Source organism: Pseudonocardia sp. T1-2H (assembly GCF_038039215.1).
GTDB lineage: Bacteria > Actinomycetota > Actinomycetes > Mycobacteriales > Pseudonocardiaceae > Pseudonocardia.
In genome coordinates, this window is the sequence record NZ_JBBPCL010000001.1 from 2843000 (window position 1) to 2957226 (window position 114227).

Below are 114227 nucleotides of genomic sequence, written 5' to 3' on the forward strand. Positions count from 1 at the left end.
ACGGGCAAGCGTCGCAAGACCCGCTAGATCGAGCAGCTCCCGTCGGCGCAGGCCTCCCCGTCGGCCCCGCCGGCCGGGGTGAGCACCTGCAACGGGTGGGACTCGGCCCACGCCTTGTCCAGCACCTCGCGCAGGGCCTGCGCGGGCTGGGCGCCCGAGACGCCGTACTTCTCGTCGATGACGAAGAACGGGACGCCGGAGATGCCGTAGCGGCGGGCCTGCGCCTGGTCCTCCCGGACGTCGGCCGCGAAGCGGTCCCCGGCGAGCACCGCGCGGGCCTCGTCGGCGTCCACCCCGGCCTCGGCGACCAGCCGGACCAGCGTCTCGGGGTCCCCGATCCGCTCGCCCTCGGTGAACGTGGCGCGGAACAGCCGCTCCTTGACCGTGTCCTGCAGCGCCGGGCCGCCCGACTCGAAGGCCAGGTGCAGCAGCCGGTGGGCGTCGAAGGTGTTGCCGTCGCGGACGGTGTCGAAGTGGAAGTCCAGCCCGTCGGCGGCGGCCGTCTCGGTCATCCGGGCATGCATCTCCCGGGCGCGCTCGACGCCGAAGCCGTACTTGTCCGCGAGCCGCTGGTTGCGGTCGCCGGCCGGCTGCTCGCGCGGCGCCGTCGGGTCCAGCTCGAAGCTGCGCCAGCGCACCTCGACGTCCTCACGGTGGGGGAACCCGGCCAGCGCCGCACGGAACCGTTGCCGTCCGATCGCGCACCAGGGGCAGACGACGTCGGACCAGATCTCGACCTTCACGAACCGGGCAACGCCCGGGAGGCCCGGGGGATTCCGCACAACGGACCCGGACGTTCCGGATGATCGGCGCGCGGCCGGTCGCCGCCCGACCGACGGACGTGCGCGGAATCTCCGGGCGGCGCCCGGTCCCTTACCTCCCGGCAACACGCCGGATCCTGACCGGACACATGGCCCTTCCACTGTAGCTTCATGCAGGACGGCGTCGGGAGTGCGGCAGGGAGTGTCGACGACGGGGAGCTCCCGGCCCGCGGTCCGTCGCCGACCGCGGGGGTCGGCGTCATCGTCCCCTTCGACTTCGCGCTGGACCGTGAGCTGTGGCGCTGGGTCCCCGAGTCCGCGGCGCTGCACGTCACCCGCACGCCGTTCGTCCCGTCGCCGGTGACCGCGGAGATGGCGCGTGCGATCAGCGACCCGGAGCCCGTCCGCCGGGCGACCCGCGACGTGCTGGAGCCGGAGCCGCAGGTCGTCGCCTACGCGTGCACGTCCGGCAGCTTCGTCGACGGCGCGGCGGGCGAGATCGCGCTGACCGGAGTCATGATCGACGCCGGGGCGCCGGTCGCGCTCACCACCGCCGGGGCGCTGGTCACGGCGCTGGACGAGCTCGGCGCGCGGCGCATCTCGGTCGTCACCCCGTATGTGGACGACCTGACCGAACGCCTCGAGTCCTTTCTCGCCTCGCACGGGGTGAGCACCGCGGCCAGCGTCGGGCTGGGCCTGCTCGGACAGATCTGGCGGGTCAGCTACGACGAGGTCGTCCGGGCCGTGCGGGCCGCGGACCGGCCGGACGCCGAGGCCGTCTTCATCAGCTGCACCAACCTCGCGACCTACGACGTGATCGCGCCGCTCGAGCGGCTGCTCGGCAAGCCGGTGCTCACCGCCAACCAGGTCACCGTCTGGGCGGCGCTGCGGGAAGCTCGGTCAGCCCGCCGTCGGTCCCGGCCAGTCGCTGATCACCGGCAGCCGGGCGTTCGCGCACGTCGGCCCGCGGGGGCCGCACCTGCGGATCGTCCCCGAGCAGGCGGCGATCCCCGCGGACGTCGCGGAGCTCGGGGGTGGCCCGGGCGGGCCGGGGGAGCAGACGCTGCACAAGGTCCGCGTCCGGCTACCGGACGAGGCCGGCGCGCTGGCCCGGCTCACCGGCGCGGTCGCCGAGGCGGACGGCAACATCCTCGGGCTCGCCGTGCACGGGCAGGACTCCCGCTCGGTCGTCGACGAGATGTTCGTCGGGTCGCCGGCGACGGCCGGTGAGCTCGCGGCGACGATCCGGGAGGGCCTCGGCACCTCGGACCCCGGTGCGGTGCTGGTCACGCCCGCGGACCCGCACGACCTCGTGGATGCCCCGACCCGGGCGCTGGACCTCGCCATCCAGGCCATCGCGGGCGAGACCGCCGGTGACGACACCGCGATCACCCGGGGGCTCGGCGCCCTCGTCCACGCGGACGACGTCCGGCTGCAGCCGGAGGAACCCGCCGCGGACCCGCACGTGCTCGCCGTGCCGGCCCCGCGCGGCGGCTGGCTCGTCGCGGTGCGGGACTGGGCGCCGTTCACGGTCACGGAGGAGGCGCGCGCCCAGTCGTTCCTGCGGGCCGTGACCACCGAGCCGCACCGCCCGCGCTGGGACATCCTGCTGCCGTCCGGGGACGAGCTCACCGCCACGCCGGCCCTGGGGGACGAGATCGACGACGTCGAGGGGCTGCTCTGCGCCTGCCTCGACGCCGCCGCGCGCTCGGAGGGCGCCGAGAGCTACACCGCGAGCTGGACGGACGCCGAGCTGCAGGCCCTGCTGGTGACGCCCCGCGGGCCGAGCATCCTGGTGCGCGACGAGCACGGTGGGCTCGTCGCGCTCGGTGCCGTACTGGAGGGGTCGGCACCGGGTGATCTCGAGCCGGGTGATCCCGAGCTGGTCCTGCTCGTCCACCCGTACCACCGCGGCATGCGGCTCGGCACGTGGTTGCGCAAGCGCCTGCTCGGGGCGGCCGCGCGCGCGTGAGACCGTGGGCGCATGCCCACCGATCTCCCGTCCGACTGGTCCCGCTGGCGCGGGGAGGTCGACCTCGACAGCTACGACGAGCGCTGGCGCCGCATGGCCGAGGCGGGCCAGGACCCGCACGGCGAGGCCGCACTCGTCATGGCCTACGCGCCGGCGTCCGTGCTGGACGGCGGCTGCGGTACCGGCCGGGTCGGCATCGAGCTGGCCCGGCGCGGGGTGCACGTCGTCGGGGTGGACCCGGACCCGGACATGATCGCCGCCGCGCGCGCCAAGGCGCCCGGCCTGCGATGGGAGCAGACCGGGCTCGAGTCCCTGGCGCTCGACGAGCGGTTCGACGTCGTCGTCCTCGCCGGGAACGTCGTCCCGTACGCGGCCCCCTCCGTGAGGGCCGAGCTGGTCGCCGCCTGCGCCCGCCACCTGACGCCCGGCGGCCGGCTGGTCGCCGGCTTCCAGCTCCAGGACGGGTGGCCGACCCTCGACGAGTACGACGCCTGGTGCGCCGCCGCCGGCCTCGCGCTCGAGGACCGGTGGTCGACCTGGTCCCGCGAGCCCTACGCCGGTGGGCCCTACGCGGTCTCGGTCGCGAGCGTGAAGCCCGCGTAGTCCTCCGCGGCGACCTTGTCACAGATCTCCCGGTACGGCCCGACCCCGCCGACGTAGGGCATCACCACCCGCGGCTTCCCCGGCACGTTCGCGCCCAGGTACCAGGAGTTCGCGTGCTTCATCAGCGTCATGTCCGCGGCCTCGGCGACGTGGGCGACCCACCGCTCCTGCGCCTCGGCGGTCGGCTCGATCGTCACGACCCCGTCGGCCTCGAGCCGCGCGAGGCAATCGGTGATCCAGTCGACGTGCTGCTCGATCGAGACGATCATGTTGCTCAGCACGGAGGGGCTGCCGGGGCCGGTGATCGTGAAGAGGTTCGGGAACCCCGCGACACCGAGCCCGAGGTAGGTGCGCGGGCCGTCCGCCCAGACGTCGCCCAGGCCGAGGCCTTCCCGGCCGCGGATGTCGATCGCCAGCAGCGCGCCCGTCATCGCGTCGAAGCCCGTGGCGAGCACGATGTCGTCGACCTCGACCAGCTCGTCCGTCGTCCGGACGCCCTGCGCGGTCACGTCGGTGATCGGGGTCTTCCGCAGGTCCACGAGCCGGACGTGGTCGGCGTTGTAGGTCTCGAAGTAGCCGGTGTCGAGGCAGGGCCGCTTGGTCCCGAACGGGTGGTCGCCCGGGGCCAGGGCCTCGGCGGTCTCCGGGTCCCGCACCAGCGTCCGGATCTTGCCCCGGATGAACACGGCGGCGAGGCCGTTCGCTGGAACACGGTGAGCTCGGCGGCCTGCGCGGCGATCACCGGGATCGACTGGACGCCGGACGACCCGGTGCCGATCACGGCGACGCGGCGGCCGGTGAAGTCCACACCCTCGTGCGGCCAGCGGGCGGTCGAGTGGACCGAGCCCTCGAAGGAGTCCAGTCCGGCGATCTCGAGGTCCTTGGGCCGCGACAGGCACCCGGTCGCGAAGATGCAGAACCGCGCCGAGACCGTCTCCCCGTGGTCGGTGATCACCTGCCAGCGCTCGCCGTCCCAGACGGCGCTGGTCACCCGGGTGTCCAGCTCGACGTCCCGGCGCAGGTCGAAGCGGTCCGCGACGTGCTCGATGTAGCGCAGGATCTCCGGCTGCGCGGGGTAGCGCTCCGTCCACTCCCACTCCTGCTCGAGTTCCTCGGAGAACGAGTACGAGTACTCCAGGCTCTCGACGTCGCAGCGGGCGCCGGGGTACCGGTTCCAGTACCAGGTACCGCCGATCCCGCTGCCCGCCTCGAAGACCCGGTGGCTCAGGCCGAGGCCGCGGAGGCGTTCAGTGGTGCGCTGATCGTCCCGGTCCGGCAGAGTGCGGCGCATGGATCAGTTGCGCCTCGCCGACGACGCGGTCGGGGGCTGGCTCCAGCTCCCCGGCCCGGCCACCGCGGAGCTCATGGGCTCCGTCGGCTACGACTTCGTGTGCGTCGACACCCAGCACGGCCTGATCGGCGACGACGCGCTGTTCCCGATGCTGCAGGCGCTCGCGGCGACCGGCACGCCGTCGCTGGTCCGGGTCTCCCACAACGCGCTCGACGTGATCGGCCGGGCCCTGGACCGGGGCGCCGCCGGGGTGGTCGTGCCGCTCGTCGAGTCCGTCGAGGAGGCGGCCGCCGCGGTGGTGGCCTGCCACTACCCGCCGCGGGGCACCCGCAGCTACGGCCCGACCCGGGTGGCCTGGGGTGACGCGGACGTCCTGGCGCCCGGGCTGTGCGCGGTGATGATCGAGACGGCCGCCGGGCTCGCCGCGCTGCCCGGGATCCTGCAGGTCGACGGCGTGGACGCCGTGTTCGTCGGCCCGTCCGACCTCGCCCTGGGAACGGGCCGGGCGCTCGCCGGGCAGGACGAGGACCCGAGCTACGACGAGCTGCTCGCCTCGATCACCGCGCAGTGCGCGGCCGCCGGGATCCCCGTCGGGATCTACTGTGCCTCGCCCGCGCACGTGCATCGCTTCCGGCGCCTGGGCTTCACCTGGTTCGCGGGCCCGGCCGAGGGCGCCCTCCTCCGCGCCGCCGCCGGCGCGGCCCTGCGCGAAAGCCGCTGATCAGGCCGTCCTGTGCGTGCGCAGCCTCGTTCTGGCGAGGCTGCGCACGCACGACCCCCTCAGGCCTGCGCGAGGAGCTCGCCGTGCGGGACGGTGAACCAGCCGTCCGGGCTCGCCGCCCACCGCCGCCACGCCGCGGACATCGCCTCCAGGTCGTCGCGGGTCGCGAGGCCGCGGTCCAGCGCCTGGTCCGCGATCGACGAGGATCCGATCCGCTCCGCCCAGGAGCCGCCCCACCAGGCGCGTGTCTCCGGCGTCGCGTAGCACCAGATCGACGCCGACGGCGTGACCTCGGTGAATCCGGCATCGTGCGCCCAGCCGAGCAGCCGTCGTCCGGCATCCGGTTCTGCGTTGTTGCCGCGGGCAACGGCGCGGTAGAGCGCGAGCCAGGCGTCGAGCCGCTCGTCGTGCGGGTACCAGGTGAAGCCGGCGTAGTCCGCGTCCCGCACCGCGACGACCCCGCCGGGCCTGGTCACGCGCCGCATCTCCCGCAGCGCCGCCACCGGGTCGGACAGGTGCTGCAGGACCTGGTGGGCGTGCACGACGTCGTAGGTGTCGTCCGGGTCGTCGAGGGCGTAGACGTCGCCGATCGCGAACTCCGGTCCGGTTCCGGCCGCGCGGGCCTCGGCGAGCGGCGCCTCGACCACGTCGATCCCGCGGACCCGGCCGGGAGCGACGCGTGCCGCGAGATCGTGGGTGATCGTGCCCGGCCCACAGCCGACGTCGAGGAGGTCGAGGCCGGGCCGCAGCAGCGGGAGCAGGTACGCCGCGGAGTTCTCGGCGGTCCGGTTCCGGTGCGAGCGCAGGACGCTGTCGTGATGGCCGTGGGTGTAGACGTCGTTCACGGACCCGATTCTGGATCAGGAGAGGATGGGCGGGTGCTCCTGCTGCTTTCCAACTCGACGAACCACGGCTCCGCGATGTTCGCGCACGCCCGTGAGGCGCTCGCCCGGTCCTTCGACGGCCGCGAGGTCCTGTTCGTGCCCTACGCCGCGGCGGACCACGACGCCTACTCCGCCAAGGCCGTCGACGCGTTCGCCGGGATCGGTGTCCGCGCACGGCAGGTGCCGGCGCGCGACCCCGCGGCGGCGATCCGCGGGGCGGACGCGGTGTTCGTCGGCGGCGGGAACTCCTTCCGGCTCCTCCGGGACCTGCAGCGGACCGGGCTGATCGCCGCGATCCGGGAGGCCGTCGCGCACGGCGCCCGCTACGGCGGCGCCAGCGCGGGCACCAACATGGCCTGCCCGACGCTGTGCACCACGAACGACATGCCGATCGTCGAGCCGGCCGGGTTCGGGGCGCTCGGCCTGCTGCCCTTCCAGATCAACCCGCACTATCTGGAACGGTTAAGCGATGGGACTAGCACTCTCACCTGCGGCGATACATACACGCGGAGGCTGTAGTACACGCACACCGCTACGCGATCCAGATAGACGACCCGGTTTAGGATCCACCGGTGAACACCGATCAGCTCCGCAGGTTGTCCGAGTCGTGGACCACGTACCTGCGGAGTCAGAACAAGTCAAAGTCAACCGTGAAGAGCTACCTCACGGGGGTCACGCAGTTCCTGAGCTGGTGTGATGCCGGTTCGCGAGAGCCGACGTTGACGAAGGCGACCGTCAACGCGTGGGTGGCTGACATGCTCGGTCAGGGTGCACAAGCGAAGACGGCTGCCGCGCGACAGTTCGGGGTTAGACGCTTCTCGATGTGGCTCGCTGAGGAGGAGGAGATCCCGCGTGACGAGCTGGTGGGGGTCAAGCCGGTCAAGTTTGACCAGAAGATCACCCCGACGCTCAGCCACGAGGAGACCCGCGCGCTGCTGGACGCGTGCAAGGGGAAGCTCTTCCACGACTTCCGTGACCGCGCGGTGGTGTCCGTGCTTCTGGACACGGGGATCCGTGCGGGGGAGTGCGTGAACCTCGCGACGAGCGACGTGAACCTCAAGACGGGGGAGGTCGTGGTTCGTCGGGGGAAGGGTGGGAAGGGGCGCATGGTGCTCCTGACCCCGGACCCGCTGTACCAGCTTGACCGGTATCTCCGGAAGCGGAGGGACCACCGTCTCAGCTCCTCACCTGCGCTGTGGTTGGGCGGCAACGGTCAGGGGTTCTCATATGCCGCGCTGCACAAAGCGCTCAAACGTCGCGCGGATGCTGCGGGGTTGAAGGACTTCCATCCGCACGTGCTCCGTCACACCTTCGCAACCCGGTGGCTGGATGACGGTGGGGATGTGGAGAACCTTCGCGCGCTTGCCGGTTGGGAGGATCTTGAGATGGTCGCTCGGTACACCCGCACCAACGCGAACATGCGCGCTCTAGACGCCGCTCGTGAGATGGGGGAGCGGAGGTCGAGTCGCCGGTAGCGGTGGCGTCACAGCGCTTCGCGAGCGCATACCGTTCGTTCCCCTCCATCGAAGACTTCCGGAGTGAGAGATCACGCCGACGATGGAGGTAAGAGATCATGGATTCGCTCGCTGCTCGCGCTGCCGCTCACCGGTCGTGGGCATTCACTCGCGACCGCACTGCTCGTACCGCGCCGGCTCGTCGTGCGGCTGCTGCACGGTTCGAGCGTCAAGCACGGGAGATCCTGGGTCCCGACGCCACGCAGCGGGAGGTTGACCAGTCCGCGGACTCGCTGCGGTCCGCCTACTATGTGGATCTCGCGAGGAAGTCCGCGGAATCGCGCAAGAGAAATGCTGCGTGACCGGAAGCGGAGAACCCGCAGCTCCCCGGGGAACCGCTGCTTGAGTACCTGGAACGGGTACCTCAATGAGTACCGTTCTGTACGCTCTATCAGAGACTTCAAGTACGTGAGTGGTTGAACTCTGTCCGAAACACGAGACAAAAAACTTTCAAGATTCTTGCGGAATCGGGAACATTCAGCATCACTCAAGCGTTGAATATAGTAGCGGGGTAAGTTATGTCTGAAAGTAACACAGAATGTTACTCGGAACCCCCGTTAACATCCGCGACCCGAATACGGCGCTCCGGGAGCGAGAATCGAGAAAGAGAGCGCCGCGAGGTAATTATGTCCAACTTTCGAAGCAGCATCTACTTTCCAACCCTTGCATACCTGGATGCGGTGGACGCACACTGCGCGAAGCAACGTGTGAGCCGGTCGGATTACATTCGTTCACTGATTGAGCGGGACCTAGGGATTGCACCTGAGTATGTCCCGTTCCGGCGGAACGACTGACTGAATCTCCGCGAGAACCCTCGTGGTGAAGCTTCAAGTGGCGGACGACTCCTCCCCGCCACCCATAACTTCCCGCTGCCTAACTCCTTCCGGGCGGCGGGTGGAAAGCGGCGCTCCTGTAGCTTGACAGTTGAGCGCCGAACCCCGCACGAGTGGCGGGTATCTGGGTTGTCATCGTGACCAGATACCCGCCATTCGTGTATCCATTTAAGGAATGCCACCAGTGAAAATCGACCCGCGTCAACCGATCACCTTCGACGGTGACTGCCCCGTGCTGCCCGCGTACCGCTCTGGGCACCAACTTCACGTGTGGTGTGTAGCGGAGCGCCGGTGGCACGTACACGCGCGGTCTGCGGGTCACGTGATCGCGCACTGTCCGCGTCAGATCCGTGAGTACCCGAGTTACGTGCTGCGGGTGGTTGGTGACCTCACGGACGACGTGCGCAAAGTCGCGCGGAGTCGCGCGTAACTAAAACTTCTGCTCGGGTTGCTCCGTGCAGTTATGCCGGTTGTACCACTCGTCATCTACCGCGGGTGGTCAGAATCCGGTGACGGCTTAAGCCACCGTCACCGGATTCCCGGTTGTATTGGTTAGGTAGATACTGCAATTATAACTGAATAGAGTTAGGTAGATAATTGGATACTGCGATTGAAGCTCCCCGAACTACGTACTCTCAAGTCGTGGACATGTACGTGTCCGCGGGGTGGAAGGTGTTCCCCACCAACTCGCGCCGCTACAGCGGAGGGGGTCTCCCATCAGGTCATCAGGAGGCATCCAACTACGCGCCCGCAGCTCCGCAGAGCTGGTCGATCGACCCTGCGGGAAACCCACGCAACGATTGCGCGGTGTGGGCGGCTCCCGGGCTGATCGGGATTGACGTTGACCATTACGGGGACAAGCGCGGTCAGGACACGATTGACGAACTGGAACGCAAGTACGGTCAACTTCCAGCAACCGTCTCGTCAACCTCGCGCGGTGCAAGACAGCCGGCGCGGATCTATTGGTTCCGGGTTCCTGAAGGTGACTCGCACGAGCGCAACCAGTTCGTCACGAAGCTGCGCGACGTGGAGATCATTCAATCACACCACCGTTTCGGAGCGGTCTACCCCTCTGTGTCGCACAAGACCGGAGAGACGTACCGGTGGTTCTCGAAGACTGACGAGATGCTTCCTGAGACGGTGATTCCGTCGGTGGAGGATTGCGCGGAACTCACTGCTGCATGGGTTGAGTTCCTGCGAGAAGGAAGTAACTCGGTAGCGAAGCGGCAATCTGATCTGACGTGGCAACAAAAGATTGACGTCACGCTTGACTATGCGACCGGTGGGGATCCCTGCAACGTCGTGCTGGATGCACTTGAGAGGTACAGCAAGGAAGACGGCAGCCACTATGACCGGATGGTCAAGACGACCCTGGATCTCCTCCGTCGGGGAGAGCAGGGGCACGCTGGTGTCCGTACCGCGCTGAGCAAGCTCCAAGAGATGTACGTGCCGTACGCGGATGAGCAGGGGCGTGAAGGTCTCGGGGAGTTCGAGCGGCAGCTAGCCGGCGCCGGGGATGTCATTTTCAACGGTGAACCGTCCGCTGACCGGAACGGGTGTCGCGGGATGCTCGGATGCGGCGTGTCAGATGCGCTCGTTATCACGGGTTCTGACTTCTCCGTGGAGGAGGAGCGTCGGTGCTGGAACCGGGATAAGCTTCTCCCCTCAACGGCTGCCGCTGTCATCACTGACCGGCTGCCGGTGCGGGTTTCACCGAGTGGTGAACTCACCGCGTGGGTTAATGGATATTGGAACGAGGAGCGTTCCAAGAACACAATTCACCGTCACGTGGTTGCGCTTCTCGGGGACCGGTACACGCAGACTGCGGATGGGAACATTTGCGCTGTGCTGCAAGCATCCGATGACAGCCCGGAGGAACGTGACACCGAGTGGCTGAACGTCGCTAACGGACTCTTGAATTGGAAGACAGGAGTGCTGTGGGAGCACACCCCCGACCACGATAGCGACTACCAGTTTCCTGTTGAGTTTGACCCCGCAGCTACAGCACCCCGATTCGAACGGTTCCTAGCGGAGGTGCTGCACAAGGACGACGTTGAAACCGTACTCCGGATGTTTGGGTACTGCTTGTTCCGCGGGTACCCGATCCACAAGGCATTTATGCTGACCGGCTCCGGGTCGAACGGTAAGAGTCTCCTGCTCAAGACCCTCGTTCAGATGCTCGGTAAAAGGAACACTTCCGGTAACTCGCCGCAGTCTTTCGGTGCTGAGCGCTTCTCTGTTGGTGACCTTCACGGGAAGTTCGCGAACATTGCGTTCGATGTATCGTCGGAGCGGTTCGTTGACACCGCAGCGTGGAAGCAACTGACGTCAGGTGACGAAGTCCGCTTTGAGTAGAAGTTCCGGGATTCGTTCTACGGGGTGAGCTACGCGACGCAGATTGCTTCGTTCAACGAGATCCCTGCTACGAACGACCTGTCACGCGGGTTCCTGCGACGATGGGTCATCGTGGAGTTCCCGAACAACTTTGAAGGTCGCGAGGATCCTGAGCTTGAGGAAGTCCTCCGGGGGGAGCTTCCGGGAATTTTCAATCTCGCGGTTGCAGCACTCCGCCGCCTGATGGATGACGGCAACTTTAAGGAGTCGAGCCGGACGAAGGATCTTCTCAAGCAGTACCGCGAGGATTCTGACCCGGTGGAGCAGTTCCTTAACGAGCGGACCCGTGTCGAACAAGGGTCCGAGACCCCTGCGAAGGATCTTTATACCGCGTACAAGTTTTGGTCTGAGAAAAACGGTCACGCGGTCATGTCGAACACGAGGTTTGGCAGCCGCGTCAAGCTCGCACTTGGTACGAAGGTCGATTACAAGCACACGAATTCCGGGAAGGTGTACGTGGGTGTGAAGCTACTTCCTGCTGGGTGACGGGTTGACCACTTTGGTGACGGGTTGGTGACGGGTTAAGAGGCAACCCGTCACCACCCTTTTACCACCTCTGACCTGCACTTATACCTTCTTTCTAGATCAAAAGTGACGGGGTGACGCGTTAAAAGCTAAAACCGGTTCTACTGGCTTCCTCAGAGGAGAGGCTTCTAGAGAGCGGTTGAAACAACCCGTCACCCCGTCACCAACCGCCCCGTCACGCTATTTCCGCAGGTCAACGCGGTGTAGCCGGTGACGGGTTCGTTGTCGGGCGACTCAACCCGTCACCGACCCGACAACTGAATAGATGGCTCCTAGCTTCTCCCCGTCGCAGCGGCGGGTTCACCCTGCGCGCGGTGGTGCGGGGGGCAAGGCAGTAGTTCCGCCTTGACCCCCGTGCCGCCGGGTGCTGCCGTTAGGCGTCGCTGTGGCGGGGAGAGCGACCCGCTCCCCGGAGCTGAGGTCGCACGCCGCGCAGGCGCCCCCGGAGGGAGTCAGTCGGAGTCGGTGAGCTGCGCGACTTGCTCCCGGAGAGCATCCAGGTCCCACCGCATGTGTCCCCCGATGGTCTTCTGAGCGGGTTTCACATAGCCGGCTTTGACCCACCTGCTAAGCGTCGTTTGATGCACACCGATGGCGCGGGCTGCCTGGCTCGTGCTTAGCAGGTTCCCGCCGTCCGCTGTCTCGGGTGGCACTGCGTCATGTTCGCACAGGTCGCAGCGGTTGCAGGTATGACCCGCGCTCGCATGGCTTGCATAGATTGCAGTCCTCCCGTACCGTCTGCCTCGTCCGCATAGATTGCATGGATCGGGAGTCGCGATGGACCAGCTTTCGCTCTTCGTCGTCGCCCTGGTGGTCGACGTGGTTCGTCCGGGTCTCGGGTTGGTGACCTGCGGGGAGGCTGACTTCTCCGGGTCGATCGTCCGGCAGGACGGCAGATACCTGGTGGAGTCGGAAGCCGGCGACGTCATCGCTCGCGTCGGTTCCTACCGCGAAGGTGCGGTGAAGCTCGCGCGGCACCACGGCGTGGATAGCACGGTGCTCGACGTGACTGTCGAGTTTGAGCGGATCGAGCTGTGACCGCGACGCGGGTGACGGTCGCTGAGGTTGCTCAAGGCGACGCGGTGCGGGGTGCCGTGGTTGCTGTGCTCCGGGCGGAACTGCGCAACGTGGAGCGGGAGCGCGACGGGTTCTCTCTGGATCTTCCGGAGAGCGGGTCCTGTCGGGTGGTCCTGAACCGGGTGGCGCACCGCATCCAGTCTGAAATTGAATTGATTGAGGAATACGGGTTTCACCCTAATCTGTATTAGCGGATAGACCGCGCTGCGAATCAAACAACGATGACACACCTGGGAGAAAACTGTGCGCACGATTCCTGTCGACATGTCACGAGTGAGTTTCATCGGTACCGGGAAGGCGGTGGAGCGTGCGGAGTACGTGGAGCTTTCGGACGGTTCCCGGAAGCGTTCCGGCAATCAGGCGAAGGATGAGTCCGGTGTCCCGCTGTGGACGGTGGACGTGATTGTTGACGACGACGACGCGATGCGCGCGGAGGCGGTCGGGGTGACCATCGCATCTCACGACGAGCCGCGTTGCGAGAAGTGGAAGCCGGTGAAGTTCCGCGATCTCGTCGCGACCATCTACGTGGAGCAGGGTACGAACCGCGCGAAGGTTTCGCTCAAGGCGTCGGGGATCGACGGTGCACACCCGAACCCGAAGCCGCAGGCAGCGTGACGTTAGCGCGCTGACCCTCTGACCCGTCCGCTCCCTTCAATGCGACCCCTGCTCCCACTTCCCCGGAGCAGGGGTCGCCTCATTCCGGAGGCTTTCGTGTTCGAGTTCATCGCATGGTGCTTTGTCGCTCTGTGGGCGGTTTACGTGTGGTGCTGGAATCTCGCACCGGTTCCTGTCTCGCTGCTGACCGCGTCTGTAGTGATGGAGATCCTCGCGATGTTCATGTATCCGCGTGACCGTGGCGGAATGGTGATGGTTCGGGTTCTGGTACCTCGTCACCGCCCACCGGATCGCCGACCCGCTTATGACATTTCGGTGGAGGGGACGGAAGCGCGCTCTGCGGCTCTCCTGCGTGAGAAGCCTGTTGCTCCGGTCGCTCCGGTCATCCAGTTCCGGCGGGCGGCATGAGCTGGTTGAACCGGTCACGCGAGCAGGACGACCGGCTTGAAGCAGAACGGCTCTCGTGGGCGTGGCGTGAGGCGTGTGTGGGAGCCGGTGTCGGACGTCAGGTGTCCACCCCGTCCGGTCCGACGGACACCGCTCCGCACGTGGTGTCGGTGTCGCTGGATCCGACGGTGCTGGTGGTGCGTCTGCTGCCCGGTCAGGTCGTCGGTGACCTGCGTGCGGTCTCACACCTTCTCGCTCCGCACATGGGAGCGGTGGCACTGCGCATCGAGTCCCGCGGGGTTGGTGAGTACGCGGTGGTGACGCTGCTGGACTCGGACCCGCTGGACGTCGGGTTCCCGCTTCCGGTGGGTCCGGTCACCGGCGTCGTGGTGCTCGCTCGTGACGAGCAGGGCAGCGAGGTGTGCATTGACCCGGAGCACCTGGGTCATGTCGCGGTACAGGGCGCTACCCGGTCCGGGAAATCCGCGTGGTTGTACTCGGTGCTCGCGCAGCTCAGCGAACGTCAGCGCGCCGGCTACCCCCTCACCATCGGTGGGATTGACCCGTCAGGGATCCTGCTGCGTCCGTTCTCCGCTGGGAACGTTGTGCTGGGTCTCAGCTCTCCCGCAGCAGTTGAGTCGCACCTTGTCGCCCTGGTCGCGGACATGGACGCGCGTATCGGGAGAATCCCCGTCACCAGCGACGTCCTGCCGATCAACGACGACGACCCGCTGCGGTTCGTAGTGCTCGAAGAATATCCGGGGCTGCTGCGGTGGCTGGATGCTCTGGACCCGAAGACGGGGAAGCGGGTCCGCGCTCTGGTCGCCCGTCTCATGGCGGAGGGTCACAAAGCTGGGATCCGCGTGGTCATGGTCGCCCAGCGGGCAGAGGCGAACGTCATCGGCTCCACGGAGCGCGGGCAGGCGAGCATCCGGGTCTCGTTCCGGGTCGACTCTCATGACGCGGTCAAGCTTCTCCACCCGGACGCGGATCCAGGAACCGCGGGCATCCACGCGGGGGCGCTCCCGGGTGTCGCTCTGCTGTCGGCTCCGGGTGTCCCGCTGGCACGCGTTCGAGCACCCTGGATCGGCTCCTATGCGGAGTACGTCCGTCGAGTGACCGGCAGCCACCGGTGATCGGCTCGCATGGCGCCACGCGCCCCGCGACGCCGGAGGCGGGAGCGGGTGCGCGGGAGCGAGCGCAGCGAGCGACCTCCTCGGTAACAACTGCGGGTAAGTCTTCCGAGGACCGTGAACGGCGTCAGGGACGACGGAGAGAGACGTTCGAGTGGCGTCGTCGGTTGTGGGCGTTCACATCGCTGCCGAGACTGCGGAACTGCGGTCGCGTGTCGCACACGTCGGTGGGTGGCGCAGTGCTTCGGGTGTCGGAGTCTGACGGGGTCCGGCGTGCAGGTGTGGCGGGGTTGCAGTCGTGCGGCTCCCCGTGGGCGTGTCCCGTGTGTGCCCGGAAGATCGGTGCTCAGCGGTCGGAGGACGTCGCAACGGTGCTGAGGGCTGTCGCTGCCGCACGCGGGTCCGCCGCGTTGGTGACCCTGACGATGCGGCATAACCGGGGTCACCGGCTGGATGCGCTGTGGGACGCGTTGACGGCTGCTTGGGCGGCTGTGACGTCGGGTCGCGGCTGGACTGCTGATCAACGCGCGTTTGGGGTGCTCGGGTGGGTCCGCACGGTGGAGGTGACGCACGGGGAAGCCGGCTGGCACGTACACGTTCACGCCGTGGTGGCGTTGGACGGACCGACGTCTCCGGATCTCATGGACGAGCTGGGCGGTCGCATGTTCGTCCGATGGGAACGGAAGCTCAGCAAGCTCGGCTTCTCCGCAGTCGCCGACAAAGGTGGGTTAGACGTGCGTCCAGTACGAATGACCGGCGAGTCAATCGAGTCCATCGCGGACTACATCTCCAAGATCACGAGTGAGATCACCTCCCCGACGACGAAAGAAGCACGTTCGGGGAACCGGTCGCCTTTCGCGATCCTGCGGGACGCGCTCTCCACGGGGTTGGAATCTGACGTCCTGCTGTGGCTCGTTTGGGAGAAGGTCTCCCACAACCGCAGGCAGCTCACCTGGTCACGCGCTCTTCGTGACTGGGCTGGACTGCACCGAGAGAAGTCGGACGACGAGATCGTCTCAGAGGACCGCCACGGGGACGACGTGTTGGTGATCCCGCGGGAGTCTTGGGACCGAGTTCGTGACGAGCTTCCTGACCTCTTGGACGCGGTGGAGATCGGCGGGCTAGACGCAGCTATCTCTTGGATGAGAAGTCGAAGTTTGGAATTCATACTACCATCACAGAAAAGGGGCGAACCCTAAACATTGTCTACTACTAACAACCGCTTTAAGATCCGTTTTGAGGGAACTGAGTGGGAGGACCTTTCCCGGGTTTCCACTGAGCTGCAGGTTCCTAAGCATCTCTTCGCACGAGCCGCTATCGCTGCCGCGGTAAAAGCGGTAGAAGACGAGTTTGAGTTTAATGCCACGCCGCAACCGTGATCCCCGGCGACACAAGTTGTCCCGGGAATTCAACTTGAAGCAAATTAGCGCGCAGGTCGCACGGCAGAATGCATCTATGCGGCAGGCAAATGAGCGCCGGATGGACGAGCATCTTGAGATCATCGAACGCTCACAACAACTAAATAGTGGAACCGAGGAAACGACTAATGAGTGACATTCTTGCTCGTGCTAAGCGGGCTATCCCTGGCATCACCGAAATTGACGAAGCGATTGCACGAGCGGAGAAGCTCAAGCGAGCAGTCGCGGATGCCGCAATTCCGGTGATCGACCTGACCGCTGAGATTTGTGACGGTGACGTTGAGCCGGCTGACCTTCTGCGCCGTGTTGCAGAGATCGAAGCTGCAAAGTCCAACGCTGTGCGAGCTGCGTGGATGTCAAATGAGGCGATTAAGGCGCTGACGAACCAGCGTGAAAACGTGGTGCGCGAAGGAACCAACGACGCGCTCGCGGTGGTGCGGGACGAAGTGGAGCGGATCCACCGCGAAGCGGGTGACGTGTTCGCGACACTGGGACTGGTGGATTCCCCGGCGGCAGCGATCAATCGTGGTGTGGTGGAGGAATGGAAGCGCGCGGGGGAACTGGTCAGCGAACTGCGGGCGGCTCGAACCGCGCAGATGAAGCTGACGGCGGGACCCGCACAGGCTGCAAACGTAGAAATGTACGGATGGGTTCGGGGCTTGGATGTCCTGGACGCGGTTCACCGTCAGGTTAATACGTCTCCCGATGGGCGACCGATTCCACCACTGTTCCCCCTGCGTGACTTTCGTCCAGAGGTCAATCTGGATTATCTGCGGTGGTTCGCGAGTCTTCCGCTTGCGGGTGAGTTCGGGGTGTGGGTCCCGACGGTTGAAGAGTTCGCTCAGGAGCAAGAGGATCGTGCGACTCGGGTAAATGTTCGCAATGACCTCCGCTACAGTCCCCCAATTAACGCTGACGCGCTTGAGGCTCTTAAGCGTCGCGCGGGTGGTGAGTGGGTGTTTGACGGTATCCGCTCGGACGGTACGCAGACGATGAAGTTCGTCGTCAACGAAGAGACTGTGTCGCATGTACTGAGCGGAATGAACAAGTGATTATCGGAGCAGATCCCTACGCGAGCACAGACCCGTCCAGCGTGGAAGCCGGCCACGTCCGCTATCTCGCGCGGAAGCCGGGGGCAGACCCGCATCTCCGCGCGCTCGTGCGGCAGTGGGATATTGAGGCAGCGGACCGGCGAACGCGGGTTGCGGATAATCGGTCGCCACTCCCGCAGGTGGACCGGCTCCCTGGTGAGGGTTTCCGGGTTGACGGTGCAACACCAATGAACCCGTCCGCTGACGGAGACGCGCTCAGGGACGCGATCGCAAAAGAGTACGAAATTCCTGACGAGCAACGTGGACTTCTGAACGGTGCAACGGAGGAAGTTCTCCGCGAGCAAGCGGGGAAGCTGCGTGCGCTCGCAGCTCCCGCACCTGCGGTTCCTGTTTTCGCGGTGAACCCGGGTCAGGGGACTCCGGTCGGTGAACCGCAGCGGACGGACACACTGCAAGCCGGTCGGGACCTTTACCACCAGAATCACCCGCGACGGTGACGCCGCTGGTCACTGCTGAGGATGTCGCTAAGCGGCTCGCAACCGAGTATGTGGGTGTGCAGCTCATGCAGGTTGATTCGCTCTGTGAGGACGTGTCAGCGCTGATCCGCTCCCGTCTCCCGAAGGTGGACGAGTGGATTGCTGACGGGTCACTCGCGGTTGACGCGGTGGTTGCGGTTGCGGTTCAGGTGGTTGCTCGTGCGCTCACGTCGGTCACTACTGGTGGTGTCGGCATTCGGAGCGAGCAGCATCCTGAATATTCGTACGAACTCACCGCTTCCACGGCAGCCGGCTTGAACCTCTCGAACCGAGAGCTTGTGACGCTGACACCAACTGACGCGGTCAAGCGTCCGTTTTCTATTCAACCTGGTGGGGTGGCAGCATGATTCTCAGTGTCATCCTCGCGTATCTATGCGCTCCACTTCTCGGTGTTCTTACCGGTCACGCAGCAGCGGGGTATAGATATCGGGAGCTTATTGAGACCGGGGGATACCTCGAACCGGGTGACGATCACCCGGCATCGGGCTAACCCGCTCACGCGTGACGGTGGAGCGGGTTACGCAGCGTACGTGTCACCCTCTCCACCATTCGCGCAGGTCAGCGACTCATGTTCCAACCGTATCGGTTCATAATCTTGCTGAGCTGCGTTATCCCGAATCCCGCGTAACATAGTTGCACCTGCGACAGGAATGCAGCTCGCACGCGGGGGACATTAAAGCGGGTAACACGCGCACGGTTAACGGGTATCCGGGGTACCGGTGACCGGTGCGATGGATGTACCCACGCACGGTGTCGCGGTGAGTGAGGCAACGGGCGACCCGTTAACTGACTCACGTCACACCCTGTCGTTAGTGTCAAACAACCTGAGTCTGATTGGATAGCAGCATGGCTACCGCGTGGCTGCGCTGCTATTCCACTCGTTACACCCATACGTATCATCACTCGTCCGCGCGAAGCGAACACACGATGCGAGCGTGAGTCGAGTCAGGTTGCTCTCTCATTCTAGTTAGACAATGACAATGGAACAATGAACAGTGAACAGTGAACCAAACATGATGCAATCATTGGCTCTCTTGTGTCATTGATCCATTGTCGTTGTGTGATTCAGAAATTGAAATGACTTTGTCTCTCGTCGCACATGATCGACACCCACCCCCGGGGGACCCCTTCCGGCACCCTTTTTTGCCCCACGCCGCGCGCAAGGTCGTCTCGATGTCTGACGCTATAAACCTCGCGCCGCTCTCAACCTCTGAAAGGTAGGTGTTCCCCACGATGGGACGCACAATCAATCCACCTGCGGTATTCCCCGGCAACGGGAAGTCGCTCCGCATCCTGACTGCGGACCCCAACCGCGAGCCTCCGTGTGACTTCCCGTTACCGAACCCTCGTCCCGAAGAGGTCGAAATGTGGGTGTCGCTATGGAAGTCCGCTCCCGCTGAGTTGTGGCTTGAGCGGGACATTGTGCGTGAGGTAGCGGATTACTGCCGCGCGTGCGTCCTGGTCGCGGAGAAGCCCGCTGCCGCGATGTACACGGTGGTCCGTCAGCAACGCGCGGATCTCGCACTCTCGATCCCGGGTGCGCAGGCGAACGGTGTCACGTATGCCGGTGCTGCGGACAAGGGTGACGACTGGAACGCGTATTTGGACTCGCTGTGAGCTACGTGCAGCCTCCCAGGCGCCGTCCGTGCGTGGAGTTCCCCGCACACCGGTACTGCGACTTCCCGAGTCCACGGGAGGCGTGTACGGGGATCCCGGATGACTGGGTGTCGCGAGCGCGAGCGTGGGAGGATCCGTCTCCGGAGGATCGTCAGATGCTCGTGGAGAACATCCAACACCAGCGTGCCGCTCAGACCTGATCCATGCGGCGGGTAACGTGATCACGTGCTCCCCGCCACTTCACAAGTCCTGTCGCTGGGTCCGATCGATTGGGGAACGTTTCCCGACTGGGTCGCCGGCTTCTCCGGATTCGGTGCGCTCATTGCTGCCGGTGTTGCGGTATTTTTCTCAAGTAGGACTTTCTCCTTACAAGCGAAGCAGATTGCGGAGCTTGAGCAGGAGAAGCGAGCGGAGCAAGCGTCCCAAGTTGGCGCGTGGTTTGAACCCGCGCAACTTGAGGGACCGAGACTTTTTCACATCGTAAATGCCTCACGTCTGCCGCTGGCGTTTCTAGTTATTTGGGTAATCAACGGTGAAACGCGCGCGGGTGGACTGAGGAAGTTGGTTAACGTGCCGCCCGGAGACGTTACGATTGCGATCCCTGATGGCATTGAGTCGAATGGTTATTCTGCTGTTGGTCTCGCGTTTGCTGATAACTACGGGCATGCGTGGTTTCACTGGGGTGCAGGAGTAGCCCGGATTCAGATCAAAATGGAGGGAATGGCGCATCTTGAGCGGACAATCCCGGTCAAAGATTCGACTACATATGATCTTCGTTCATTTGTAAATCAGTTTAGTTTGGAATAGCGACCGCTGATGTCCGCTCGCGGATCGTGCGACGCGGGGTACTGACTCGCACGTACGTTCGAACCGCTGTATCCTCACACCTGGTCGCAGTGGTCAGGGTTGGGGAAGACTCGGGACCGCTGCGACCCCCTAGCCTGAACGACGAAGAGCCCCATCCGCCTGGTGGTCGCTGGCGGGTGGGGCTCTTTTGCTGCGTGCTGGGTGCTGCTACGCGCTCACGAGATGCGACTCCGTGCCTGTTGAGAAGGACGACCGTTCCAGGATAAACGGGGCACAGACGCTCATCTCGGGATCATGTCTGACGTGTGTTTCCGCAGGTCATGCACTGCGTTCGAGCCTGTATAGACCCGCACTACCTCGACCCGGATCCCGGCTCGCGACACATGGGGGAGACCCGGGAGGCCCGCATCGCGGAGTTCCACGAGGAGAACGACGTCCCGGTGCTCGGCCTACGCGAGGGCGCCTGGCTGCTGCGGGACGCGTCCCTGAGCCTGCACGGGCAGACCGCGCGGCTGTTCCGGCGCGGGGAGGAGCCGGTCGAGCTGGCCCCGGGCGCCGACCTCGGCGATCTCCTGACCAGCACGTCCGGCGGATCCTGATCGGTCCCCGCGCCGTCGACGGGTCCACGGCCGATCGCCCGCTCCAGGTCACGATCGACCGCGCTCACGGCGCGCCGAATCTCCTCCTCCATCGTCGCCCCGGGCCGGGTTCACCGCCTGGCGAGGACCGCCGAGTCCAGTGCGGCCCGCATCGCCTCGACCGGTCCCGGCCGCCCGGTCATCAGCTCCACCTGCGCGACCGCCTGGTGCAGCAGCATGTCCAGCCCGCTGACGATCCGGCACCCGGCCGTCGCGGCGCCCGCGGCGAACGCGGTGGGCCAGGGCGCGTAGACGACGTCCAGCACGGTGGTCCGGGAGCGCCAGCGCGCGCCGCCGAGCTCGTCCGCCGCGCTCCCCGGCAGCGTGGAGATGACGACGTCCGCGCCGGTCAGGAAGCCCGCCGCACGGGCGGGGTCGGTCAGCACGGCCTCGACGACGGGGGAGACGTCGAGCCGCTCGGCCGCGTCCCGCAGCTCCCCGGCACGCGACGCGCTGCGCACCAGCACCGTCGGCGCGGTCGCCCCCAGGTCACGGAGGGCGGCGAGCGCGGCCTGCGCGGTCCCGCCCGCGCCCAGCACCACGGCGTTCTCGACCCTGTCCACACCGGCTGCGCGCAGCGACTCGACGATGCCGATGACGTCGGTGTTCTCCACGAGTCGGCCCTGCGGCGTGAAGATCATCGTGTTGGCGGCTCCCGTCGCCCCGGCCAGCGGGGAGACCCGGTCCGCGATCTCGATCGCCACCCGCTTGAGCGGCATCGTCAGTGACAGTCCCGCCCACTCGGTGCCCAGCGCGTCGACGAACCCGGGCAGGCCCGCCTCGTCCACCTCGTGCGCGTCGTAGGACCAGTCGCCGAGGCCGAGCGCGGCGTACGCGGCACCGTGCAGGACGGGGGAGAGCGAGTGCGTGATGGGGGAGCCGAGGACCGCGGCCCGGCGGGAGGTGCCGTTCACCCCCGCAGTATGGCCGGGCGTACCCAATTCGGGGTAAAGCCGGTCGGTGGCGCTAATGGCGCAGCAGGACCTGCGACATACGGGTGTACGTCATCGGCATCGTCCAGGGAGAGCGTCATGAACCGGCCCGCCAGCAGCACCGCCCCCACCGAGACCGGCGCTCCGTTGATCCCGGCGCCGCGCGGCCCGGTCGACCTCACCGTCGACGAGATGCTGGGCCTGCGCCCGGCGCCCGGCTCCTCGCGCGTGGACGTCCCCGCGGACGGCTTCCTGTTCGCCCCGCGGCTGCGCGTCCCCGCCGCCACGGGCGGCGTGGTGTTCCGCATCGGCTCCTGATCAGCGGCGGAACGCCGCCAGGGTGACGCTGTCGCCGGTCGCCAACCGGGCTGCGGCGCGTTCGATCCCCGCCATCGTCATGACGGACTGGGCGCAGCCGACGCCGTACTTCGCGCGCACCCGCTGGTCCGCGATCCGCATGCACTCACGGCTGCGCTCCACGAAGTCCTCGAGCGGGTACGCCGAGCCCGCGTCGAAGTACTCCTCGACGATCAGCGACGGCGAGTAGAACGACTGGGTGGACCCGTCCGGCCAGCGGACGTCGAAGAGCACCTCGGGCACCGCCCGACCGTAGATCGGCCCTGTTTCCGGGGCATTGCCTCCGAACCTCCGTCGCATGTCCACAGCTTGAAGGGCTCCCGCCATGACCACGCACGACGCGACCATGCCGGTCCCGGACGTCGCCGCACCGCCACCGTCGTTCCCGGGCGAGGTGTTCCGCGGGCCCGCGTTCCAGGGGCCGCCCGCCGCTCCGTTCCAGGGGCCGCCCACCTCGTTCCCGTCCGACCCCTATGCCCCGCCCGCCGGACTGGGTGCGCCGTTCGGGCCGCCCCCGCGGTGGACTCCGGCTCCGCGCTCGCGGCTCGTGACCTTCCTCGCGGGGACGGCCGTCGGCGCCGCGGTGCTCGGCCTGGTGTGGGGCGGGACCGCCGCGCTCTCCGCCGCGTCGACGTTCGACGTCGGCGGCACCTTCCAGCTGACCCAGACCAGCTCCTACCTCAACTCCAGCTACGGCTCGTTCACCACCGGCTCGTCCTGCTCGGGCAGCGGCGGCTACTCGGACATCGACACGGGCAGTTCGGTGACGGTCTACGACGGCTCAGGCGCGGTCGTCGCCACCGGGATGCTCGGCTCCGGCCGGGCCACCAGCTCGTCGACCTGCGAGTTCGTCGTCACCGTGCCGGACGTCCCGGCCGGGTCGGACTTCTACCAGGTCGAGGTGTCGCACCGCGGGAAGGTGACCTTCGAGGGCCGGCGGCTGCAGACCGACGGGGTCTCGCTCACCCTGGGCAGCTGATCGCCCCACCGCCTTGCCAGACTCGCCCCATGGGCGGAACGGTGCTGGTACTCGGCGGGCGCAGCGAGATCGGGATCGCGGTGGCGGAGCGGCTCGCGGGCCGGGAGGCGGAGACCGTGGTGCTCGCCGCGCGGCGCAGCGCGGACCTGGACGCGGAGGAGAAGCTCGTCCGCGAGGCGGGTGCCCGCGTCGTCGAGCGGGTGGAGTTCGACGCCGACGATCTCGCCTCGCACCGCCCCCTGATCGACGACGTCGTCGCGCGGCACGGGCGGCTCGACGTCGTCGTGGTCGCGTTCGGCCTGCTCGGTGAGCAGGCCCGGGCCGAGGCGGACGCGGGGCACGCGGTGCGGATCGTGCACACGGACTACGTCGCGCACGTCCAGGTCCTGACCGAGCTCGCGCAGGTCCTGCGAGCGCAGGGGAGCGGCACGCTCGTCGTGTTCTCCTCCGTCGCCGGCGTCCGCGTGCGCCGGGCCAACTACGTCTACGGCAGCGCGAAGGCCGGTCTCGACGGTTTCGCCTCCGGCCTCGCGGACGCCCTGCACGGCTCCGGCGTCCGGTTGCTGCTGGTCAGGCCGGGGTTCGTGATCGGACGGATGACCGAGGGCATGTCCCCGGCCCCGTTCTCGAGCACCCCGGACCAGGTCGCGGACGCCACCGTGAAGGCGCTGCGCACCGGCCGCGGCGAGGTCTGGGTCCCGGGCCTGCTCCGCCCCGTCTTCGCCGTCATGCGCCACCTCCCGCGCGCGATCTGGCGCCGCCTCCCCCGCTGAGGCCACGGCCGGTCCCGCCCGGGCGCTCACGCCCCGTCGTCGGCCGCCGTGTCGAAGCGTTTCCGCAGGTCCGGCGGCAGCAGCTCGCGGAGCTGCTCCGGGAGCAGCGGCAGGTCCAGTAGGCTGAGCTTCACCCGGCTCCGCTGGTGGTGCACGGCCGGGTTCAGCCGGATGACCTGGCCCGCGTCCGGCTGCACGGTCAGGTCCAGCACGGTCCCGGGCCCGACGTCACCGCTCCCGACGCCGTCCGCCTCCAGGGCGAGCGTCCCGCACCGCGGGTTCAGCTCCAGGCGCAGCACGTCGGACTCGCCGAGGACGAGCGCCCGGGAGATCCCGGACATCGGCGCGGACGGCGTCACCACGACCCCGCCCACGGACGGCGAGACGAGCGGGCCGCCCGCCGCGTAGCTGTAGGCCGACGAGCCCGCCGCCGTCGCGACGACCAGCGCGTCGCACCGGTAGTAGCCGTGGCGCAGGCCGTTGACCGCGAGCGTGGCGTCCACGCTCCCGTGGCCCGGGTGGCGCACCAGCGCGAGGTCGTTGAACGCGACGAGGTGCTGCGTGCCGGTCTCGATCCGCAACGCACTGTGCGGTTCGACGACGAAGTCCCCGGCGAGGACCCGGTCGAGCGCGGTGTCCAGCTCGTTCGGCTGCACCTCCGCGAGGAAACCCAGGTGCCCGAGCTGCACGCCGAGCACCGGGACGGGTGTGTCCGCGACGAGCCGCAGCGCGCCCAGCAGGGTGCCGTCGCCCCCGAGGCTCACGACCGCGGTGGCGCCGTCGGCGAGCTCGTCCGCCGGGACCGGGAGCACCCCGCCGTCGACGCGCAGGGCGTCCTGCGCCCCGACGACCAGCTCGACGCCGTGCGCCTCCGCCCAGCGCACGAGGTGGGCGACGACCTCCCGGAGGTCGCGGTGCGGATGCAGGACCAGGGCCAGGCGGGGGCCGGCGGGATCGTCCATGATCCCGAGTCTGCCCGACGCGCCCCGCGGCGTGGGGGCGATACTCGAACGGTGACGATCACCGGCTCCGAACTCCTCCGCGCCACCCCGCTCGTCGACGGGCACAACGACCTTCCGTGGGCCCTGCGCGAGCTCGACGGTCCGGCGCCGGACCTGGCCGCGGGGGACCCGCGGCTGCACACCGACCTGCCCCGGCTGCGGGCCGGCGGGGTCGGCGCGCAGTTCTGGTCGGTGTACGTGCCGCCGTCGTTCGCCGGGGACCGCGCGGTGACGGCCGTGGTCGAGCAGGTGGAGCGGGTCTACGAGCTGGCCGAGCGCTACCCCGCGGACCTGCGGGTCGTCACCACCGCGACCGAGGCCGAGGCCGCGTTCACCGACGGCTGGATCGGCTCGCTGCTCGGCGCCGAGGGCGGGCACAGCATCAACGGGTCGCTCGGGGTCCTCCGGGCGCTGCGCCGGCTCGGGGTCCGGTACATGACGCTGACGCACAACCTCAACACCGAGTGGGCGGACTCCGCGACGGACGAGCCCGTCCACGGCGGGCTGAGCGACTTCGGCCGCGAGGTCGTCGCCGAGATGAACCGGATCGGCATGATCGTCGACCTCTCGCACGTCGCCGACACGACCATGCGGGACGCGCTCGAGACGACGTCCGCGCCGGTGCTCTTCACGCACTCCTCGGCCCGCGCGGTCACGGACAACCCGCGCAACGTGCCGGACGACGTCCTCGCCGCCCTGCCCGGCAACGGCGGGGTCTGCATGGTGACGTTCGTGCCGCGCTTCGTCTCCCGTCGTGTCGCGGAGTGGGACGACCGGCTGGCCGAGGCGATGGCCGCGGCCGGGGAGGACCACCGCAACCTGCGGGCCCGGGACGCCTTCGCCGCGCGCTGGACCGGGCCGGTGATGCCGGGAGCGACGATCGACGACGTCGTCGCGCACCTCGAGCACGTCCGCGAGGTCGCGGGGATCGACCACGTCGGGATCGGCGGGGACTACGACGGCGTGCCCGAGCTGCCCGCCGGGCTCGAGGACGTCAGCGGCTACCCGCGGCTGTTCGACGCGCTGCTGGACAGGGGCTGGAGCGCCGAGGACTGCGGGAAGCTCGCGGGCCGCAACGCCCTGCGGGTCCTGCACGCGGCTGACGCCGCCCGTGCGTGAACAACGTTGTTCCGGCGACGACTACCGCGCACGAGCGCGGAGCGCGGGTGCCAGGTCCGCGGCCGTGAGAGACCCGGTGCCGGAACGCTCGATCCGCTCGGCCAGCGCGAAGCCGTGCCGCTGGAGGCCGGGGAGGTCGAGGCCCGCAGGGGCGTCACCGACCCAGCGGGCGATGCCGTCCGCACCCCGTTCCAGCAGGGACACCGCGCCCCTGCTGTTGCCGCGCTGGGCGTGCGTGAGGCCGACGGCGAGCTGCGCGAGAGCGCGCCACAGCTGCCGGGTGGCCGGGTCGGACGCCTTCCACGCGGCCTCCAGGACCTCGTGGGCCTGGAACGGGAGGCCCTCGTCGAGCAGCCGCTGGGCCTCGGTGACCGCGTCGCCCGGGCTGAGCACCAGGTCCTCGGGGACACGTTCGACACCGGACTCGCCGTAGGGCAGCGGCCGCCCGCTGGCGTCCCGCGGTCGGGCGTTGCGGGCGCGACCCTCGGGGTCCCGATCGCGCCTTTGGTCGCGTACGGGATCGGCGGACATGACGTCGACCTTAGCGTCCGGCGACGCCACAGTTCCGCCCCTCGTGGCCCGCGGGGCTGGAGCGGGCCACCGGGGACGACGGCGGCGGGTGCAGGCCTGAGCGCTCAGTTCTCGAGGACCTGAAGCTCCTCGACGAACTGGTCCAGGAACCCGCGCCAGGACGCGACCGGCGTCGCCGGGCGGACCACGAACTTCGACAACCCCGCGTCGACGTACTGCCCGATCCGTTTCCGCGCCTGCTCCCAGCCGCGGACGACGAGCTGCTCCGGGTCCATGTCCGGCCGCCGGTCCAGCGACCCGGCGAGCGCCGCGGCGACCTGCTCCTCCGTCGCCTCCGGCGGGACGACGGCCAGGTTGGTGCCGTAGTGGTCCTCCTCGATCTCCCGGCCCGCCGTCGCGGCGGCCCGCTCGATCCGGCTGCGGCAGTCCGCCGCCTCGTCGGGTGTCACGAAGCTGCCGAGCCAGCCGTCGGCGAGCCGGCCGATGCGGTCCAGGCCGACCGGGGCGCGTCCGCCGAGCCAGAGGTCGAGCCGGCCGGGGGGACGCGGGCCGACCGAGGCGTCGTCGAGGTGGAAGAAGGTGCCGTGGTGGGTGACCCGCGGCTCGTCGAGCAGCCGCCGGACGACGACCAGGGCCTCCTCGAACACCGCGGCGCGCTGCCCGTCCGGCACGGGGTAGAGCTGCCGCTCCCGGCCGCGGGCCGGCCGGACGCCGAACGCCGGGAGGATCCGCTTCGGGGCGAGCGCGGCGAGCGAGGCGAGCTGGGACGCGACGAGCACCGGGTTGCGGCCCGGCAGCACCAGGACGCCGGTACCGATCTTGAGCGTGCGCGTACGGCCGGCGGCGTAGGCCAGCCCGACCAGGGCGTCGACCGCGTCGGTGGAGACGAGGTCGGGGAGCCAGAGCGAGTCGACGTCCCGTTCCTCGAGGGCGTCGACGAGCTCGTCGAACCCCGGGCCGACGGCCGCCCGGCCGGATTCCGTGGGGAGCGACCCGATACCGATCCGGACCTTCACGGCCTCGACGCTAGCCGCGCGTGTCCGCGGACGCCACCACCACCCGGCGATGCTCCTCGATCACTCCGGGTGAGGAGTCACCGTCCTGGTCTCCTGCTGACCAGGGGCGGGCCGGTGCTCGGGATGGTCGCCGGCCCCGGCCTGCTCCCGGTCGGCGGGAGCGGAGGCGGGCGGGGTCACCGGTGCGGGTTCCGGCGCATCCGCGCGCAGCTCCGCCTTCAGAATGCGGGTGGAGCGGCCGAGGCTGCGCGCGGCGTCGGGCAGTCGTTTCGCCCCGAACAGCAGCACGAACACCCCGATCACGATCAGCCAGTGCCACGCGCTCAGCTCACCCATCGTCCTCGTCCTTCCGGGTCGTGTCGGGTCGAGTGTGCCCCTCGACACCGCGGGTGGAAATTCCGGGGCGCAATTCCCGGAAATGTGTGAATGAGAGGGTCTGTCGCATTGCTGGTCATCCGTACGACTCGTCCCGCCTCGGGTGCGACGTGCCCCACCCGCGCCTGCGGACCGTGGCGCTCGTCGCGCGGATCTCACGTCCGCGCTGGTAGAGATAGGCGCGTGGGTGTGATGCGTGGGGCGCGGCAGCTCGTCGTGTTCGGACTGGTCGCGGGTGTGCTCGTGGCCGGGGCACTGTTCCCGGTCGTCGGGGGAATCGGGTTGCTCGCCGGTGCGGTGAGTGATTCCGCGACCGGCTCGAATGCGGATCTTAAGACCGGGAACCTGCCGGCGGCGTCGACCGTGACCGATTCGTCCGGCGCCCCGATCGCCTACCTGTTCAACCAGTACCGGGTCCCCGTGACCAGCGACAGGATCTCGACCGCGATGAAGGCGTCGATCGTCTCGATCGAGGACCGCCGCTTCTACGAACACGGCGGCTTCGACCCGATCGGTGCCGCCCGCGCCCTGGTCAACAACAGCAACGGCGGCGCCCGGCAGGGCGGCTCGACGCTCACCGAGCAGTACGTGAAGAACTACGACCTGTACGTGGCGGCGCAGACGGACGCCCAACGGCGGGCCGCCGTCGCCCCGAGCTACGCCCGCAAGCTCAAGGAGGCCGAGCTCGCCGTCAGCCTGGACCACGAGCTGACCAAGGACCAGATCCTCACCGGCTACCTCGACCTCGTGTACTTCGGGCACGGCGCGTACGGGGTGCAGGCCGCGGCGCAGACCTACTTCGGCGTGGACGCGTCGCAGCTCGACGTCCCGCAGTCCGCGCTGCTCGCGGGAATGGTGCAGAGCCCGAGCCAGTACGACCCGACCGCGCACCCGGACGCCGCGCTCTCCCGACGCAACGTCGTGATCGACCAGCTGAAGCAGCAGGGCTCGATCTCCGCGCAGCAGGCGGCCGACGCGACCGCGGCACCCCTGGGCGTCAAGGGGACTCCCGGCGTCCCGGCCGAGGGGTGCATCGGCGCCGGCGATGCCGGCTACTTCTGCGACTACGTGCTGTCCTACCTGCGCCGGGCCGGGTTCCCGACGGACCGGCTCGCCGGTGGCGGCTACACGATCCGCACCACGCTGGACCGGAACGCGCTCGCGTCGGTGAAGAAGGCGGTCGACGGGCAGGTGCCGCCCACACAGCCCCACGTCGCGGACGTCATGGCGACGATCGTGCCGGGCGCGGACTCGCACAAGGTGACCGCGATGGCCGCCAACCGGACCTTCGGCAACGGACCGGGGCAGTCCAGCTACGGGCTGCCCTACCAGCCGGAGAACATGGGCGCCGGCTCCATCTACAAGATCTTCACCGCGGCGTCGGCGATGGAGCAGGGCCTGATCGGGATCGACACGGTGCTGGACGTCCCGGCCGGTGGGTACACCTCGCCGATCTACCGCAACGTCGACGGGCGGCCGATCCCCGTCGGCAACGCCGGGACCTACCCCGCCCAGCTCTCGCTGACCGACGCCCTCGCCCAGTCGCCGAACACGGCGTTCATCAAGCTGGAGGAGAGCACCGGCATCCCCCCGGTCGTCGACATGGCGGTGCGGCTCGGCCTCACCTCGCTCGCGGACACGCCTTTCAGCGGCAAGCCCGGCACGCCCTCGATCGCGGACGTGGTCAAGCAGCAGAAGCTGGCGTCGTTCACCCTGGGCGTCGCCCCGACCAGCGCCCTGGAACTGGCGAACGTCCAGGCCACCCTGGCCAGTCACGGCACCTGGTGCCCCCCCACGCCGATCGAGTCGATCACGGACCGGGCCGGCAAGCCGGTCGCCATCACCCAGCCGCCCTGCCGCCAGGCGCTGGACCCGGCGATCGCGGACAGTTTGATGAACGGGCTGAGCAAGGACGATCAGGCGGGGGCACGTCGGCCGCCGCCGCGGCCGCGGCGGGCTGGAACCGGCCCATCGCGGCGAAGACGGGGACGACGAACGAGTACAAGTCCGCCGCGTTCGTCGGCGCGACGCCGCAGGTGGCCGGGGCGGCGATCGTCTTCGACGACTCGAACTCGCCGCGGCCGATCTGCGACGGCACCCCGCCCTACACCTGCGGCGACGGCAACATCTACGGCGGCAAGGCGCCTGCGCGCACGGCCTACCAGGCCTTCGGCGAGATCCTGGCGAGCCAGCCGCCCGCGCCGCTGCCGGCGCCTGATCCGCGCTACCTCAAGGGGAGCCTGCGGGACGTGGTGCGCGTCGCCCCGCCGCCCCCGGCGCCCGGCGGGCCGCCGCCGGACAACCAGAACCAGGGCAACCAGAACCAGGGCAACCAGAACCAGGGCAACCAGAACCAGGGCAGCCAGAACCAGGGCAGCCAGAACCAGGGCAGCCAGAACCAGGGCAACCAGAACCAGGGCAACCAGAACCAGGGCAACCAGAACCGGGGCAACCAGCCGGGTGGCGGCGGGAACGGTTGACCTCGCCCGCGGATCACCCCACCTGGTCGAGCGCCTGGCGCAGGTCCGCGACGAGATCGCGCGGGTCCTCGAGCCCGGCGGAGAACCGCAAGTGCCCCCACTTGCGGAACTCCTCGGGGTAGAAGCGGTCCCGCTCGCCGCCCGGGGCGACGTGCACGACGAGGGACTCGTCGTGCCCGAGCGACACGGCGGACGTGACGATCCGCAGCGCCGCGACGAACCTGTTCTGCATGGCAGCGTCGCCCCGCACGGCGAAGGCGAGCATCCCGCCGAACCCGCCGTCCAGGGTGCGGGCGGCCAGCGCGTGCTGCGGGTGCGACGGCAGCCCCGGGTAGGCGACGTAGGCGACGCGCGGGTCGCCGGCCAGGAACTCCGCGACGGCCATCGCGTTCGCGCAGTGCTGCCGCATCCGCAGAGGCAGGGTGACCGAGCCCCGCATGATCAACCAGGCGTTGAACGGGCTGATCGCGCCGCCGACGTTGACCATCGCCTCCGCGCGGATCCGCTCCACCAGCTCGCCGCGGGCGATCACCGCGCCGCCCATCGCGTCCCCGTGGCCGTTGATGTACTTGGTCAGCGAGTGCACGACGAGGTCCGCCCCCTCGGCCAGCGGGCGCTGCAGGACCGGGGTGGCGAACGTGGCATCGACGGACAGCAGCGCGCCGGCGGCGTGCGCGATCTCGGCGACGGCGGCGACGTCGGTGACCCTCGTCGTCGGGTTGGCGGGCGTCTCGACGTGGACCAGCCGGGTCTCCGGTCGGATCGCGGCGCGCACGGCGTCGAGGTCGCTCGAGTCGACGAGCGTCGCGGTGATCCCGTACTTCTCCGGCAGGAGCTCGGTGAGCAGCCGGAACACCGCGACGTAGGTGACGTCGGAGGACACGACGTGGTCCCCGGCGCCCAGGAACGTGAAGAACACCGCGTGCAGCGCCGCGACGCCCGTGGCCAACGCGACGGCCTCGACGTCACCGGGGTCCCCGCCCGTCTCGAGCGCGGCGAGCTTCTGCTCCAGCCAACCCTGGTTCGCCCCGCCGTTGCGGGTGTAGAGCGGGGTCCCGGTGCCGGACCAGCTCAGTTCGGACGGGTCGTCCGGCAGGGCGTAGGAGTTCGCCATGACGAGCGGGCGGCGGATGGCACCCGTGCCGGGGTCGACGTCGTTCCCGGCGTGGACGGAGAGAGTCTCGAGGTGAAGGGGTTCATCGGGCACCTGCTCATTCTTCAGTCCGGGCCGCCCACGCCGGGTCCCGGCCCGCGAGACCGAGCAACCGGTGGAACGGCGGCGCGTCGTCCGACACCGCGACGGGCGGGCCGAACAGCCCGTCCCGCCCCTGCCCGGGCTGGGCCATTGCCTCGACGAACCGCAGGCACGCGGCGATGCTGACCGCGTCGACCGCGTAGGGCCGGCGGGTGGCGCGGGCGAGGTCCCAGCCGTGCAGCACCAGCTCGTCGAGGGCGACGACCCCCATCATCTCCGCCGGCATCCTCACCCCGCCCGCGTCGGCCAGGCCCTGCCAGGCCGCCGGGTCCCGCCAGGCCTCGGCCAGCTCGGCGAGCCGGGCGGGCAGGATCGTGCGCCAGCCCGGGTCGAGGTTCGCGCCGGACGCCTGCGGCGCCGCGTTCTCGGTGACGGTCTTGTGCGCGGTCTCGACGAAGGCCCGGGTGAGACCCATGAGGTGGTCCAGCACCGTGGCGACGTCGCAGTCCGACGGCGTCGGGTCATCGAGCTGCTCGTCGGTGATGTGCCTCACCACCGCCGTCACGCGGCGCGCAGCCGGGGTGAGGTCCAGCATCGAACTCCGTGTGGTGGTCATGGCCGGTAGGACCGCGGCGGGCCCGGGAACTCATCGGTGCGTGGCCTTCGACACCCGGTAGAAGTTGAGACCCCCGCGTGCGGCACAGTGGAAGCATGACCTCCACCCCTGCGCTCTCCGGTCCGGGGAAGCTGTTCCGGATCGTCGCGATCGCCGAGGCCTGCTCGTGGACGGGGCTGCTCATCGGGATGTTCTTCAAGTACGTCGTGGTGCGGAACGAGATCGGCGTGCAGGTCTTCGGACCGATCCACGGCGCGCTGTTCGTGCTCTACGTGATCGCGGCGATCGTGCTCGCCCGGCTGCACCGCTGGGACGCGAAGACGCTCGTGGTCGCGCTGATCGCGAGCATCCCGCCGCTGGCCACGATCTGGTTCGAGCGGAAGGCGGCGCGCGAGGGCAAGCTCTCCACGCCGGTCGCCGCGGCCTGAAGCGCCGCGCGTCCGGGGATCAGTCCTCCGGGTAGCCGTGCAGCTCGTGGTAGGCGACCCGCAGCAGGTCCGTCACCCGGTGCCCCCGCACCTCGATCGGCAGCTCCGGGACCTGGTCCAGCAGCGCGCCGGGTGAGGTGAGCGCGGGGGCCAGGCGCCCGGCGTCCGCGAGGGCTGGACCTGCGGCGAAGAACCGGTCCAGGGTTTGCGCCAGCGGGGGAGTGCCCTCGCCGGGGGCGGCGAGCTCCGCGGCGGCCGAGGGGACCCCGCGCCGGGTGCGCAGGTTCGCGAGCAGGGCCTCGCGGTCCCGGCCGCGCAGGGCCAGGACCTCGAACGGGTCTGCGTCGAACCGCTCCGCGAGCACGTAGAACACCGCGGCGAGGTGCTTGCAGGGGACCGCGAAGTCCGGGCAGGTGCAGTCCATGGACAGGTCCCGCGGCTCGGCCGGGAACAGGGCCAGCCCGAGCCCGGCGAACAGCTCCTCGATCTCCGGCGGCATCCCGCCGGCGAGCAGCGTGGCCGCGTACCAGGCGTCGTCTGCGAGGGCCTGTTCCGCGCGCCCCCACTCCTCCTTGCCCCAGGTGGGCACGCCGATCCGGACCTTGTACGGGGTGGGGCGCGAACCCTGGACCAGGGCGACGACGGCGCCGGCGTCGAGGGAGAGGGACACGATCTGCCCGGCGCGGGCGTAGCTCTTCCCCGCGCGAGGCGCCCGCCGACCCCGAGGCCCTCCAGCACCGCGATGAACCGGGCCGACCACCAGGTGCGCGCGACGGACCCGCGGGTGCTGTTGATCTGGATGCCTCCGGTGACCCGGAGGGGCCTGCCGGAGAACCCCTCGTCGGCCCAGAACGGCTGGTCGCTCATCGGCTGCCCTCACTCGTCATTGTCGACCGCCTCCGCACCCAGGGCGAACACCTCGCGGAGCTCGCCGGTGCTCAGGTCCCCGAGCCAGCCCTCGCCGTCGCTGATCACCATCTCGGACAGCGCCTTCTTGGACTCGATCAACGTGTCGATCCGCTCCTCGACCGTGCCGGGACAGCAGAACTTCCGCACCTGGACGTTGCGGTGCTGGCCGATCCGGAACGCCCGGTCCGTCGCCTGGTTCTCCACCGCGGGGTTCCACCAGCGGTCCAGGTGGACGACGTGGTTCGCGGCGGTGAGCGTGAGCCCGGTGCCGCCGGCCTTGAGCGAGAGCAGGAAGATCGACGGCCCGTCCGCCGACTGGAAGCGCTCGACCATCTCGTCCCGCTTCTTCTTCGGCGTCCCGCCGTGCAGGTAGAGGACGTCCTGGTCGAACCGGGCGGACAGGTGCGGGACGAGCATCGCCGCGAACTCGGTGAACTGGGTGAAGCAGAGGACCTTGTCCCCCTCGGCGAGGATCTCGGCCAGGATCTCCTCGAGCCGCGCGACCTTCCCGGAGCGCCTGCCGATGGGCGAACCGTCGTGCAGGAGCTGGGCCGGGTGGTTGCAGACCTGCTTGAGCTTCGCCATCGCGGCGAGGACATTGCCGCGGCGCTGGATGCCCTGGCTGTCCTCGATCTTCTCCATCATGTCGTCCACGACGGTCCGGTACAGCGACGCCTGCTCCCGGGTGAGCCGGTACTCCTGCCGGATCTCGATCTTCTCCGGGAGGTCGTCGATCACCGTCGGGTCCGTCTTGACCCGGCGCAGCAGGTAGGGGCGGGTGATCCGGCGGAGCTCCTCGGCGGCGTCGTCGCTGCGGTGGCGCTCGATCGGGACGGCGAAGCGCTGCCGGAACCGTTCCGGCCGGCCGAGCATGCCGGGGTTGAGGAAGTCCATCACGGACCAGAGCTCGGCGAGCCGGTTCTCCATCGGCGTGCCGGTGAGCGCGACGCGGTGCCCGGCGTTGATCCGGCGCGCGGCCTTGGAAGGCGCCGCGTGGGCGTTCTTGATCGCCTGGGCCTCGTCGAGGACGAGCCGGTGCCAGGCGAGGCCCTCGAGCTCCTCGATGTCCCGCGCCGCGGTGCCGTAGGTGGTGACGACGACGTCCGTCCCGGTCAGGAGCTCGCGCAGGGCCTCGCCGTGCGGACGGGCGACGCCGTGGTGGGCGTGCACCCGCAGGCTCGGGGCGAACTTCGCGGCCTCCCGCTGCCAGGTGCCGACGAGGGACATCGGGCAGAGGATCAGCGTGGGTCCCGGCCCTGGTCGACCCAGCTGGCCGGCCGCCCGCTCGTGGGCCTCCAGGGCCAGCATCTGGACCGTCTTGCCGAGGCCCATGTCGTCCGCCAGGCAGGCGCCGAGGCCGAGCGAGGAGAGGAAGGCGAGCCAGGACAGGCCGCGCTGCTGGTAGGGCCGCAGCGTCGCGAGGAACCCGGGCGGCGCGTCGAGCGGGGTGAGCGTACGGTCCGCCGTGCCCTCGAGGAGGTCGCCGACCCAGCCGTCGGCGACGACGGACGTGATCGGCAGCGGGGTCGCCGGACCGGCGCCCTGGGCGAACGCGAGCAGGTCCGCGGCGGTGGGCGGGACCTTCCGTCTCCGCTCGCGCTTGAGGAACTCCAGACCCTTGGCCAGCGCCTCGGCGTCGACGCTGACCCACTGCCCGCGCACCCGGACGAGCGGTGCCTTCGCCGCGACCAGCTCGGCGATCTCCTCCTCGCCCAGCTCCTCGTCCCCGACGGCGATCGACCAGCGGAACTGCGACAGCTCCTCGCGGCCGAGCCCGCCGCGCAGGATGACGCCCGGGGCAGGGGTGGAGCTGGTGGACAGCCGCAGCCCGATCGGCCGCGTGCCGTTCCAGCCGGCCGGGAGCTGCACCCCGAAACCGGCCGCGACCAGTGCGGCGGCGTCCTCGGTGAGGAACGAGTGCGCGGAGGCGACGTCCAGGTCGACGTGGGCGGGCCGGGCCTGCCGCAGCGCCGGGCCGATCATCGGGTAGACCAGCGCCGCCCGGCCGAGCTCGGCGAGCAGCAGCTCCTGCGCGGACACGATCAGCCGGTCCGCCCGGCCCGCCCAGACGGCGTCCGCCGAGACGATCAGGCTGGGGTCCTCCGTGGACTGGAGCTGGAACTCCAGCACCCAGCGGGAGCCCTCCCCGGTCTGGTCGTCCTCGTCGTCCCCGGGGTCTGCCGGGTCGTGCAGCGTGCGGATCTCGGCGAGGCGGAAGGTGGCCCGCCCCGGGCCGGTCTCCTCGGTGCCGACCTCGTCCCAGGCCTGCAGGGCCGCGGACAGCTCCGCGACCTCCCGCTCCGGCGCCTCGAACCGCGCGTCCGCACCGGTCAGGGCGGTGAGCCAGGCCTCGGTGGCGGGCAGCGTCCGCGGCGCCCGGCCTCGGCGGCGGGGGACGAGCGCGAGCGGGACGTCCGCCCGGCCCAGCTGCTCGCGGACCGCCGCGTCCGTGAGGGCGGCCAGCGCGTCGTCGACGAGGGTGGCGGGATCCCGGCCCGCGACGTCCCCTCCCCGGCGCTGCTCGGCCCGCGCGACCGGGGGCAGCCCCTCGATCAGGGCGCGCCGGGTGACGGCGTCCAGGCCCTGGACGACCGGCCGCCAGCGGGCCTCCGGCCGCCCGCCCTCCTGCACGACGGTCGGCAGGATGCGGCCGCGGGAGGCGAGCTCCGCGGCGAAGCGCGCGACGGCCCGGAGATGGGTGACCGAGGCCCCGTAGCGGACGTCCTCGGCCGGGTCCTCGAGCTCGGCGGGATCGACGACGACGCCCGGCACGCTCCACGGGCTCAGCGACGTCTCGCTCGTCCGGCGCGCCGGCGGCGCGGCCCGGACGAGCTCCCGGGGAGTCCACCGGGCCGCTGCTGCGCGAGGGCAAGAGCATCGTGAGCATCGTCTGCTTGCCCGGGTGGATCCCGGCGAGCGTGGACGCGGGCAGCGCGAACGGATGCGGCCGGGCGCTGCGCAGCGACCGCCGCGACGTCGTCGCAGGCCGTTGCCCGTCCTCGGCCCACAGCACGGCACCACGACCGGGGGACCAGAGCGCGTGGACGACCAACACGACGTCAGGCTACGGGCGCCCCCCGACAGTTCCGGAACCCCCGCGAGTCCGGGTCAGGCGAGCTGGTAGCGGTCCCGGGCGGCCTCGGGGACGAGGTCGAGGTAGTCCGGGTGCTTGCCGATCCAGGAGCGGATGAAGGGGCAGTCCGGGTAGACGTCCAGGCCGCGCCTGCGGGCGGCGTCCAGGGCGGCCCGGGCGAGCGTCCCGCCCAGGCCCTGGCCGCCGAACTCGTCGTGGATCACGGTGTGGGTGAAGGTGATCCGGCCGGGCTCCAGGGCGTAGTTCGCGTAGCCGGCGAGCTTCCCGCCGACGTGGATCTCGAAGCGGGACCACTCGGCGACGTCGAGTACCTGGGGTTCGGTCGCTGCGTCGGTCATGAGGAGGATCCTCCCAGCTGCCCGTGCGGGACGTAGGTCGCGGGGACCACGCCGAGCTTGCCCTTCTGGTAGTCCTCGAACGCCTGCAGCACCTCGGCCCTGGTGTTCATCACGAACGGGCCGCCCCACGCGACGGGCTCGCGGATCGGCTGCCCGCCGAGCACCACGACGTCGAGCGCGGGGGTCCGGGACTCCTGCGCCACGTTGCCCGCCACCGTGATTACGTCGCCCGGGCCGAACAGCGCGAGCTGTCCGCCGCGGATCGGCCGGTCGTCCTTGCCGACGGTCCCGGCGCCGGAGAGCACGTAGACCAGCGCGTTGAAGTCCCGGCGCCACGGCAGCCGCATCCGCGCCCCGGGGAGATCGTCGCGTGCATCATCGCCATCGGCGTGTAGGTCGACCCGGGACCGCGCAATCCGGCGAGGTCACCGGCGATGACGCGGATCAGTGCGCCGCCGTCGGGCGTCGTGAGCAGCGCGGACTCGCCCGCGCGCAGGTCCTGGTACTTCGGCTCGAGCCACTTGTCCGCCTTGGGCAGGTTCACCCACAGTTGCAGGCCGTGGAACAGCCCGCCGCTGGCGACCAGCGCCTCCGGTGGCCGCTCGATGTGCAGGAGCCCGCCACCCGCGGTCATCCACTGGGTGTCGCCGTTGGTGATGCTGCCGCCGCCGCCGTGGCTGTCCTGGTGCTCGAACTCGCCGTCCATGATGTAGGTGACGGTCTCGAAGCCGCGGTGCGGGTGCCAGGACGTGCCCTTGGGCTCGCCGGGCGCGTACTCCACCTCGCCCATCTGGTCCATGTGCAGGAACGGGTCGAGGTCGCGGAGGTCGACGCCCTGGAACGCGCGGCGGACCGGGAAGCCCTCGCCCTCGAAGCCGCGGGGCGCGGTGGTGATCGAGCGGACGCCGCGGTCGAGCTCGGTGGGACCGGGCTCGGGCACGCGCGGCAGGGTGGTCACGTCGGAGACGGTCACGGCTGGCATCGGAACCCCCGTAGATGGTTGAGCATGCAACTGCTCGGGCTCAACCGTACCGCTCCTCAGGTTGTTCCGGAGGCTCAGTCCGGCGTCGCCCGGCCGACCGTCTTCCGCAGGTAGCCGCGCAGGGCCTCGCGCGGGTTCTCGGTGATCTCCGGGCCGTGGGTGAACGCGGCGACGGCGTACTCCAGCTCGCCGAGGCGCTGCGCCGTCCGCTGCGTCATCCGGAAGTCCGAGCACAGCGGTTTCGGGGAGAGCCGCACGCCCAGCACGTTGAAGATCGCGTCCCCGGTGACCAGTACCCGGCCCGGCTCGTGCAGCAGCGAGATGTGGCCGGGGGAGTGCCCGGGCGTCGCGACGACCCGCAGGCCGCCGCCGACCGGGAGGACCTGCCCGTCCGTCAGATGGTCGGTGACGGTGAACGGCGTCCAGGAACCGCCGGGGGCGAACCGCTCGAACAGGCGTCCGGCCGGCGAGGACCGGTCCGGGGACGGGGAGGTGCCGGACTCGGCGTACCGCACGTCGTCGGTGTGCACGGCGATCGGGGCTCCGGTCCGCCGCTCCATCTCGGCCGCACCGCCCGCATGGTCCGGGTGCGCGTGGGTCAGCACGATCCGGGTGACGTCCGCCGGCCGCTTCCCCATCGCGGCGAGGCCGGCCACGAGTTTCGGCGGGGCGGACCTCAGTCCGGTGTCGACGAGGGTGACCGAGCCGTCGTCGTCGACGAACGCGTAGGAGTTGACCTGCCAGGACCCCACGGTCGGGATGCGGAAGACCCCGGGGACGAGCTCGATCGCGGGAGGATTCGCCACCGGCGGAACCCTAGCCCGGTCGGCCGATCTCCTCGCCCAGCTGTGGTCATCGGCGGTTCGCCGGGGCCACACTCCACACCGTGTCCCGCCGCCGTGGCCGGGACCGGAGGAGGTGCTCGTGAGCGAGCTGTCCGTCGTGCTGGAGAAGCAGTCGTTCCTGGAGGGGCCGCGGTGGTTCGGCGGCCGCGTCTTCGTCAGCGACTTCTACACCCATCGCGTGCTCAGCCTCCTTCCCGACGGCTCGGACGTGCGGGTCGAGGCCTCGGTCCCGGCCCAGCCGTCCGGCACCGGGCTGCTGCCCGACGGGCGGCTGCTCATCGCATCGATGCGGGACCAGCGGATCCTGCGCCGCGAGGAGGACGGGACGCTGGCCGTGCACGCCGAGCTCGCCGGGCTGACCACGAGCGTCCTCAACGACATGGCCGTCGACCCGCAGGGCCGGGCCTGGGTCGGGTGCTTCGGCTTCGACCTCATGGGCGGTGCCTCGATGCAGCCGGCGGTGCTGATGCGGGTGGACCCGGACGGCACGGCGGAGGTCGTCGCCGAGGACGTGCTCTTCCCGAACGGGACGGTCGCGGACGGCGAGACCGTGATCGTGGCGGAGAGCTTCGGCAACCGCATGACCGCGTTCGACGTCGCCGCCGACGGCAGCCTGACGAACCGCCGGGAGTGGGCGACGTTCGGTCCCGCGCCGCAGACCACGGACGTCGGCGAGGCGCTCGGCTCCCTGGCCGTGGTGCCCGACGGGATCGCCGAGCCGGACCGGGACGGCGCGATCTGGGTGGCGGACGCCGGCAACAAGCGGGCGGTGCGGGTCCTGGAGGGCGGCGAGATCACCGACGAGATCTCCACCGGGGACGACGAGTGCTTCGCCGTCGCGCTCGGCGGGGAGGACGGCCGGACCCTCTTCCTGGCCTGTGCACCGAGCTTCCTCGAGCACGAGCGGCGGCACACCCGCGACGCGCGCCTGCTGTCCACGCGGGTGGGCGTCCCCCTGGCGCTGTAGCCGTGCCGGCCCTCGACGACGGCGCGTGCCGCAGCCTCGTCGCTGCCGCACCCGTCGGTCGGCTCGCGACCCTGCGCCCGGACGGCACCCCGCGGCTCGTCCCGATCACGTACGCGCTGGTGGGCGGCCTGGTGTGCTCGGTCGTGGACGAGGTCAAGCCGAAGGCGAGCACCAGGCTGGCCCGCCTCGCCGACGTCGCGCGGGACCCGCGGGCGGCGCTGCTCGTCGACCACTACGCCGACGACTGGTCGCAGCTGTGGTGGGTCCGGATCGACGCCACCGCGGCCGTCCACGAGTCCGGCGGCGTCAGGGACCGCGCCCTGGACGCGCTGTGCGCGAAGTACCCGCAGTACGCGGCGGCCCGCCCGTCCGGCGTCGTCCTGGTGCTCACGCCCACCGCGTGGAAGGGCTGGTCCGCCGACGGCGGTCGTGCGCGGTAGTCGTCGCCCTGGCAACGAGATCCGCGCACGGGCGCGTCAGCGCAGGCCGGAGACGAACGCCGCGGTGGTCGCGTCGACGATCGCCGGGCGTTCGAGGTGGGGGGAGTGGCCGGACCTCAGCATGAGCAGGTCCACAGGCCCGGTGGCGGCGTCCCGGACGGCCTCGACGTGCACCGCGCTGCCGTAGGGGTCCCGGTCGCCCTGGATGCCGAGCACCGGGCAGGAGATCGCGGTGAGCTCCGGGCGCAGGTCCCAGTCCGTGAAGGCCGGGTCCAGCCAGACGTCGGTCCAGTTCCGGAAGGTCACCTCGGCGTCGCGATGGTGCCGGGCCATCCGGGCGGCGAGGTCGCCGTCGTCGTAGGCCTTCTTGGCGGCGGCGATCCCCTGGAGCCCGAGGTCCTCCACCAGTACGTGCGGTGCGAGCACGACCAGCCCGCGGACCGGCAGTGCCGCCGCCGCGAGCAGGGCGATCGAGGCGCCGTCGCTGTGCCCGACGAGCACCGGCTCACCCAGGTCGAGCGCGTCGATCAGGGCGGGGACGACGGTTGCGGCCTCGTCGTGCATGAACGACGTGCTGCGCTTGTGGGCGGGCAGGTCCGAGAAGCCGTGGCCCAGCCGGGAGTAGGCGACGGCGCGGCGGCCGGTGGCGGCGGCGAGCCGCTGGTGGAAGCCGCGCCACAGCCCGACCGACCCGAGGCCCTCGTGCAGGAACAGCAGCGGCGCCGCCCCGGGGTCCCCCGGGACGTCCTCGTACTCGTAGCCCGCACCGGCGAGCATCACGTGCGGTAGTGCGGTCACTCCGCGATGCTAACCATCGAGCTCGGCGACGAGTTTGCGCGGCGCGACCTCCCGGTACGCGTCGGTGACGATCTCCCCGACCTCCGCCCAGTCCACGTCGACGTCGAGGTAGACGCCCAGCCAGCCGCGCCCGCCCACGTACGGCGGCCGGAAGAACCGCTGCGGATCGGCCGCCACCAGCTCCTCCTGGGCCCCGGCCGGGGCGGCGCACCAGAACGCGAGCCGGTCGTCGTGGTGGTGGTCCGCGAACATCACGAACGTCCTGCGGACGAACCAGGTGGGCTCGCCGTGGCTGACCTTCTCGGTGACCCCGGGGAGGGCGAGGCAGAGCTCCCGGAGCCGTTCCAGCGGGCTCACACCGGCACCGCCCGCGGCTCCCGGTTCCCGGTCGGCGTGCTCCTCGGCGTCGTCCGCATCCCGTCGAACCCCTTCCCGTCCGGCCCGCGCCGCGGCCCCGGTCCGTACCCACGATAATCTTGCAGCGCCAGATCGACGTCGGACCGTGATCAGGATGGCCCGGACGGGTGGTGGCGCGCCAGCGCCGGTGCTGTTCAGGGGTTCCGGCGCGCCCCTACGATGTCGCCGACGGGCCGGGGGACTCCGTCGAACGGGAGGCTGTCGTGGGATCGGACGACGGGCTGTCCGCGCGCGTCGTCGACGACGCCCCGGTGGGTCTGTTCGCGCTGGACGCCGACGGCGCCGTCCTCCTGTGGAACGCCGAGGCCGAGCGGCTCTCCGGCTGGTCGGCCGCGGACGTGCTGGGCCGCAACGGTTTCGCCGACGATCGGTGGCCCGTGGACACCGTCGGCGCCCGCCGCATGCTCGACGAGCTGGAGGCCGGCCGCCGGTTCAGCGCACCCCTGCCGGCGGCGGTGCCGAGCGGACGCACGCTCTACGTGCACGCGGCCCCCGGTGGTCCGGGCGGGGCGCCCGTCGTCGGGGTCCTGCAGGACGTCGGGGACGCCCTCGTCGGGCCGGACGCGTTCTCCCTGCTCGACGCGCTGTGGCAGAACGCCCCGGTCGGGCTCGCCTACTTCGACTCCGAGCTGCGCTACCGCCGGGTCAACGGCGCCGTGCTGACGATCGACGGCGGCACGTCGGACCAGCGCATCGGCCGCACCCTCGAGGAGCTGCACGGGGAGACCGGCCGGCGCATCGCGGACCTGCTCCGCGAGGTGATGCGGAGCGGCCGGCCGCAGCTGGACGTCGCGCTGTCCGGCCGGCTGTGGGGCGGCTCCGGACCGCTGCAGTCCTGGCTGTTCAACGTCTATCCGGTGCACGGCCGCAACGGTTCGGTGACCGGGGCCGGGCTCGTGGTCTCCGACGTCACCGAGTCCGAGCGCACCCGCGCCGAGCTCGCCGAGCTCGCCCTGGGCCGGGAACGGGCGCTGCGCCGCTACCAGAGCCTGGTGGACGCGACCACGGCCGCGGTCTGGATCCGGCTCGCCGACGGGAGCGCCGGCGAGGACGCCCCGGAGCTGCGGGCGATCACCGGTCAGCGCCCCGAGGAGTACCTCGGCTGGGGTTTCCTCGACGCGATGCACCCGGAGGACCGCGCGGCCGTCCGGCAGGCGTGGCTGCACGCCGTCGAACACGCCCTGGCCGAGCCCGGGAGCCACGCGGTCTTCGAGCACGTGTACCGGCTGCGGACCGTGTCCGGGACCTACCGCTGGTTCCGCAAGCGCGCGGTGCCCGTCCTGCTCGACGGTGGCCTCTCCGAGTGGGTCGGCACGGAGAACGACATCGACGACGAGGTACGGGCCCGGCGCCGGATGGAGATCCTCGCCGGGGCGACCCTGGCGGTGAACCAGGCCCTGGACCCGGAGACCGAGCTGGAGGCCCTGGCCGAGGCGGTCGTCCCCGAGTTCGCGGACATGTGCCGGGTCTACCTGCTCGACGACGACCACCTGCACGCCAACCGGGTCACCGGGCGCCGTTCGGTGACCCGGGTCGCGGTCGGCCTGCCGCACGTGCCGGGCGACGAGCCGCGCTTCGTGTTCGGGCCGGGGCACCCCGTCGCGCGTTCGGTGGTGACGACGGAACCGGTGCTCGACCCCGGGCCACCGAGCGCGGACTCCTGGCCGGGCACCGACGCGATGCTGGAGTGGTGCGTCGCCGTGCGGATGAACTCGCGGCTGGTGGCGCCGGTGTTCTCCGGCGGGCACGTCGTCGCCGCGCTGGTGTTCGTCAGCTGCGGGGACCGGGCCGCCTACACCGCGGACGACCTGGCGCTGGTCAAGGAACTGGCCGCCCGGGTGTCGGCGGCCGTGGAGCAGGGCCGCCGCTTCCAGCAGACCCGCGAGGTGTCCGTCGCACTGCAGGACTCGATGCTGACCGCGCCGCCGACCGCCGCGGAGATCGGGATCGGCGGCATCGAGCTGGACGCCCGGTACCTGCCGGCCGCGGCCGAGCTCGAGGTCGGCGGGGACTGGTACGACGCGTTCCGGCTCCCGTTCGGGGACCTCGCGCTCGCCGTCGGGGACGTCGCCGGGCACGACCTGGCCGCCGCCGCGACCATGGGCCAGCTCCGCAGCATGCTGCGCGCGCTGGCCTACGACAGCGACGGCGACCCGTCGGACGTGCTGCGCCGGCTGGACCGGGTCTCGACCCGGCTCGCCGTGACCCGCTTCACGACCCTCGTCCACGGCCGGGTGCTCGCCCGGCCCGGGCCCGGCGGGCTGACCAGGGTGTTCCGCTGGTCCAACGCCGGACACCCGCGGCCCGTGCTCGTCACCCCGGACGGGACGGCACGGTTCGTCGAGGGCGTCGTCGACGTCGTGCTCGGCGTCGAGCCGGACCGGCTGCGGCACGACCAGGAGGTCGAGCTGCCGCCCGGGTCCACGCTGCTGCTCTACACCGACGGCCTGCTCGAACGGCGCGACGACCCGGACGACCGGGCCGGCCAGGACCTGCTGGACCTGGCCGGTCAGGCCGCCGGGATGGCCGTCGCGGAGCTGTGTGACCACGTGGTGCAGGGCAGCAAGGCGGACACCGGCGACGACGTCGTGGTGCTCGCGCTGCGGGCCCTGTGACCGGGCCTCAGCGCAGGGACGTCTCCGCGTACACGGCCATCGCGTCGCGCAGGTACGCGGCGAGGCCGGGCTCGTGCGCGTCGATCGTCGCGGTGAACCGCTCGTCGTCGACGTACATCCGCCCCAGGGCGGCGTAGGCCTCGCCGTCCGGCGTCCAGAACCGGCTGACCCACGCGTGGTGGGCCGCGACCGCCTCCTGGACCTCGGCCCCGTCGACGGGCGCGCCGGCCCGCTTCGCCGTGGCCAGACGGGCGTGGACCGCGTCGCTCTCCTGCTTGATCGCCGACTGCTCCTGCGGGCTCCGGCCCGCCGCCCGCCGCTGCGCCTCGACCGCCGTGTCCCCCCAGCGCTCCCGCGCCTCCTCGGCGTACGGGTCGTGGGCGAATCCGTCGAACATGTCCTCGGTCGCCATGATCGTTCCCCCTTCCTTCTCCTCGATGGTCTTGGCGACGGTGTCCGCCAGCCGGCGGAGCCGGTCGGCGTCGGAGAGCAGGCGCTCGCGGTGCCGGCGCAGCGCCTCGACCTCGTCGGTGGTCCCGTCGAGGACGCCGGCGATGTCCGGCAGGCCGAGCCCGAGCTCGCGCAGCAGCAGGATGTGCTGCAGCCGCAGCAGGCGCGGGCGGTCGTAGAACCGCAGGCCCCCGGGCCCGTGCCCGGCCGGCGTCAGCAGCCCGACGTGGTCGTAGTGCCGCAACGTCCGCGAGCTGACGCCCGCGAGCCGGGCCAGCTCGGCCGTCGACCAGCGCATCCGCCCCGCCTCCCTTCCGTCGAGGGGAACGGTAGGAGTTGACGCTAGGTCAACCGCAACCCTGCAGGCCCGTAGGGTCGAGACCGTGCTCTCGTTCGACGGACTGGTGGCCCGGGTGCGGGAGCGTGCCGGGGACGGGACGACCCGCGTGATCCTCGGCATCGCCGGCCCGCCGGGCGCGGGGAAGTCCACCCTCGCCGAGGAGCTCGCCGCCGCGCTGCGGCCGGTCCCGCCCGCCGGGCACCCGCCGGGCGAGTGGGTCGCGCACGTGCCGATGGACGGCTTCCACCTGGCCGATGCCGAGCTGGTCCGGCTGGGCCGCCGGGACCGGAAGGGCGCTCCGGACACCTTCGACGGCGCGGGCTACCTCGCGCTGCTGCGCCGGCTCCGCGCGGACGACGAGCCGATGATCTACGCGCCGGCGTTCGAGCGGGAGCTGGAGCAGCCGCTGGCCGGCGCGATCGGGGTCCCCGCTGCGGCCCGGGTGATCCTGACCGAGGGCAACTACCTGCTGCTCGACGAGCCCCCGTGGCCGGACGTGGCCGGCGCGCTGGACGAGGTCTGGTTCTGCGGGCTGGCCGAGGACGTCCGCGAGGAACGCCTGGTGGCGCGGCACGTCCGGTTCGGCAAGGAGCCGGGGTTCGCGCGGCGGTGGGTGCACGACGTGGACGGGCCGAACGCGGAGCGGGTCGTGGCCACGCGCGGGAGGGCGGACCTCGTCGTGCCGTCGGAGGTGCTCGAGGGCCTCGGCACCCCGCCTCGGGACACCGTGCCCTAAGGCACCGGCCGCCCCGGCCGGCCGAGCTGGATGTCGCACTCGATCACGGTGGCGTCGATGCCGGTGAGCTCGGCGATGAGCTCGCGGGCGGCGTCGTCGGCGTCGCGGAGGTCCAACACGCTCGTCGCGGCCTCGATCGCGGGGACGTACAGCACGAGCCTGCGTTCCGAGGCCCAGGCGACGACCTCGAAGCGCCGTGGTCCGGTCACGCGGCAACGGTAACCCGCGCGCCGGAGCAGGGCGACAACTCAGCCGCAGGGGGTGGTGGAGCAGTCCTGCGGCCCCGGCCCGGCGTCGGGGGCGGGCGGCGTCGTGGTCGTCGGCTCGGGGTCCCCGCCGAACAGCGTGCGCCCCTCGGCCGGGTCGCCCTGCTGGTCGGGTGCCGGTGCCGTCGACTCGTCCGCGGGCGGGGCGGCGGGATCCGACGGCGGAGGCGGCGGGACCTCACTGCCCGACGGAGGTACCGAGGGTTGCGCGGAGGGGATCGGCGTCGGGGTGGCCGAGGGCGTCGGCGCGTTCGGCGGCAGGTCCGAGGGGGCCTCACCGATGGGCGTGAACGTCCCGAAGCCCTCCGTCGGTTCGTCCTCCACGGCGTCGGACATGAACCGCTGCCACACCTTGCCCGGCACCGTCGCGCCCTCGATGGGCCGGCCGGACGCCGTGCGGATCGGGGAGTTCATGTCCGTGCCGATCCAGACCGTCGTGGACAGGGTCGGGGTGAAACCGCTCATCCACGCGTCGTTGTTCTCGCCGTCGAAGCGGGACTGGACGGTGCCGGTCTTGGCTGCGACGGGCTGGTCCCCCGGCAGCTCGAGGCCGTCGTTCGGGGCGACGCCGAGCATCGCCTCGGTGACGTTGCGGGCCACCTGCTCGGAGAAGCGACGCTCGCCCGAGGACTCCGGCGCCTGGTAGAGCACCCGGTTGTCCGAGGTGACGATGCTGGAGATGACGTGCGGGGAGTGCCAGACCCCGCCGTCGGCGATCGTGGCGTAGGCCGAGGCCAGCTCGAGCGGGGTGATCTCCTTGTTGCCGAGCGCGAGGCGGGCGTCCGGGTCGTCGAGCGGGGACGTGATGCCCGCGGCCTTGGCGGCCGCCGCCACGCTGCCCGGACCGACCTTCGCGGCCAGCGTCGTGAACACGACGTTGTTGGAGATCGTCATGGCCTGCTTGACGTCGCAGCGGGCGCAGTCCGCGCCGTCGGCGTTGCGCAGGCCCTTCTGCTCCTTGCCGTTGAAGGTCGTGCCGAGCCCGATCGGCGGATCGTGCATCAGGGCGGCCAGGGCGACGAACGGCTTGAACGTCGAGCCCGGCTGCTTGCGGACCTTCGCGTAGTCCAGCCCGACGCCGTTGTCCCCGCCGTAGTAGGCCTTGATCCCGCCGGTCCGCGGGTCGACCGCGACGACGGCGGACCGCAGGTTCCCGGGCTGCCCGGCGAGGGTCTGGTGCGCGGCATCCACGGCCTTCTGCTGCTGGTCCGGGTCGATCGTCGTGGTGATCCGCAGGCCGTCCTGGGAGAACTCCTGGTCGGAGATGCCGAGCGAGTCCAGCTCGGCCTTCACCGCGTTGACGAGGTGGCCGCGGCTGTCCGAGTACGAGCCGGAGGACCCGATGCGGCGCTGGGCGGTGGCGGGGAAGGTCGCGGCGGCGCGCTCGGCCGGGGAGAGCCAGCCCTGCGACACCATCCCGTCCATCACGAAGTCCCAGCGCTGCACGGCCTTGTCCGGGTCCAGCGCCGGGTCCCAGCGCGACGGGGACTGGATGACGCCGGCGAGCAGGGCGCCCTCGGCCGCGGTGAGCTGGGAGACGTTCTTGCCGAAGTAGGCCTGGCTCGCGGACTGGATGCCGTAGGCACCGCGACCGAAGTAGATCGTGTTCAGGTAGTCGGTGAGGATCTCGTCCTTGGACTTCTCCTGGGAGACCTTCAGCGAGATGATCAGTTCCTTGTACTTGCGCCAGATCGACACCTGGTCCCCGACCAGGGCGTTCTTCACGTACTGCTGGGTGATCGTCGACCCGCCGCCGACGCCGCCGCGCAGCTGGTTCCACGCGGCCCGGGCGATACCCGAGAAGTCGAAGCCGGGGTTGGAGTAGAAGCTGCGGTCCTCGGCGGACAGCACGGCGTTGCGCACCGGGACGGGGATCTGCTCGGTGGCGACCTTGGTCCGGTTGCCCTGCTCCGGAACGAGGCGGGTGAGCTGGCTGCCGTCGGCGTAGGAGATCAGGGCGACCTGGTTGTTGACGGCCTCGTCCGGGGTCGGGACGGCGAAGAAGAGCCAGCCGAACCCGAGCATCGCCAGCGGCAGCAGGACGACCGACGCGATCCCGCCGAGGACACCGAACCTGATCCGCCTGCGCCGGCGCGCGGTGCGCTGCTCGGGCGTGAGCGGGCGGCGGTGCTGCGAGGTCGCGCGGTCCCCGAGGGCCCGGCGCAGCAGGTCGAGCGGGCCCCGAAGACCGCGCCGGGACGTGGCCGGTGCCGGGGTGACCGCCGCGGTGGCGACCGTCGGCTCCTCGCCGGTGTGGGTCTGCCCGCCGCTCGTCGACGGTGGGCGGAGCGCCGGGATGGTGGACGCAGAGTGACGCTTCGCAGCGGCCGGCTTCGGGGTCTGCCACCAGCCGACTCCGGTGGGACGGGTCGCGCCGCGGCGCCCGGAGTGCGACGACGGGGCCTGGCGCGGAGCCCGGGGAGGCACGGGACCGCGGTTCTGTGGCACCGAGTCGCCCCCTTTCACGTTCCGGTGTCGACCGTACGGCGGACGTCGTCACGCCGTTCGGCCCTTCTCACCGCCTGACACGAGGTCAACGGCCCGGCGAGGCAGTGCGGTGCGGGGGTGCCGCTCAGATCACCCGAACGTCGGTATCGAGCCCGGGCGGACCGCCCCGGCGTGCGGGAGCATGATCACATCGGGTGACGACGGGCGGGGCCGGGTCCGGGCCCTCCGGAGGTGATCGGCTCCGCGTAGGGTCGGCCCGGTTTCGCGCGGCCGGGAGCGCGGACGACAGGAGGGTGCGCACGTGGGTCGGATCGCAGGAGTGCTGGGCGGGGCCGCCGCGGCGGTGGGCGCGCTCGGGGTCGCGGCGGCGGTCGGCGCGCGCAGGCCGGTGATCACCCGCTGGCCCCTCTCGATCGGCCAGGTCGCCCCGTGCCTGCCGGCGTCGGAGGCGCCCGGTCCCACCGGCGCGATGTTCGGGACCGTGGGCCTCGCGGCGCTCGCCACCCGGACGCCGCTCGGCTGTGCGGCGGCGGCCCTGAACGCGGTGGCCGCGGCCGGCATCGCCGGGATGCGCGGTGACGCGGAACGGTCGGCCGCCGTCCTCGACGACGCCCTGCTGCAGCTCGGTGGAGACCCGGACGAGCTTCCGCCCGCCGAGCCCGTGCCCCCGCTCGCGCGCCGGCTGCGGGAGTGGCGCACCGCACCGGGGCGCTATCGCGTCGCCGTCGACGTGCCGTACGGCGACCTCCCCGTCCAGCTGCTCGACATCTGGGCCGACCCGTCGATCCGGCGGTCCGGCGGCCGCGGGGCGCCGGTGCTGCTGCAGGTGCACGGCGGCGGCTGGACCTTCGGGGACAAGGCCGGCGACGCGCGCCCGCTGATGGCGTACCTCGCGGAGCGCGGCTGGGTGTGCGTCTCGATCGACTACCGGCTCGGGCCGGGTGAGCGATGGCCGTCGATGATCGTCGACGTGAAGCGGGCGATCGCCTGGGTCCACGACCACATCGCCGAGTACGGCGGGGACCCGGAGTTCGTGGCGATCAGCGGGGGCTCGGCCGGCGGGCACCTCTGCGCTCTGGCGGCGACGACCCCGAACGACCCGGAGTTCCAGCCCGGCTTCACCGACGCGGACACCACGCTCGCGGCCGCGGTCCCGTTCTACGGCGTGCACGACTTCACGGCGGACGAGAACGGGCTGTTCGCGCTGCTGGAGGGCAAGGTCTTCACGACCACCCCGATGGACGACGAGCACGGCTACCGGCAGGCCTCCCCGGTGCACCGGGTCACCCCGGACGCGCCGCCCTTCCTCGTGATCCACGGGGACACGGACACGGTGGCGTCGGTCGGGCAGTCCCGGCGGTTCGTCGCCGCGCTGCGCCGGATCAGCCGGTCGCCGGTCTGCTACGCCGAACTGCCGAACGCCCAGCACGCCTTCGACGCGTGGCCGACCCGGCGGACGTCGCACACGGCGACGGCGGTCCACCGGTTCCTGACCGTGGTCCACCGCCGCCACCTGGCGTCGGCCGGGGCGCGGGCACGTGCCTGACCGTCCTTGCCCGGCCGTTCCGCTCGCGTCAGGGAGCCACGCGAGCGGAACGGCCGGAAATCTCTGCCGCGAGCTGCGGAGCCGGGCCTCAGCCCGACAGGAGCGCCGCCATCCGCTCCCGGAGCAGGGTGGCGGCCGAGTACGGACGGACCATGACGGTCAGCTCGGTCGGCGTGCCCTCGTCGTCGGTGCGCAGGATGTCCACGCCCTCGAGCTCGCGGTCCCCGATCCGGGCCCGGAAGACCAGGACGTGCCCGAGCGTGCCCGGGACGCCGTCGAACTCGTCGGTGTAGCGGAAGTCCTCGAACACCTGCACCACCGCCCGCAGGATCGCGCGCAGCGCCTCCCGGCCCTCGTACGGCTTGTGCACGATCGGGGAGTGGAAGACGGCGTCGGGCGCGAAGAGGTCCGCCGCGGCGTCCGGCTGCCCGGCCTCGACGGCCAGCCGGAAGCGGGCAACAGCGTTGTCGGTGCTCACGCGAGCATCACAGCACAGCTTGCTCACCGGGACGGCGGCGCAACTCCCATCGCGTCCGCGACCAGTTCGTAGGAACGGATCCGGTCGTCCGGCGAGTGCGTCTGGGTGGTGATCATCAGCTCGTCCACCCCGGTGCGGTCCACCAGCTCCTCGATGCCCTTCCGGGTGGTCTCCGGCGAGCCGATGATCTGCTGGGACAGGCGGTCGTCGACGAAGGCCCGCTCGGCCTCGGTCCACTGGTGCGCCTCGGTCTCGGCGAGGCTGGGCATGAGGCCCGGACGGCCGAGCCGCAGGTTGAGGAAGGACAGCGCGCCCGGCATGGAAAGCCGCATCGCCTCCTCGTCGGTCTCCGCGCACAGGACGTTCGCGGCGATCATGGAGTAGGGCTCGTCGAGCGTGGGCGACGGGCGGAACGTGCGCCGGTAGAGGTCCAGCGCGGGCAGCGTGTTCTCGGAGCTGAAGTGGTGCGCGAAGGCGAACGGGATGCCGAGCGTGCCGGCGACCTGCGCGCTGTAGCCGCTCGAGCCGAGCAGCCACATCGCGGGCGCGTTCCCCGTGGCGGGGACGGCGAGGACCGGCGCGTCGCCGCGGAAGTAGGCCGAGAGCTCCGTGAGCTGCTCGGGGAAGTCGTCGACGCCCTGGTCGGGAGCCTGACCACGGCGCAGGGCGCGCGCGGTGCGCTGGTCCGTTCCGGGGGCGCGACCGATGCCGAGGTCGATCCGGCCGGGGTGCAGCGCCTCCAGCGTGCCGAACTGCTCGGCGATCACCAGCGGCTGGTGGTTGGGCAGCATGACGCCGCCGGATCCGAGCCGGATGCTGGAGCTGTGGGCCGCGAGGTGCGCGATCAGCACCGCGGGGAGGAGCTGGCGATGCCGGGCATCGCGTGGTGCTCGGCCACCCAGTAGCGGTGGAAGCCGAGTTCCTCGGCGCGGCGGACGAGCCGCGTGCTGCCGGCGAGTGCGTCGGTCGCCGACGAGCCGGAGCCGACGGGCACGAGGTCGAGGACGGAGAGAGGTACCACGCGTTGCACAACGGTCCGTACCGATCGTTTCTTCCCGGAACGGTCAGCGGTCCTCGGCGGAGCGCTCGGGCTCCAGGGCCGGGGTGTCGATCCGCGGCCCGGCGACCGGGTGCCCGGCGATCCGGACGGCGTTGCGGCCCGCCTCCTTGGCCGCGTAGAGCGCGCGGTCCGCCAGGCTCAGGACCTGCTCGATCGTCGTCGACGCCTCGGGCGTCACGATCGCCCCGCCGGCGCTGATGCTGAGGTCGGCGATGGAGAGCGGGCCGTCGGGCGTCTCGATCGGGACATCGAGGTGCTCGACCCGGATCCGGATCCGCTCCGCGACCATCCGCAGGCCGCCGACGGGGTGGTCCTCGGGCAGGCCGGGCAGCAGGACGACGAACTCCTCGCCGCCGAACCGGCCGACCAGGTCGTTCCCGCGCACCTCGTCCCGCACGGCGTCCGCGACGGCGGCCAGGACGCGGTCCCCGGCGAGGTGGCCGTGGGTGTCGTTGACGTTCTTGAAGTGGTCCAGGTCCAGGACGAGCAGCGCGAACGGGGTGCTGCCGCGGCGCGCCCGGCGCAGCTCCTGGCCGGCGCGGACGTTCCAGGCCGCCGCGGTGAGCAGCCCGGTCTTGCCGTCCGTCGAGGCGGCCGCGGCCAGCTCGCGGACCAGGACGGCCCGCTGCAGCACGAGGATCGGCGGGAACGCGAGGAGGACGAACCACCACGAGAAGGTCAGCGTCAGGGCGAGCATCGCGCCCAGGCAGAGCGTCGCGACCTCGACCATGATGTCGTCGAGGTGGCCGAACAGGTCCGTCGGCCGGGCCTGCGGGTCGTTCGCGGCCACCGCGGCGGCGATCAGGGCGCTGTTGACCGTGGCGTAGGCCGCCGCGGCGAGCAGCAGCACGGCGAGCCCGGCCAGCCCGTGCAGCGACAGCCCGGGGGCCGCGGCGCGCAGCACGATCTCGTGCGCGGCCTGGACGGCGAGCAGGACCGTCGAGGTGGTGAAGACGTGCCGGTAGAGGGGGAAGCGCGCCGGCTTCCACACCCGGAACCAGAGATGCGTGTAGATGACGACCACGGCGGCCGTCGCCATGGCCGGGGGAAGCAGGACGGCGGCGGCGAAGGTCCAGATGGTGCTGAGGTCGGTGTAGGACTTCTCGCCCACCCGGCGGCGGGCGCGCTCCACACCCGTCGCGATCTCGGTGTGGGCGATGCCGGTGACCGCGAGCAGCAGACCCAGGAGGACAGCGGACACCGAGGGGTCGGAGGCGATCGCCGTGGCGACCACCAGACCCGCGGCGCACGACTCGACAACCGCGAGGGCCGCGATCACTCGGGTGGACTGAGTCCATACCGCCCACCGGGTGATGCCACACCTCCGTCGAGGTGACTGTCTCAAGGGAGCGACTCCTGTCCAGCACACTGACGTAGCAGGGACCCGAGAGTAGTCACATGATCACCGAAACCTGATACCCCGAAGAGGTAGAGGATCGGCGACCGCTGACTACGCAGGGTCACGATCCTGGGGAGTGATTCGTCGTGTCATGGGCGGCCTGAAGCTCGCCGGCCACCGCGGCACGACTGCGTTCGGAGGTCATCGTGCCGTCTCGCGACCGCCTCGTCGAGCCGGGAAGGGGGATTCGTTGTGCCCGACCGTGCCTGGTGGTGGCCGTCCGTCGATACACGGAACGTTTTCGGGTCGAAGGAGGCCGTCATGCGCAACCGCGCCTGGTGAGTGTGAGGGCGAGGGCCGTGTCGCAATCACCACCCGGAAGGAGTAGGCCGTGCAGAACAGAGCCTGGTGACCCGAGTCACCTCGCGCCTGGTTGATCGTTGAAACACATGGAGTCGTCCGGAGGGAGGGCAGGACATGCGCAATCGCGCCTGGTGAGAGGACCGAGAACGCCATGACCAAGGGGAGGTGAGCGACGTGCGCAATCGTGCCTGGTGACGCAGATCAGAAGATCGAGGTTCCGCAGGGGGCCGTTTCCGCCGGAGGAGGAGAGCAGATGCGCAACCGCGCCTGGTGAGAACCGCAGTGAACCGCCGTCGATCCGTACCACCGACGAGGAGCCCGTCGTGCGCAATCGCGCCTGGTGACACCGCAGAACCCGGCTTCGACCGGGAAAGGTCCGTCGACCGAGAAAGGAAGGCCTTCGTGCGAAACCGTGCCTGGTGAGCCCCGAACCGCCGACCGTACCCGTCCCTCCCGTTCCCCTGGTGCCCGTACCGTCGCCGTGCACCGCGTTCCCCGACCGCTCTCCCGATCTCCCGGAACTCGGGACGCACCGAGTTCGAATGATTACGCTGGGGCGCGGGCCGTGAGGCCCCGGATCGAGCGTGCCCGGGCGGGGGGATCGTGCGACACGGACGTGGCCACACGGCGAGCGTCTTCCGCAACCCCGAGTTCCGCGCCCTCTGGGCCGCCGAGCTCGTGTCGGTGGCCGGGGACCAGCTCGCCCGGGTCGCCTTCTCCGTGCTGGTCTACGGACGGACCGGCTCCGCGGCGTGGGTCGCGGCCGTCTATGCGCTGACCTTCCTGCCCGCCCTGCTCGGCGGCGTGCTCCTCGGCTGGGTCGCGGACCGCCTCCCGCGCCGGCGGGTCATGGTCGTCGCCGACGCGGCGCGCGCGCTGCTCGTCCTCCCCCTGGCCTGGCCCGGGCTCCCGTTCGCCCTGCTCTGCCCGCTGCTGGTGCTCGTCGTGGTGCTGGCCTCCCCGCACAGCGCGGCCCAGGGCGCCCTCCTCCCGGACGTGCTGTCCCACGGCGACGAGCTCGAACGGGGCTTCGCAGTCCGGCAGATCACCAACCAGACCGCGCAGATCGCCGGGTTCGCGGTCGGCGGCGTCCTCGTCACCCTGATCGGCCCCGAGATCGCGATCCTGATCAACGCCGGCACGTTCCTGCTCTCGGCCCTGGTCGTGCGGCTGGGTGTACGCCGCCGCCCCGCCCCGCCCCGCGGCCCCGGCCTCGACGCCGCCTCCGGGTTCCGGATTTTCACCACGGACATCCGCGAGGGCGCCGCAGCCGTGTTCACCCATCCCGGCCTGCGGACGCTGGCGGCCGCCGTGTGGCTCGTCGGCTGTTACGTCGCGCCGGAGGCGCTGGCCGTGCCCTTCGTCGACGACCTCGGCGCCGACCCCGCCGCCGTGGGGCTCCTGATGGCGGCGGACCCGGCCGGCAGCGTGATCGGCGCCGTGATCGTGAGCCGCTGGGTGCCCGACGCCTGGCGGGAGCGGGTGATCATCCCCGCGGCCGCGCTCGCGGGGCTGCCGCTCGTGGCCTCGCTGTTCGCGCCGAACGTCGCGGTCGTCGTCGTCCTGTGGGGCCTTACCGGGGCGCTGTGCACGATCAGCCTCGTCCCGGCGCAGGCAGTCTTCGTCCGGACGACGCCCGGTGCGGTGCGCGGGCGCGCGACGGGGCTGGCCGCGTCCGGCCTGATCGCCGCGCAGGGCCTCGCCATGCTGGTCTGCGGGGGAGTGGCCCAGATCTGGTCCGCGGGTGTCGCGGTCGCGGTGTGCGGCGCGGGCGGGCTCGCCGCGGCGCTGGCCCTGGGGGCGACGCGCGGCGGGCGTGAGGTCTCCGCGGCGCACCGGGTCGACGGCGACGCGAGCTGCGCGACGCCCTGACGCCCGCGGAGGAGACCCGCCCGGCGGTGCAGGGACGGTGCGAGGATGCGGTCCGGACGGACCGACGGTCACCAGGAGCGGTTGGCCGGTCCCGTGCGGTTTGCCCGCCGCGGTGTGGCGAGCGGCGTGCGGCTGGACGTTCCAGTCTCCGACACCTGCGGGGCCACCCACGGGTGGACTTCGGGCCTTCGGTCTCGCACTCCCTGGCCGGCGCTCCGGCTCTGGGACCGGTTCCGCGCGGTGCGTCACTGAGCCGGACGGACGAACGCGACACGGCGTCTGCGCGGAGGCCCAGGACGATCACGCGCGGCGTCGCCCCGAGACGCGCGAACCTGAGAACGGGGAGGCACGGTGCGCCTCCGCACGGCCGCGGAGACGATCTTCTTCTTGGCCCAGCGGGATGCGCCGAAAAGGTCGCCGGGCGGTACACCTGCGCCGTGTGCAAGGGTATGTCGTGGCCGGTCTCGGGGACGTGGTGACGAGACTTCTCGACATATCGGGGACGTCGTACTCCTGCATTGTCGACGGCGCATCGGCCCGCATTCTGGCGGAATCCGGAGAACGGTCGGACGACACCGTCGATCCGCTCGTTCTCGTGCCGTTGGCCCGCGTGCACGGTTCGGACGGCGCGGCGGTCGAGGACGTCATGATCACGTCCCAGCGGTGGCTGCACGTGCTGCGCCCGGCCGTGGACCCGGACGGCGCCGAGCTGCTCCTCTACATCCTGCTGCGCCGGGGCCCGGCGAACCTGGCGCTCGCACGCCGCGAGCTCGGCGCCGCCAGGGCGGCGCTCGCGAGCGGGCGGCCCTTCTCCCCGAGGGTCGGACCCGGGGTGACCGGCCGCACCGACGGCTCCACGGGTGCGCCCCCGCAGGGCAGGGACGGGCCCCGCGTCGGGACCGGCGGCAGCGGGACCCCGGCGCCGGTGCGGGGGACGCCGACGCCCACCGGCTCGCTCGCCGGGTCCCTGTACCGCGTCGCGGGGCCGCGGCCGAACGGCGGCGCAAGCTCGGTCGACCCGGTGAATACCCAGGTCAGCCGGGATGTCGACGCCAGGGTGCCGGCCCCGCGTCGCGGCGGCGCCCCGCTGGTCCGGCCCGCCGAGAGGCCCCCGCCCGCGCCCACCCGGGCGGCGGGCGCCGAGGTCGGGGGGCGCGCCGTGCCGTCGGGGGCCCGTGCCGCCGGTCCCGCACGCCCCACGGCTCCCGCGTCGGACCGCGCGCGGGCGCCGGCGCAGCGGCGCGACGGCCCGGCGAGGAGTCGGCCCGCCGGGGCCGTCGAGCGAGGACCGATCGCCGCGCTGCCCCGGAGGCCGGGGACGACGGTCCTGCCCCGCCTCGAAGAGCAGGACGGCTCGGGCGCGCCGGTCCCCGAACGGCTCGGCCACGAGCCCGTCCCGGCCCCCCGCGGCGTCCCCGCACCGGAGGCTACGCAGTCCTGGGCGACCGACGCGCCGGCGCTGCGACGCCTGCTCGTCGCCTTACGCAGACTGGTGTGAAGAAACTCCGGCGATAACGCTCACCTTCCACTACTCGACCCCCGGCTTGATTCGGCAGCGAAGTCAGCTAATGTTCGGGTTCCCCGAACCGCCCCCCGTGAATGTGAAGATCGCGCCTCCTTCGGGGCCGCGATCGGAGGTAGACATGAGCAATATCGACCATTCCCTCGACATGGCCGCCAACATCAAGGGCGCGTTCGCCGTCGCCCTGGTGGACTACGACAGCGGCATGACGCTGGGCTCGCGCGGTGGCAGCGCAGAGTTCGACCTGGACGTCGCGGCGCCCGGCAACAGCGACGTCATCCGCACCAAGATCGAGGTCGTCGAGAAGCTCGGCCTGCGGGAGTCCGTCGAGGACATCCTGATCACCCTGGACACCCAGTACCACCTGCTGCGCCTCATCCGCGGCCTGCCCGACGAGAAGCTGTTCTTCTACGTGGCGCTCAACCGGGCGCAGGCCAACCTGGCCATGGCGCGACGGGACCTGAAGGTCATCGAGCAGGAGTTCTACATGTCCCACCCGGCGTCGAACCAGCCCCGGCAGGGCGGGCAGAACGCCGACCAGTACTTCCAGCCCACCGCCCAGCGCTGACCCGGCGCGCGTCAGGCATCCCCGGAGCGTGAACCCGCTCGTGCCGCCGTCACCGAACGGCGAGTCCGTCCCCGGCAGTCCCGGTGTGCTCCGTGGAGCAGGGCGGGAACTCGTCCGCCTTCCCGCGGTGCTCGCCTGCGCGTTGGTGGACGCGGGGAGCGGGATGGTGCTCGACGCGCATGTGACGGGCCGGACACCGGGCGGCGTCGACGGCCTGGCCGACGTCGCCGCGGCGCAGCTCGAGCTCGTCCGTACCGCCGAGGACCTGCGGGCGGGGGCTCCCTGGGCCGGGCACCCGGCGGAGATCGTGGTTGCCCACGGCCCGGGGCTGTTCCATCTGGTCCGGCCCGTCGCGGACCCCTACGGTGACGGGCTGGTCCTCGCCGTCCTGGTCGCCGCGCCGGAACGGAACCTGCGCCGGGTCCGGCGGAAGCTCGACAAGATCGAGCCCGCGTCCCTGGTACCGGGCAGGCCGGTCGCCGCGCCCCGGGAGACTCCGCCCGCTCCGGCTCCCCCCGGGAATCCGTGGCGACGGCGGCCCGCAGGCCGGTGGTCCGCGGCGCGGGACCCTTCGGCGGGGAAGCTTCGGTCGTTCGGATCGCGGGGCCGGGCCCCGTAGCTGGTTCCGGGGCCGCGTTCCGGCCCTCCGCGACCGGGCCGGAACGGGGGACCCCGGGACCGCCGGACCGGCCTGCCCCGGATCGGCCTGCCCGGACCCGATTGCCCGCTACCGGCCTGCCCCGGGCCGCCGCCCGGACACCCCTCGTCCGGGCGTCTCCGAGCCGGCCCCGGCCGTGCCCGGTCTCGGGCAGATCGATCCCCGCACCGCCGCCGGGCTCGCGGGAGCGGCCCGCGGGCACTTCGGCTGGTTCAACGACGACCGCCTCGATCCCGCCCCGGTGCCCCCCGGACGTCCGCGGCCCGCCTCCTCCCTGTCCGCGATTGCGGCGGGACGGCCGCGGCGGTCACCCGGGGAGCGAGCGCTCCCCGAGCGCCCGGTCGCCCGGGCCCTCCGCTCGACGGGCACCGGCCCCGCCGACGGTCCGCCGCCGCGCTCCTGATCCGGTCAGGGGTGCATCCGCAGCCCCCTTCAGGATCTTGTCGATGGCGGGCTTCACCGCGTCCGCGTAGGGCTCGCCGACGTCCCGCGCACCGGCCTCGTACGTTCCTGACGTGCGCACACCGCGCAGGTCAGGGCGTGGCGTCCGGCGTCGCCCGGCATCACCGAGGTCTTCCACGCCCGGATCACCGACACGCCTACCCGTCCACCCCCACGACGCCTGGACCCTGCTGATCGTCGACGACGGCGCCGTCCGCTTCGACAACGACCGCACGGAGCACGGCGCCCTGACCTTCCTGGCCACCCTGCTGCCGCCGCACGTCCCGCACGACGGGCGCGCCGCCACCCCGCTCGGCTTCCGCGAACGCGTTCTCCACCTCGACGCCCGCGTGCTGGGCGAGGACCTCGTGGGGGCGTCCGTCGACAGCCCCGGCTCGCGGACCCGCTCCGGCGCGAGCGGATCCACCAGTTGCACCGGGCATTCGACGGCTCGGGGGAGGAGCTCGAGGCGCAGAGCCGCCTCTCCCTCATCCGGGCGCGGCCGGTACGCCGTCGAGGCGGGACCGGCCGCTGGCCCGCCGGCTGCGGGAGCTGCTGGACGCCCGTGTCGTCGACGGGCTGACCCTCGACGCCGCCGCCGGCGCGCCGCACGCGACCCCGGCACACCTGGTCCGTGCCTTCAGCCGGGAGTCGGGTTCTCCGACCAGCCGCACCTGACCAGGCACTTCATCCGGATGCTCGGGGCCACCCCGGCGCGGTACGCCGCATCCGGATCCGCGGGGAACCCGGTGGATGCGCCCCTCTAGCATCGGGAGGGTCAGTTCCGACACTCCCTGGAGGCCTCTCGTGTCCGCACCACCCGCCCCGCCCGCGTCCGCCCCCATCCGGGTGCCGGCCGGGACGACGGCCGGGGCCCGCGTGCGCGAGGGTGGCCTGCCCACCAGCGGACCCGGCGCGATCGTCGTCGTCAAGGACTCCGACGGGACGCTGCGGGACCTCGCCTGGGCCCCGGACGTCGACGCCGAGGTCACCCCGGTCACCGCGGACTCCGACGAGGGCCGCAGCGTGATCCGGCACTCCGCCGCGCACGTCCTCGCCCAGGCCGTGCAGCAGCTGTACCCGGAGGCGAAGCTCGGCATCGGCCCGCCGATCACCGACGGCTTCTACTACGACTTCGACGTCCCGGTGCCGTTCACCCCCGAGGACCTCACGAAGCTCGAGTCGGCGATGAAGAAGATCGTCAAGGCCGGGCAGCGGTTCTCCCGCCGCCGGTTCGACTCGCTCGACGAGGCCCGCAAGGAGCTCGCGGACGAGCCGTACAAGCTCGAGCTGATCGACCTGAAGGGTGCCGGTACCGAGGCCGACGACGAGGTCATGGAGGTCGACGCGTCCGGCGAGCTGACCGCCTACGACAACGTCCACGCCCACACCGGCGCGGTCGTCTGGTCGGACCTCTGCCGCGGCCCGCACCTCCCCACCACGAAGTTCATCCCGGCGTTCAAGCTCCTCCGCAGCGCCGCCGCGTACTGGCGGGGGAGCGAGAAGAACCCGCAGCTGCAGCGCATCTACGGCACCGCCTGGGAGAGCCAGGAAGCCCTCGACGCGTACCTGGAGCGGGTCGCCGAGGCCGAGCGGCGGGACCACCGCCGGCTGGGCGCCGAGCTGGACCTCTTCTCGTTCCCGGACGAGATCGGCTCCGGCCTGCCCGTCTTCCACCCCAAGGGTGGGATCATCCGCCGGGAGATGGAGGACTACTCGCGCCGCCGGCACGAGCAGGCGGGCTACCAGTTCGTCAACACCCCGCACATCACCAAGGGGCAGCTGTTCCGCACCTCGGGCCACCTCGAGTGGTACGAGGAGGGCATGTACCCGGCCATGATCCTCGACGAGGAGCGCAGCGCCGACGGGACCGTCCGCAAGCCCGGCCAGGACTACTACCTGAAGCCGATGAACTGCCCGATGCACAACCTGATCTTCGACGCGCGCGGGCGCAGCTACCGCGAGCTGCCGCTGCGGCTGTTCGAGTTCGGGACGGTGTACCGGTACGAGAAGTCCGGCGTGCTGCACGGGCTCACCCGCGCCCGCGGCTTCACCCAGGACGACGCGCACATCTACTGCACCGAGGAGCAGATGCAGGGGGAGATCCGCTCCCTGTTGGACTTCGTGCTCGGCCTGCTGCGGGACTACGGCCTGGACGACTTCTACCTCGAGCTCTCGACCCGCAACCCGGAGAAGTCCATCGGCAGCGACGAGGACTGGGAGCGCGCCACGGACGCGCTGCGCGAGGCCGCCGAGGCGTCGGGTCTGGACCTGGTGCTGGACCCGGGCGGGGCGGCGTTCTACGCGCCCAAGATCAGCGTGCAGGTGAAGGACGCGATCGGCCGCAGCTGGCAGATGTCCACCATCCAGGTCGACCTGATGCTGCCGGACCGCTTCGACCTCGAGTACACGGCGTCGGACGGCAGCCGCAAGCGCCCCGTCATGATCCACCGTGCGCTGTTCGGTTCGATCGAGCGCTTCTTCGGCGTGCTGCTGGAGCACTACGCCGGGGCGTTCCCGGCGTGGCTGGCGCCCACCCAGGTCGTCGCGATCCCGGTGACGGACGAGCAGGTCCCCGCCGCCGACAAGATCGCCGCGGCGCTGCGGGAGCGTGGCGTCCGCGTCGAGGTCGACGCCGGGGACGACCGGATGCAGAAGAAGATCCGCACGCACACTCTGCAGAAGGTGCCGTTCATGCTGCTCGCGGGCGCCCGGGACGTCGAGGCGGGCGCGGTGAGCTTCCGCTTCCGGGACGGCACCCAGACCAACGGCGTGCCGGTGGACCGGGCCGTCGAGGCCATCGCCGCCTGGGTCGCGAGCCGGAACAACTCGTCCCCGACCGCCGACACGTTCCCCCTCGGCAGCTGACGCGGCCCGTGCACGGTAATCGTCGCCGGGGCGACGATTACCGCGCACGAGCACCGCGGGTGTCGTCCCCTAGGATCGTGCGGGTGAGTGATCAGGCCCGGGAGCCGGAGCTGGAACCCCGGGACGGTGTCGGTACCCCGGACGGGTTCCGCCGGCTCTGGACCCCGCACCGGCTGGCCTACATCAAGGAGGCCGGTGAGGGCGGGTGCCCGTTCTGCCGGATCCCGATGTTGCCGGACGAGGAGGGCCTGGTCGTCGCGCGCGGGGAGACGGTGTTCGCGCTGCTCAACCTGCACCCGTACAACCCGGGGCACCTGATGATCCTCCCGTACCGGCACGTCGCCGAGCTCGAGGACCTGACGGACGCCGAGGCCGGCGAGCTGATGGCGTTCACCCAGCGGGCGATCCGGGCGATGAAGAAGGTCGCCGCGCCGCACGCGTTCAACGTCGGGCTCAACCTCGGCACGGTCGCGGGCGGCTCGCTCGCGGACCATCTCCATCAGCACGTCGTGCCTCGGTGGGGCGGGGATGCGAACTTCATCGCCGTCGTCGGGCAGACCAAGGTGATCCCGCAGCTGCTCACCGAGACCCGCGAGCTCCTCGCCGAGGCCTGGGAACCGGCCGCGGACGGCTGAAGGTGCGCCGGGGAGCCTGCGGCGGCCCGGAGGTGCGGTCCTACTAGGCTGATGTTCCGCACACCCGTCCGGCAGGAGTCGGCCCCCTCACGATGCTGAACGTCTTCGCGCGTGCCTCCGTCAACCGCGTGACCGACCCGATCGGCCGCTGGCTGGTCGAACGCGGGGTGACGCCGGACGCGGTCACCGTGTTCGGCACCGTCGGGGCCGCGGCGTCGGCGCTGTGGTTCCTCCCGCGCGGCCAGCTCGCGCTCGCCCCCTGGTTCATCACCTTCTTCGTGCTCCTGGACCTGGTCGACGGCGCGATGGCGCGCGCCCGCGGGCACGGCACCCCGTTCGGCGCGGTCCTGGACTCCACGTGCGACCGGCTCGCGGACGGTGCGCTGTTCGTCGGCCTCACCTGGTGGTGCCTCGGCGTCGGGGAGCACCGCACCCTCGGCATCGCCGCGCTGATCTGCCTGGTCGCGGGCCAGCTGGTCTCCTACGTGAAGGCCCGCGCCGAGGGCATGGGTCTCAACGCGGACGGCGGGCTGGTCGAGCGGGCGGAACGGCTGATCGTCGCCCTGCTGGGCACGTTCCTGCAGGGCGTCGGGGTGCCGTACGCGCTGGACGTCGCACTGTGGGGGCTGGCGGCGGCGTCGGTCTGGACGGTCGGGCAGCGGATCGTCGCGACCTACCGGAGCGCGCAGGAGCAGGCCCGGGAGGTGCCGTGACCACGCCCGCGGCGACCCGCGCGGAACGGGCCGCGGACCTCGGGTTCGCGGCGGCGTGGCGGTTCGTGCGGCTCCTGCCCGAACCGCTGGCGCGGGCGGCGTTCCAGGTCGGCGCGGATCTCGCGGTCCGGCGGGACGGCGCGGGCGTCCGCCGCCTGCGCGGTCACCTCGCGCGGGTCGTGCCCGGGGCGGACCCGGACGCGCTGGTCCGGGACGGGATGCGCAGCTACGCCCGCTACTGGTGCGAGGCCTTCCGGCTGCCCGCGATGGACCCGTTCGACGTGCAGCGCCGGATGGACCCGCACATGGAGGGCGCGGACGCGCTCCGGGCGTCGATCGCCGAGGGGCGCGGGGTCGTCGTCGCGCTGCCGCATTCCGGGAACTGGGACGTCGCCGGGCTCTGGATGGTCGAGGAGATGCGCCGGCAGGGGCGTCCCGCGGCGATCACCACCGTCGTGGAGCGGCTGCGGCCGGAGCCGCTGTTCCGCCGGTTCGTGGAGTACCGGGAGCGGCTGGGCTTCGAGGTCGTCGCCGCGGACGACGGCCGGGCCGCCCACCGCGCGCTGACGAACCGGCTGCGGTCCGGGGGAGTCGTGTGCCTGGTCGCGGACCGGGACCTGACCGGCGCCGGTGTCGACGTCACGTTCTTCGGCGAGCGCGTCCGGATGCCCGCCGGCCCCGCGCAGCTGGCCGCGCTGACCGGTGCCGCGCTGCATCCCGCCTTCTGCACCTTCACCCCGGACGCCTGGGGCGCGCGCGTGCTGCCGGCCGTCCCGGTCCCGGACCGCGCGGCCGTGCCGAAGGCCACCCAGCAGGTTGCGGAGGCGTTCGAGCAGCTCATCCGCCGGGCGCCGGCGGACTGGCACATGCTCCAGGAGCTGACCCCGGCCCGGCGGCGGCCGTCATGAGGATCGGGATCGTCTGCCCGTACTCCCTCGACGTCCCCGGCGGGGTGCAGGCGCACGTCGTCGACCTGGCGAAGGCGCTGCTGGCCCTCGGCCACCAGGTGGACGTGCTGGCCCCGGCGGACGACGACACGGTCCTCCCGGACTTCGTGACCGGCGCGGGCAAGGCGCTCGGCGTCCCCTACAACGGCTCCGTCGCGCGCGTGACGTTCGGCCCGCTCACCTACGCGCGGGCGAAGCGCTGGCTCGCCGAGCACGATTTCGACGTCCTCCACCTGCACGAACCCACCACGTTCAGCATCTCCGTCCTGGCCCTGCTGGCCGCGGAGGGGCCGATCGTCGCGACCTTCCACACCGCCACCGAGCGCTCCCGCGCCCTGCACGCGTTCGGCGGGATGCTGCGGCCGCTGATGGAGAAGGTGACGGCCCGGATCGCGGTCTCGACGCTCGCCCGGCGGGTGCAGGTACAGCACCTCGGGGGAGACGCCGTCGAGATCCCGAACGGCGTCGACGTCCCGTTCTTCCGGGACGGGCCCACGCTGCCGGGGTATCCGCGCCGCGGAACCGTCGGCTTCCTGGGCCGCTTCGACGAGCCCCGCAAGGGCATGCCGGTCCTGCTCGACGCGCTGCGGGAGATCGCCCCGCGACGTCCCGACCTGCGGCTCCTCGTCGTCGGGCGGGGGGACGCGGACGCGCTGCGTAAGCACGCGGGACCGGCGCTCGCCCCGCGGCTGGACGTCCTCGGCCCGGTCGACGACGCGACGAAGGCCGCCGCACTGCGCTCGATGGACGTCTACTGCGCCCCCAACCTGGGCGGCGAGAGCTTCGGCATGGTGCTCACGGAGGCGATGGCGGCCGGCGCGCCGGTCGTCGCCAGCGATCTGGAGTCGTTCCGCCGGGTGCTCGGCGTGCCGGTGCCCGCGGGGGTCCTGGTGTCCACAGGGGACGCGCAGGCGCTCGCCCACGGCCTCGACGCCCTGCTGGACGACCCGTCCAGGCGGGCCGCGTTCCGCGCCGCCGGCCGGGAGAGGGTCGCCGCGTTCGACTGGCCCGTCGTCGCGTCCGCGGTGCTGCGGGTCTACCAGGCCGCCATCGCCGCGGACCCGCGCCGCGTGCACCCCGCCGGCGGTGCCGCGTGAGCGCGCTCGCCTGGGTGCTGATCGCCCTCGCCGTGGTCGTCGTGGTGATCGTCACCGTGCTCTGCGTGGCCCGCTCCTGGCGGCTGGACCGGCTGCACATCCGGGTCGACGGCGCGAGTGCCGGGCTCGACGACGCGCTCGCCCGGCGCGCCGCCGTCGCCCTGGACGTCGCGGCGCTGCGGGGACGCCCCGCAGAACCGCTGCGGGCCGCCGCGGAACGGGCCGGGCGCCTCGGCTCGGGTGCCGCGGCGGGGGAGCGGGAGGGTGCGGAGAACGCACTGACCAGGCAACTCGCCGCTGTCGACCGGACCGCGCTGCCCACCGCGCTGCACGCCGAGCTGATCGACGCCGAGCAGCTCGTGATCCTGGCCCGCAGGGTGCACAGTGACGCGGTCCGGGACACCCTCGACCTGCGGTCGCGACGGCTGGTGCGGTGGCTGCGGCTCCACGGGACCGCGCCGTTGCCGCAGTACTTCGAGATCGCGGACCCGGAGCCCGTCGCGACGAGGCGCAGCGCTCCCGCCTGACCACGGGACCGCCGCGAGTACTGACGTACCATCGGGTGTCGTCCGCCGACGTGCGGGAACACCAGAGAAGTCGTGAAGTGAGAGAGGTACCCCAGTGTCGTCCGATGAGGTCGCTCCCGACACCGCCGGCCCCCAGCTCGGTACGGCCCGCGTCAAGCGCGGGATGGCCGAGATGCTCAAGGGGGAGTGATCATGGACGTGGTCACCCCCGAGCAGGCGAAGATCGCCGAGGACGCGGGTGCCGTGGCCGTCATGGCGCTCGAGCGGGTCCCGGCGGACATCCGCGCCCAGGGCGGCGTCGCGCGCATGAGCGACCCGGACATGGTCCAGGGGATCATCGACGCCGTCAGCATCCCGGTCATGGCGAAGGCCCGGATCGGGCACTTCGTCGAGGCGCAGGTGCTGCAGTCCCTCGGCGTGGACTACATCGACGAGTCCGAGGTGCTGACCCCGGCGGACGAGGCGCACCACATCGACAAGTGGGCCTTCACCGCCCCCTTCGTCTGCGGCGCGACCAACCTGGGCGAGGCCCTGCGGCGCATCTCCGAGGGTGCGGCCATGATCCGCTCGAAGGGCGAGGCCGGCACCGGCAACGTCGTCGAGGCCACCCGGCACATGCGCTCGATCCGCTCCGAGATCCGCAAGCTCGCCGCGCTGGACGAGGCGGAGCTGTTCGTGGCGGCCAAGGAGCTGCGCGCGCCGGTCGAGCTCGTCGCCGAGGTCGCCAAGGCGGGCAAGCTGCCGGTCACGCTGTTCACCGCGGGCGGCATCGCCACGCCGGCGGACGCCGCGATGATGATGCAGCTCGGCGCCGAGGGCGTCTTCGTGGGCTCGGGCATCTTCAAGTCCGGGGACCCCGCGCAGCGCGCCGAGGCCATCGTCAAGGCCACGACGTTCTTCGACGACCCGGACGTCATCGCCAAGGTTTCCCGTGGCCTGGGTGAGGCGATGGTCGGCCTGAACATCGCGGACCTGCCCGCCGAGCAGCGTTACGCGAGCCGCGGCTGGTAAGCCCGCTCCACCCGCTCAGAACGCCCCGTCCGGCACCGCCGGGCGGGGCGTTCTGCTGTGCCGGTCCGCCCGTGATCACGTCCCGGGCGGCGCGTCGATCTTCCTGCCATGATCGCGATCATGAAGATCGATCACCCGTCCGGGAGGCAACCCCGCCGTTCGTCGCGTTCGACCAGGCGTTCGAGACCGTTCGGCGCGCCCGAACGGCTGATCGGCGCTATCCGGACATATCTCCGAACACCCTCCGTGTCACCCGAGGGAGTTGATCTGTACCCGGTGTGGTGAACAGGGGACGCGTGGTGACGCAGTGGCGCTTAGTCTCCGCCGTGACGGATGTGATTCGAGGGGAAGAGGAGACGGATGAGGCGCTACCTGGCCATCGGCGGCATCGTCGTCGGGACGATGCTCGCGGGTTCGATGGCGGCGAGCGCACAGCCCGCTCCCGCCCCCTCGGAGTGCCCTACGGCGTCGGCCCCGGCCGCCCCGGGTGACGCTACGGCGGCCGCCGGCCCCGCGTCCTCCTCGGACGCTCCTGCCGACCCGGGCTCCTCCGCGTCCGGGCAGTCGGGTCCGGGCGAGCCGGCGGGTTCGACGTCGGCGGAGCCCGGGACGTCGGACGAGCAGCCGCCGGGCGAGACCCCGGCCGGCAGCGGCGACCCCGCGACCGGTGAGACTCCGAAGGTGGCCGAGACACAGCGGGACGACTCGTCCGGGGCTGCGGGCGGCGACTCCGGTGCCGAGGGGTCGGGGGGCCACGGCGGCCCGTCCGGCGGGAAGCCCGCTGACGACCGGCCGAGCGAGGAGAAGCCCGCCGCCGATCCGGCCGCGGCGGCCGATCCCGGGCCGACCCCGGCGGACCCGTGCGCCCCGGGGAGACCGTCCCCGGCGAGAGCACCAGCGCCGGCAAGCTCCTGAACTGGGGCGAGCCGAACCGCGTCGACACGTTCGACGGGACCGCGCTGAAGAGCGACTGGAACGTCTACGACGGGGTGGGCCACGCCGGCAACGGCCGCCGCACGCCGGACGCCTTCTCGGTCAAGGACGGCATCATGACGATCACCGGCGACTCCGCGGGCAGCACCGGCGGCATGGCCTGGAACCCCGGCCAGAAGTACGGCCGCTGGGAGGGCCGGGTGAAGGCGCCCGCCAGCGACGAGAGCTACAACGCGCTGCTCCTGCTCTGGCCCGACGCCGAGAACTTCCCGGTCGGCGGCGAGATCGACTTCATGGAGATGACCGACCACACCCGACAGTCCACGAACATGTTCCTGCACTACGGCAGGGACAACAAGCAGGTCCAGGGCGACGTGAAGATCGACGCGACCGAGTGGCACAACTGGGCCGTCGAGTGGACGCCCACGCACGTCGCGGCGTTCGTCGACGGCAAGGAGTGGTGGCGCACCACGGAACGCAGCATCCTCCCGCCCGGCCCGATGCACCTCTGCATCCAGCTCGACTGGTTCCCCAAGGGCGGCGACGTCCAGGAGTCACACATGTACGTCGACTGGGTCAAGCAGTACGCGCTGAGCCCCGGTGACATCGCCGAGGGCGCCGTGGACGACGCGGCGCAGCTCGCCGACGACGCGATCGCCGAGGCCGGCTCCCTGCCGCGCGCCGCGGCAGGCGCCGCGAGCGGGGTGGCCGGAGCCGCAGCGGGCCGCGCCACCGAGGGGGTGCCCGCCGCCGGTGCGGTGGCCGGGGTCACGGGCCGCGTCGTCGAGGGCGGCCCGGATCCCGTCCCCGGGCCTGTGCCGGACCCGTCGGGAGCGCTACGGGGCGCGGGCCTCGTGCCGAACCCGGTCCGCAGCGACGGCTGACCTGCGCACGCCCGAGGGCGTCCCCGAACCGGGGGCGCCCTCGGGCGTGCGTGAGGCGGTGCCCCGGCCACCGCTCGTGACCGCGCAGGCGTGATCACGATCCTGGGATCAGGACCGACTCCTGTCGTCGCTCCCGCTCCCGAAATCGCGATCATCCCTCGCCCGTCCCGGGTACGGGCCGGGCGGTGTGCGCCTCCGAGTCCAGCGACCACGATCCCGACTCGCGCGGCCTCCGGCCCCGACTCGCGGGGTCTCAGACCGCGACTCGCCGGGTCTCAGACCGCGACTCGCGGGGTCTTCGACGGCGAGCCGGTCCAGCACCGCGACCTTCGCGCCCTCCGCGGCGAACCGGCGGGCGATCTCCGCGCCGATCCCGCGGGCGGCGCCGGTGACGGCGACCCGCCGGCCGGCGAACCGGGCGCTCATGCCGGCGGCGCCAGGTCGAACCGGGCGACCTCGGCGAACGCCCCGCCCAGGTACTCCCCGCTGCGTTCCTTCCCGCGCTCCGCCGTCGCCGCCGTCTGGTCGCCGAGGACGCGGCTCGGGCCGAAGTCGTCCGAGAGCCGGCCGAAGGACACCGACCCGCCGAACCGGCCGGGGGCGGAGAGGTCGGTCGACAGGCGGGTCACGCCCGAGACGCTACGTCGGATGCGTTGCGATGACGGCACATCCGGTTGGTCGGTATGCCGGTTCCGTCGGGCGCGGGGCCGGCCGCGCGACCGCAACACCCGCCGGTGGCCCCTACCGGTACTCCATCAGCAGGACCGCCGTCGTGCCCGGCTCGAGCGCGCGGTAGCTGTGCGCCCGGTCGCCCGGGAAGTAGGCGTAGTCGCCCGGGCCGAGCTCGACCTCCTCGCCGGCCGGTCCGCAGAGCCAGCGGCCCGCGGTGACGAGCAGGTGCTCGCCCGTCCCGGGGATGTGCGGGTCCGCGGTGCGCGCCGGCCCGGGCTCGGCGGTGATCACGTGCAGGTCCCGCCGGACGCCGGGCGGGCTCGCGGCCAGCAGCGTCCCGGTGAAGGGGGAGTGCTCGGACGGGATGACGACGTGCTCCTGCGCCCGCACGACCCGCACGCCCTCGCCCGGCGGGTCGACGAGGCGGCTGAACGGGACGTCCAACACGACCGCGATCGCCCACAGCGTCTCGACGCTCGGGTTCCCCGACCCGGCCTCGAGCTGGGACAGCGTGGACTTGGCGATGCCCGCGCGCCGCGCGAGCTCGCCGAGCGAGAGACCCATCCGGTCCCGCTCGCGGCGTACGGCGGCGGCGATGGTCGCGAGGGGCTTCGCCCGGTCCATCGGGGTTCGATCCATCGGTCCTCGTGTTCGGCTTGACGAACGCTGGCGCGGTGTTCAGTGTAGGGAACAATGTGTTCGGTACGGAGAACGATACGGTCCCTCGACCGCGATGACCTGCGCGACGCGCTGGCCCTCGCGGCCGCGATCATGGTCGTCGGGATGTCGTTCGGGGCTCTCGCCGCCGCGGCGGGCGTGCCGTTCGTGCTCGCGGTGGGGATGTCCGTGCTGGTCTTCGCCGGCGGCTCGCAGTTCCTGGCCGTCGCCGTGGTGGCCGCCGGCGGTGCGCCGGTCGCGGCGGTGGTGGCCGGGTTGCTGCTCAACCTGCGGCTGCTCCCGTTCGGGCTTGCGGTCGGCAACGTCGTCGGGACGGGATGGGTGGCCCGGGTGCTCGGCGCCCACATCGTGGTCGACGAGGTGGTCGCGTTCTCCCGGGCCCGGCCGCCGGAGCGGGCGCGCAGCGCTTACCGGCTGTCCGGCGCGCTGCTGTTCCTCGGGTGGAACGCCGGCACGGTCGTCGGGCTGGTCGCGGGTGCGGCGGTTCCGGACCCGAACGCGTTCGGTGTCGACGCCGCGTTCCCGGCCGCCCTGCTCGCGCTCCTGCTGCCCGCCCTGCGCGGCGCCGACGCGCGGCGCGTGGGGATCGTGGCCGCGGTCCTCGCGCTCGCCGCCACCCCGTTCCTGCCGCCCGGCCTCCCGGTCCTCGTCGCCCTCGGCGGCCTGCTCGTCGCCGGCCGCACCCCCGCGAGCCGAGGTCGATCCGTCGCCGGATCGGGCTGCCCCTCATGACGTGGACCGCGGTGCTCGCCCTCGCCGCCGGCACCTACCTGCTCCGCCTCGGCGGGATCCTGCTCCGGGACCGGGTGACGATGCCCGAACGCCTGGAGCGGCTCGTCGACCTCGGGGCGACCGCGCTGCTCGTCGGCCTGGTCGCGACCGCCGCGCTCACCGAGGGCGGCGGCTTCGCGGGCTGGGCCCGGCCGGCCGGGGTGCTGGTCGGGGGCCTCGCGGCGTGGTGGAAGGTGCCGTTCGTGCTGGTCGTGATCCTTGCTGCGGGGACGACGGCGGGGTTGCGGTTCGTCGGCGTCGAGTAGGCGTCCGGGCCGGCCCGGAGGTCGTTCGGCGCGCGGGTTCGGCGGCTCTGGGCGACGATCGGCGGGTGCGTGTCCTGGTGATCGGTGGGACCGGCTACGTCGGCGCCCGGCTCGTCCCGCGCCTGCTCACCGACGGGCACACCGTCCGCTGCCTGGTGCGCGATCCGGCGAAGCTGGCCCGCGAGGCGTGGGCGCAGCGGGTCGAGGCGCGGGTCGGGGACGTCGCGGAGCCCGGGGTGAGCGCGGCTGCGTGCCGGGACGTCCACGCCGTCGTCTACCTCGTGCACTCGATGGACGGGCCGGACTTCGCCGAGCGGGACCGGGCCGCCGCCGCCGTCCTGGCCGCCGCCGCGCGGGAGGCGGGCGTGCAGCGCATCGTCTACCTGGGCGGGCTGCAGCCCAGCGGCGGGAACGGGACGTCGGAGCACCTCGAGTCCCGCGAGCAGGTGGGCCGGATCCTGCTCGGCTCCGGCGTCCCGACCGCGGTGCTGCGGGCCGGGATCGTCGTCGGCCGTGGGTCCGCGAGCTTCGAGATGGTCCGCCACCTCGCCGAGACGGTCATGGGCGGCCTGCCGCTGCTGGCCGTGCCGGACCGGGCCTGGAACCGCGTCCAGCCCGTCGCCGTCGACGACGTGATCCACTGGCTGGCCGGCAGCCTCACGCTGCCCGCGGACGTCTCCCGTGCCTTCGACGTCGGCGGTCCGGACGTGCTCCGCTACCTCGACCTCATGAACGACTACGCCCGCGAGGCCGGGCTCGCCAGGCCGCTCGCGGTACCCGTCCCCGTCTCCGCGCCCCGGCTCGCCGCGCGCGCCGTCGGCCTGCTGACGCCCGTGGACCGCCGGCTCGCGGGCCCGCTGCTCGAGTCCCTGGCCCACGAGCTCGTCGTGCACGAGGACGACCTGGCCGACCTGGTCGGCGAGCCCCCGGGCGGCCGGACGCCGTACCGCGCCGCCGTGCGCCGCGCCCTCGCGGAGGACGGCCCGGCCGGCGGATCGCCCAACGATCCGGCCGGATCCGGGCCCGCCGTGCTGTCCGGGGAGGACGTGGAGCACGTGGCCGCGCCGGTGGACGTCCTGTGGTCCGTGATCACCGGGCTCGGCGGCGACGAGGGCTGGTACACGGTCCCGGGGGTGTGGCGGCTGCGTGCGCTGCTCGACGGGCTGGTCGGGGGTGTCGGGGATCGACGGACCAGACCGGCGCGGCTCGTCGCCGGGGCGGCACTGGACTGGTGGCGCGTCGAGGACGTCGACCCCGGGCGGTCCCTGCTGTTGCGCGCCGAGATGAAGCTGCCCGGCGTCGCGCGCCTCGAGCTGCGGGCGGAGCCGGCCGGGGAGGGGCGTAGCCGCTACGTCCAGCGCGTCACGTTCACCCCGCGCGGGCTGGCCGGGCGGGCCTACTGGTTCGCCCAGCGGCCCGCCCACGACGTGGTCTTCGGGGTCACGGCGCGCACGGTGGCCGGGGTCGCGGCCGACCGCTTCCGCCGGGGCTGATCAGGAGACCTCCGTCCAGCGGGAGGGCCGCCTGCTGAGCCCCGCCGTCCCGGAGGTCATGGCGCGGAGCTCGGTCGGGTAGCGGAGCAGCTCGGCGCAGGGCACCTCCGCCCGGACGACCGTGTGTCCCGGCGTGTCCACGTCGGTGCCGAGCACCCGCGCCCGCCGGGCCGAGAGGTCACCCAGCACGGCACCGAGGTGGGTGTCGAGGATCCGCACGGACACCTCGTCGACCGGCTCCAGCAGCCGGACCCCGCAGCTCCCGGCCGCCTCCCGGAGTGCGAGCGCACCGGCCGTCTGGAACGCGGCGTCCGAGGAGTCCACGCTGTGCGCCTTGCCGTCGACGAGCGTCGCCCGCACGTCGACGACGGGGTGCGGGGGCTCGTCCGGCGCGGCCGGCAGCCCGCGTTCGAGCTGGGCGCGGATGCCCTTCTCCACGCTGGGCACGAACTGGGTGGGCACCGAGCCGCCGACCACCTTGGACACGAACTCGAAGCCGCCGCCGCGCGGGAGCGGTTCGAACTCGACATGGCACACGGCGTACTGACCGTGCCCCCCGGACTGCTTCACGTGCCGGCCGGTGGCCCGGACGCCGCGGTCGAGGGTGACCCGCATCGGCACCCGGACGTCCTCGGTGTCGACCTCGGCCCCGGCGGCCCGCAGGCGTGAGAGCACGACGTCCGCGTGCGCCTCGCCCATGCACCACAGGACGGTCTGGTGGGTCTCGGCGTTGCGCTCCAGCCGCAACGCCGGATCGGCGGCGACGAGCTTCGCGAGGGTGCGGGCGAGGGTGTCCTCGTCCCCGCGCTTGCGGGCGACGACGCCGACCGGCAACAGCGGTTCGGGCAGGTTCCACGGCCGGAGCAGGAGCGGGTCGTCCGCGGCGGACACGGTGTCCCCGGTCTCGGCGCCGGAGAGCTTGGTGAGGGCGCAGATGTCGCCGGCGACGCAGGCTTCGATCTCCCGCAGGGTGGCGCCGAGCGGGGAGTAGACGTGGGTGAGGCGCTCGTCGGAGTCGTGCCGCTCGTTCTCCGGGCTCGTCCGGGGAGCGGGGACGTGCCCGCTGACGTGCACCGTGTTCTCCGGCCGCAGCGTCCCGGAGAACACCCGGACCACCGTGACGCGGCCGACGTAGGCGTCCGCCGAGGTCCGGACGACCTCGGCCGCGAGCGGCCCGTCCGGGTCCGCGGTGAGCGGTGCGTGCGCGGTGCCGTCGGTGCGGCTCACGAAGGGGAGCGGGTGCTCGAGCGGCGAGGGGAAGCCGCCGACGAGCACCTCGAGCAGGGCGTCCAGGCCCGTCCCGCTGCCCGCGCAGACCGGGATCACCGGGTGGAACGACCCGCGCGCGACGGCGGTCTCGAGGTCGTCGATCAGCGCGGCCGTCTCGAGCTCGTCGCCGCCGAGATAGCGGTCCATGAGCGTCTCGTCCTCGGACTGCTCGATGATCCCCTCGATGAGCGCCCCACGGGCGTCCTCGCTGCCGTTGGGTGCCGCACCCTCCGGGGTCTGCGTCAGCAACCCGTAGAGCCCGGCCAGGCCGCCGGAAGGCCCGGGGATCGGCAGGTAGAGCGGCGCGACCCCCGAGCCGAAGGCCTCCTGGCAGGCCAGCACGGTCGCCGCGATGTCCGCCTGGGCCTGGTCGCAGCGCGCCACGACGACGGCGCGCGGCATCGCGACCCCCCGGCACTCGTCCCAGAGGGCGACCGTGGCCGGGTCCACCGAACCCTCGCGCGCCTCCACGGCGGGAACGACGAAGAGCGCGCCGTCCGCGGCCCGCAGTCCCGCGCGCAGCTCGCCGACGAAGTCCGCGTAGCCGGGGGTGTCGATCAGGTTGATCTTGGTGCCCTCGTGCAGCAGGGGGGCGACGGACAGCGCGACCGAGCGCTGCTGGTGGACGGCGGCGGGATCGTGGTCGCACACCGTCGTCCCGTCGGGCACGGTGCCCTGCCGCGGGATGGCGCCGGTGTGCGCGAGCAGCGCCTCCACCAGCGTCGTCTTCCCGGATCCGGACGGCCCGACGAGCACGACGTTGCGGATCCGGGCGGGATCGGTCACGAGAACGCCCGCCGGGCTGGTGCCCGTCCGGCGGTCCTTGCCGGTCGCTGGTCTGACGGTCATCGGGGACCACCTCCGCGAGGCCCGCACGCCCACCGCGTCGTGGGACGTGGTTGTGACGAAGTCCACTCCTCTTGGGGCTCGTGCACAAGTCTCCCGTGTGATGCAGGCGGGTGACGGCCCGCGAGTAAGGTCGTCCGCCGTGCCCATTCCCGGTCCCGGTTACGCCATCATCGTGCGCGTTCAGGCGCCCTCCTCCGCCAGTGCCGCGGGGGATCTCGCGGTCGCGGTCGGCCGCGTCGGCGGCGTCGTCACCGCGTTCGACGTCGTCGAGTCCCACACCGACTCGATCGTCGTCGACATCAGCTGCAACGCCCTGAACGAGGATCACGCCACGGAGATCACCGACGCGCTCGGCGCGCTCGACGGGGTCACCGTCCGCAAGGTCTCCGACCGCACCTTCCTGGTCCACCTCGGCGGCAAGATCGAGATCCAGTCGAAGGTCAGCCTCCGCAACCGGGACGACCTGTCCCGCGCCTACACCCCCGGCGTCGCCCGGGTCTGCCAGGCGATCGCGGCCAACCCGGCGGACGCCCGGCGCCTGACCATCAAGCGCAACACGGTCGCCGTCGTCACCGACGGGTCCGCGGTGCTCGGCCTGGGCAACCTGGGCGCGGCCGCGTCGATGCCGGTCATGGAGGGCAAGGCGGCGCTGTTCAAGCGCTTCGCCAACGTGGACGCCTGGCCCGTCGCCCTGGACACCCAGGACACGGAGGAGATCATCCGCACGGTCCAGGTGATCGCCCCGGCCTACGGCGGCATCAACCTGGAGGACATCGCGGCGCCGCGCTGCTTCGAGATCGAGCGCCGGCTGCGGGACCTGCTGGACATCCCGGTCTTCCACGACGACCAGCACGGCACCGCCGTCGTCGTCCTCGGCGCCCTGCGCAACGCGCTGCGCGTGGTCGGCAAGGACTTCACGGACAGCACGATCGTGGTCTGCGGCGTCGGCGCGGCAGGGTCGGCGATCATCCGGCTGCTGCAGTCGGAGAAGCCGGGGGACGTGCTCGCCGTCGACCTCGACGGGATCGTGCACGAGGGCCGCCCCGGCCTCGACGACAACCTCACCTCGATCGCCTCGCACACCAACAACTCCGGCAAGCGGGGCAGCCTCGCGGACGCGCTCGTCGGCGCGGACGTGTTCATCGGGGTGTCGGCGCCGAACCTGTTCGGGGCCGCGGAGGCCGCCACGATGAACGACGACGCGATCATCTTCGCCCTGGCCAACCCTGACCCGGAGATCGACCCGTCGATCGCGCAGCAGCACGCCGCGGTGGTCGCGACGGGCCGCTCGGACTACCCGAACCAGATCAACAACGTCCTCGCGTTCCCCGGCATCTTCCGCGGCCTGCTGGACTCCGGCGCGCACGACATCACCGACCGGATGCTGCTCGCGGCCTCCGCCGCGATCGCGAACGTCGTAGCCGAGCCGAATGCGTCCTTCATCGTGCCGAGCGTCTTCGACTCCAGCGTGGCCCCCGCCGTCGCCGAGGCCGTCCGGCAGGCCGCCCAGGAGGCCGCCGCGGCCGGCGAGGTCGTCGCCGGGCTCTGACGCCCGCCGCCCCCCGCGAGTCGGGCTCAGGGACCCGCGAGTCGGGCTCAGGGACCCCGCGAGTCGGGGGGTGGTGCCGTCGCCGGTCGCGGGACATCCGTGCGCCACCTGGGTGAACGCCGTCACGGACTATCCTGGAGGCCGTGATCGAGTCCGGGCCGACCGTCGGAGTCCTCGCCCTCCAGGGCGACGTTCGTGAGCACCTCGCCGCCCTCCGGGCGTCCGGCATGCGGGCGGTCCCCGTGCGCCGCGCGTCGGAGATCGAGGTCGTCGACGGGCTGGTGATCCCGGGCGGGGAGTCGACCACGATGAGCCGGTTGCTCGGCGTCTTCGACCTGCTCGAACCGCTGCGGGCCCGGATCGCCGACGGGATGCCGGCCTACGGCTCGTGTGCCGGGATGATCCTGCTGGCCTCCGAGGTGCTCGACGGCCGGCCGGACCAGCAGCAGCTCGGCGGCCTGGACGTCGTCGTGCGGCGCAACGCCTTCGGCCGCCAGGTGGACTCGTTCGAGTCGGACCTGGACGTCGTCGGGGTCGAGGGCGGTCCCGTGCGCGCCGTGTTCATCCGGGCGCCGTGGGTCGAGAAGGCCGGCGCGGACGTCGAGGTGCTCGCCTCCGTCCCGTCCGTGGGGAGCGAGGGCCAGGACCCGGGCGCCGCGGCGGGCCGCGCGGTGGCGGTGCGCCAGGGGAATGTGGTGGCGACGGCCTTCCACCCGGAGCTGACGGGCGACGGCCGGGTGCACGCGCTCTTCGCCGAGATCGTCCGCGGGGCCGGCTGAGACGTCGGTCCTGATGAGGGGCCGGGTGCGGATGCGGGGCGAGGTCCGCTCCGGCTCCGCCGTCGGTAGCATGGACGAGATCTGGCAGGCCGCCGCGCGTCTCCCGCGCGAGCGCCTGCGCGCCTGCCGTGGGACACCGAGGTCGCCGGCCGGGCGGTACTGACCAGTAGGAGGGACGGGGCAGCCGATGAGTGGCCACTCCAAATGGGCGACGACGAAGCACAAGAAGGCCGTCATCGACGCCCGGCGCGGCAAGATGTTCGCGAAGCTCATCAAGAACATCGAGGTCGCGGCCAGGACCGGCGGTGGCGACCCCGACGGCAACCCGACGCTCTACGACGCCATCCAGAAGGCGAAGAAGAGCTCGGTGCCCAACGACAACATCGACCGCGCCGTCAAGCGCGGCTCCGGTGCGGACGGCGGCGGCGCCAACTACGAGACGATCACGTACGAGGGCTACGGCCCCAACGGCGTCGCGCTGCTCATCGAGTGCCTCACGGACAACCGCAACCGCGCGGCGACCGAGGTCCGCACGGCGATGACCCGCAACGGCGGTGCGATGGCGGACCCCGGGTCCGTCGCGTACCTGTTCACCCGTAAGGGTGTCGTCGTGCTGCCGAAGGCCGGGCTGACCGAGGACGACGTGCTGCTCGCGGTGCTCGACGCCGGCGCCGAGGAGGTCAACGACCTGGGCGAGAGCTTCGAGGTCGTCGCCGAGGCCACGGACCTGGTCGCCGTGCGCACCGCGCTGCAGGAGGCCGGGATCGACTACGACTCCGCGGACCCGACCTTCCTGCCCTCGATGCAGATCGAGCTGGACGCCGAGGGCGCCAAGAAGGTCTTCAAGCTGATCGACGCGCTCGAGGACAGCGACGAGGTCCAGAACGTCTACTCGAACTTCGACGTGTCCGACGAGGTCATGGCCGAGGTCGGCTGACCCTCCCGTTCCACCGGCGCCGTCCCCGGACCGGGGGCGGCGCCGTCGTGTGTCCACAGCGGTGTCGGCCGCCCGCGGAGGTGGAGGGGTCGCCCGACCGGAACTGTCGGGGGTCGGTTCTAGACTCGCCCCTGATGAGCCCCGCCACGAAGACCCCAGCAACCAAGGCGCCAGCGAAGAAGGCGCCCGGCAAGGCAGCCGCGAAGCCCGCGGCCCCGCCGCCCGGCAAGCGCCTGCTGCTGCTCGACGGGCACTCGCTCGCCTACCGGGCCTTCTTCGCGCTGCCCGCGGAGAACTTCCGCACGGGCACGGGCCAGACCACGAACGCCGTCTACGGCTTCACGTCGATGCTCATCAACCTGCTCCGGGACGAGCAGCCCACGCACCTCGCCGTGGCGTTCGACGTCTCCCGCAAGACCTTCCGCTCGGAGCGCTACGCCGAGTACAAGGCCAACCGGACGACGACGCCGGACGACTTCCGCGGCCAGGTGGACCTCATCAAGGAGGTCCTCACGGCGCTGGCCGTCCCGTTCTTCGCGGTGGAGAACTACGAGGCGGACGACGTGATCGCCACCCTCGCCACACAGGCGGAGGCGGGCGGCTTCCACACGCTCATCACCACCGGGGACCGGGACGCGTTCCAGCTGGTCACGGACAACGTGACGGTGCTCTACCCGAAGCGCGGGGTGTCGGACCTGGGCCGGATCGACCCGGCGGAGGTCGACGCGCGGTACGGGCTCACCCCCGCGCAGTACCCGGACTTCGCCGCCCTGCGGGGGGACCCCAGCGACAACCTGCCCAACATCCCCGGCGTCGGCGAGAAGACCGCCGCGAAGTGGGTGCGCGAGTTCGGCTCGCTCGCCGAGCTCACAGACCGGGTGGACGAGGTCAAGGGCAAGGCGGGGGACGCGCTGCGCGCGAACCTGGCGAACGTGCTGCTCAACCGCCAGCTCACCGAGCTGGTGCGGGACGTGCCGCTGCACTCCGCGCCCGAGGAGCTCGAGGTCCGGCCCTGGGACCGGGACGCCGTGCACCGCCTGTTCGACGAGCTGGAGTTCCGGGTCCTGCGCGAGCGCCTGTTCGCGACGCTGCAGAGCGCCGAGCCCGAGGCGGACGAGGGTTTCTCGGTGCAGGGCGCGGCCGTCCCGGCCGGCGGCCTGCGAGCCTGGCTGGAGGAGAACGCGCGGGACGGCCGCCGGGTCGGGTTGTCCTTCTCCGGGCTGACCGGCGGGATCACCGAGCGGGACATCAGCGGCGTCGGCCTCGCGACGGGCGAGCCGAGCTTGGAGGCCCGGGCCGGCGGCGCCCGGGCCGGCGTGCCGCAGGCCGGTTACGTCGCGCTGGAGAACCTGCTGCCGGACGACGAGGCGGCGCTGGGGGAGTGGCTCGCGGACGCGTCGGTCCCGAAGGCGGTGCACGACGTCAAGGCGTCCCTGCACGCGCTGCGGGCCCGCGGCTGGACGCTGGCCGGGCTCACCAGCGACACCGCGCTCGCGGCCTACCTGGCCCGGCCGGGGCAGCGCAGCTTCGATCTCGCGGACCTGGCGTTGCGCTACCTGCGCCGGGAGCTGCGGCAGGAGAGCGAGGCCGCCGACGGCCAGCTGTCCCTGCTGGGGGGCGAGGAGGAGGCGGACGCGCAGTTCGCCGAGGAGCAGATGGTGGCGGCCTCGGCGGTGGTCGAGCTCGCGGACGCGCTGGACACGGAGCTGGCGGAGCGGCACGGGACCGAGCTGCTCGCCGGGCTGGAGCTCCCGCTGGCGTTCGTGCTGGCGGACCTGGAGACCGTGGGCATCGCGGTCGACCGCGATCTCCTGGAGTCGCAGGAGACCGAGTTCGCGGCGCAGGTGAAGCAGGCCGCCCAGGACGCCTACGCGGTGATCGGCAAGGAGATCAACCTCGGCTCGCCGAAGCAGCTGCAGGTCGTGCTGTTCGACGAGCTGAACATGCCGAAGACCAAGCGCACCAAGACCGGCTACACCACGGACGCGGACTCGCTGCAGAGCCTCTTCGAGCAGACCGAGCACCCGTTCCTGCAGCACCTGCTGCAGCACCGGGACGCCACCCGGCTCAAGGTCACGGTGGACGGGCTGCTGAAGTCGATCGCGCCGGACGGCCGGATCCACACCACCTACAGCCAGACGATCGCGGCGACGGGCCGGCTCTCCAGCACGGACCCGAACCTGCAGAACGTCCCGATCCGCACGGCCGCGGGCCGCCGGATCCGGGAGACGTTCGTGGTCGGCGAGGGCTACGGGCAGCTCATGACGGCGGACTACAGCCAGATCGAGATGCGGATCATGGCCCACCTCTCCGAGGACGCCGCGCTGATCGAGGCGTTCAACTCGAAGCGGGACTTCCACTCGGAGACCGCGTCGAGGGTGTTCGGCGTCGACGCCGCGGAGGTGACCCCGGAGCAGCGCGCCAAGATCAAGGCGATGAACTACGGCCTGGCCTACGGGCTGTCGGCGTTCGGTCTGTCCGCGCAGCTGCGAATCTCGACCGAGGAGGCCCGGGGCCTCATGGACGACTACTTCGAGACGTTCGGCGGGGTGCGGGACTACCTTCGCTCGATCGTCGAGGTGGCCCGCAAGGAGGGCTACACCGAGACGATGCTCGGCCGCCGCCGCTACCTGCCGGACCTCACCAGCGACAACCGGCAGCGCCGCGAGATGGCCGAGCGGATGGCGCTCAACGCCCCGATCCAGGGCAGCGCGGCGGACATCATCAAGGTCGCGATGCTGAACGTGCACCGGGCGCTGGCGGCCGAGGGCCTGCGGAGCAGGATCCTGCTGCAGGTGCACGACGAGCTGGTGCTCGAGGTGGCCGACGGCGAGCAGGAGGCCGTGGAGACGCTGGTGCGGCGGGAGATGGGTGCCGCGCACGAGATGTCCGTGCCGCTCGAGGTGTCCGTGGGCTACGGCCGCAGCTGGGACGACGCCGCCCACTGATCCCGGAGCTCGAGGGTCGCGGGACCGGCGCGGAGCGTGCCGTCGGAGAGCGGTTCGCACCGCACCCCGCCGCGCCCCCGGAGGGCCTTGAAAGCACCCGGGGCGAGGACGACGTCCATCCACCGGCACGGGTTCGCGGGCCGGTGGACGCGGAACCGGACCGGGCCGTCGCCGGTGTCCAGGGTGAATTCCGCCCCGGCCCCGCCGCGGGGGGCGGCCAGCTCGTCCACGGGGAAGCCCCTGGTCACGATCGTGCGGCGGACCAGGACGGGATCGAACGTGGCACTGCCGAGCTCGGCCGCGACGGCGTCGAGGGACTCCGCGGCCAGGAGCGTCACCGACGCCAGCCGGTGCGCGGCGCGGCCGTGGTACCGGTCCCCGACGACGCCGAGCCCGGCGCGCACCTCGATCCGCTCGCGCCTCGGGTCCTCGGGATCGGGGCGCGGGCCGTCCGCGGGGCGGCCCTCGAACGCGTGGACCGGCGAGGCCACGAGCGCGACGATCTCGATCTGCACGCCCCGATCATGCGTGAGCCCGGCCCGGCGTCGTGGACCGGCGGCCGGGCCCGTGCCCGGATGTGCCGTTCCGGCGCGCCACGGCGCGGCTGCGGGGAAGCCGGGCGGTAGCGTTCCGGTGACGGTCGGCGAGGGCCGTCGGCGAGCGGTGGGGGAGATGCTGGTGCGGGTGCTCGGAGTCGACCCGGGGCTCACGCGCTGCGGTCTGGGCGTCGTCGACGGCGGCGTCGGACGCGCCGTGACCTGCGTCGACGTCGGCGTGGCCCGGACCGGGACCGAGCTGTCGATCGACCAGCGGCTGCTCGGGGTCGCGGACGAGGTGGAGCGCTGGATCACCCGGCACCGCCCGGACGTCGTCGCGATCGAGCGGGTCTTCAGCCAGCACAACGTGCGCACGGTGATGGGCACCGCCCAGGCGAGCGGGGTGGTGGCGCTCGTCGCCGCCCGGGCGGGGCTGCCCGTCGCGTTTCACACCCCGAGCGAGGTCAAGGCGGCCGTGACGGGGGAGGGCCGCGCGGACAAGCACCAGGTCACGGCCATGGTCACCCGTCTGCTGCGGCTCGCCGAGGCCCCGCGGCCCGCGGACGCCGCGGATGCGCTCGCGCTCGCGATCTGCCACTGCTGGCGGGCGCCGATGATCAGCCGGATGGCCGAGGCGGAGGCGCGGGCGGCGGAGTTCGCCAAGGCGCACAAGGCGCGGCTCGCGGCGGCGCAGAAGGAGCGGCTCGCCGAGGCCGCGCGGGCCAGGCGCTGACCCCACCCAGGGGAGGGTGCCGAACTGTCGGACCCGCCCGGTAGCCTCCGGCGTCGAACTACTGTTCGTAACAGCAGGCAGGGGTGGCAGGGTTGATCGCGTCGGTGCGGGGTCCCGTTCTCGAGATCGGGCTGGACCACGCGGTCGTGGAGGTCGGCGGGGTCGGGCTGGCCGTGCACGCCACCCCCAGCACCCTGGCCGGGTTGCGACGCGGCGTCGAGTCCCGGCTGGCCACCACCCTGATCGTGCGCGAGGACTCGCTGACCCTGTTCGGATTCGCGGACGCGGACGAGCGGGAGCTGTTCCTGCTGGTCCAGACGGTCAGCGGGATCGGCCCGCGGCTCGCCCTCGCCACCATCGCGGTCCTGGAGCCGGACACGCTCCGCCGCGCACTCGCGGACGGGGACCTCACCACCCTGCAGCGCATCCCGGGCGTCGGGAAGAAGAGCGCGGAACGCCTGGTCGTCGAGCTGCGGGACAAGGTCGCCGCGCCCGCGACGGTCCCGGTCGGGGCCTCGGCCGCCCCCGCCGCCGGGGGCGCCGGCGGCAGGCGGGAGCAGGTCGTCGAGGCGCTCGTCGGGCTCGGGTTCACCGCCCGGCCGGCCGAGCAGGCCGTCGACGCGGTGCTGGCCCGGTCGCCGGACGCGGCGGCCGCCGAGCTCCTGCGGTCCGCGTTGTCGAGCCTGGGCCGCTCACGGTGAGGTGGCGATGACGATGGAGGACGACGGCTCGCGGGACGTCTCGCCGGAGGCCGTGTCGGAGGACGTGGAAGTCGAGAACTCGCTGCGTCCCCGCCGGCTGTCGGAGTTCATCGGCCAGCCGCGCGTGCGGGAGCAGCTGCAGCTGGTCCTCGAGGGCGCCCTGCGCCGCGGGGACCCGCCGGACCACATCCTGCTCTCCGGCCCGCCGGGGCTGGGCAAGACGAGCCTGTCGATGATCGTCGCCGCGGAGCTCGGCGCCTCGATCCGGCTCACCTCCGGGCCCGCGCTGGAGCGGGCCGGGGACCTCGCCGCGATGCTCTCGAACCTGCTCCCGGGGGACGTCCTGTTCATCGACGAGATCCACCGCATCGCCCGGCCCGCCGAGGAGATGCTCTACCTCGCGATGGAGGACTTCCGGGTCGACGTCGTCGTCGGGAAGGGCCCCGGCGCCACGTCGATCCCGCTGGACATCGCCCCGTTCACGCTGGTCGGCGCCACCACGCGGTCCGGAGCGCTCACCGGGCCGCTGCGGGACCGGTTCGGCTTCACCGCGCACATGGAGTTCTACGAGCCGGACGAGCTGGAGCTCGTGCTCAAGCGCGCGGCCACGATCCTGGGCGTCGACCTGCACCCGGACGGCGGCACCGAGATCGCCCGCCGCTCCCGGGGCACGCCCCGCATCGCCAACCGGCTGCTGCGCCGGGTCCGGGACTTCGCCGAGGTGCGCGCAGACGGGGCCGTCACCCGGCAGGTCGCCCGGGACGCGCTGGCCGTCTACGACGTCGACGAGCTCGGCCTGGACCGGCTGGACCGGGCCGTGCTGAGCGCCCTGGTGCGGTCCTTCCACGGCGGACCGGTGGGTGTGTCCACGCTCGCCGTGGCAGTCGGCGAGGAACCCGGTACCGTCGAAGAGGTATGCGAGCCCTACCTCGTGCGGGCCGGGATGCTGGCCCGCACGCCGCGGGGCCGGGTCGCGACGCCGGCCGCCTGGAAGCACCTCGGTCTGACGCCGCCGCCGGAGACCCCCGGGGTCTCGTCACTGTTCTGATCGCGGACGGGCCCGCGGCCTGCAGCGATACCGGTGGACGTGCCGCAACCGGGACACGGGCGGACTGGCACACTCGACATCTCGACGAGCCTCACGAACGGAGAAAACCGGACACGATGGACATCAGCCTGCTCTTCCCCGTCCTCATCCTCCTCCTCTTCATCCCGATCTTCCTGTCGGGCCGCAAGCAGAAGCGTGCCATGGCCGCGACCCAGCAGATGCAGTCGGCGCTGGACACCGGGGACGTCGTGGTGACGACCTCCGGCCTGCGCGCGACCGTCGTCGACGCCTCCTACGAGGAGACGATCGACCTGGAGATCGCCGACGGCGTCGTCACCACCTGGCTGCGCGCCGCGGTGCGCGAGAAGGTCGACCCCACGCCGGAGGACTTCAGCACCCCGGCCGAGGCCGACTCGGACACCGTGACCAGCGCGGACGCCGCCGACACGACGACCACGACGGACAGCTCGGACACTCCGGGCACCGACGGCAGGTCGAACGACCGCAGCTGACGCGTCGCCTGCGTCCGGTGCCGGGGGCGCTCGATGCCCCCTGCCGGACGTGCGGCAGCATGCAGCACTGAAGCGGGCCGACTCCGGCGCTCTGACGTGTGCGTCCTCGGGCACACGGTCGCAGGTGCCGGGCCCGGCTGCGCCCAGCGAGTAGGACCCAGGCCGACCCCCGGAGTGACGACGGGCCGTGCCGCAAAGGAGTGAAGAAGAGAGTGGCAACGACCCCGGGGCGGATCAGCCCCTGGCGGTACCTGGCGGCGTTCGCCGGCATCGTCGTCGTCCTGTACGCCCTGGTGTTCCTCACCGGCGACCGTAAGCCCACGCCGAAGCTGGGCATCGACCTGCAGGGCGGCACGCGGGTCACGCTGTCCGCCCGGACCGAGTCCGGCCAGGTCCCGCCGCGGGACCAGCTCATCCAGGCGCAGCAGATCATCGAGCAGCGCGTCAACGGGCTCGGCGTCAGCGGTGCCGAGGTCGTCCTGGACGGCAGCAACATCACGATCACCGTCCCGGGCGCGGAGGGCGACCAGGCCCGTTCGCTCGGTCAGACCGCGCAGCTCCGGTTCCGCCCCGTCATCGGCGGCCCGGTCGCGGCCACACCGCCTCCCGGCGCCGGCGCGGGCCAGGCGGGCGCGGCCACCCCGGCTCCCGCGGCTCCGGCGGCGCCCGCGAGCGCGCCCGCGGCCCCGGCGGGCCAGCCGCAGGGCCTCCCCGCCGGCACGAGCGACCGGGCCGTCGAGCCCGTCTCCTACTCGGCCCCGCTGCAGCAGCCGACACCCACCCCGACGCCGCCGCCGGCGCCCGCGCCCGACGCCGGCAACCCCGCGCCCGCCGATCCGAAGCTCGCCACGGCGATCGCGGAGGCGAAGGCACTGCGGCAGAGCGAGGACCCCGCGGTCCAGGCGCAGGCGTTGCAGCAACTGGACTGCAAGGCCACGGATCCCCTGCGGGGCTACGACGACCCGACCAAGCCGCTGGTCGCGTGCACCCAGGACAAGACGGGCAAGTACCTCCTCGGCCCGACGATCCTCGAGGGCACCCAGATCGCGAGCGCCACGGCGACCGCGGACCCCAATGGCGCGGGCTACGTCGTCAACTTGGACTTCAAGTCCGAGGGCTCGAAGATCTGGGGAGACTTCACCGCCGCGAACATCGGCAAGCAGTCCGCGTTCGTGCTCGACGGCGAGGTCGTCTCGGCACCGACCATCAACGGCGCGCTCTACGGCCAGACGCAGGTCAGCGGCAACTTCTCCCAGCAGCAGGCGCAGAACCTCGCGAGCGCCCTGCGCTACGGCTCGCTGCCGCTGTCGTTCGAGTCCTCGCAGGCCGAGACGGTGTCCGCGACCCTGGGCCTGGCCTCGCTGAAGGCCGGGCTGATCGCCGGCGTCGTCGGGCTCGCGCTGGTGTTCGTCTACTGCCTCTTCTACTACCGGGTGCTCGGCATCCTGACGATGCTGTCGCTGGTGCTCTCCGGCGGCGTCGTCTACGCGGTGCTGGTGCTGCTCGGGCGCTGGATCGGCTTCACGCTCGACCTCGCCGGCGTCGCCGGGTTCATCGTGGCCATCGGCATCACGGCGGACTCGTTCGTGATCTTCTTCGAACGGTTGAAGGACGAGGTCCGCGAAGGGCGGTCGTTCCGCTCGGCCGTGCCGCGCGGCTGGGTCCGCGCCCGCCGCACGATCCTGTCCGCGGACGCCGTCAGCTTCCTGGCCGCCGCGGTGCTCTACATCCTGGCCGTCGGCCAGGTGAAGGGCTTCGCGTTCACCCTCGGCATGTCGACGGTGCTGGACCTCGTCGTCGTGTTCCTGGTGACGCACCCGCTGGTCGCGCTCGCGTCGAACTCGCGGGTCTTCGGCAGCCCCGCGCTGTCCGGGCTCGGTGAGGTCGCGCGGATCGGCGCGCAACGGAAGAAGGCCGCCGCCGCGGCCGCCGGAACGAAGGGCGCGTGAGCATGAGCGCGAACACCGTCCCCACCGCCCCTGCGAAGCGCGGTGCACTGTCCCGGCTCTACACCGGCACCGGCGCGTTCGACATCGTCGGCAAGCGCAAGATCTGGTACGTCAGCTTCGGGCTGCTCGTGCTGGTCTGCATCCTGTCGATCGCCCTTCGCGGGTTCAACCTCGGCATCGACTTCACCGGCGGCTCCCAGATCCAGATGCCGGCCGCGGGCGCGAACGGCGTCGCCACCACCCAGCAGGTCGGGGACGTCTACCAGCGTTCCGTCGGGATGGGCGCCGCGTCCATCCAGTCCGCCGGCACCGGCTCGTCGGCGTCGATCCTCATCCGGTCCGAGGCGCTGAGCGAGGCGCAGGTCATCGCGCTCAAGCAGGCCCTGTTCGACGCGTTCCAGCCCCTCGGGAGCAACGGGCAGCCGTCCGCGGAGGTGATCAGCGACTCGGCGGTCAGCGGCACCTGGGGCGGCGAGATCACCCGGCAGGCGATCATCGCGCTCGCGGTGTTCCTCGTGCTGGTCACGGCGTTCCTGGCGTTCTACTTCGAGCGGTCCATGGCGATCGCGGCGCTCGTCGCCCTGGTGCACGACGTCGTGGTCACCGCGGGCGTGTACTCCATCGTCGGGTTCGAGGTCACGCCCTCGACGGTCATCGGCCTGCTGACGATCCTCGGGTTCTCCCTCTACGACACGGTCGTGGTGTTCGACAAGGTCAAGGAGAACGCCCGCGGCATCCTCGGCCTGACCAGGCGGAACTACTCCGAGATCGCCAACCTCGCGGTCAACCAGACGCTGATGCGCTCGATCAACACCTCGCTGATCGCGGTGCTGCCCGTCCTCGGGCTGATGATCGTCGGCGTCGGGCTGCTGGGCGTCGGCACGCTCGCCGACCTGGCGCTCGTGCAGATGGTCGGGATCATCGCCGGGTCGCTGTCGTCGCTGCTGCTCGCGACGCCGCTGCTCGTCGACCTGAAGATGCGGGACCCGAAGTACCAGCAGCAGGCCAAGCGGGTCGCGGCCCGCCGGGCCCGGCAGGCGACGGCCCGGGGCGCCGGGACCGACGCGCCGGAGGCGACCGACGACGAGTCGATCGCCCAGGAGCTCCGCCGCGAGAAGGCCCTGTCCGCCGCCGCGAGCACGCCGGCGCGGGCCCAGCGTGCGGCCGGCCGGCCGCAGGGCAAGTCGGGCCGGCCCGGTGGCCGGCCCAGTGGGAAGCGGAACCGATGAGCGAGGCGGCCCTGGCGGACTCCGACGACGTCGATCCCGGCTTCGAGCACGTCCGCTCCCTGATCCGGGACGTGCCGGACTACCCCCGGCCGGGGGTCCTCTTCCGGGACCTCACGCCCGTGCTCGCGGACGCGGAGGCCTTCGCCACCGTGGCGACCGAGCTCGCGGCCCGCGTCGGGCTCGCGGACGTCGTCGTCGGGATCGAGGCGCGCGGGTTCCTGGTCGGTGCGGCCGTCGCGCTCGTCGCGGGGGTCGGGGTCGTGCCGGTGCGCAAGCCCGGGAAGCTGCCGGTCGTCGCCGCGTCCCGGACCTATGACCTCGAGTACGGCACCGCCACCCTGGAGCTGCCCGCGGACACCGTCAGGCCCGGGAGCAAGGCCTTCGTCGTCGACGACGTCCTGGCCACCGGCGGTACGGCGGAGGCCACCTGCGCGCTGCTGACGGACGCCGGAGCCGAGGTCGTCGGCTTCGGGACGGTGCTGGAGCTCGCGGGGCTCGGCGGGCGGGACCGCCTCGCGGGCATCGACGTGCACTCCCTGTTCACGCTCTGATCACCGGTTCGGACGCGCCCCCGCGGGCGTGGGGACGCGGGCGCGCCGAGCTATCCTTGGACAGGTGGACGGCACCGTGATTTTCGACCGACCCACCCCCACGAGGGCGGGCCGGTGACGGGCGTCGAGCCGAGCGCTCCGCCCGCCGTCGCGGAGTACGGGCCGGACCACGCGGACGACCCGGCGAAGCCGTCGGCCACCCGCCGGGTCCGCGCGCGGATCGCCCGGCGGATGACGCCGCAGCGGGTCGCGATCGTGAAGCCGGTCCTCGAGCCGCTCGCCAGCGTGCACCGGACGTTGCACCCCAAGGCGGACCTGGTCCTGCTGCAGCGGGCGTACGACGTCGCCGAGGACAAGCACCAGCACCAGAAGCGCAAGTCCGGGGACCCCTACATCACCCACCCGCTCGCCGTGGCGACGATCCTCGCCGAGCTGGGCATGGACACGACCACGCTGGTCGCGGCCCTGCTGCACGACACCGTCGAGGACACGGACTACTCGCTGGACCGGCTGCGCCGGGACTTCGGCGAGGAGGTCGCGCACCTGGTCGACGGCGTCACCAAGCTGGACAAGGTCGAGTTCGGCACCGCGGCCGAGGCCGAGACGATCCGCAAGATGGTCGTCGCGATGGCCCGGGACCCGCGCGTACTGGTCATCAAGCTGTCGGACCGGCTGCACAACATGCGGACCATGCGGTTCCTGCCGCCGGAGAAGCAGGCGAAGAAGGCGCGCGAGACCCTCGAGGTGATGGCGCCGCTGGCGCACCGCCTGGGCATGGCGACGGTGAAGTGGGAGCTGGAGGACCTGTCCTTCGCGATCCTGCACCCGAAGAAGTACGACGAGATCGTCCGGCTCGTCGCGAACCGGGCGCCGTCCCGGGACACCTACCTCAAGCAGGTCATCGACGAGGTGACGCAGCAGCTCGACGGGGCGCGGGTGAACGCGAAGGTCGAGGGCCGGCCGAAGCACTACTACTCGATCTACCGCAAGATGATCGTCAAGGGCCGGGACTTCGACGACATCCACGACCTGGTCGGCGTGCGCGTGCTCGTCGACGAGGTGCGGGACTGCTACGCGGCGATGGGCATGGTGCACGCGCTGTGGCAGCCGATGCCGGGCCGCTTCAAGGACTACATCGCCCAGCCCCGCTACGGCGTCTACCAGTCGTTGCACACCACGGTGATCGGCCCGGACGGCAAGCCGCTGGAGGTGCAGATCCGCACCACGGAGATGCACCGCACGGCCGAGTACGGCATCGCGGCGCACTGGCGCTACAAGGAGACCCGCGGGCACAACGGCGCGCCGAGCACGGCGACCGGCACCGTCGAGGTCGACGAGATGTCCTGGATGCGGCAGCTGCTGGACTGGCAGCGGGAGGCCGCGGACCCGGGGGACTTCCTCGAGTCGCTGCGCTACGACCTGGCGGCGAAGGAGATCTTCGTCTTCACCCCCAAGGGCGACGTGATCACGCTGCCGATGGGCTCCACCCCGGTGGACTTCGCCTACGCGGTGCACACCGAGGTCGGGAACCGCTGCATCGGCTCCCGGGTCAACGGCCGGCTGGTCGCGCTCGAGCGCACGCTGGACTCGGGCGACGTCGTCGAGATCTTCACCTCGAAGGCCGAGGGCGCCGGGCCGAGCCGGGACTGGCTCGCGTTCGCCGCCTCCCCGCGCGCGAAGAACAAGATCAAGCAGTGGTTCGCGAAGGAGCGCCGCGAGGAGGCTATCGAGCAGGGCAAGGAGGCCATCACGCGCGAGGCGCGCCGCACCGGCATGCCGCTGCAGCGTCTGGTCTCCGCGGACTCGATGGCGGCCCTCGCCCGCGAGCTGCACTACCCGGACCTCTCCGGGCTCTACGCCGCGATCGGTGAGGGCCAGGCGAGCGCCCGGCACGTCATCCAACGGCTGGTGGCGCTGCTGGGCGGGGTCGAGGACGCCGAGGAGGAGCTCGCCGAGCGGGCCACGCCGTCGACGGTCCGGGTCCGGCGCGCGACCGGGGACGCCGGCGTCGTCGTCAAGGCGGACGGCGAGGACATGGGCGATCTCTACACGAAGCTCGCGCGGTGCTGCACGCCGGTGCCGGGCGACGAGATCATGGGCTTCGTGACGCGCGGGGGCTCGGTCAGCGTGCACCGCACGGACTGCACGAATGCCGCGGACCTGAAGAACCGGGCGGAGCGGCTCGTCGACGTCGCGTGGTCGGTCTCCGAGTCCTCGGTCTTCCTGGTGGCGATCCAGGTCGAGGCCCTCGACCGGCACCGGCTGCTCTCCGACGTCACGAAGGTGCTGGCGGACGAGAAGGTCAACATCCTGTCCGCGTCCGTGACGACGTCACGGGACCGGGTCGCGGTCTCCCGGTTCTCCTTCGAGATGGGCGCCCCGAAGCATCTGGGACACGTGCTGCAGGCGGTCCGCAACGTCGAGGGCGTCTACGACGTCTACCGGGTCACCAGCGCGAGCTGAGCCCGGCTCACGGCAGGCCCGACAGCAGGAGAGCCACCTTCCCGCCGGAGTCCGGCGTGAAGGTGGCTCTCCGGCCACGGCTGGTGTGGGGTCAGGCGACCTTGGCGCTCTGGATCGTCACCGGGGTGACGGGCTTGCCGTCGCCCTCGCCGTTGGAGTTGTCGGTACCGCCGGCGGCGACCTTGTCGATCGTGGCCAGGCCGGCCTGGTCGATCGTGCCGAACACGGTGTAGTCCGGCGGGAGCGTCGAGTCCGCGTAGACCAGGAAGAACTGGCTGCCGCCCGAGTTCGGCGCGGCGGTCTTCGCCATCGCGACCGTGCCGCGCGGGTAGATCACGGTGCCGCCGCCGGAGGGGGACGGCGCCAGGCCGGTCGGCGGCTCGTCCGCGATCGTGTAGCCGGGGCCGCCGGTGCCCTGGGCCGTCGGGTCGCCGCACTGCAGCACCTTCAGGCCCTCGCCGGTGGTCAGGCGGTGGCACTGGGTGTTGTCGAAGTAGCCCTGGCCGGCGAGGGACAGGAAGCTGTTGACGGTGCAGGGCGCCTTGGCGCGGTCCAGCGTCAGGCTGATCGGCCCGGCGGAGGTGCCGAGTGCGACCTCGGCGGTGCCGACGTTCGAGACGCCCGTCGTCTGCGGCGGCTGGTTCGCCTTGGCTGCGTTCGCCTCGGCGGGGTACTCGCACGAGACGGTGCCCGGTGCGGCGGCGGCCTGGGCGGTGGGGGCGGGGTCGTCCGCCCCGGAGGGCAGCGTCAGCAGCACGACCGCCACCACCACGACGACGACGACCGCGGCCGAGACGATCACCGCGGTGCGCTTCCGCTTGCGCGCGGCGTCCATCCGCCGTTGCTGCTGGTGGGCGAGCTTGCGCTTGGCCGCTTCGCGCCGCATCTGGTTCGTGGCCACGTTGTGGGGTCCTCCCGGGTCCGCTGGTCGCGTCGGAGGGTAGCGACCGTTCCTGAGAGCGCGATGTGCAGGGCGTCTAGGCTGGTCCGGTGCTCGTCGCAGGATTCCCGGCAGGGGCCTTCCAGACCAACTGCTACGTGGTGGCCCAGGCCGCGGGGGAGGCGTGCGTCGTCGTCGATCCCGGGCAGGACGCCGTCGAACCGCTCGAGGCGTTGTTGAAGGAGCATCGGCTGACGCCGGTCGCCGTCCTGCTCACCCACGGGCACTTCGACCACACCTTCAGCGTCGCCCCGGTCTGCGACGGCCACGACGTCCCGGCCTGGATCCACCCGGACGACCGGGAGATGCTCGCGGACCCGATGAAGGGCATCTCGGCGGAGTCCGCCGCCTTCTTCGGCGGCCGGCTGGAGCTGCGCGAGCCGTCGGACGTCCGGACCCTCGACGACCGGTCGTCGCTGGAGCTGGCCGGACTGCGGCTGCGGGTCGACCACACGCCGGGGCACACACCGGGATCGGTGGTCTTCACGACGGAGACCGAGGAAGGGGTCGAGGTGATCCTCGCGGGGGACACGTTGTTCGCGGGGTCGATCGGGCGGACGGACCTGCCAGGCGGCTCGCACCAGCAGCTGCTGGACAGCGTGCGGGACCGGCTGCTCGTCCGGGACGACTCCGGCGTCGTGCTGCCCGGCCACGGGCCCACGACCACGATCGGCCGGGAGCGGGCGTCGAACCCGTTCCTGCAGGACCTCTCCACCCCGGCGCGGACCGGAACGACACGGGGACGTGGACTGTGAGCACGGCGCAGGCAAAACAGACGGACAAGCAGCAGTCCTTCGCCGCGCCGAAGGGGATCCCCGAGTACGTCCCGCCGGAGTCCGCCGGGTTCACCCACGTCCGGGACACGCTCGTCGCCGCGGCGGACCGCGCGGGGTACGGGCACATCGAGCTGCCGGTCTTCGAGGACACCGGGCTGTACGCGCGGGGTGTCGGCGAGTCCACCGACGTCGTCAGCAAGGAGATGTACACCTTCTCGGACCGCGGCGGCCGCACGGTGACGCTGCGTCCGGAAGGCACCGCGGGCGTCGTCCGGTCCGTGATCGAACACGGGTTGGACCGGGCCGGGCTGCCCGTCAAGCTGCGCTACGCCGGGCCGTTCTTCCGGTACGAGCGGCCGCAGGCGGGCCGGTACCGGCAGCTGCAGCAGGTCGGGGTCGAGGCCATCGGGGTGGACGACCCGGCGCTCGACGCCGAGGTCATCGCGGTCGCGGACGAGGGGTTCAAGGCCCTCGGCCTGCGCGGATACCGCCTCGAGCTCACCTCGCTCGGCGACTCGGAGTGCCGTCCGGCCTACCGCGAGCTGCTCCAGGAGTTCCTCGCCGGGCTGCCGCTGGACGAGCCGACCCGGGAGCGTGCGCGGATCAACCCGCTGCGCGTGCTGGACGACAAGCGCCCGGAGGTCCGGGCGATGATGGCGAACGCCCCGCTGCTGCTCGACCACCTCTCGCCGGCGTCGGCGGAGCACCACGCCGCGGTCCTGGCCCACCTCGACGACCTGGGGATCGCCTACGAGGTCAACCCGCGGATGGTGCGCGGCCTGGACTACTACACGAAGACGACCTTCGAGTTCGTGCACGACGGCCTGGGCGCGCAGTCCGGGATCGGCGGCGGCGGGCGCTACGACGGCCTGATGGAGACCCTCGGCGGCCAGCCGCTGTCCGGGGTCGGATTCGGCATCGGGGTGGACCGCACGCTGCTGGCCTGCGGGGTCGAGGGCGTCCGACCGTGGTCGACGGCCCGCGCCGAGGTCTTCGGCGTCCCGCTGGGCGACGAGGCGAAGCGACGGCTGGTGGTGCTGGCCGGCCGGCTGCGCAGGCTCGGGGTGCGGGTCGACCTGTCCTACGGCGGCCGCGGGCTCAAGGGGGCGATGAAGTCCGCGGACCGTTCGGGCGCGCGGTACGCCCTGGTGCTGGGGGAGCGGGACATCGAGGCCGGGACGATCGGCGTCAAGGACCTGGTCTCCGGCGAGCAGCGGGCCGTCGCGCTGGACGCGGTGGTGGCCGAGGTGGCCGGGCTGCTGCAGGCGTGAGCCTCGCCGACCGGTCCCGGTGGGACGCGCGGCACGCGGCCGTCGGCCCGGCCGTCCCGATGCCGCCGGACGCCCTGCGCGGCCGGGAGGAGCTGCTCCCCGCCGGGGGCGGGCCCTGGACGTCGCGTGCGGGCGGGGCGCCGTCGCGGTCTGGCTGGCGCAGCGGGGACTCGCCGTCGACGCGGTCGACGTGTCCGGAGCAGGTCTGGACACCGGGCGGGCACTGGCGGCCCGGGCGGGCGTCGAGGTCCGGTTCGTCGAGGCGGACCTGGACGAGGGCCTGCCCGTGAGCGGGCCGTACGACGTCGTGGTCTGCCAGCGCTTCCGGGACCCCGCGCTCTATCCGGCGCTCGCCGAGGCCCTCGCGCCGGGCGGGCTGCTGGTGGTCACGGTCCTGTCCGAGGTCGACGACGAGCAGGGTCCGTTCCGCGCTGCCCGTGGTGAGCTCACGGCGGCGTTCGAGGACCTGACCGTGATCGCGTCGGCGGAGGCCGACGGCGAGGCGACCCTCGTCGCCCGCCGCACCCAGAATCCCTGACCCCCGCGGCGCCAGAACGTGCGTCATGGAGCCATAACGCGCTCCAGGGCGTCGAAAACGTGCGTCATGGAGCCATAACGCGCTTCGGGAGCCCGACGCGGTCAGGGCTGTTCGCGGCTCGCGACCAGGGCGGCGAGGCCGGTGGTGATCGGGACCGAGGCGACGAGGCCGATGCTCCCCACCAGCGTGCGCACGATCTCCGTCGCCACGTCCTGCGTGGTCAGCACCTGGCCCAGATTCTGCGCCGACACGGTGAAGAGCAGCATCAACGGCAGCGACGCGCCCGCGTAGGCGAGCACCAGGGTGTTCACGGCCGACGAGACGTGGTCCCGCCCGATCCGCATGCCCGCGCCGAAGAGGGCGCCCGCGCCCAGGGCCGGGTTGGCCCGCCGCAGCTCCCAGACCGCGCTGGTCTGGGTGACCGTGACGTCGTCGAGCACCCCGAGCGCCCCGATCAGGACGCCCGCGAGCAGCAACCCGCGGGCGTCGACGGGCGTGCCGAGCGTCGCGATGAGGCTGGCGGTGGTGTCGTCGAGGCCGGTGAGGCGGGCGAGCCCGGAGAACAGCGCGCTCAGGCCCGCGATCAGGGCGAGGGAGACCAACGTGCCGAGCACCGCCGTCGACGTCCGGGCGGAGAACCCGTGCGTCAGGTACAGGACCAGGAACATGATCAGGCACGACCCGACGACGGCGACCGTCAGGGGGTCCGACCCCGCCAGCACCGCCGGCAGGACGAACAGCGCCAGGACGACGAAGCTCAGCCCGAGCGCGACCAGGGCCGCGAGCCCGCGCCACCGCCCGAGGATCAGCACCGCGACGGCGAACGCCGCGGCGAGCCAGATCAGCGGACCGGTGCGCTGGAAGTCGACGACCTGGTAGGAGCCGGCGTCGAGCGGATCCCCGCCGGACCACGCCAGGACGATCTGGTCCCCGACCGCGAACCGCGGTGTCGAGGGCTCGACCGGGACGAGTTGGACGAGGTCGCGGCCTGCGACGGGCCCGTCCGCGAGCCGCAGGGTCAGACCGGTGCAGCCGCCGTCGCCGGAGCCGGGGGTGCAGTCCGCCCGGGCCGCCGCGGTGACCTGCGCGTGCAGCAGCTGCTGGGGCGGCTGGGTCGTGACCGGCGCCTCCCCGCGCGGCCAGAGCAGGACCAGCCCGACGAGCGTCGCGAGCCCGCAGGGGATCAGCAGCGCGGCGATCAGGACGCGAACGCGCCGGCCGGCCGGGGAGGCGGGGGAGTGTCCGTGTCCATGTCCGTGACCCGTGGCCGCCGGGGGGCGGGGCCGCCCGTTGCGTGTGGCTGCCGGGGTGCCGGACACCACCTCGGCGGGGCCGTGCGGATCCGTGGCGACGGGCTGCAGGGCGGTGGTCGGCCGGCGCGGCCGGGGAGAAGGCCGGCCGTCCTCGGGGCGGCGCTCCGCCGGTGGCGAGTCGCGGCCGTACTGCGCGGACGAGGCAGGTCCGGGGGGCCGGCCCGGCTCACGGGGCGGTGCCGGGACCCGGTTTCCTGCCCGCTGCCCCGGGCCGCCGGGCCGGGCGGGGGTCCCGTCGGCACCGGGCGGCGGTCCCATCGCGTCGTCGACCAGGTCCCCGACCGTCCGGGGCACGGGCGGGGGCGAGCGCCGGATCAGCGGCTGGCCGCGCCCCGGCGTCGGCGGGTCGGTGCGGCGCCGCCGGTGGCGCCCGGTGTCGGACACGGCCCGACGTTCCTCCGGTCGTCCCGGCACTCGCGGATGCACGCCGCCATCCTGCCCAACCGGTCACGGAGGTGTGCCATCGCTTCACTCGGTCGTGTCACCTCCCGGTTCGGGCGATCACCGAGAGCAGCAGGACCACCAGCAGTCCGACCACCGAGATGACGGTCTCCATCACCGACCAGCTCCTGATGGTCTGCCCGACCGTCGGCCCGAGGCGCTCCTCGACCAGCCAGAACCCGGCATCGTCGACGTGGGAGAAGAACAGCGAGCCCGCCCCGACGGCGATCCCGAGGAGCGCCGCGACGACGAGCTGCGTGCTCCCCACCGCCGGGGTGGCCGGCGGGGCCCGGGCCAGGACCAGGGCGGTCACGGCGCGGTCCTCGGCAGGGCGACGCCGTGCGCGGCGAGGGCCTCGGCGGCCTCGTCCACCACGGCGGCGACGTCGTTCTCGGCGCCGACCTCGATCCCCGACTCATCGGCCTCGAGCGGTTCGAGGGTCGCGATCTGGCTGCCCAGCAGGGACGCGGGCATGTAGTGGCCGGTGCGGTGCTCGAGCCGCTCCCGCAGTGCGTCCTGCGACGCGACGAGATGGACGAACCTGACCGACGGGTGCCCGTCGGTCAGGATGTCCCGGTAGGGGCGGCGCAGCGCCGAGCAGGTCAGCACGGCGTTGCGCCCCGCCGCCTCCTGCTCACCGATCCACTCCGCGACCCGGTGCAGCCACGGCCACCGATCCTCGTCGGTCAGCGGGTGGCCGGCGGCCATCTTCCGCTGGTTGGCCTCGGGATGGAGCTCGTCCCCCTCGGCGAACGCCCAGCCCGTGCGACGCACGAGCTCCGCCGCGACGGTGGTCTTCCCCACCCCGGAGGCCCCCATCACGATCAACGTCGTGGTGCTCGGTGCTGCGGTCATGGCTGCCAGCCTCCGACATCGTCCGAACTACCGCGCACCCGGCCGCCGAGCAAGATCTGGCGCTGCGATCGAATGTATGTTCGAATAGAGGGGTGCGATGGAGCGGACAGCAGGTACTGGACGACGGGATCGGCGACGACGCCGCGCTGCCGGGCCTGCGCGGCCTCCTGCGCTCCGTCCGCACGCCCGAGTTCGCCGGCACGGTGTTCCACGAGGTGGAGGCCAAGTCCGCGTTGAACCGGGTTCCCGGGTCGTCGCCGATGCCGTTCTCCTGGACCGTCAACCCCTACCGCGGCTGCTCCCACGCGTGCGTCTACTGCCTCGCCGGGGACACCCGTGTCCTGCTCGCGGACGGCCGCACCCGGCCGATCGCCGAGCTCCCGGGAAGGCGACATGGTGCTCGGCACCCGTCCCGCGGGGCCGGACGGGCGCCGGGTCTACGTGCGGACGAGCGTGCTCGCCCACTGGTCCACCCGGCGGCCGGCCCACCGGGTCACCCTGGCGGACGGGACGCGGCTGGTCACCAGCGGCGAGCACCGCTTCCTCACGGACCGGGGCTGGCGGCACGTCGCGCCGGGCTGGTGCCGCGGCGGCCGCCGCCCGCACCTGCGGCAGGGGAGCGTCCTGCGCGGGCCGGGCGCGGCGGCCGTCGGCGCGGGATCCGGGGAGCGGCGCGAGGACGGCCCGTACCGCGACGGCTACCTGTGCGGCCTGGTCCGCGTGGACGGCGCCCCCGGGCGGACGGCCCCGGGGGAGGCGTTCCCGTCGGACTGGCTCGAGCTGGAGGCGCTCGGGCGGGCGCACCACCTCATCGCGGGCCTGCGGGACCCCGTGCCGGTGGGGACCGGGGCGCAGCCGGCCCTGTCGCGCGTCGTGGGCCGGCCGGACGCGCCGTGCGTCGCCTGGTTCGAGGGGTTCGTCGCCGGGGTGCTCGACGCGGCGGGTGAGGTGTCCGGCGGAGCGCTGCGGATCGTCACGGCGGACGGCCTGCTGATGCGTCGCGCGGCGGACGCCCTGCGGCGCCTGGGCTTCCGGGTGGGGGTCGAGGCCGGCCCGGTGCGGGGCGGGAGGTCCCTGCGGCTGCTCGGCGGCGCGGCGGAGCACCTGCGGCTGATCCGGACCGTGGACCCCGCGGTGGCCCGGCTGCGGGACCTCGACGGCGCATTGCTGGAGCCGCCGCCGGAGGGCGGGCAGGAGGTCGTGTCCGTCGAGCGGCTGGACGTCGAGATGCCCATGTACGACCTCACCACCGGCACCGGGGACTTCGTGGCCGAGGGCGTGGTCAGCCACAACTGCTTCGCCCGCAACACCCACACCTACCTCGACCTGGACGCGGGCAAGGACTTCGACAGCCAGATCGTCGTGAAGGTCAACGTTGCCCGGGTGCTCGAACGCGAGCTGGCCGCGCCGCGCTGGAAGCGCGAGCCGGTCGCCCTGGGCACCAACACGGACCCGTACCAGCGCGCCGAGGGGCGCTACCGGCTGATGCCCGGCATCATCCGGGCGCTCGCCGGCTCCGGGACGCCGTTCTCCGTGCTCACCAAGGGGACGGTGCTCGGCCGGGACCTGCCGGAGCTCACCGCCGCGGCGCGGGACGTGCCCGTCGGGCTCGGGGTGTCGATCGCGCTGCTGGACCGGGGGCTGCAGTCACACCTGGAACCCGGCACGCCGTCCTCGCAGGCGCGGCTGGACCTCGTCCGCCGGATCATCGACGCGGGCCTGAGCTGCGGGGTCATGGTCGCCCCGGTGCTGCCGCACCTCACGGACTCACCCGAGGCGCTCGACGCGGTGCTCGGCCGGATCGCGGCGGCGGGGGCCACCGGGGCGAGCGTGCTGGCCCTGCACCTGCGTCCGGGCACGCGGGAGTGGTTCATGGCATGGCTGGCGCGGGAGTATCCGGCGCTCGTGCGGCGCTACGAGCGGCTCTACCGGCGCGGCGCGTACGTCGACCCGGCCTACCGGAAGGCTCTGGGCGAGCGGGTGGCGCCGCTGCTGCGCCGGCACGGGCTCACCGGCGGGGTCACGACGCCGAGGAGCCGGGCCCTGAGGAGCCGGGCATCGCGGGGCCAGGTGGGGAGCGTCGCCGCGGAGCCCTCCGGGTGCAGCACCGAGCAGCTGACCCTCCTGTGACGCCCGGGGGAGCATCGGAGCGAAACCTGCCCGCGGACCCCGGGTGGTACCCGGATAGCCTCTTGTCTCGTGATGCGTTCCCACCCTGTCGGCACCCTTCGTGCCGAGCACGCCGGCCAGACCGTGACCCTCGCCGGATGGGTGGCCCGTCGCCGCGATCACGGCGGCGTCATCTTCATCGACCTGCGGGACGCCTCCGGTTCCGCCCAGGTCGTCTTCCGCGAGGGCGAGATGGCGGAGCGGGCGCACCGGCTGCGTTCCGAGTTCTGTGTCCAGGTGACCGGCGAGGTCGTCCGGCGGCCCGCCGGCAACGAGAACCCCGAGCTCGCCACCGGCGCCATCGAGGTCACGGTGACGGACCTGACGGTCCTCTCCGAGTCGGCGCCGCTGCCGTTCCCGATCGAGGGGGACGTCGAGGTCGGTGAGGAGATCCGCCTCAAGTACCGCTACCTGGACCTGCGCCGCTCGGGCCCGGCCTCGGCGATGAGGCTGCGCAGCGCGGTGAACCGCGCCGCGCGCGCGGTGCTCGACGAGCGGGACTTCGTCGAGATCGAGACGCCGACGCTCACCCGCTCGACGCCCGAGGGCGCGCGGGACTTCCTGGTCCCCGCCCGGCTGCGGCCCGGCTCCTGGTACGCGCTGCCGCAGAGCCCGCAGCTGTTCAAGCAGCTCCTGATGGTCGGCGGCATGGAGCGGTACTACCAGATCGCCCGCTGCTACCGGGACGAGGACTTCCGCGCGGACCGCCAGCCGGAGTTCACCCAGCTGGACATCGAGATGAGCTTCGTCGAGCAGGACGACGTGCTCGCGCTCGCCGAGGAGATCCTCGCCTCGCTGTGGAAGCTCGTGGACCACGAGATCCCCCGTCCCATCCGGCGCATCAGCTACGCCGAGGCGATGGACCGCTACGGCTCGGACAAGCCGGACCTGCGCTACGACATCGAGCTCACCCGAGCCGACGTCCTACTTCTCCGGCACCGCCTTCCGGGTGTTCCAGAACCCGTACGTCGGCGCCGTCGTCATGCCGGGCGGGGCGAGCCAGCCCCGCAAGCAGCTCGACGCGTGGCAGGAGTGGGCCAAGCAGCGCGGCGCCCGCGGGCTCGCGTACGTGCTGGTGGACGCCGACGGGACCGTCTCCGAGAAGGGCCCGGTCACCAAGAACCTGTCCGAGTCCGAGCGGGCGGGGCTGCCCGCGGCCGTCGGCGCGAAGCCGGGCGACGCCATCTTCTTCGCGGCCGGCCGGCCGAACGAGGCCCGGACGCTGCTCGGCGCCGCCCGCCAGGAGATCGCCCGCCGGATCGGCGCCATCGACGAGAACGCCTGGTCCTTCGTCTGGGTCGTCGACTTCCCGCTGTTCGAGTCCGCGGACGAGACGGACGACGTGGCCGTCGGGCACGGCAAGTGGACGGCGCTGCACCACGCGTTCACCTCGCCGACCCCGGACTGGATCGACAAGTTCGAGTCGGACCCCGGCAACGCCCTGGCCTACGCCTACGACATCGTCTGCAACGGCAACGAGATCGGCGGCGGGTCGATCCGTATCCACCGCGCGGACGTGCAGAAGCGCGTCTTCGAGATCATGGGTCTGAGCGAGGAGGAGGCGCAGGAGAAGTTCGGCTTCCTCCTCGACGCCTTCGCCTACGGCCCGCCCCCGCACGGCGGCATCGCCTTCGGCTGGGACCGGATCACCGCGCTGCTCGCGGGTGTGGACTCGATCCGCGAGGTCATCGCCTTCCCGAAGACCGGCGGCGGATACGACCCGCTGACCGGCGCGCCCGCGCCGATCACGCCGGAGCAGCGCAAGGAGGCGGGCGTGGACTGGGTCCCGCCGAGGCTTCCCGCAGCGCCCGCCGGGACGGACCCGGCTACCGCGGCCGCGAAGGCGGACACCGAGGGCGGCGGCGCCTGACCCACCGCCGACGGGCCCCGGGTACGGCGTCGTGCTGCATCTGCGGGTGATCTCCCCGCCTGCCACGACGGACGACCTCGTCGCGCTGCTCGAGGCCGAGCGGGGAGTGGCCCACCTGACGGTGCTGCGCGGTGCCGCCGTACGCCCCGAGGGAGACCTGGTCCAGGCCGATGTGGCCCGGGAGTGCGTGGACGACCTGCTGGCCCGGCTCACCGGGCTCGGGCTGGACCACTCCGGCGGGATCACGCTCGAGGCGCTGGACACGGTCCTGTCCGACGCGGCGGACGAGGCCGAGGAGGCCGCGCCCGGCGAGGGTACGGACGCCGTCGTCTGGGACGAGCTGATCAGCCGGACCGGCGAGGAGTCACGGCTGTCCGTCAGCTTCCAGGCGTTCCTCACCATCGCCTGCCTGCTCGCGGCGGTCGGGGCGATCACGGACTCGCCCGTGACGGTCGTCGGGGCGATGGTGCTCGGCCCGGAGTTCGGCCCGCTCGCCGCGATCGCGGTCGGTCTCGTGCTGCGGCGCGGGGACCTCGTGCGGCGGGGTGCGCTCGCGCTCGGCGTCGGCTTCGTGCTCGCCATGACCGTCACCGCCCTCGCCACGCTGGCGTTCGACGCCGTGGGGCTGCTGGCCGCCGGCGCGCTGGACCAGCTCGACCAGGTCGAGTTCATCTACCAGGTCGGGCCGTTCTCGCTGATCGTCGCGCTGCTGGCCGGCCTGGCCGGGATGCTGGCCCTCACCTCCGCGAAGTCCGCGTCGCTCGTCGGCGTCTTCATCTCGGTGACGACGGTCCCCGCGGCGGCCTTCGCATCGGTCGCCGCGGTGGAGGGCCGCTGGGCCGAGGCCGGCTCCTCGGCGGTGCAGCTGGTGGTCAACCTGGTGGGGATCGTGGTCGCGGCCGCGCTCGGTCTGCTGCTCGCGCGGCGGGTCCGCCCGCGATGGGGGCGTGGCCGACCGCTCTCCTCCGGGTAAGGTTCCCTGCGATGTCTGGTGACCTGGCTGATTTCCCCAGGCCGGTGCTCGCCGCGCTGGCTGCTGCGGAGCGTCTCCTGACGAGGCGCGCCGGGGCCACCGTCGTCCTCGCGGACCCGGAGGACCTCGGCGGCAGTGAGCGGTCGGTCGTCGCGCGGGCCCGGGTCGCCCGCAACCCGTTCTCGCTGCCGCGCACTCTCGTCGTGAAGCACTACCTCGGCGAGCCGGCGGCGGACCTGCCGGACCCGTTCCACTACGAGGTCGCCAGCTGCCAGCTGTTCACCGCGCTGCCCGCCGACGCGCGGCCGAGCCCGGTGATCATCGCGCACGACCCGGCGGCGCGGCTGCTGGTCCTGGAGGATCTGGGCCGCAGCTCCACGCTGGCGGACAAGCTGTTCTCCCCCGACGCCGCGACCGCGCAACGGTGCCTGCTGAGCTGGGCCCGGGCCGTCGGCCGGATGCAGGCGGCCACGGCGGGGCGGGAGGGGGACTTCGAGGCGCTCCTGCGCCGACAGGGTGAGCGGACCCGCCGGGACCCGATCACCGACCAGGCGGCCGAGGCCTTCACGGGCCTGCCGGGGCTGCTGAAGGAGGTCCTCGGCGTCGACACGCCGCTCGCGGCCGAGCACGAGGTGCACGAGACCACCCGGCTGCTCGGGGGACGCGCTACCGGGCGTTCAGCCCGTCGGAAACCTGCCCGGACAACAACCTCGTCACCAGCCGCGGCGTGCGGTTCGTGGACTTCGAGTGGGGCTGCTTCCGGGACGTCGCGCTGGATGCCGCGTACTTCCGCGTCCCGTTCCCGGGCTGTGAGTCCAGCTTCGCGCTGCCGCCCGGGATGTCCGAGGCGATGCTCGAGGCCTGGCGGAACGAGGTCGCCGCCGTCTGGCCGGACCTGGACGACCCGGAGCTGCTCGACGAGCGGCTACGGGACGCCCAGCTGCTCTGGGTCTGGCTGTGCACCTGGGGGCTGCTGCCCCGCATCCGGGAGAAGGACACCCTCGCCGGGCCCGACCCGAGCCGGTCCCCGCGGATCAGCTCGGTGCTGGGGGGCTACTGGCGGCGCGTCGGCGAGCAGGCGGACACCGCGGGCCGCCCCGGCACGGCGAAGCTCGCCGAGGCGATCCTCACCGCGCTCGCCGCGCGATTCACCGACACCCCGCCCGACCTGCCGCTGTACCCGGCCTTCCGCGCCGCCGGCTGAGCCGCAACGTTCCACAGCCGGTCCACGCGCCGTCACTCTGCGCACACCCGGCGGGCGGTCTCGCCGGGAGATCCTGCGGGCGTGACCGAGACGCTCACCGTCCCCGTCCGTCCCTCCCACCCCTCGCCCGTCCGCACCCTCGCGGTGCTCGGCGACTCCACGGCCGCCGGGCTCGGCGACCCCCTGCCCGACGGCCGCTGGCGCGGGTTCGCCGTCCTCCTGCGGGACGCCCTCGGCGGGCCCGGGGACGTCACGCTCGTCACCACCGCCCGCACCGGCGCCCGGATGGCCGACGTCCGCCGCGACCAGCTCGACTCCACCGCCCGCTGCGCACCGGACGTCGCGGTGCTGTGCGCGGGGATGAACGACACCCTCCGCTCGGACTTCGACGCCGTGGACGTCGGCCGGGACTGCGCGGCGACGGTGCGCACGTTGCGGGCCGTGGGGGCGCACGTCGTCGTCCTGCGGTTCCACGACCACACGCGGGTGTTCCCGCTGCCCGGTCTGCTCCGGCGGGCGCTGCGCCTCCGGATCGAGGCGCTCAACGCGGCGATCGACCGCGCGGTCGCCGGGCTCGATGATGTCCAGGTCCTCGACGCGCACGCGCTCCCCGGCGGCTACGAGCGGGACGCGTGGAGCATCGACCGGCTGCACCCGTCCGAACTCGGGCACCGGCTGCTCGCCGGCGGGGTGGCGGCGCTGCTCGCCGAGGCCGGGTTCGGTGTCCCGTTCCCGGTCGGCACCCGGTGCGCGGGCGGCCGGGCGGTGAGCGCGTTCGACCGGGCGGCCTGGCTGCTCGTGCGGGGGACCCCGTGGCTGGCCCGCCGCGGGCGTGACCTGGGCCCGGTGATCGTGCAGGGGCTGCTCACCGGGATGCGCGGCGCTTCGGGCCCGCCCGCGAGGGCCCGCGTACTAAGCGCTGACGGGGTACGAGGCGGGGGCCGCCACCTCACCGGTCTCGATCTCGACCAGGGTGTCCCGGGTGCAGGGGCCGCACAGCCAGCTGACCGTGCCGTCCGGGCCGTGGTGGCTGCTCCACTCCAGTCCGCGCGCGTCGGCGGCGGTCCGGGGGCGGGCACATGACGGGCAGTGCGCGGGTTTCGCGATGTCCATGCCGATGAAGAGTGACATGCCCGCGTTGCCGAACTGTGAACGGACGACTCCTCCGTGTTGCGTTCGGGAGAAGTGTGTGTGGTCTCGTCAGAGCGAGTGGAGGAACCGGTCGATCCGCACCAGCGCCTCCTCCAGCTGCGGCAGCGCCGTCGCGTACGAGCAGCGGATGTGCCCCTCGCCGGACGGCCCGAACACGTTCCCGGGCACCACGGCGACGCTCTCGGCCTTGAGGAGGCGCTCGGCGAACGTCTCCGAATCCAGCCCTGACCCGCGGATGGACGGGAACGCGTAGAAGGCGCCACCCGGCTCCGGGCAGTCCAGGCCGATCTCCCGCAGGCCCTTCACGAACACCCGGCGACGCCGGTCGTAGTCCGCGACCATCTCCTGGACGTCGCCGTCGGCGGCGCTGAGCGCCTCGACCGCGGCGATCTGCGAGACGTGCGGTGCGCACAGCATCGTGTACTGGTGCACCCGCACGCACAGCTCCGCAACCGGGGCGGGCGCGCAGATCCAGCCGACGCGCCAGCCCGTCATCGCCTGGGCCTTGGAGAACCCGCCGAGCACCACCGTCCGCTCCCGCGCGCCCGGGACGGCCCCGAGGCAGGTGTGCACGCCGTCGTAGGTCAGCCGGTCGTAGATCTCGTCCGAGATCAGGTAGAGGTCGTGCTTCTCGGCCAGCCGGACGAGCGCCTGCAGCGCCGCCACGGGCTGGACCGCGCCCGTGGGGTTGGCGGGCGAGCCGATCAGGATCGCCTTGGTGCGCGGGGTGATCGCCGCCTCGACGGCCGCCGCGTCGATCGCGAAGCCGTCCTCGGCGCGCGTCGCCACCCGGACCGGGACGCCCCCGCCGAACGCGACGCACGGCTCGTACGCGACGTAGCAGGGCTCCGGGACGATGACCTCGTCACCGGGGTTGAGCAGCACCCGCAGCGCCAGGTCCAGGCCCTCGGAGACGCCCGTGGTGATCAGGCACTCGCTGTCCCACGCGTAGTCGGCGTCGTAGCGGGTGGCGAGCTCGGCGCAGATCAGCTTCCGCAGCTCCGGGAGCCCCGCGTTCGACGTGTAGGTGGTGTAGCCGTGCTCGAGGGCGTAGATCCCGGCCTCGCGGATGCGCCAGGGCGTGACGAAGTCCGGCTCGCCGACGCCGAGGGAGATGACGTCGTCCATCTCGGCGGCGATGTCGAAGAACCGCCGGATGCCCGACGGCGGGCAGGCGGCGATCACGTCGTTCAGCGGCTTCACGGGCTGTCCTCGCCTCGCGCTCGGGGTGACCGGGACTTCAGGGGGTGACCGGGAGCCGGTGGTCCGGCTCCGGCTCGGCGAAGTTGTCCCCGTCCTGCTTGTGCGTGGCGAGGACGAAGTGGGTCGCGGTGGCCTGCACCCGGTCGATCGTGGAGAGCTTGCGGCTCACGAAGTCGCTGACCGCGCGGATGTTCGAGCCGACCACGGTGCAGCGCAGATCGTGGCCGCCGGAGACCAGGTAGACGCTGCGCACCTCGTCGAAGCGGGAGATCCGCTGCGCGACGTCGTCGAAACCGACGCCGCGCGCCGGGAGCACCGCGACGTCGATGAACGCCATGACCTCACCGGCGTCCGCGCCCTCGACGGCGTCCCAGTTCACGACCGCCTTGTACCGGCGGATCACGCCGGCGGCCTCCCAGGCCCGGATCTGCGCCGTCACCTCCTCGACCGGAAGGCCCGTCATCGTCGCGATGGTGTCGTGGCTCAGGGTCGAGTCGCGTTCGAGCAGTTCCAGGATCTCGCGCACGGTGTCCGACCCTACTTCCCCTGCTCACGCGCCGGTCGGGAGGCCTCGCCCAGCCGGCGCACCGCCTCGACGAGGAGCGGCTCGGGGTAGGAGGCGAAGCAGCAGCGGGCCCCGTGGGCCTGGTCCGCGCCGACCGCGAAGGCGCTGCCGGGCACGAAACCGACGCCGTGCTCCAGAGCCCGGGGCAGCAGCGCGGTGGTGTCCGTGCCGTCGGTGAAGTCCAGCCAGCAGAACATCCCGCCGGTGGGCGTGGAGCGCACGACCCGGTCCCCGAACACCTCGTCGACGGCGCCGGTCAGCGCGGCGGCGCGGCCCCGGTTGGCGGTCCGGACGGTGCGCAGGTGGCCGGCGAACCACGCGTCGTCCGCCAGGAGCTCGGCGGCGATGGTCTGGGTGAGCGCCGAGCCGCACAGGTCGGTGCTCTGCTTGAGCAGCTCGACGCCCGCGGTCAGGGTGGGCGGCCCGACGAGCCAGCCGACCCGCAGCGCCGGCGCCACGACCTTCGACGCGCTGCCGAGCCGGACGACGCGGTCGCCGTGGGCCGCCAGCGGGCGCGGTGCGGCGTCGGCGAAGGACAGGAGGCCGTACGGGTCGTCCTCGACGACCAGGAAGCCGTACCGGTCCGCCAGCGCGGCGAGCTCGTGGCGCCGGTCCTGGGACAGCGTCACCCCGCGTGGGTTGTGGAAGCTGCTGACGGTGTGGACCAGCCGCGGCCGGAACCCGCCGGCGAGGCGCTCGGCCAGGACGTCGACGCGCAGCCCGTCGGTGTCGAGCGGGACCGGCCGGACGTCCGCCCCGGCGGCCTGGAACACCTGCAGCGCGCCCACGTAACACGGATCCTCGACGACGACCGGGTCCCCGGGGTCGAGCACTGCGCGGGCCAGCAGGTCGAGGGCCTGCTGCGACCCGCTGGTCACCACCACGTCCGAGGGCGCGACCGGGCGTTCGAGGCGCGCGGCCTCGTGGGCGGCGACGACGTCGCGGAGCCGGGCGAGGCCCGCCGTCTCGCCGTACTGCACGGATGCGGGGGAGGACAGGGCCCGGTCCGCGGCGACCGCGATGCGCTCGCGGGGCAGCAGGTCGGCGGCGGGCAGGCCGCCGGCCAGGGACAGGACGTCGTCGCGGGCGGTGAGGGTGAGCAGGTCCCGGATGGCGGAGCCGCGGACGGTGCGGAGGCGGCGGGACGACGGGACGGGGACGTCGGTGGTGGGCACGGGGAGATCCACTTCGGAAGGCTGCGGGAGGTGGGCCGTCGGGCACGGTCCCCGGCGGTCGCCCCGCGCGTGGATCGGTCGCGGCGGGGTGGGCGGCACGGCCCGGGTGGGGCTGTCCGTCGAGGATGGCCCTGTTTCCCACGAAGCGGTATCGGTTTCCCGGATGGTGGAACTTCTTCAGGTTTCGAACCGGTCACGAGAGTACCGATCGCCTGTATCGACGCTGCCTCGACCCCTACGGTTTGACCTCATGTCGAGCTACCCGCCGCCCGATGAGGACGGCCAGCGCCAGGGATCCGACGAGGGTGCGCGGCCCGCGCAGGGCCAGCCGGACCAGGGCGGCCAGGTGCCCCCGGGCGGCCAGGCTCCCGAGGGCGGCCAGTACGGCCGGCCCGGGCAGGATCACCCGCAGCAGGGCTATGCCCAGCAGGGCTATCCCCAGCAGGGCGGGTACGGCCAGGAGGGCGGCTACCCGCAGCAGGGTGGCTATCCGCAGCAGGGTGGCTACGGCGAGCAGGGTGGCTATCCGCAGCAGGGTGGCTACGGCGAGCAGGGCGCCTACCCGCAGCAGGGCGGCTATCCGCAGCAGGGTGGCTACCCGGACCAGGGCGGGTACGGCCAGCAGGGCGGTTACGCGCAGCAGGGCGGTTACGCGCAGCAGGGCGGCTACCCCGAGGGCTACGGCCAGCAACCGGGCGCCTACCCGCAGGCCTACGGCCAGCCCGGCTACGGCCAGTCCGGCTACGGCCAGCCCGGCTACGGCCAGCCCGGCGGCTACCCGCAGCCCGGCGGCTACGGAGCCGCGCCGGTCGTCGACGACCCCCTCGTCCCGGCGTCCTTCGGCGACTGGTGGTCCAAGGTCATCGGCGTGCTCGCGCGTAGCTGGCAGTCGCTGCTGATCATCCAGGTCGCCACGGTGGTGCCGGGCCTGATCGTCGCCGCGCTGGTCGACCTGCTGGCCGGGAACGGCTCGAACGTCGGGCTGATCCTCTTCGTGACCGCGGTCACGACCCTCGTCGTCATCGCAGTCTCGCTGCTCGCCCAGGGCGCGTCGGTGTTCGTGGCGGTGCGGGAGGCGACGGACCGGCCGACGTCCCCGGGCGAGGCGCTCTCGTTCGCCGCCGGCCGGGCGCTGCCGCTGCTCGGCTGGGGCATCCTCGCCGGGATCATGGTGGTCATCGGCTTCATCCTGCTGGTGTTGCCGGGCATCTACCTCCTCGTGGTCTTCGGTGGCGCGCTCACCGGCGTGATCATGTTCGAGAAGGCCGGGATCGGGCGGGCGTTCGAGCTCGTCAACCGGAGGTTCTGGCCCACCTTCGGCCGGCTGATCACCTTCGTCATCGCCGCGGCCATCTACACGGGCATCGTGGGCGCCGTCCTCGGCCTGTTCCTGGACCCGAACGGCTTCGCCTACTCGCTGCTGTCGAGCCTGCTGACGCTGCCGGTCACGCTGGCGTCGGTCGGGGTCGCGGTCGTGACGTACGCGGAGCTGCGCCACCACGAGAACCCGAGCGTGACGACCCCGGTGCTGGCCGACGAGCTGCAGCGCTGATCCCGTCGAGCTGATCCCGTCAGGGAATCGTCGGTGCCGGATGGCACGCTGGAGGCGATGAGCACCGACGGACTGTTCGAGCTGGACGACGAGCCCGCCTCCGAGCCGGAGGCGGGCTCGGTCTCGTCGAACGCCGGCGCGCCGCTCGCGGTCCGGATGCGGCCGCGGACACTGGAGGAGGTCGTCGGCCAGCGCCACCTGCTCAAGCCCGGTGCCCCGCTGCGCCGCCTCCTCGAGGGCGGTGCGCCGGCGTCCGTGCTGCTCTACGGCCCGCCCGGCACCGGCAAGACCACACTCGCCCGGCTCATGGCCCGGGCCGGGGACGGCACCAGGCACTTCGTCGCGCTCTCGGCGCTGTCGGCCGGGGTGAAGGAGCTGCGCGCGGTGATCGAGGACGCGCGACGGCGGCTGGACCGCAGCGGGCAGCGCACCGTCCTGTTCATCGACGAGGTGCACCGCTTCTCCAAGACCCAGCAGGATGCGCTGCTCGGCGCCGTCGAGGACCGGCTCGTCCTGCTCGTCGCCGCCACCACCGAGAACCCGTCGTTCTCCGTGGTCTCGCCGCTGCTGTCCCGCTCGCTCGTCCTGCAGCTCCAGTCCCTGGAGGAGGACGAGCTCCGGGCACTGCTCGCCCGGGCCGTCTCCGACGAGCGCGGCCTGAACGACGCCGTCACCCTCGCCGACGACGGCGAGGCCGCCCTGGTCCGCCTCTCGGCCGGGGACGCCCGGCGCGCCCTCACCGCCCTGGAGGCCGCGGCGGACGGTGTCCAGGCCGACGGCAGCGGAATCATCGACCTCGCCGCCGTGGAGCGGGCCGTCACCGAGGTCGCCGTGCGCTACGACCGGGCGGGGGACCAGCACTACGACGTGATCAGCGCGTTCATCAAGTCCATCCGCGGCTCGGATCCGGACGCCGCGCTGCACTACCTGGCCCGGATGATCGTGGCGGGGGAGGACGCGCGGTTCATCGCGCGTCGGCTGATGGTGCACGCGAGCGAGGACATCGGGCTGGCGGACCCCACGGCGCTGCAGGCGGCGACGGCGGCCGCGCAGGTCGTGCAGCTCGTCGGCATGCCGGAGGCGCGGCTCGCGCTGGCTCAGGCCACCGTGCACCTCGCGACCGCCCCCAAGTCCAACGCCGTGATCGCCGGGATCGACGCGGCGATGGCGGACGTGAAGGCGGGCGCGGTCGGCGCGGTGCCGCCGCACCTGCGGGACGGGCACTACGCGGGCGCGCAGAAGCTCGGCAACGCCGTCGGCTACCGGTACCCGCACAGCGTGCCGGACGGGGTGCTCGCCCAGCAGTACCCGCCGGACGAGCTGGTCGGGAAGGACTACTACGTGCCGACGAACCACGGCGCGGAACGGGTGCTGTCCGAACGGCTGCCCAAGCTCCGCCGCGCGGTCCGCGGCTCAGGCCAGCCGGCCGAGAAGAGCTAGCGCCTCGGCCCACGGGTCGAGGTCGGCGGCCGGGAGCGCCGGCGCGAAGGCGGCACCCGGGGCGGTCCGGGCGGGTCCCGCGGGCACGAGCCGGGCCTGCTCGAGCACGGCGGCCACCAGCTCGTCGTCCGGGCGCTCGCCGTCGCCGAGCGCCGTGGTGACATCCCAGGTGTGCACGACGGTGTCCAGCAGGTGCATCCCGACGACGGCGCGGAGCGGGAAACGGCGGTTCGGGTGGATCTCGGCCAGGAGCACCGCCCGGTCCTCCGGGGCCGCGGCGAGGGCCGCGGTCAGCGCCTCCGCGGAGGCCGGCCAGCCGCCGTGCGGGAGCGGGGCGAAGTCCACGAGGCCCGGCTCGGCGTCGATCACCGCGGTGGCGAACCCGACGTTCTGCCCGGTCATGTGCGCGAGGAGGGCTTCGAGGTCCCAGCCGGCGCAGGGCGTGGGCCGGGCGAGATCCTCTTCGCGGACCGCCGTGACGACCTCGGTGGCCCGGTCCAGCGCGCGCCGGTGCAGCTCGATCGATGTCACGGAGAGACGGTCTACCAGGTCTCCGCCCGGGTGGCGACGGGTCGGGCGGGGTGGGGTCGGGGGGTCAGGCCGTCTCGAGAGTCAGGCCGAAGGCGCGCAGCGCGGGGCCGACCGGGGTGAAGTAGCTGGCGCAACCCCCGTCGTCGCCGCCGCCGCTGTGGATGCCCTGCGCCTGGCCGGCCGGGGTGATGTACGGGCCGCCCGAGTCGCCCTCGCGCGAGCAGAGCGAGGCCACGCCCATCCCGTTCTGCATCTGGCCGTCGAAGTTGACGCTGCGGTTGCGGCCGGTGATCTGGCCGCAGACCCGCCCGCTCGTGGCGCCGGTCAGGCACACCGTCGAGCCGACCGGCGCCTCGCGGCTCCCGTGCACGGTCGTCGCGCCGACCGCCGGCTGCGGGGTCCAGCTCGGGTCCGTCACCGGGACCGCGCCGGCGTCGAGGTCCGCGGACGCGCTCTTCGCACCCGAGCCGATGGGCACGCCGTCCTCGGACTGCCAGTCCGGGTTGCCGCGCGTGCAGTGCCCGGCGGTGAGGATCCAGTCCTGACGCCCAGCGCGGGCGTTGAAGCCGAGCGTGCACTTCTCGTAGCCGCTCTTGATCGTGTCGCCACCGGACATGTCCGCGTGGTGGGCCGGTCCGCCGGCACCGGTGCGGACCTGCAGCGCGGCGGGGTCGATCCCGGCCAGCAGCGCGTCGACGGCGGGGGTGCGCGGGCCGGCCAGGGCGACGTCCAGGTGCTGGGTGGCCTCGTCCACGCCGTAGTCCGCGACCTCCGGCGGCAGCCCGCCCGTTGCGGCGCGCTCGTCGAGCGTCCGCTGCAGCGCCGCGGGATCCAGCCGCGGCCCGGTGCGGAGCACGGGGGTCGCGCCGAGGGCGCCGATCGCGTCGACGGTCGCGGGGTCCCAGGTGCCGATCATCAGCCGCGAGGTGGCCGGGTCGAACCACTCACCGGCCAGCGCGGATCCGGCGGCCGCGGCGGCCACCGGAAGGAGATCGACCGCGGCGGCCTCGCTCAACGGCGCCGGGCCCGACGGGGCCGGGGCGGCGGACGCGGGTCCCACGAGGAGGACACCGGACAGGGCGGCGAGCGCGGCCGCCGCGGTCACGAGACGGGTACGGACGGCGAGGGTCGGCACACCGGGGCCAACGAGCCGCTCCCGCTCCGGCCCCGGTCACGGTCCGGGATACGCCCGAACGTGTGGCAACCCCGGGCGATCGTGACGCCCGGTGCGGCTACGCCCCGTCCCGCTCGACGGGGCAGCTCATGCAGCGCGGCCCGCCCCGGCCCCGGCCGAGCTCGCCGCCGGGCACCTCCACGACCTCGATCCCGTTGCGCCGCAGAAAGGCGTTGGTGGTGACGTTGCGCTCGTAGGTCACCACGACGCCCGGCTCGACGGCGAGCACGTTGCACCCGTCGTCCCACTGCTCGCGTTCGGCGGCGTGCACGTCCTGCTCGGCGGTGAGCACGCGGATCGAGTCCAGGCCCAGCGCCGAGGCGATGGCCGTGTGCATCTCCTCGGGCGCGTGGTCGATCATCGCCATCTCCTTCTCGGAGTCCCCCGGCGTGACCGTGTACGACGGCAGCATCCCGAGCCCCGCGTACTTCACGAACGTCTCGGGGTCCGCCATCGTCATCACGGTGTCCAGGTGCATGAGCGCCCGGGTCTCGGGCAGCTTCAGCGCCACGATCTTCTGCACCTGACCGCCCGCGAACAGCGACTGCGCCAGCCGCTCGACGCCCTGCGGGGTCGTCCGCTCGCTCATCCCGACGAGCACGGCGCCCCCGCCGAGGACGAGCAGGTCCCCGCCCTCGACGGTCGCGGGCCCGTTCACCGACCCGGCGGACCAGACCTCGAACCCGCCCCCGGCGAACAGCGGATGCCAGCGGTAGATCGCCTCGTAGTGCACGGTCTCGCGCATGCGCGCCTTCTTCCGCATGCTGTTGATCGCGACGCCGCCGTGGATCCAGGCGCTCGGGTCCCGGGTGTAGAGGTGGTTGGGCAGCGGCTCGAGCACGAAGTCGTCCAGGTCCAGGACGTGGAAGGCGATCGAGCGCGGCTCCTCGATGCGCTCCAGCACCTCGCGCTTGGTGATCCCCCCGATCATGTGCTCGGTCAGGGTGTCGGGGTCCATCGCGTCGAAGCAGTTCCGCAGGGCGTCGACGGCCAGCGGGCCGTAGATCCGGTCGTCGAAGATCCGGTCGAGCGCGTAGGCGTGCGCCTCGGGGAGCTCGAGGGTGGCGCGCAGCAGGTCCGCGAAGAGGTGCACGGTCACGCCGCGCTCGCGCAGCACCTCGGCGAAGCGGTCGTGCTCCGCCTGGGCGCGCTGGACCCACAGCACGTCGTCGAACAGGAGGCGGTCCTTGTTGCCGGGGGTGAGCCGCTTGAGCTCCAGCCCCGGCCGGTGCAGCAGGACCTGGCGCAACGTGCCGACCTCGGAGTACACCCCGAACGGGCCACCTGGGTTCATGGCGCACATCGTGGCGGAAGATGTGCCGATGCGGCTGGATCGGACCGACGAGCGGATCGTCACGTTGCTCGTCGACGACGGGCGTCGCAGCTATGCGGAGCTGGGCGCGGAGGTGGGGCTCTCCGCGTCCGCGGTGAAGCGCCGCGTGGACCGGCTGCGCTCCGACGGCGTGATCACGCGGTTCAGCGTGCGGCTCGATCCGGGCGCGCTGGGCTGGAGCGTGGAGGGGTACGTCGAGCTGTACTGCCGGCCGAGCACGCCCCCCGCCGCGATCAAGGCGGCGGTGTCCGGGCTGCCCGAGGTGGTCGACGCGAGCACGGTCTCGGGCGAGGCGGACGCGCTGGTGCGGATCCTGGCGTCGGACATGCGGCACTTCGAGCGGGTGCTGGAGCAGATCGGCGCGGAGCCGTTCGTGGAGCGGACCAAGTCCGTGCTGGTGCTCTCCCCGTTGATCAGGCGGACCCCCGGGGTGTCCTGAGGGGGCGCACAACGTTCGGGCGCCGAACCGGGCATCTGCGCAACGATCGAGCGTGATCCGGCAACGGATCGTGATTGTCCGCGCTGCCGAGCCCTATCTACGCTGACGGGGGACAGGGGTCCCGATGGCGTGACCGTCCGCCTTCCGCAGGGAGTGCCCGTGACCAGCGTCCTTTCCCGCCCGTCCGAGACCGTCCCGAGGAACCCCACGCGCCGGCACTACGTGATGTGCCCGCCGACCCACTTCGCCGTCGAGTACGCGATCAACCCGTGGATGACCCCCGGGGCCGCCGTCGACCTCGATCTCGCGTTCACCCAGTGGGACTCGCTGCGCCGGACCTACGTCGAGCTGGGCCACGAGGTGACCGTCGTCGAGCCCGTGCCCGGGCTGCCGGACATGGTCTACGCGGCCAACGGCGCCACCGTCGCCGGCGGGATCGTCTACGGCGCGATGTTCAGGTACGCCGAGCGGGTGCCCGAGGCCGCCGCCTACCGCCTCGCCCTCGCTGCCGCCGGGCTGACCAGGTTCGCCGAACCCACCTTCGTCAACGAGGGGGAGGGGGACCTGCTCGTCGCGGGCGAGGTCGTCCTGGCCGGGAGCGGGTTCCGCACGGACCCGCGGGCGCACGTCGAGGCCGCGCGCGTGCTGCGCCGGCCGGTGCTCGGGCTCGAGCCGTCGATCCGCGGTACTACCACCTGGACACGGCGGTGACGGTCCTGTCGGACACGGAGATCGCCTACCTGCCGGAGGCGTTCGCGCCGCGGTCCCGGGGCGTGCTGGCCGGGCGCTATCCGGCCGCGGTGATCGCGAGCGCCGAGGACGCGGCGGTGCTGGGGCTGAACGCGGTGAGCGACGGGCGGCACGTCGTCCTCCCGTCGGCGGCGGCCGGGCTGGCCGCGGAGTACGCCGATCGGGGCTTCACCCCCGTCGGCGTCGACCTTTCCGAGCTGCTCAAGGGCGGTGGCGGACCGAAGTGCTGCACGCTGGAGGTACGGGCATGACGCTGCTCCACGACAGTCCCACCGCCGTCCACGAGCGGCTGATGGCCGAGCACTCCGCGCACAACTACCACCCGCTCCCGGTGGTGATCGCCGACGGGCAGGGGGTCTGGGTCACCGACGTCGAGGGGCGCCGCTACCTGGACTTCCTCGCCGGGTACTCGGCGCTGAACTTCGGCCACCGCCATCCGGTGCTGACCGCCGCCGCGCACCGCCAGCTGGACCGCGTGACCCTGACCAGCCGCGCCTTCGGCAACGACCAGCTCGGCCCGTTCTGCACGGAGCTCGCCGCGCTGCTGGGCAAGGAGCGGGTGCTGCCGATGAACACCGGAGCGGAGGCCGTCGAGAGCGGGCTGAAGGTGGCCCGCAAGTGGGGCTACGACGTCAAGGGCGTGCCGGCGGACCGGGCGCGGATCGTCGTCGCGGCGGAGGCGTTCCACGGCCGCACGATCAGCGTGGTCTCGTTCTCCACCGATCCCGAGGCGCGCGGCGGGTTCGGCCCGTTCACCCCGGGCTTCGACGTCGTGCCGTACGGCGACGCGGCCGCGCTCCGGGCCGCGATCACGCCCGAGACGGTGGCGGTGCTGCTCGAGCCGGTCCAGGGCGAGGCGGGTGTGATCGTCCCGCCGCCCGGGTACCTGGCCGCGGTCCGGGAGATCTGCACCGCGTCGAACGTGCTCTACGTGTCCGACGAG

Annotated in this window: 113 protein-coding genes and 7 pseudogenes (2 of these 120 running past the window's edge); 75 read left to right on the plus strand and 45 right to left on the minus strand. The window is 72.3% G+C overall.

The genetic code is table 11. The annotated features are described in order from the left end of the window. Window positions 1-27 carry the 3' portion of a hypothetical protein gene (locus tag WBK50_RS14155; RefSeq protein WP_341336060.1) on the plus strand. The gene continues 279 nt to the left of window position 1, outside the view, so the window shows 27 of its 306 coding nt (coding positions 280-306); its start codon lies off the left edge, out of view; the stop codon is at window positions 25-27. Here the strand turns inward: WBK50_RS14155 and WBK50_RS14160 are convergent. Next, window positions 24-743, minus strand: a complete 720-nt coding sequence (locus WBK50_RS14160) for a DsbA family oxidoreductase (RefSeq protein WP_341336061.1) — start codon at window positions 741-743, stop codon at window positions 24-26. The genes WBK50_RS14155 and WBK50_RS14160 overlap by 4 nt on opposite strands. A 189-nt stretch (window positions 744-932) precedes the next feature. Between WBK50_RS14160 and WBK50_RS14165 the strand changes: the two genes are divergently transcribed. The 3 genes from WBK50_RS14165 to WBK50_RS14175 are packed head-to-tail and all read left to right on the plus strand — an operon-like array spanning window position 933 to window position 3336. Beyond that, the gene (locus WBK50_RS14165) at window positions 933-1991 is read left to right on the plus strand and encodes a maleate cis-trans isomerase family protein (RefSeq protein ID WP_341336062.1); all 1059 of its coding nucleotides are present in this window, start codon (window positions 933-935) and stop codon (window positions 1989-1991) included. Beyond that, window positions 1924-2733, plus strand: a complete 810-nt coding sequence (locus WBK50_RS14170) for a hypothetical protein (RefSeq protein ID WP_341336063.1) — start codon at window positions 1924-1926, stop codon at window positions 2731-2733. Before WBK50_RS14165 ends, WBK50_RS14170 begins: the two co-directional genes overlap by 68 nt. A gap of 12 nt (window positions 2734-2745) precedes the next feature. Further along, entirely contained in the window at window positions 2746-3336 is a 591-nt protein-coding gene (locus WBK50_RS14175; RefSeq protein WP_341336064.1) for a class I SAM-dependent methyltransferase, read from the plus strand. Here WBK50_RS14175 and WBK50_RS14180 read toward each other — a convergent pair. Both WBK50_RS14180 and WBK50_RS14185 read right to left on the minus strand, forming a co-directional pair. Then, window positions 3300-3875 (minus strand): hypothetical protein, encoded by a 576-nt coding sequence (locus tag WBK50_RS14180; protein ID WP_341336065.1) that lies wholly within the window; start codon window positions 3873-3875, stop codon window positions 3300-3302. The two genes, WBK50_RS14175 and WBK50_RS14180, sit on opposite strands and share 37 nt — an antisense overlap. Next, entirely contained in the window at window positions 3842-4627 is a 786-nt protein-coding gene (locus tag WBK50_RS14185; protein WP_341336066.1) for a flavin-containing monooxygenase, read from the minus strand. Before WBK50_RS14185 ends, WBK50_RS14180 begins: the two co-directional genes overlap by 34 nt. Between WBK50_RS14185 and WBK50_RS14190 the strand changes: the two genes are divergently transcribed. After that, window positions 4626-5348 carry an HpcH/HpaI aldolase family protein gene (locus WBK50_RS14190; protein ID WP_341336067.1) on the plus strand — a complete coding sequence of 241 codons (723 nt, stop codon included), beginning with the start codon at window positions 4626-4628 and terminating at the stop codon, window positions 5346-5348. The genes WBK50_RS14185 and WBK50_RS14190 overlap by 2 nt on opposite strands. A 59-nt stretch (window positions 5349-5407) precedes the next feature. Here WBK50_RS14190 and WBK50_RS14195 read toward each other — a convergent pair whose 3' ends face one another. Further along, complete coding sequence (locus WBK50_RS14195) at window positions 5408-6193, minus strand: methyltransferase domain-containing protein (RefSeq protein WP_341336068.1); 786 nt, start codon at window positions 6191-6193, stop codon at window positions 5408-5410. A 33-nt stretch (window positions 6194-6226) separates the two neighbouring features. On the opposite strand from WBK50_RS14195, the gene pepE reads away from it, so the two are divergent. The 4 genes from pepE (at window position 6227) to WBK50_RS14215 (ending at window position 11459) form a co-directional block, all read left to right on the plus strand. Beyond that, window positions 6227-6751, plus strand: coding sequence for a dipeptidase PepE (gene pepE / locus WBK50_RS14200; RefSeq protein ID WP_341336069.1), 525 nt, complete (start codon window positions 6227-6229; stop codon window positions 6749-6751). 53 nt (window positions 6752-6804) lie between these two features. After that, complete coding sequence (locus WBK50_RS14205; RefSeq protein ID WP_341336070.1) at window positions 6805-7707, plus strand: tyrosine-type recombinase/integrase; 903 nt, start codon at window positions 6805-6807, stop codon at window positions 7705-7707. Window positions 7708-9227: 1520 nt separating this feature from the next. After that, entirely contained in the window at window positions 9228-10934 is a 1707-nt protein-coding gene (locus tag WBK50_RS14210; RefSeq protein WP_341339385.1) for a bifunctional DNA primase/polymerase, read from the plus strand. 24 nt (window positions 10935-10958) lie between these two features. After that, on the plus strand, window positions 10959-11459 hold the full coding sequence (locus WBK50_RS14215; protein WP_341336071.1) for a primase-like DNA-binding domain-containing protein: 501 nt from the start codon (window positions 10959-10961) through the stop codon (window positions 11457-11459). Between the two features lie 491 nt (window positions 11460-11950). Here WBK50_RS14215 and WBK50_RS35115 read toward each other — a convergent pair whose 3' ends face one another. Beyond that, a complete protein-coding gene (locus WBK50_RS35115) occupies window positions 11951-12151 on the minus strand; it encodes a helix-turn-helix domain-containing protein (RefSeq protein WP_445942252.1) in 201 nt (66 codons plus the stop codon). Window positions 12152-12275: 124 nt separating this feature from the next. Here WBK50_RS35115 and WBK50_RS14220 point away from each other — a divergent pair, with 124 nt between their 5' ends. The 11 genes from WBK50_RS14220 (at window position 12276) to WBK50_RS14270 (ending at window position 20739) form a co-directional block, all read left to right on the plus strand. Continuing rightward, a complete protein-coding gene (locus WBK50_RS14220; protein WP_341336072.1) occupies window positions 12276-12536 on the plus strand; it encodes a hypothetical protein in 261 nt (86 codons plus the stop codon). Continuing rightward, window positions 12533-12766, plus strand: a complete 234-nt coding sequence (locus WBK50_RS14225; RefSeq protein ID WP_341336073.1) for a hypothetical protein — start codon at window positions 12533-12535, stop codon at window positions 12764-12766. Before WBK50_RS14220 ends, WBK50_RS14225 begins: the two co-directional genes overlap by 4 nt. Window positions 12767-12818: 52 nt before the next feature. After that, window positions 12819-13190: a hypothetical protein gene (locus WBK50_RS14230; RefSeq protein ID WP_341336074.1), complete on the plus strand. Its 372-nt coding sequence runs from the start codon at window positions 12819-12821 to the stop codon at window positions 13188-13190. A 96-nt stretch (window positions 13191-13286) separates the two neighbouring features. Beyond that, a complete protein-coding gene (locus WBK50_RS14235) occupies window positions 13287-13598 on the plus strand; it encodes a hypothetical protein (protein ID WP_341336075.1) in 312 nt (103 codons plus the stop codon). A gap of 101 nt (window positions 13599-13699) precedes the next feature. Then, window positions 13700-14713: a hypothetical protein gene (locus WBK50_RS14240; RefSeq protein WP_341336076.1), complete on the plus strand. Its 1014-nt coding sequence runs from the start codon at window positions 13700-13702 to the stop codon at window positions 14711-14713. 278 nt (window positions 14714-14991) lie between these two features. Further along, the gene (locus tag WBK50_RS35120; protein ID WP_445942253.1) at window positions 14992-15909 is read left to right on the plus strand and encodes a protein rep; all 918 of its coding nucleotides are present in this window, start codon (window positions 14992-14994) and stop codon (window positions 15907-15909) included. A 347-nt stretch (window positions 15910-16256) separates the two neighbouring features. Beyond that, complete coding sequence (locus WBK50_RS14250) at window positions 16257-17180, plus strand: hypothetical protein (protein WP_341336078.1); 924 nt, start codon at window positions 16257-16259, stop codon at window positions 17178-17180. Window positions 17181-17673: 493 nt separating this feature from the next. Further along, entirely contained in the window at window positions 17674-18063 is a 390-nt protein-coding gene (locus tag WBK50_RS14255) for a Gp19/Gp15/Gp42 family protein (protein WP_341336079.1), read from the plus strand. Between the two features lie 886 nt (window positions 18064-18949). Further along, window positions 18950-19333 (plus strand): hypothetical protein, encoded by a 384-nt coding sequence (locus WBK50_RS14260; RefSeq protein ID WP_341336080.1) that lies wholly within the window; start codon window positions 18950-18952, stop codon window positions 19331-19333. A 225-nt stretch (window positions 19334-19558) separates the two neighbouring features. Beyond that, complete coding sequence (locus tag WBK50_RS14265; protein WP_341336081.1) at window positions 19559-20140, plus strand: hypothetical protein; 582 nt, start codon at window positions 19559-19561, stop codon at window positions 20138-20140. Between the two features lie 320 nt (window positions 20141-20460). Beyond that, complete coding sequence (locus WBK50_RS14270; protein WP_445942254.1) at window positions 20461-20739, plus strand: Type 1 glutamine amidotransferase-like domain-containing protein; 279 nt, start codon at window positions 20461-20463, stop codon at window positions 20737-20739. Between the two features lie 110 nt (window positions 20740-20849). Here WBK50_RS14270 and WBK50_RS14275 read toward each other — a convergent pair whose 3' ends face one another. Beyond that, complete coding sequence (locus tag WBK50_RS14275) at window positions 20850-21692, minus strand: shikimate dehydrogenase (protein WP_341336082.1); 843 nt, start codon at window positions 21690-21692, stop codon at window positions 20850-20852. Window positions 21693-21809: 117 nt separating this feature from the next. On the opposite strand from WBK50_RS14275, the gene WBK50_RS14280 reads away from it, so the two are divergent. Continuing rightward, complete coding sequence (locus WBK50_RS14280) at window positions 21810-22028, plus strand: hypothetical protein (RefSeq protein ID WP_341336083.1); 219 nt, start codon at window positions 21810-21812, stop codon at window positions 22026-22028. On the opposite strand, the gene WBK50_RS14285 is transcribed toward WBK50_RS14280, so the two are convergent. Beyond that, a complete protein-coding gene (locus tag WBK50_RS14285; protein WP_341336084.1) occupies window positions 22029-22310 on the minus strand; it encodes an MSMEG_0570 family nitrogen starvation response protein in 282 nt (93 codons plus the stop codon). A gap of 82 nt (window positions 22311-22392) precedes the next feature. Between WBK50_RS14285 and WBK50_RS14290 the strand changes: the two genes are divergently transcribed. Continuing rightward, complete coding sequence (locus WBK50_RS14290; RefSeq protein WP_341336085.1) at window positions 22393-23046, plus strand: hypothetical protein; 654 nt, start codon at window positions 22393-22395, stop codon at window positions 23044-23046. Window positions 23047-23075: 29 nt separating this feature from the next. Beyond that, window positions 23076-23819 carry an SDR family NAD(P)-dependent oxidoreductase gene (locus WBK50_RS14295; protein ID WP_341336086.1) on the plus strand — a complete coding sequence of 248 codons (744 nt, stop codon included), beginning with the start codon at window positions 23076-23078 and terminating at the stop codon, window positions 23817-23819. A 26-nt stretch (window positions 23820-23845) separates the two neighbouring features. On the opposite strand, the gene WBK50_RS14300 is transcribed toward WBK50_RS14295, so the two are convergent. After that, window positions 23846-24781, minus strand: coding sequence for an NAD(+)/NADH kinase (locus WBK50_RS14300; protein ID WP_341336087.1), 936 nt, complete (start codon window positions 24779-24781; stop codon window positions 23846-23848). 57 nt (window positions 24782-24838) lie between these two features. Here WBK50_RS14300 and WBK50_RS14305 point away from each other — a divergent pair, with 57 nt between their 5' ends. Then, entirely contained in the window at window positions 24839-25939 is a 1101-nt protein-coding gene (locus tag WBK50_RS14305; RefSeq protein ID WP_445942358.1) for a dipeptidase, read from the plus strand. Window positions 25940-25960: 21 nt separating this feature from the next. Here WBK50_RS14305 and WBK50_RS14310 read toward each other — a convergent pair whose 3' ends face one another. The 3 genes from WBK50_RS14310 to tatA all read right to left on the minus strand — a co-directional run bounded on the left by WBK50_RS14310 (window position 25961) and on the right by tatA (window position 27822). Then, window positions 25961-26470 (minus strand): DUF309 domain-containing protein, encoded by a 510-nt coding sequence (locus WBK50_RS14310; RefSeq protein WP_341336089.1) that lies wholly within the window; start codon window positions 26468-26470, stop codon window positions 25961-25963. 104 nt (window positions 26471-26574) lie between these two features. Next, on the minus strand, window positions 26575-27486 hold the full coding sequence (locus WBK50_RS14315; RefSeq protein ID WP_341336090.1) for a TIGR03854 family LLM class F420-dependent oxidoreductase: 912 nt from the start codon (window positions 27484-27486) through the stop codon (window positions 26575-26577). A 60-nt stretch (window positions 27487-27546) separates the two neighbouring features. Further along, window positions 27547-27822, minus strand: a complete 276-nt coding sequence (gene tatA, locus WBK50_RS14320; RefSeq protein ID WP_341336091.1) for a Sec-independent protein translocase subunit TatA — start codon at window positions 27820-27822, stop codon at window positions 27547-27549. Between the two features lie 486 nt (window positions 27823-28308). On the opposite strand from tatA, the pseudogene WBK50_RS14325 reads away from it, so the two are divergent. Further along, window positions 28309-28737 (plus strand): annotated as a pseudogene (locus WBK50_RS14325) (transglycosylase domain-containing protein); the annotation flags it as partial. On the opposite strand, the gene WBK50_RS14330 reads toward WBK50_RS14325, so the two are convergent. Further along, on the minus strand, window positions 28656-28862 hold the full coding sequence (locus WBK50_RS14330) for a hypothetical protein (RefSeq protein ID WP_341336092.1): 207 nt from the start codon (window positions 28860-28862) through the stop codon (window positions 28656-28658). The pseudogene WBK50_RS14325 and the gene WBK50_RS14330 sit on opposite strands and share 82 nt — an antisense overlap. Window positions 28863-29166: 304 nt before the next feature. Between WBK50_RS14330 and WBK50_RS14335 the strand changes: the two are divergent. Further along, window positions 29167-29727 (plus strand): annotated as a pseudogene (locus WBK50_RS14335) (penicillin-binding transpeptidase domain-containing protein); the annotation flags it as partial. A gap of 170 nt (window positions 29728-29897) precedes the next feature. Continuing rightward, window positions 29898-30341, plus strand: a complete 444-nt coding sequence (locus WBK50_RS14340; RefSeq protein WP_341336093.1) for a hypothetical protein — start codon at window positions 29898-29900, stop codon at window positions 30339-30341. A 13-nt stretch (window positions 30342-30354) separates the two neighbouring features. On the opposite strand, the gene WBK50_RS14345 is transcribed toward WBK50_RS14340, so the two are convergent. Continuing rightward, window positions 30355-31548 (minus strand): trans-sulfuration enzyme family protein, encoded by a 1194-nt coding sequence (locus tag WBK50_RS14345; protein ID WP_341336094.1) that lies wholly within the window; start codon window positions 31546-31548, stop codon window positions 30355-30357. Between the two features lie 4 nt (window positions 31549-31552). Then, on the minus strand, window positions 31553-32152 hold the full coding sequence (locus WBK50_RS14350) for a TIGR03086 family metal-binding protein (RefSeq protein ID WP_341336095.1): 600 nt from the start codon (window positions 32150-32152) through the stop codon (window positions 31553-31555). A gap of 95 nt (window positions 32153-32247) precedes the next feature. Between WBK50_RS14350 and WBK50_RS14355 the strand changes: the two genes are divergently transcribed. Continuing rightward, entirely contained in the window at window positions 32248-32580 is a 333-nt protein-coding gene (locus WBK50_RS14355; protein ID WP_341336096.1) for a DUF3817 domain-containing protein, read from the plus strand. Window positions 32581-32599: 19 nt separating this feature from the next. Here the strand turns inward: WBK50_RS14355 and WBK50_RS14360 are convergent, their stop codons facing one another. From WBK50_RS14360 to WBK50_RS14385, 6 genes are all read right to left on the minus strand, one after another. Beyond that, entirely contained in the window at window positions 32600-33250 is a 651-nt protein-coding gene (locus WBK50_RS14360) for an SWIM zinc finger family protein (protein WP_341336097.1), read from the minus strand. Between the two features lie 206 nt (window positions 33251-33456). Continuing rightward, window positions 33457-36261: a DEAD/DEAH box helicase gene (locus WBK50_RS14365; RefSeq protein ID WP_341336098.1), complete on the minus strand. Its 2805-nt coding sequence runs from the start codon at window positions 36259-36261 to the stop codon at window positions 33457-33459. 336 nt (window positions 36262-36597) lie between these two features. After that, window positions 36598-36921 carry a GNAT family N-acetyltransferase gene (locus WBK50_RS14370; RefSeq protein ID WP_341336099.1) on the minus strand — a complete coding sequence of 108 codons (324 nt, stop codon included), beginning with the start codon at window positions 36919-36921 and terminating at the stop codon, window positions 36598-36600. Further along, a complete protein-coding gene (locus tag WBK50_RS14375; RefSeq protein WP_341336100.1) occupies window positions 36918-37226 on the minus strand; it encodes a pirin-like C-terminal cupin domain-containing protein in 309 nt (102 codons plus the stop codon). The genes WBK50_RS14370 and WBK50_RS14375 overlap by 4 nt, the downstream gene beginning before the upstream one ends. Further along, entirely contained in the window at window positions 37142-37879 is a 738-nt protein-coding gene (locus WBK50_RS14380; protein WP_341336101.1) for a pirin family protein, read from the minus strand. The genes WBK50_RS14375 and WBK50_RS14380 overlap by 85 nt, the downstream gene beginning before the upstream one ends. 98 nt (window positions 37880-37977) lie before the next feature. Continuing rightward, window positions 37978-38709: an MBL fold metallo-hydrolase gene (locus WBK50_RS14385; protein WP_341336102.1), complete on the minus strand. Its 732-nt coding sequence runs from the start codon at window positions 38707-38709 to the stop codon at window positions 37978-37980. Between the two features lie 118 nt (window positions 38710-38827). On the opposite strand from WBK50_RS14385, the gene WBK50_RS14390 reads away from it, so the two are divergent. Together WBK50_RS14390 and WBK50_RS14395 are read left to right on the plus strand one after the other, a co-directional pair. Then, a complete protein-coding gene (locus WBK50_RS14390; RefSeq protein WP_341336103.1) occupies window positions 38828-39715 on the plus strand; it encodes an SMP-30/gluconolactonase/LRE family protein in 888 nt (295 codons plus the stop codon). 2 nt (window positions 39716-39717) lie between these two features. Then, window positions 39718-40155: a TIGR03668 family PPOX class F420-dependent oxidoreductase gene (locus WBK50_RS14395; protein ID WP_341336104.1), complete on the plus strand. Its 438-nt coding sequence runs from the start codon at window positions 39718-39720 to the stop codon at window positions 40153-40155. A gap of 36 nt (window positions 40156-40191) precedes the next feature. Here the strand turns inward: WBK50_RS14395 and WBK50_RS14400 are convergent, their stop codons facing one another. After that, a complete protein-coding gene (locus tag WBK50_RS14400; RefSeq protein ID WP_341336105.1) occupies window positions 40192-40953 on the minus strand; it encodes an alpha/beta fold hydrolase in 762 nt (253 codons plus the stop codon). Between the two features lie 9 nt (window positions 40954-40962). After that, the gene (locus WBK50_RS14405) at window positions 40963-41310 is read right to left on the minus strand and encodes an MmcQ/YjbR family DNA-binding protein (RefSeq protein ID WP_341336106.1); all 348 of its coding nucleotides are present in this window, start codon (window positions 41308-41310) and stop codon (window positions 40963-40965) included. Between the two features lie 263 nt (window positions 41311-41573). On the opposite strand from WBK50_RS14405, the gene WBK50_RS14410 reads away from it, so the two are divergent. Beyond that, window positions 41574-43985 (plus strand): SpoIIE family protein phosphatase, encoded by a 2412-nt coding sequence (locus tag WBK50_RS14410; protein ID WP_341336107.1) that lies wholly within the window; start codon window positions 41574-41576, stop codon window positions 43983-43985. Window positions 43986-43992: 7 nt separating this feature from the next. Here the strand turns inward: WBK50_RS14410 and WBK50_RS14415 are convergent, their stop codons facing one another. Continuing rightward, the gene (locus WBK50_RS14415) at window positions 43993-44733 is read right to left on the minus strand and encodes a MerR family transcriptional regulator (RefSeq protein ID WP_341336108.1); all 741 of its coding nucleotides are present in this window, start codon (window positions 44731-44733) and stop codon (window positions 43993-43995) included. Window positions 44734-44818: 85 nt separating this feature from the next. On the opposite strand from WBK50_RS14415, the gene WBK50_RS14420 reads away from it, so the two are divergent. Continuing rightward, the gene (locus WBK50_RS14420; protein WP_341336109.1) at window positions 44819-45511 is read left to right on the plus strand and encodes a nucleoside/nucleotide kinase family protein; all 693 of its coding nucleotides are present in this window, start codon (window positions 44819-44821) and stop codon (window positions 45509-45511) included. On the opposite strand, the gene WBK50_RS14425 is transcribed toward WBK50_RS14420, so the two are convergent. After that, window positions 45508-45720: a hypothetical protein gene (locus WBK50_RS14425; protein WP_297499296.1), complete on the minus strand. Its 213-nt coding sequence runs from the start codon at window positions 45718-45720 to the stop codon at window positions 45508-45510. The genes WBK50_RS14420 and WBK50_RS14425 overlap by 4 nt on opposite strands. Window positions 45721-45759: 39 nt before the next feature. Next, complete coding sequence (locus WBK50_RS14430) at window positions 45760-48204, minus strand: transglycosylase domain-containing protein (protein ID WP_341336110.1); 2445 nt, start codon at window positions 48202-48204, stop codon at window positions 45760-45762. A 322-nt stretch (window positions 48205-48526) separates the two neighbouring features. On the opposite strand from WBK50_RS14430, the gene WBK50_RS14435 reads away from it, so the two are divergent. Further along, window positions 48527-49771, plus strand: coding sequence for an alpha/beta hydrolase (locus tag WBK50_RS14435; RefSeq protein ID WP_341336111.1), 1245 nt, complete (start codon window positions 48527-48529; stop codon window positions 49769-49771). Window positions 49772-49859: 88 nt separating this feature from the next. On the opposite strand, the gene WBK50_RS14440 is transcribed toward WBK50_RS14435, so the two are convergent. The 3 genes and pseudogenes from WBK50_RS14440 to WBK50_RS14450 all read right to left on the minus strand — a co-directional run bounded on the left by WBK50_RS14440 (window position 49860) and on the right by WBK50_RS14450 (window position 52588). Next, window positions 49860-50249 (minus strand): nuclear transport factor 2 family protein, encoded by a 390-nt coding sequence (locus WBK50_RS14440; protein ID WP_341336112.1) that lies wholly within the window; start codon window positions 50247-50249, stop codon window positions 49860-49862. Between the two features lie 23 nt (window positions 50250-50272). Then, window positions 50273-51279: pseudogene (locus WBK50_RS14445) on the minus strand (LLM class flavin-dependent oxidoreductase). 34 nt (window positions 51280-51313) lie between these two features. Further along, a complete protein-coding gene (locus WBK50_RS14450; RefSeq protein WP_341336113.1) occupies window positions 51314-52588 on the minus strand; it encodes a sensor domain-containing diguanylate cyclase in 1275 nt (424 codons plus the stop codon). Window positions 52589-53614: 1026 nt separating this feature from the next. Between WBK50_RS14450 and WBK50_RS14455 the strand changes: the two genes are divergently transcribed. The 4 genes from WBK50_RS14455 to WBK50_RS14470 all read left to right on the plus strand — a co-directional run bounded on the left by WBK50_RS14455 (window position 53615) and on the right by WBK50_RS14470 (window position 57592). Further along, entirely contained in the window at window positions 53615-54883 is a 1269-nt protein-coding gene (locus tag WBK50_RS14455) for an MFS transporter (RefSeq protein WP_341336114.1), read from the plus strand. 610 nt (window positions 54884-55493) lie between these two features. Then, window positions 55494-56381 (plus strand): hypothetical protein, encoded by an 888-nt coding sequence (locus WBK50_RS14460; protein ID WP_341336115.1) that lies wholly within the window; start codon window positions 55494-55496, stop codon window positions 56379-56381. 145 nt (window positions 56382-56526) lie between these two features. Continuing rightward, a complete protein-coding gene (locus WBK50_RS14465; protein ID WP_341336116.1) occupies window positions 56527-56973 on the plus strand; it encodes a hypothetical protein in 447 nt (148 codons plus the stop codon). A gap of 28 nt (window positions 56974-57001) precedes the next feature. Then, window positions 57002-57592: a hypothetical protein gene (locus WBK50_RS14470; RefSeq protein WP_341336117.1), complete on the plus strand. Its 591-nt coding sequence runs from the start codon at window positions 57002-57004 to the stop codon at window positions 57590-57592. 346 nt (window positions 57593-57938) lie between these two features. Here the strand turns inward: WBK50_RS14470 and WBK50_RS14475 are convergent, their stop codons facing one another. After that, a complete protein-coding gene (locus WBK50_RS14475; RefSeq protein WP_341336118.1) occupies window positions 57939-58154 on the minus strand; it encodes a hypothetical protein in 216 nt (71 codons plus the stop codon). On the opposite strand from WBK50_RS14475, the gene WBK50_RS14480 reads away from it, so the two are divergent. The 10 genes and pseudogenes from WBK50_RS14480 to WBK50_RS14525 all read left to right on the plus strand — a co-directional run bounded on the left by WBK50_RS14480 (window position 58147) and on the right by WBK50_RS14525 (window position 67687). Then, window positions 58147-58839, plus strand: a complete 693-nt coding sequence (locus WBK50_RS14480) for an AraC family ligand binding domain-containing protein (protein ID WP_341336119.1) — start codon at window positions 58147-58149, stop codon at window positions 58837-58839. The genes WBK50_RS14475 and WBK50_RS14480 overlap by 8 nt on opposite strands. Before the next feature lie 40 nt (window positions 58840-58879). Further along, entirely contained in the window at window positions 58880-60940 is a 2061-nt protein-coding gene (gene thrS, locus WBK50_RS14485) for a threonine--tRNA ligase (RefSeq protein ID WP_341336120.1), read from the plus strand. 83 nt (window positions 60941-61023) lie between these two features. After that, window positions 61024-61575: an HIT family protein gene (locus tag WBK50_RS14490; RefSeq protein ID WP_341336121.1), complete on the plus strand. Its 552-nt coding sequence runs from the start codon at window positions 61024-61026 to the stop codon at window positions 61573-61575. A gap of 92 nt (window positions 61576-61667) precedes the next feature. Continuing rightward, window positions 61668-62288 (plus strand): phosphatidylinositol phosphate synthase, encoded by a 621-nt coding sequence (gene pgsA / locus WBK50_RS14495; RefSeq protein WP_341336122.1) that lies wholly within the window; start codon window positions 61668-61670, stop codon window positions 62286-62288. Next, window positions 62285-63196, plus strand: coding sequence for a phosphatidylinositol mannoside acyltransferase (locus WBK50_RS14500; protein ID WP_341336123.1), 912 nt, complete (start codon window positions 62285-62287; stop codon window positions 63194-63196). The genes pgsA and WBK50_RS14500 overlap by 4 nt, the downstream gene beginning before the upstream one ends. Next, window positions 63193-64332, plus strand: a complete 1140-nt coding sequence (locus WBK50_RS14505) for a glycosyltransferase family 4 protein (protein WP_341336124.1) — start codon at window positions 63193-63195, stop codon at window positions 64330-64332. Before WBK50_RS14500 ends, WBK50_RS14505 begins: the two co-directional genes overlap by 4 nt. Then, on the plus strand, window positions 64329-64859 hold the full coding sequence (locus WBK50_RS14510; RefSeq protein WP_341336125.1) for an NUDIX hydrolase: 531 nt from the start codon (window positions 64329-64331) through the stop codon (window positions 64857-64859). The genes WBK50_RS14505 and WBK50_RS14510 overlap by 4 nt, the downstream gene beginning before the upstream one ends. 163 nt (window positions 64860-65022) lie before the next feature. Continuing rightward, window positions 65023-65870, plus strand: a pseudogene (pdxS, locus tag WBK50_RS14515) (pyridoxal 5'-phosphate synthase lyase subunit PdxS). Window positions 65871-66230: 360 nt separating this feature from the next. Continuing rightward, a complete protein-coding gene (locus WBK50_RS14520) occupies window positions 66231-66785 on the plus strand; it encodes a hypothetical protein (protein WP_341336126.1) in 555 nt (184 codons plus the stop codon). Then, on the plus strand, window positions 66731-67687 hold the full coding sequence (locus WBK50_RS14525) for a glycoside hydrolase family 16 protein (protein ID WP_341336127.1): 957 nt from the start codon (window positions 66731-66733) through the stop codon (window positions 67685-67687). Before WBK50_RS14520 ends, WBK50_RS14525 begins: the two co-directional genes overlap by 55 nt. A 108-nt stretch (window positions 67688-67795) precedes the next feature. Here the strand turns inward: WBK50_RS14525 and WBK50_RS14530 are convergent, their stop codons facing one another. The 3 genes from WBK50_RS14530 to WBK50_RS14540 all read right to left on the minus strand — a co-directional run bounded on the left by WBK50_RS14530 (window position 67796) and on the right by WBK50_RS14540 (window position 68998). After that, window positions 67796-68113: an SDR family NAD(P)-dependent oxidoreductase gene (locus tag WBK50_RS14530; protein ID WP_341336128.1), complete on the minus strand. Its 318-nt coding sequence runs from the start codon at window positions 68111-68113 to the stop codon at window positions 67796-67798. Further along, window positions 68110-68316 (minus strand): hypothetical protein, encoded by a 207-nt coding sequence (locus WBK50_RS14535; RefSeq protein ID WP_341336129.1) that lies wholly within the window; start codon window positions 68314-68316, stop codon window positions 68110-68112. The genes WBK50_RS14530 and WBK50_RS14535 overlap by 4 nt, the downstream gene beginning before the upstream one ends. 112 nt (window positions 68317-68428) lie before the next feature. Continuing rightward, on the minus strand, window positions 68429-68998 hold the full coding sequence (locus WBK50_RS14540) for a helix-turn-helix domain-containing protein (protein ID WP_341336130.1): 570 nt from the start codon (window positions 68996-68998) through the stop codon (window positions 68429-68431). Between the two features lie 54 nt (window positions 68999-69052). Here WBK50_RS14540 and WBK50_RS14545 point away from each other — a divergent pair, with 54 nt between their 5' ends. The 3 genes from WBK50_RS14545 to WBK50_RS14555 all read left to right on the plus strand — a co-directional run bounded on the left by WBK50_RS14545 (window position 69053) and on the right by WBK50_RS14555 (window position 71567). Beyond that, window positions 69053-69769 (plus strand): AzlC family ABC transporter permease, encoded by a 717-nt coding sequence (locus tag WBK50_RS14545; protein WP_341336131.1) that lies wholly within the window; start codon window positions 69053-69055, stop codon window positions 69767-69769. Continuing rightward, window positions 69766-70074 (plus strand): AzlD domain-containing protein, encoded by a 309-nt coding sequence (locus WBK50_RS14550; RefSeq protein WP_341336132.1) that lies wholly within the window; start codon window positions 69766-69768, stop codon window positions 70072-70074. Before WBK50_RS14545 ends, WBK50_RS14550 begins: the two co-directional genes overlap by 4 nt. Before the next feature lie 65 nt (window positions 70075-70139). Then, on the plus strand, window positions 70140-71567 hold the full coding sequence (locus tag WBK50_RS14555; protein WP_341336133.1) for a DUF2867 domain-containing protein: 1428 nt from the start codon (window positions 70140-70142) through the stop codon (window positions 71565-71567). Here the strand turns inward: WBK50_RS14555 and WBK50_RS14560 are convergent, their stop codons facing one another. Then, on the minus strand, window positions 71568-73685 hold the full coding sequence (locus tag WBK50_RS14560; RefSeq protein ID WP_341336134.1) for an elongation factor G-like protein EF-G2: 2118 nt from the start codon (window positions 73683-73685) through the stop codon (window positions 71568-71570). It lies immediately after the preceding gene. A gap of 139 nt (window positions 73686-73824) precedes the next feature. Here WBK50_RS14560 and WBK50_RS14565 point away from each other — a divergent pair, with 139 nt between their 5' ends. The 4 genes from WBK50_RS14565 to polA all read left to right on the plus strand — a co-directional run bounded on the left by WBK50_RS14565 (window position 73825) and on the right by polA (window position 79898). Beyond that, window positions 73825-75234 carry an NAD-dependent malic enzyme gene (locus WBK50_RS14565; protein WP_341336135.1) on the plus strand — a complete coding sequence of 470 codons (1410 nt, stop codon included), beginning with the start codon at window positions 73825-73827 and terminating at the stop codon, window positions 75232-75234. Between the two features lie 146 nt (window positions 75235-75380). Beyond that, on the plus strand, window positions 75381-76013 hold the full coding sequence (gene pdxT / locus WBK50_RS14570) for a pyridoxal 5'-phosphate synthase glutaminase subunit PdxT (RefSeq protein ID WP_341339386.1): 633 nt from the start codon (window positions 75381-75383) through the stop codon (window positions 76011-76013). A gap of 187 nt (window positions 76014-76200) precedes the next feature. Continuing rightward, on the plus strand, window positions 76201-76950 hold the full coding sequence (locus WBK50_RS14575) for a YebC/PmpR family DNA-binding transcriptional regulator (RefSeq protein ID WP_341336136.1): 750 nt from the start codon (window positions 76201-76203) through the stop codon (window positions 76948-76950). A gap of 134 nt (window positions 76951-77084) precedes the next feature. After that, window positions 77085-79898, plus strand: coding sequence for a DNA polymerase I (polA, locus tag WBK50_RS14580; protein WP_341336137.1), 2814 nt, complete (start codon window positions 77085-77087; stop codon window positions 79896-79898). Here polA and WBK50_RS14585 read toward each other — a convergent pair. Next, complete coding sequence (locus WBK50_RS14585) at window positions 79865-80413, minus strand: MOSC domain-containing protein (RefSeq protein ID WP_341336138.1); 549 nt, start codon at window positions 80411-80413, stop codon at window positions 79865-79867. The genes polA and WBK50_RS14585 overlap by 34 nt on opposite strands. Before the next feature lie 163 nt (window positions 80414-80576). On the opposite strand from WBK50_RS14585, the gene ruvC reads away from it, so the two are divergent. The 8 genes from ruvC (at window position 80577) to WBK50_RS14625 (ending at window position 89620) form a co-directional block, all read left to right on the plus strand. Then, a complete protein-coding gene (gene ruvC / locus WBK50_RS14590) occupies window positions 80577-81167 on the plus strand; it encodes a crossover junction endodeoxyribonuclease RuvC (RefSeq protein ID WP_341339387.1) in 591 nt (196 codons plus the stop codon). Between the two features lie 92 nt (window positions 81168-81259). Continuing rightward, window positions 81260-81868 carry a Holliday junction branch migration protein RuvA gene (gene ruvA / locus WBK50_RS14595; protein ID WP_341339388.1) on the plus strand — a complete coding sequence of 203 codons (609 nt, stop codon included), beginning with the start codon at window positions 81260-81262 and terminating at the stop codon, window positions 81866-81868. Window positions 81869-81881: 13 nt separating this feature from the next. Continuing rightward, window positions 81882-82916, plus strand: coding sequence for a Holliday junction branch migration DNA helicase RuvB (ruvB, locus tag WBK50_RS14600; protein ID WP_341339389.1), 1035 nt, complete (start codon window positions 81882-81884; stop codon window positions 82914-82916). Between the two features lie 116 nt (window positions 82917-83032). Further along, window positions 83033-83428, plus strand: a complete 396-nt coding sequence (gene yajC / locus WBK50_RS14605) for a preprotein translocase subunit YajC (RefSeq protein ID WP_341336139.1) — start codon at window positions 83033-83035, stop codon at window positions 83426-83428. Between the two features lie 212 nt (window positions 83429-83640). Further along, window positions 83641-85377: a protein translocase subunit SecD gene (gene secD / locus WBK50_RS14610; protein ID WP_341336140.1), complete on the plus strand. Its 1737-nt coding sequence runs from the start codon at window positions 83641-83643 to the stop codon at window positions 85375-85377. A 2-nt stretch (window positions 85378-85379) separates the two neighbouring features. Next, window positions 85380-86606, plus strand: coding sequence for a protein translocase subunit SecF (gene secF / locus WBK50_RS14615; RefSeq protein WP_341336141.1), 1227 nt, complete (start codon window positions 85380-85382; stop codon window positions 86604-86606). Then, window positions 86603-87157 carry an adenine phosphoribosyltransferase gene (locus tag WBK50_RS14620; RefSeq protein WP_341336142.1) on the plus strand — a complete coding sequence of 185 codons (555 nt, stop codon included), beginning with the start codon at window positions 86603-86605 and terminating at the stop codon, window positions 87155-87157. Before secF ends, WBK50_RS14620 begins: the two co-directional genes overlap by 4 nt. A gap of 114 nt (window positions 87158-87271) precedes the next feature. Further along, window positions 87272-89620 (plus strand): RelA/SpoT family protein, encoded by a 2349-nt coding sequence (locus WBK50_RS14625; RefSeq protein ID WP_341336143.1) that lies wholly within the window; start codon window positions 87272-87274, stop codon window positions 89618-89620. Between the two features lie 91 nt (window positions 89621-89711). Here the strand turns inward: WBK50_RS14625 and WBK50_RS14630 are convergent, their stop codons facing one another. Next, window positions 89712-90521: a peptidylprolyl isomerase gene (locus WBK50_RS14630; RefSeq protein WP_341336144.1), complete on the minus strand. Its 810-nt coding sequence runs from the start codon at window positions 90519-90521 to the stop codon at window positions 89712-89714. Between the two features lie 89 nt (window positions 90522-90610). Between WBK50_RS14630 and WBK50_RS14635 the strand changes: the two genes are divergently transcribed. The 3 genes from WBK50_RS14635 to WBK50_RS14645 are packed head-to-tail and all read left to right on the plus strand — an operon-like array spanning window position 90611 to window position 93145. Next, window positions 90611-91315, plus strand: coding sequence for an MBL fold metallo-hydrolase (locus tag WBK50_RS14635; protein ID WP_341336145.1), 705 nt, complete (start codon window positions 90611-90613; stop codon window positions 91313-91315). After that, window positions 91312-92607, plus strand: coding sequence for a histidine--tRNA ligase (hisS, locus tag WBK50_RS14640; RefSeq protein ID WP_341336146.1), 1296 nt, complete (start codon window positions 91312-91314; stop codon window positions 92605-92607). Before WBK50_RS14635 ends, hisS begins: the two co-directional genes overlap by 4 nt. Before the next feature lie 19 nt (window positions 92608-92626). Then, a complete protein-coding gene (locus tag WBK50_RS14645) occupies window positions 92627-93145 on the plus strand; it encodes a class I SAM-dependent methyltransferase (protein ID WP_341336147.1) in 519 nt (172 codons plus the stop codon). 101 nt (window positions 93146-93246) lie between these two features. Here WBK50_RS14645 and WBK50_RS14650 read toward each other — a convergent pair whose 3' ends face one another. The 3 genes and pseudogenes from WBK50_RS14650 to WBK50_RS14660 all read right to left on the minus strand — a co-directional run bounded on the left by WBK50_RS14650 (window position 93247) and on the right by WBK50_RS14660 (window position 95754). Continuing rightward, entirely contained in the window at window positions 93247-94842 is a 1596-nt protein-coding gene (locus WBK50_RS14650) for a YibE/F family protein (protein WP_341336148.1), read from the minus strand. A 97-nt stretch (window positions 94843-94939) separates the two neighbouring features. Further along, window positions 94940-95143, minus strand: a pseudogene (locus WBK50_RS14655) (GntT/GntP/DsdX family permease); the annotation flags it as partial. 65 nt (window positions 95144-95208) lie between these two features. After that, window positions 95209-95754 (minus strand): gluconokinase, encoded by a 546-nt coding sequence (locus WBK50_RS14660; protein WP_341336150.1) that lies wholly within the window; start codon window positions 95752-95754, stop codon window positions 95209-95211. Window positions 95755-96147: 393 nt separating this feature from the next. Here WBK50_RS14660 and WBK50_RS14665 point away from each other — a divergent pair, with 393 nt between their 5' ends. From WBK50_RS14665 to WBK50_RS14675, 3 genes and pseudogenes are all read left to right on the plus strand, one after another. Further along, window positions 96148-97884, plus strand: a complete 1737-nt coding sequence (locus tag WBK50_RS14665) for a radical SAM protein (protein ID WP_341336151.1) — start codon at window positions 96148-96150, stop codon at window positions 97882-97884. Window positions 97885-97956: 72 nt separating this feature from the next. Then, a pseudogene (gene aspS, locus WBK50_RS14670) lies at window positions 97957-99793 on the plus strand (aspartate--tRNA ligase). 31 nt (window positions 99794-99824) lie between these two features. Further along, entirely contained in the window at window positions 99825-100766 is a 942-nt protein-coding gene (locus WBK50_RS14675; protein ID WP_341336152.1) for a DUF389 domain-containing protein, read from the plus strand. 253 nt (window positions 100767-101019) lie between these two features. Here WBK50_RS14675 and WBK50_RS14680 read toward each other — a convergent pair whose 3' ends face one another. Further along, complete coding sequence (locus WBK50_RS14680; RefSeq protein ID WP_341336153.1) at window positions 101020-101157, minus strand: hypothetical protein; 138 nt, start codon at window positions 101155-101157, stop codon at window positions 101020-101022. 336 nt (window positions 101158-101493) lie between these two features. Here WBK50_RS14680 and WBK50_RS14685 point away from each other — a divergent pair, with 336 nt between their 5' ends. Then, window positions 101494-101970, plus strand: a complete 477-nt coding sequence (locus WBK50_RS14685) for a hypothetical protein (protein WP_341336154.1) — start codon at window positions 101494-101496, stop codon at window positions 101968-101970. A gap of 81 nt (window positions 101971-102051) precedes the next feature. Beyond that, window positions 102052-103053, plus strand: a complete 1002-nt coding sequence (locus tag WBK50_RS14690) for an SGNH/GDSL hydrolase family protein (protein WP_341336155.1) — start codon at window positions 102052-102054, stop codon at window positions 103051-103053. 117 nt (window positions 103054-103170) lie between these two features. Here WBK50_RS14690 and WBK50_RS14695 read toward each other — a convergent pair whose 3' ends face one another. The 3 genes from WBK50_RS14695 to WBK50_RS14705 are packed head-to-tail and all read right to left on the minus strand — an operon-like array spanning window position 103171 to window position 106065. Then, window positions 103171-104325, minus strand: a complete 1155-nt coding sequence (locus tag WBK50_RS14695) for an aminotransferase class I/II-fold pyridoxal phosphate-dependent enzyme (protein WP_341336156.1) — start codon at window positions 104323-104325, stop codon at window positions 103171-103173. 37 nt (window positions 104326-104362) lie between these two features. Further along, entirely contained in the window at window positions 104363-104851 is a 489-nt protein-coding gene (locus WBK50_RS14700; protein WP_341336157.1) for an Lrp/AsnC family transcriptional regulator, read from the minus strand. 11 nt (window positions 104852-104862) lie between these two features. Then, window positions 104863-106065 (minus strand): aminotransferase-like domain-containing protein, encoded by a 1203-nt coding sequence (locus tag WBK50_RS14705; protein WP_341336158.1) that lies wholly within the window; start codon window positions 106063-106065, stop codon window positions 104863-104865. Between the two features lie 250 nt (window positions 106066-106315). On the opposite strand from WBK50_RS14705, the gene WBK50_RS14710 reads away from it, so the two are divergent. Then, window positions 106316-107617: a hypothetical protein gene (locus WBK50_RS14710; protein ID WP_341336159.1), complete on the plus strand. Its 1302-nt coding sequence runs from the start codon at window positions 106316-106318 to the stop codon at window positions 107615-107617. A gap of 57 nt (window positions 107618-107674) precedes the next feature. Continuing rightward, entirely contained in the window at window positions 107675-109057 is a 1383-nt protein-coding gene (locus WBK50_RS14715) for a replication-associated recombination protein A (protein WP_341336160.1), read from the plus strand. On the opposite strand, the gene WBK50_RS14720 is transcribed toward WBK50_RS14715, so the two are convergent. From WBK50_RS14720 to WBK50_RS14730, 3 genes are all read right to left on the minus strand, one after another. After that, a complete protein-coding gene (locus WBK50_RS14720; protein WP_341336161.1) occupies window positions 109031-109588 on the minus strand; it encodes a TIGR03086 family metal-binding protein in 558 nt (185 codons plus the stop codon). The two genes, WBK50_RS14715 and WBK50_RS14720, sit on opposite strands and share 27 nt — an antisense overlap. A gap of 64 nt (window positions 109589-109652) precedes the next feature. Then, the gene (locus WBK50_RS14725; RefSeq protein ID WP_341336162.1) at window positions 109653-110693 is read right to left on the minus strand and encodes a S1 family peptidase; all 1041 of its coding nucleotides are present in this window, start codon (window positions 110691-110693) and stop codon (window positions 109653-109655) included. A 127-nt stretch (window positions 110694-110820) separates the two neighbouring features. After that, window positions 110821-112056: an arginine deiminase gene (locus WBK50_RS14730; protein WP_341336163.1), complete on the minus strand. Its 1236-nt coding sequence runs from the start codon at window positions 112054-112056 to the stop codon at window positions 110821-110823. A gap of 28 nt (window positions 112057-112084) precedes the next feature. Here WBK50_RS14730 and WBK50_RS14735 point away from each other — a divergent pair, with 28 nt between their 5' ends. From WBK50_RS14735 to rocD, 3 genes and pseudogenes are all read left to right on the plus strand, one after another. Further along, window positions 112085-112534 (plus strand): Lrp/AsnC family transcriptional regulator, encoded by a 450-nt coding sequence (locus WBK50_RS14735; RefSeq protein WP_341336164.1) that lies wholly within the window; start codon window positions 112085-112087, stop codon window positions 112532-112534. A gap of 225 nt (window positions 112535-112759) precedes the next feature. Beyond that, window positions 112760-113535: pseudogene (ddaH, locus tag WBK50_RS14740) on the plus strand (dimethylargininase). After that, a protein-coding gene (gene rocD, locus WBK50_RS14745; protein WP_341336165.1) for an ornithine--oxo-acid transaminase crosses the window boundary here: on the plus strand, window positions 113532-114227 show its 5' portion. Its footprint extends 522 nt past the window's final position; the window shows 696 of its 1218 coding nt (coding positions 1-696); the start codon lies at window positions 113532-113534; its stop codon lies off the right edge, out of view. Before ddaH ends, rocD begins: the two are co-directional and overlap by 4 nt.

What these genes read in the sequence shown, in the direction of transcription:
- WBK50_RS14165 (WP_341336062.1), top strand. Translation starts at nt 933, where the DNA reads ATGCAGGACGGCGTCGGGAGTGCGGCAGGGAGTGTCGACGACGGGGAG.
- WBK50_RS14175 (WP_341336064.1), top strand. Translation starts at nt 2,746, where the DNA reads ATGCCCACCGATCTCCCGTCCGACTGGTCCCGCTGGCGCGGGGAGGTC.
- WBK50_RS14190 (WP_341336067.1), top strand. Translation starts at nt 4,626, where the DNA reads ATGGATCAGTTGCGCCTCGCCGACGACGCGGTCGGGGGCTGGCTCCAG.
- WBK50_RS14185 (WP_341336066.1), bottom strand. Translation starts at nt 4,627, where the DNA reads ATGCGCCGCACTCTGCCGGACCGGGACGATCAGCGCACCACTGAACGC.
- WBK50_RS14210 (WP_341339385.1), top strand. Translation starts at nt 9,228, where the DNA reads ATGTACGTGTCCGCGGGGTGGAAGGTGTTCCCCACCAACTCGCGCCGC.
- WBK50_RS14220 (WP_341336072.1), top strand. Translation starts at nt 12,276, where the DNA reads ATGGACCAGCTTTCGCTCTTCGTCGTCGCCCTGGTGGTCGACGTGGTT.
- WBK50_RS14250 (WP_341336078.1), top strand. Translation starts at nt 16,257, where the DNA reads ATGAGTGACATTCTTGCTCGTGCTAAGCGGGCTATCCCTGGCATCACC.
- WBK50_RS14260 (WP_341336080.1), top strand. Translation starts at nt 18,950, where the DNA reads ATGGGACGCACAATCAATCCACCTGCGGTATTCCCCGGCAACGGGAAG.
- WBK50_RS14270 (WP_445942254.1), top strand. Translation starts at nt 20,461, where the DNA reads ATGCACTGCGTTCGAGCCTGTATAGACCCGCACTACCTCGACCCGGAT.
- WBK50_RS14280 (WP_341336083.1), top strand. Translation starts at nt 21,810, where the DNA reads ATGAACCGGCCCGCCAGCAGCACCGCCCCCACCGAGACCGGCGCTCCG.
- WBK50_RS14290 (WP_341336085.1), top strand. Translation starts at nt 22,393, where the DNA reads ATGACCACGCACGACGCGACCATGCCGGTCCCGGACGTCGCCGCACCG.
- WBK50_RS14295 (WP_341336086.1), top strand. Translation starts at nt 23,076, where the DNA reads ATGGGCGGAACGGTGCTGGTACTCGGCGGGCGCAGCGAGATCGGGATC.
- WBK50_RS14300 (WP_341336087.1), bottom strand. Translation starts at nt 24,781, where the DNA reads ATGGACGATCCCGCCGGCCCCCGCCTGGCCCTGGTCCTGCATCCGCAC.
- WBK50_RS14310 (WP_341336089.1), bottom strand. Translation starts at nt 26,470, where the DNA reads ATGTCCGCCGATCCCGTACGCGACCAAAGGCGCGATCGGGACCCCGAG.
- tatA (WP_341336091.1), bottom strand. Translation starts at nt 27,822, where the DNA reads ATGGGTGAGCTGAGCGCGTGGCACTGGCTGATCGTGATCGGGGTGTTC.
- WBK50_RS14350 (WP_341336095.1), bottom strand. Translation starts at nt 32,152, where the DNA reads ATGACCACCACACGGAGTTCGATGCTGGACCTCACCCCGGCTGCGCGC.
- WBK50_RS14355 (WP_341336096.1), top strand. Translation starts at nt 32,248, where the DNA reads ATGACCTCCACCCCTGCGCTCTCCGGTCCGGGGAAGCTGTTCCGGATC.
- WBK50_RS14370 (WP_341336099.1), bottom strand. Translation starts at nt 36,921, where the DNA reads ATGACCGACGCAGCGACCGAACCCCAGGTACTCGACGTCGCCGAGTGG.
- WBK50_RS14415 (WP_341336108.1), bottom strand. Translation starts at nt 44,733, where the DNA reads ATGCGCTGGTCGACGGCCGAGCTGGCCCGGCTCGCGGGCGTCAGCTCG.
- WBK50_RS14465 (WP_341336116.1), top strand. Translation starts at nt 56,527, where the DNA reads ATGAGCAATATCGACCATTCCCTCGACATGGCCGCCAACATCAAGGGC.
- pgsA (WP_341336122.1), top strand. Translation starts at nt 61,668, where the DNA reads ATGCTGAACGTCTTCGCGCGTGCCTCCGTCAACCGCGTGACCGACCCG.
- WBK50_RS14505 (WP_341336124.1), top strand. Translation starts at nt 63,193, where the DNA reads ATGAGGATCGGGATCGTCTGCCCGTACTCCCTCGACGTCCCCGGCGGG.
- WBK50_RS14520 (WP_341336126.1), top strand. Translation starts at nt 66,231, where the DNA reads ATGAGGCGCTACCTGGCCATCGGCGGCATCGTCGTCGGGACGATGCTC.
- WBK50_RS14530 (WP_341336128.1), bottom strand. Translation starts at nt 68,113, where the DNA reads ATGAGCGCCCGGTTCGCCGGCCGGCGGGTCGCCGTCACCGGCGCCGCC.
- WBK50_RS14540 (WP_341336130.1), bottom strand. Translation starts at nt 68,998, where the DNA reads ATGGATCGAACCCCGATGGACCGGGCGAAGCCCCTCGCGACCATCGCC.
- WBK50_RS14545 (WP_341336131.1), top strand. Translation starts at nt 69,053, where the DNA reads ATGTGTTCGGTACGGAGAACGATACGGTCCCTCGACCGCGATGACCTG.
- WBK50_RS14550 (WP_341336132.1), top strand. Translation starts at nt 69,766, where the DNA reads ATGACGTGGACCGCGGTGCTCGCCCTCGCCGCCGGCACCTACCTGCTC.
- WBK50_RS14560 (WP_341336134.1), bottom strand. Translation starts at nt 73,685, where the DNA reads ATGACCGTCAGACCAGCGACCGGCAAGGACCGCCGGACGGGCACCAGC.
- WBK50_RS14575 (WP_341336136.1), top strand. Translation starts at nt 76,201, where the DNA reads ATGAGTGGCCACTCCAAATGGGCGACGACGAAGCACAAGAAGGCCGTC.
- polA (WP_341336137.1), top strand. Translation starts at nt 77,085, where the DNA reads ATGAGCCCCGCCACGAAGACCCCAGCAACCAAGGCGCCAGCGAAGAAG.
- ruvB (WP_341339389.1), top strand. Translation starts at nt 81,882, where the DNA reads ATGGAGGACGACGGCTCGCGGGACGTCTCGCCGGAGGCCGTGTCGGAG.
- yajC (WP_341336139.1), top strand. Translation starts at nt 83,033, where the DNA reads ATGGACATCAGCCTGCTCTTCCCCGTCCTCATCCTCCTCCTCTTCATC.
- secF (WP_341336141.1), top strand. Translation starts at nt 85,380, where the DNA reads ATGAGCGCGAACACCGTCCCCACCGCCCCTGCGAAGCGCGGTGCACTG.
- WBK50_RS14620 (WP_341336142.1), top strand. Translation starts at nt 86,603, where the DNA reads ATGAGCGAGGCGGCCCTGGCGGACTCCGACGACGTCGATCCCGGCTTC.
- WBK50_RS14660 (WP_341336150.1), bottom strand. Translation starts at nt 95,754, where the DNA reads ATGACCGCAGCACCGAGCACCACGACGTTGATCGTGATGGGGGCCTCC.
- WBK50_RS14665 (WP_341336151.1), top strand. Translation starts at nt 96,148, where the DNA reads ATGGTGCTCGGCACCCGTCCCGCGGGGCCGGACGGGCGCCGGGTCTAC.
- WBK50_RS14710 (WP_341336159.1), top strand. Translation starts at nt 106,316, where the DNA reads ATGTCGAGCTACCCGCCGCCCGATGAGGACGGCCAGCGCCAGGGATCC.
- WBK50_RS14715 (WP_341336160.1), top strand. Translation starts at nt 107,675, where the DNA reads ATGAGCACCGACGGACTGTTCGAGCTGGACGACGAGCCCGCCTCCGAG.
- WBK50_RS14730 (WP_341336163.1), bottom strand. Translation starts at nt 112,056, where the DNA reads ATGAACCCAGGTGGCCCGTTCGGGGTGTACTCCGAGGTCGGCACGTTG.
- WBK50_RS14735 (WP_341336164.1), top strand. Translation starts at nt 112,085, where the DNA reads ATGCGGCTGGATCGGACCGACGAGCGGATCGTCACGTTGCTCGTCGAC.